At 53.6% G+C, this 115,343-nt stretch carries 94 protein-coding genes, 1 tRNA gene and 1 pseudogene (2 of these 96 only partly in view); 70 read left to right on the forward strand and 26 right to left on the reverse strand.

Annotation, left to right across the window (positions count from 1 at the left end; genetic code table 11):
• Positions 1-967, forward strand: partial view of an ABC transporter ATP-binding protein gene (locus KJW29_RS33140; RefSeq protein ID WP_214627823.1) — the 3' portion only. The gene continues 791 nt to the left of window position 1, outside the view; only the last 967 of its 1,758 coding nucleotides appear in the window; the start codon falls outside the window, past its left edge; it ends in the stop codon at positions 965-967.
• A complete protein-coding gene (locus KJW29_RS33145) occupies positions 954-3,062 on the forward strand; it encodes an ABC transporter ATP-binding protein (protein ID WP_214627824.1) in 2,109 nt (702 codons plus the stop codon). The genes KJW29_RS33140 and KJW29_RS33145 overlap by 14 nt, the downstream gene beginning before the upstream one ends.
• A 417-nt stretch (positions 3,063-3,479) precedes the next feature.
• Here KJW29_RS33145 and KJW29_RS33150 read toward each other — a convergent pair whose 3' ends face one another.
• On the reverse strand, positions 3,480-4,334 hold the full coding sequence (locus KJW29_RS33150) for an AraC family transcriptional regulator (protein WP_214627825.1): 855 nt from the start codon (positions 4,332-4,334) through the stop codon (positions 3,480-3,482).
• Between the two features lie 48 nt (positions 4,335-4,382).
• Positions 4,383-5,255, reverse strand: a complete 873-nt coding sequence (locus KJW29_RS33155) for an AraC family transcriptional regulator (protein ID WP_214627826.1) — start codon at positions 5,253-5,255, stop codon at positions 4,383-4,385.
• 112 nt (positions 5,256-5,367) lie between these two features.
• Here KJW29_RS33155 and KJW29_RS33160 point away from each other — a divergent pair, with 112 nt between their 5' ends.
• The 4 genes from KJW29_RS33160 to KJW29_RS33175 all read left to right on the forward strand — a co-directional run bounded on the left by KJW29_RS33160 (position 5,368) and on the right by KJW29_RS33175 (position 8,963).
• Complete coding sequence (locus KJW29_RS33160) at positions 5,368-6,903, forward strand: sulfatase family protein (RefSeq protein WP_214627827.1); 1,536 nt, start codon at positions 5,368-5,370, stop codon at positions 6,901-6,903.
• Positions 6,904-7,659: 756 nt separating this feature from the next.
• On the forward strand, positions 7,660-8,259 hold the full coding sequence (locus KJW29_RS33165) for a DUF2087 domain-containing protein (RefSeq protein ID WP_087569782.1): 600 nt from the start codon (positions 7,660-7,662) through the stop codon (positions 8,257-8,259).
• Position 8,260: 1 nt separating this feature from the next.
• Positions 8,261-8,662, forward strand: a complete 402-nt coding sequence (locus KJW29_RS33170; protein ID WP_214627828.1) for a secondary thiamine-phosphate synthase enzyme YjbQ — start codon at positions 8,261-8,263, stop codon at positions 8,660-8,662.
• A gap of 19 nt (positions 8,663-8,681) precedes the next feature.
• Positions 8,682-8,963 (forward strand): DUF2277 domain-containing protein, encoded by a 282-nt coding sequence (locus KJW29_RS33175; RefSeq protein ID WP_087569780.1) that lies wholly within the window; start codon positions 8,682-8,684, stop codon positions 8,961-8,963.
• 82 nt (positions 8,964-9,045) lie between these two features.
• On the opposite strand, the gene gluQRS is transcribed toward KJW29_RS33175, so the two are convergent.
• The 3 genes from gluQRS to KJW29_RS33190 all read right to left on the reverse strand — a co-directional run bounded on the left by gluQRS (position 9,046) and on the right by KJW29_RS33190 (position 11,036).
• The gene (gene gluQRS, locus KJW29_RS33180; RefSeq protein ID WP_214627829.1) at positions 9,046-10,038 is read right to left on the reverse strand and encodes a tRNA glutamyl-Q(34) synthetase GluQRS; all 993 of its coding nucleotides are present in this window, start codon (positions 10,036-10,038) and stop codon (positions 9,046-9,048) included.
• 84 nt (positions 10,039-10,122) lie between these two features.
• Positions 10,123-10,199: transfer RNA gene (locus KJW29_RS33185), tRNA-Asp, on the reverse strand.
• 123 nt (positions 10,200-10,322) lie between these two features.
• On the reverse strand, positions 10,323-11,036 hold the full coding sequence (locus tag KJW29_RS33190) for a hypothetical protein (RefSeq protein WP_214627830.1): 714 nt from the start codon (positions 11,034-11,036) through the stop codon (positions 10,323-10,325).
• A gap of 128 nt (positions 11,037-11,164) precedes the next feature.
• On the opposite strand from KJW29_RS33190, the gene KJW29_RS33195 reads away from it, so the two are divergent.
• Together KJW29_RS33195 and KJW29_RS33200 are read left to right on the forward strand one after the other, a co-directional pair.
• A complete protein-coding gene (locus KJW29_RS33195) occupies positions 11,165-12,025 on the forward strand; it encodes a gluconate 2-dehydrogenase subunit 3 family protein (RefSeq protein WP_246608484.1) in 861 nt (286 codons plus the stop codon).
• Positions 12,026-12,050: 25 nt separating this feature from the next.
• The gene (locus KJW29_RS33200; RefSeq protein ID WP_087569777.1) at positions 12,051-13,766 is read left to right on the forward strand and encodes a GMC family oxidoreductase; all 1,716 of its coding nucleotides are present in this window, start codon (positions 12,051-12,053) and stop codon (positions 13,764-13,766) included.
• 172 nt (positions 13,767-13,938) lie between these two features.
• Here the strand turns inward: KJW29_RS33200 and tatA are convergent, their stop codons facing one another.
• Both tatA and tatC read right to left on the reverse strand, forming a co-directional pair.
• Positions 13,939-14,145: a twin-arginine translocase TatA/TatE family subunit gene (gene tatA / locus KJW29_RS33205; RefSeq protein WP_087569776.1), complete on the reverse strand. Its 207-nt coding sequence runs from the start codon at positions 14,143-14,145 to the stop codon at positions 13,939-13,941.
• A gap of 45 nt (positions 14,146-14,190) precedes the next feature.
• Positions 14,191-14,928 (reverse strand): twin-arginine translocase subunit TatC, encoded by a 738-nt coding sequence (gene tatC / locus KJW29_RS33210; protein ID WP_373863978.1) that lies wholly within the window; start codon positions 14,926-14,928, stop codon positions 14,191-14,193.
• Between the two features lie 151 nt (positions 14,929-15,079).
• Between tatC and KJW29_RS33215 the strand changes: the two genes are divergently transcribed.
• The 5 genes from KJW29_RS33215 to KJW29_RS33235 all read left to right on the forward strand — a co-directional run bounded on the left by KJW29_RS33215 (position 15,080) and on the right by KJW29_RS33235 (position 21,169).
• The gene (locus KJW29_RS33215; RefSeq protein ID WP_246608485.1) at positions 15,080-15,472 is read left to right on the forward strand and encodes a c-type cytochrome; all 393 of its coding nucleotides are present in this window, start codon (positions 15,080-15,082) and stop codon (positions 15,470-15,472) included.
• 293 nt (positions 15,473-15,765) lie between these two features.
• Positions 15,766-17,646: an assimilatory sulfite reductase (NADPH) flavoprotein subunit gene (locus tag KJW29_RS33220; protein ID WP_214631429.1), complete on the forward strand. Its 1,881-nt coding sequence runs from the start codon at positions 15,766-15,768 to the stop codon at positions 17,644-17,646.
• Between the two features lie 62 nt (positions 17,647-17,708).
• A complete protein-coding gene (cysI, locus tag KJW29_RS33225) occupies positions 17,709-19,451 on the forward strand; it encodes an assimilatory sulfite reductase (NADPH) hemoprotein subunit (protein WP_214627831.1) in 1,743 nt (580 codons plus the stop codon).
• Positions 19,452-19,997: 546 nt separating this feature from the next.
• Positions 19,998-20,249 carry a DUF7667 family protein gene (locus tag KJW29_RS33230; RefSeq protein WP_087569773.1) on the forward strand — a complete coding sequence of 84 codons (252 nt, stop codon included), beginning with the start codon at positions 19,998-20,000 and terminating at the stop codon, positions 20,247-20,249.
• Positions 20,250-20,398: 149 nt separating this feature from the next.
• Positions 20,399-21,169: a sugar phosphate isomerase/epimerase family protein gene (locus KJW29_RS33235; RefSeq protein WP_187103869.1), complete on the forward strand. Its 771-nt coding sequence runs from the start codon at positions 20,399-20,401 to the stop codon at positions 21,167-21,169.
• Positions 21,170-21,948: 779 nt separating this feature from the next.
• Here the strand turns inward: KJW29_RS33235 and KJW29_RS33240 are convergent.
• Positions 21,949-24,174: a heavy metal translocating P-type ATPase gene (locus tag KJW29_RS33240; protein ID WP_214627832.1), complete on the reverse strand. Its 2,226-nt coding sequence runs from the start codon at positions 24,172-24,174 to the stop codon at positions 21,949-21,951.
• A gap of 208 nt (positions 24,175-24,382) precedes the next feature.
• On the opposite strand from KJW29_RS33240, the gene KJW29_RS33245 reads away from it, so the two are divergent.
• The 8 genes from KJW29_RS33245 (at position 24,383) to KJW29_RS33280 (ending at position 30,414) form a co-directional block, all read left to right on the forward strand.
• Positions 24,383-25,075 carry a DsbA family protein gene (locus tag KJW29_RS33245; RefSeq protein WP_214627833.1) on the forward strand — a complete coding sequence of 231 codons (693 nt, stop codon included), beginning with the start codon at positions 24,383-24,385 and terminating at the stop codon, positions 25,073-25,075.
• Between the two features lie 10 nt (positions 25,076-25,085).
• Positions 25,086-25,514 (forward strand): disulfide oxidoreductase, encoded by a 429-nt coding sequence (locus KJW29_RS33250; RefSeq protein WP_214627834.1) that lies wholly within the window; start codon positions 25,086-25,088, stop codon positions 25,512-25,514.
• Between the two features lie 4 nt (positions 25,515-25,518).
• Positions 25,519-26,226: a response regulator transcription factor gene (locus KJW29_RS33255; RefSeq protein WP_108995185.1), complete on the forward strand. Its 708-nt coding sequence runs from the start codon at positions 25,519-25,521 to the stop codon at positions 26,224-26,226.
• 1 nt (position 26,227) lies between these two features.
• The gene (locus KJW29_RS33260; protein ID WP_214627835.1) at positions 26,228-27,187 is read left to right on the forward strand and encodes a sensor histidine kinase; all 960 of its coding nucleotides are present in this window, start codon (positions 26,228-26,230) and stop codon (positions 27,185-27,187) included.
• A gap of 96 nt (positions 27,188-27,283) precedes the next feature.
• On the forward strand, positions 27,284-28,207 hold the full coding sequence (locus KJW29_RS33265; RefSeq protein ID WP_214627836.1) for an ATP-binding cassette domain-containing protein: 924 nt from the start codon (positions 27,284-27,286) through the stop codon (positions 28,205-28,207).
• Positions 28,200-28,895 (forward strand): ABC transporter permease, encoded by a 696-nt coding sequence (locus KJW29_RS33270; protein ID WP_214627837.1) that lies wholly within the window; start codon positions 28,200-28,202, stop codon positions 28,893-28,895. The genes KJW29_RS33265 and KJW29_RS33270 overlap by 8 nt, the downstream gene beginning before the upstream one ends.
• Positions 28,896-29,009: 114 nt before the next feature.
• Entirely contained in the window at positions 29,010-30,032 is a 1,023-nt protein-coding gene (locus KJW29_RS36585; protein ID WP_214627838.1) for a DNA-3-methyladenine glycosylase family protein, read from the forward strand.
• Between the two features lie 181 nt (positions 30,033-30,213).
• Complete coding sequence (locus KJW29_RS33280; protein ID WP_214627839.1) at positions 30,214-30,414, forward strand: hypothetical protein; 201 nt, start codon at positions 30,214-30,216, stop codon at positions 30,412-30,414.
• 746 nt (positions 30,415-31,160) lie between these two features.
• Here the strand turns inward: KJW29_RS33280 and KJW29_RS33285 are convergent.
• Positions 31,161-32,045, reverse strand: a complete 885-nt coding sequence (locus KJW29_RS33285; RefSeq protein WP_214627840.1) for an AraC family transcriptional regulator — start codon at positions 32,043-32,045, stop codon at positions 31,161-31,163.
• A gap of 137 nt (positions 32,046-32,182) precedes the next feature.
• On the opposite strand from KJW29_RS33285, the gene KJW29_RS33290 reads away from it, so the two are divergent.
• The 15 genes and pseudogenes from KJW29_RS33290 (at position 32,183) to KJW29_RS33355 (ending at position 53,330) form a co-directional block, all read left to right on the forward strand.
• A complete protein-coding gene (locus KJW29_RS33290; protein WP_246608486.1) occupies positions 32,183-33,226 on the forward strand; it encodes a Gfo/Idh/MocA family protein in 1,044 nt (347 codons plus the stop codon).
• Between the two features lie 49 nt (positions 33,227-33,275).
• Positions 33,276-34,019, forward strand: coding sequence for a ThuA domain-containing protein (locus tag KJW29_RS33295; RefSeq protein WP_214627842.1), 744 nt, complete (start codon positions 33,276-33,278; stop codon positions 34,017-34,019).
• 62 nt (positions 34,020-34,081) lie between these two features.
• A pseudogene (locus KJW29_RS36990) lies at positions 34,082-34,171 on the forward strand (cation transporter); the annotation flags it as partial.
• 652 nt (positions 34,172-34,823) lie between these two features.
• On the forward strand, positions 34,824-35,693 hold the full coding sequence (locus KJW29_RS33300) for a VOC family protein (protein WP_214627843.1): 870 nt from the start codon (positions 34,824-34,826) through the stop codon (positions 35,691-35,693).
• Between the two features lie 70 nt (positions 35,694-35,763).
• Positions 35,764-36,378: a nitroreductase family protein gene (locus KJW29_RS33305; protein ID WP_214627844.1), complete on the forward strand. Its 615-nt coding sequence runs from the start codon at positions 35,764-35,766 to the stop codon at positions 36,376-36,378.
• Positions 36,379-36,554: 176 nt separating this feature from the next.
• The gene (locus KJW29_RS33310) at positions 36,555-41,693 is read left to right on the forward strand and encodes an S-layer homology domain-containing protein (protein WP_214627845.1); all 5,139 of its coding nucleotides are present in this window, start codon (positions 36,555-36,557) and stop codon (positions 41,691-41,693) included.
• 34 nt (positions 41,694-41,727) lie between these two features.
• Entirely contained in the window at positions 41,728-42,792 is a 1,065-nt protein-coding gene (locus KJW29_RS33315) for a glycoside hydrolase family 130 protein (RefSeq protein WP_214627846.1), read from the forward strand.
• A 190-nt stretch (positions 42,793-42,982) separates the two neighbouring features.
• Positions 42,983-44,752 (forward strand): sensor histidine kinase, encoded by a 1,770-nt coding sequence (locus KJW29_RS33320; protein WP_179215698.1) that lies wholly within the window; start codon positions 42,983-42,985, stop codon positions 44,750-44,752.
• Entirely contained in the window at positions 44,727-45,767 is a 1,041-nt protein-coding gene (locus tag KJW29_RS33325; protein WP_214627847.1) for a response regulator, read from the forward strand. Before KJW29_RS33320 ends, KJW29_RS33325 begins: the two co-directional genes overlap by 26 nt.
• 224 nt (positions 45,768-45,991) lie before the next feature.
• On the forward strand, positions 45,992-47,050 hold the full coding sequence (locus KJW29_RS33330; RefSeq protein ID WP_214627848.1) for a glycoside hydrolase family 130 protein: 1,059 nt from the start codon (positions 45,992-45,994) through the stop codon (positions 47,048-47,050).
• On the forward strand, positions 47,047-47,976 hold the full coding sequence (locus KJW29_RS33335) for an ABC transporter permease (protein WP_087569751.1): 930 nt from the start codon (positions 47,047-47,049) through the stop codon (positions 47,974-47,976). Before KJW29_RS33330 ends, KJW29_RS33335 begins: the two co-directional genes overlap by 4 nt.
• 13 nt (positions 47,977-47,989) lie before the next feature.
• The gene (locus KJW29_RS33340; RefSeq protein WP_087569750.1) at positions 47,990-48,871 is read left to right on the forward strand and encodes a carbohydrate ABC transporter permease; all 882 of its coding nucleotides are present in this window, start codon (positions 47,990-47,992) and stop codon (positions 48,869-48,871) included.
• A 59-nt stretch (positions 48,872-48,930) separates the two neighbouring features.
• Positions 48,931-50,649, forward strand: a complete 1,719-nt coding sequence (locus KJW29_RS33345; RefSeq protein WP_214627849.1) for an extracellular solute-binding protein — start codon at positions 48,931-48,933, stop codon at positions 50,647-50,649.
• A 55-nt stretch (positions 50,650-50,704) separates the two neighbouring features.
• Positions 50,705-52,336 carry a hypothetical protein gene (locus KJW29_RS33350; RefSeq protein WP_214627850.1) on the forward strand — a complete coding sequence of 544 codons (1,632 nt, stop codon included), beginning with the start codon at positions 50,705-50,707 and terminating at the stop codon, positions 52,334-52,336.
• Positions 52,337-52,364: 28 nt separating this feature from the next.
• A complete protein-coding gene (locus KJW29_RS33355; protein WP_214627851.1) occupies positions 52,365-53,330 on the forward strand; it encodes a DUF1861 family protein in 966 nt (321 codons plus the stop codon).
• Positions 53,331-53,378: 48 nt separating this feature from the next.
• Here the strand turns inward: KJW29_RS33355 and KJW29_RS33360 are convergent, their stop codons facing one another.
• Positions 53,379-54,026: an SIMPL domain-containing protein gene (locus KJW29_RS33360; RefSeq protein WP_214627852.1), complete on the reverse strand. Its 648-nt coding sequence runs from the start codon at positions 54,024-54,026 to the stop codon at positions 53,379-53,381.
• Between the two features lie 215 nt (positions 54,027-54,241).
• Here KJW29_RS33360 and KJW29_RS33365 point away from each other — a divergent pair, with 215 nt between their 5' ends.
• The 7 genes from KJW29_RS33365 to KJW29_RS33395 all read left to right on the forward strand — a co-directional run bounded on the left by KJW29_RS33365 (position 54,242) and on the right by KJW29_RS33395 (position 63,910).
• A complete protein-coding gene (locus tag KJW29_RS33365) occupies positions 54,242-55,126 on the forward strand; it encodes a hypothetical protein (protein ID WP_214627853.1) in 885 nt (294 codons plus the stop codon).
• A 140-nt stretch (positions 55,127-55,266) separates the two neighbouring features.
• A complete protein-coding gene (locus tag KJW29_RS33370) occupies positions 55,267-55,443 on the forward strand; it encodes a hypothetical protein (protein WP_214627854.1) in 177 nt (58 codons plus the stop codon).
• A 400-nt stretch (positions 55,444-55,843) separates the two neighbouring features.
• The gene (gene chrA, locus KJW29_RS33375; RefSeq protein WP_214627855.1) at positions 55,844-57,118 is read left to right on the forward strand and encodes a chromate efflux transporter; all 1,275 of its coding nucleotides are present in this window, start codon (positions 55,844-55,846) and stop codon (positions 57,116-57,118) included.
• Between the two features lie 219 nt (positions 57,119-57,337).
• On the forward strand, positions 57,338-59,221 hold the full coding sequence (locus KJW29_RS33380) for an LTA synthase family protein (RefSeq protein ID WP_214627856.1): 1,884 nt from the start codon (positions 57,338-57,340) through the stop codon (positions 59,219-59,221).
• Between the two features lie 204 nt (positions 59,222-59,425).
• Positions 59,426-61,309, forward strand: coding sequence for an LTA synthase family protein (locus KJW29_RS33385; RefSeq protein WP_246608487.1), 1,884 nt, complete (start codon positions 59,426-59,428; stop codon positions 61,307-61,309).
• A gap of 60 nt (positions 61,310-61,369) precedes the next feature.
• Entirely contained in the window at positions 61,370-62,473 is a 1,104-nt protein-coding gene (locus KJW29_RS33390) for a PIN domain-containing protein (protein WP_214627857.1), read from the forward strand.
• A 3-nt stretch (positions 62,474-62,476) separates the two neighbouring features.
• On the forward strand, positions 62,477-63,910 hold the full coding sequence (locus KJW29_RS33395; RefSeq protein WP_214627858.1) for an MBOAT family O-acyltransferase: 1,434 nt from the start codon (positions 62,477-62,479) through the stop codon (positions 63,908-63,910).
• A gap of 131 nt (positions 63,911-64,041) precedes the next feature.
• Here KJW29_RS33395 and KJW29_RS33400 read toward each other — a convergent pair whose 3' ends face one another.
• Positions 64,042-65,601: a M56 family metallopeptidase gene (locus KJW29_RS33400; protein ID WP_281426303.1), complete on the reverse strand. Its 1,560-nt coding sequence runs from the start codon at positions 65,599-65,601 to the stop codon at positions 64,042-64,044.
• Between the two features lie 3 nt (positions 65,602-65,604).
• A complete protein-coding gene (locus tag KJW29_RS33405; protein WP_087569739.1) occupies positions 65,605-65,979 on the reverse strand; it encodes a BlaI/MecI/CopY family transcriptional regulator in 375 nt (124 codons plus the stop codon).
• Positions 65,980-66,255: 276 nt separating this feature from the next.
• On the opposite strand from KJW29_RS33405, the gene KJW29_RS33410 reads away from it, so the two are divergent.
• Entirely contained in the window at positions 66,256-67,428 is a 1,173-nt protein-coding gene (locus KJW29_RS33410) for a GntR family transcriptional regulator (RefSeq protein ID WP_214627860.1), read from the forward strand.
• Between the two features lie 70 nt (positions 67,429-67,498).
• Here the strand turns inward: KJW29_RS33410 and KJW29_RS33415 are convergent, their stop codons facing one another.
• Positions 67,499-69,073: a DUF5050 domain-containing protein gene (locus tag KJW29_RS33415; RefSeq protein ID WP_214627861.1), complete on the reverse strand. Its 1,575-nt coding sequence runs from the start codon at positions 69,071-69,073 to the stop codon at positions 67,499-67,501.
• Positions 69,074-69,413: 340 nt separating this feature from the next.
• Between KJW29_RS33415 and KJW29_RS33420 the strand changes: the two genes are divergently transcribed.
• The 6 genes from KJW29_RS33420 (at position 69,414) to KJW29_RS33445 (ending at position 76,574) form a co-directional block, all read left to right on the forward strand.
• Positions 69,414-70,718, forward strand: a complete 1,305-nt coding sequence (locus tag KJW29_RS33420; RefSeq protein ID WP_087569736.1) for an ABC transporter substrate-binding protein — start codon at positions 69,414-69,416, stop codon at positions 70,716-70,718.
• 92 nt (positions 70,719-70,810) lie between these two features.
• On the forward strand, positions 70,811-71,698 hold the full coding sequence (locus KJW29_RS33425) for a carbohydrate ABC transporter permease (RefSeq protein WP_214627862.1): 888 nt from the start codon (positions 70,811-70,813) through the stop codon (positions 71,696-71,698).
• 86 nt (positions 71,699-71,784) lie between these two features.
• Positions 71,785-72,639, forward strand: coding sequence for a carbohydrate ABC transporter permease (locus KJW29_RS33430; RefSeq protein WP_214631431.1), 855 nt, complete (start codon positions 71,785-71,787; stop codon positions 72,637-72,639).
• An 80-nt stretch (positions 72,640-72,719) separates the two neighbouring features.
• Positions 72,720-74,258: a glycoside hydrolase family 76 protein gene (locus KJW29_RS33435; RefSeq protein WP_214627863.1), complete on the forward strand. Its 1,539-nt coding sequence runs from the start codon at positions 72,720-72,722 to the stop codon at positions 74,256-74,258.
• A gap of 12 nt (positions 74,259-74,270) precedes the next feature.
• Positions 74,271-75,434, forward strand: a complete 1,164-nt coding sequence (locus KJW29_RS33440; protein WP_214627864.1) for a glycoside hydrolase family 76 protein — start codon at positions 74,271-74,273, stop codon at positions 75,432-75,434.
• An 84-nt stretch (positions 75,435-75,518) separates the two neighbouring features.
• Positions 75,519-76,574: a glycoside hydrolase family 76 protein gene (locus KJW29_RS33445; RefSeq protein WP_214627865.1), complete on the forward strand. Its 1,056-nt coding sequence runs from the start codon at positions 75,519-75,521 to the stop codon at positions 76,572-76,574.
• 184 nt (positions 76,575-76,758) lie between these two features.
• On the opposite strand, the gene KJW29_RS33450 is transcribed toward KJW29_RS33445, so the two are convergent.
• Positions 76,759-77,223 carry a hypothetical protein gene (locus KJW29_RS33450; RefSeq protein WP_214627866.1) on the reverse strand — a complete coding sequence of 155 codons (465 nt, stop codon included), beginning with the start codon at positions 77,221-77,223 and terminating at the stop codon, positions 76,759-76,761.
• Between the two features lie 226 nt (positions 77,224-77,449).
• On the opposite strand from KJW29_RS33450, the gene KJW29_RS33455 reads away from it, so the two are divergent.
• Together KJW29_RS33455 and KJW29_RS33460 are read left to right on the forward strand one after the other, a co-directional pair.
• A complete protein-coding gene (locus KJW29_RS33455; RefSeq protein WP_214627867.1) occupies positions 77,450-77,932 on the forward strand; it encodes an RNA polymerase sigma factor in 483 nt (160 codons plus the stop codon).
• On the forward strand, positions 77,929-78,495 hold the full coding sequence (locus tag KJW29_RS33460) for a hypothetical protein (RefSeq protein WP_214627868.1): 567 nt from the start codon (positions 77,929-77,931) through the stop codon (positions 78,493-78,495). Before KJW29_RS33455 ends, KJW29_RS33460 begins: the two co-directional genes overlap by 4 nt.
• A gap of 145 nt (positions 78,496-78,640) precedes the next feature.
• Here KJW29_RS33460 and KJW29_RS33465 read toward each other — a convergent pair whose 3' ends face one another.
• Positions 78,641-79,036: a bactofilin family protein gene (locus KJW29_RS33465; protein ID WP_087569728.1), complete on the reverse strand. Its 396-nt coding sequence runs from the start codon at positions 79,034-79,036 to the stop codon at positions 78,641-78,643.
• Between the two features lie 2 nt (positions 79,037-79,038).
• On the reverse strand, positions 79,039-80,028 hold the full coding sequence (locus tag KJW29_RS33470; RefSeq protein WP_214627869.1) for a M23 family metallopeptidase: 990 nt from the start codon (positions 80,026-80,028) through the stop codon (positions 79,039-79,041).
• A gap of 222 nt (positions 80,029-80,250) precedes the next feature.
• Between KJW29_RS33470 and hisJ the strand changes: the two genes are divergently transcribed.
• Positions 80,251-81,072, forward strand: coding sequence for a histidinol-phosphatase HisJ (gene hisJ / locus KJW29_RS33475; RefSeq protein WP_246608488.1), 822 nt, complete (start codon positions 80,251-80,253; stop codon positions 81,070-81,072).
• Complete coding sequence (locus KJW29_RS36375; RefSeq protein ID WP_246608489.1) at positions 81,065-81,823, forward strand: GNAT family N-acetyltransferase; 759 nt, start codon at positions 81,065-81,067, stop codon at positions 81,821-81,823. Before hisJ ends, KJW29_RS36375 begins: the two co-directional genes overlap by 8 nt.
• Before the next feature lie 118 nt (positions 81,824-81,941).
• On the opposite strand, the gene KJW29_RS33485 is transcribed toward KJW29_RS36375, so the two are convergent.
• Positions 81,942-82,652 carry a M24 family metallopeptidase gene (locus tag KJW29_RS33485; protein ID WP_214627871.1) on the reverse strand — a complete coding sequence of 237 codons (711 nt, stop codon included), beginning with the start codon at positions 82,650-82,652 and terminating at the stop codon, positions 81,942-81,944.
• Between the two features lie 326 nt (positions 82,653-82,978).
• On the opposite strand from KJW29_RS33485, the gene KJW29_RS33490 reads away from it, so the two are divergent.
• Entirely contained in the window at positions 82,979-83,614 is a 636-nt protein-coding gene (locus KJW29_RS33490; protein ID WP_214627872.1) for an Ltp family lipoprotein, read from the forward strand.
• Positions 83,615-83,629: 15 nt separating this feature from the next.
• On the opposite strand, the gene KJW29_RS33495 is transcribed toward KJW29_RS33490, so the two are convergent.
• On the reverse strand, positions 83,630-84,298 hold the full coding sequence (locus KJW29_RS33495) for an HAD family hydrolase (protein WP_214627873.1): 669 nt from the start codon (positions 84,296-84,298) through the stop codon (positions 83,630-83,632).
• A gap of 542 nt (positions 84,299-84,840) precedes the next feature.
• Complete coding sequence (locus tag KJW29_RS33500; RefSeq protein WP_214627874.1) at positions 84,841-85,245, reverse strand: DUF2500 domain-containing protein; 405 nt, start codon at positions 85,243-85,245, stop codon at positions 84,841-84,843.
• A 191-nt stretch (positions 85,246-85,436) separates the two neighbouring features.
• Here KJW29_RS33500 and KJW29_RS33505 point away from each other — a divergent pair, with 191 nt between their 5' ends.
• Entirely contained in the window at positions 85,437-85,622 is a 186-nt protein-coding gene (locus KJW29_RS33505) for a Rossmann-fold NAD(P)-binding domain-containing protein (RefSeq protein WP_214627875.1), read from the forward strand.
• A gap of 301 nt (positions 85,623-85,923) precedes the next feature.
• Here KJW29_RS33505 and KJW29_RS33510 read toward each other — a convergent pair whose 3' ends face one another.
• Both KJW29_RS33510 and KJW29_RS33515 read right to left on the reverse strand, forming a co-directional pair.
• The gene (locus KJW29_RS33510; protein ID WP_214627876.1) at positions 85,924-87,114 is read right to left on the reverse strand and encodes an S-layer homology domain-containing protein; all 1,191 of its coding nucleotides are present in this window, start codon (positions 87,112-87,114) and stop codon (positions 85,924-85,926) included.
• Between the two features lie 158 nt (positions 87,115-87,272).
• Positions 87,273-89,111: an ABC transporter substrate-binding protein gene (locus KJW29_RS33515; protein WP_214627877.1), complete on the reverse strand. Its 1,839-nt coding sequence runs from the start codon at positions 89,109-89,111 to the stop codon at positions 87,273-87,275.
• Positions 89,112-89,229: 118 nt separating this feature from the next.
• On the opposite strand from KJW29_RS33515, the gene KJW29_RS33520 reads away from it, so the two are divergent.
• From KJW29_RS33520 to KJW29_RS33530, 3 genes are all read left to right on the forward strand, one after another.
• Entirely contained in the window at positions 89,230-90,762 is a 1,533-nt protein-coding gene (locus KJW29_RS33520) for a DUF4153 domain-containing protein (protein WP_214627878.1), read from the forward strand.
• Positions 90,763-90,781: 19 nt separating this feature from the next.
• Positions 90,782-91,648, forward strand: coding sequence for a metallophosphoesterase (locus KJW29_RS33525; protein ID WP_214627879.1), 867 nt, complete (start codon positions 90,782-90,784; stop codon positions 91,646-91,648).
• A 118-nt stretch (positions 91,649-91,766) separates the two neighbouring features.
• The gene (locus KJW29_RS33530; protein WP_214627880.1) at positions 91,767-91,982 is read left to right on the forward strand and encodes a hypothetical protein; all 216 of its coding nucleotides are present in this window, start codon (positions 91,767-91,769) and stop codon (positions 91,980-91,982) included.
• A 222-nt stretch (positions 91,983-92,204) separates the two neighbouring features.
• Here KJW29_RS33530 and KJW29_RS33535 read toward each other — a convergent pair whose 3' ends face one another.
• Positions 92,205-94,514, reverse strand: a complete 2,310-nt coding sequence (locus tag KJW29_RS33535; RefSeq protein WP_214627881.1) for a helix-turn-helix domain-containing protein — start codon at positions 94,512-94,514, stop codon at positions 92,205-92,207.
• A gap of 256 nt (positions 94,515-94,770) precedes the next feature.
• Here KJW29_RS33535 and KJW29_RS33540 point away from each other — a divergent pair, with 256 nt between their 5' ends.
• The 5 genes from KJW29_RS33540 (at position 94,771) to KJW29_RS33560 (ending at position 105,605) form a co-directional block, all read left to right on the forward strand.
• Complete coding sequence (locus KJW29_RS33540; RefSeq protein ID WP_214627882.1) at positions 94,771-95,709, forward strand: ABC transporter permease; 939 nt, start codon at positions 94,771-94,773, stop codon at positions 95,707-95,709.
• Positions 95,710-95,721: 12 nt separating this feature from the next.
• Positions 95,722-96,606 carry a carbohydrate ABC transporter permease gene (locus tag KJW29_RS33545; protein ID WP_214627883.1) on the forward strand — a complete coding sequence of 295 codons (885 nt, stop codon included), beginning with the start codon at positions 95,722-95,724 and terminating at the stop codon, positions 96,604-96,606.
• 78 nt (positions 96,607-96,684) lie between these two features.
• The gene (locus KJW29_RS33550) at positions 96,685-98,217 is read left to right on the forward strand and encodes a DUF3502 domain-containing protein (RefSeq protein WP_214627884.1); all 1,533 of its coding nucleotides are present in this window, start codon (positions 96,685-96,687) and stop codon (positions 98,215-98,217) included.
• A gap of 26 nt (positions 98,218-98,243) precedes the next feature.
• Entirely contained in the window at positions 98,244-99,290 is a 1,047-nt protein-coding gene (locus KJW29_RS33555) for a glycoside hydrolase family 130 protein (protein ID WP_214627885.1), read from the forward strand.
• A 174-nt stretch (positions 99,291-99,464) separates the two neighbouring features.
• The gene (locus KJW29_RS33560; RefSeq protein WP_214627886.1) at positions 99,465-105,605 is read left to right on the forward strand and encodes a polysaccharide lyase family 8 super-sandwich domain-containing protein; all 6,141 of its coding nucleotides are present in this window, start codon (positions 99,465-99,467) and stop codon (positions 105,603-105,605) included.
• 949 nt (positions 105,606-106,554) lie between these two features.
• Here the strand turns inward: KJW29_RS33560 and KJW29_RS33565 are convergent.
• Positions 106,555-106,986, reverse strand: coding sequence for an SRPBCC family protein (locus KJW29_RS33565; protein WP_214627887.1), 432 nt, complete (start codon positions 106,984-106,986; stop codon positions 106,555-106,557).
• A 290-nt stretch (positions 106,987-107,276) separates the two neighbouring features.
• Positions 107,277-108,515, reverse strand: a complete 1,239-nt coding sequence (locus KJW29_RS33570; RefSeq protein ID WP_214627888.1) for a ParB/RepB/Spo0J family partition protein — start codon at positions 108,513-108,515, stop codon at positions 107,277-107,279.
• A gap of 187 nt (positions 108,516-108,702) precedes the next feature.
• Between KJW29_RS33570 and KJW29_RS33575 the strand changes: the two genes are divergently transcribed.
• The 6 genes from KJW29_RS33575 (at position 108,703) to KJW29_RS33600 (ending at position 112,204) form a co-directional block, all read left to right on the forward strand.
• Complete coding sequence (locus tag KJW29_RS33575; protein ID WP_087569682.1) at positions 108,703-108,864, forward strand: DUF1328 domain-containing protein; 162 nt, start codon at positions 108,703-108,705, stop codon at positions 108,862-108,864.
• Between the two features lie 131 nt (positions 108,865-108,995).
• Positions 108,996-109,430 (forward strand): YflT domain-containing protein, encoded by a 435-nt coding sequence (locus tag KJW29_RS33580; RefSeq protein ID WP_214627889.1) that lies wholly within the window; start codon positions 108,996-108,998, stop codon positions 109,428-109,430.
• A gap of 83 nt (positions 109,431-109,513) precedes the next feature.
• Positions 109,514-110,653 (forward strand): PP2C family protein-serine/threonine phosphatase, encoded by a 1,140-nt coding sequence (locus tag KJW29_RS33585; protein WP_214627890.1) that lies wholly within the window; start codon positions 109,514-109,516, stop codon positions 110,651-110,653.
• A 108-nt stretch (positions 110,654-110,761) separates the two neighbouring features.
• Positions 110,762-111,394 (forward strand): hypothetical protein, encoded by a 633-nt coding sequence (locus KJW29_RS33590; protein ID WP_214627891.1) that lies wholly within the window; start codon positions 110,762-110,764, stop codon positions 111,392-111,394.
• Positions 111,395-111,451: 57 nt separating this feature from the next.
• Entirely contained in the window at positions 111,452-111,781 is a 330-nt protein-coding gene (locus tag KJW29_RS33595) for an STAS domain-containing protein (RefSeq protein ID WP_246608490.1), read from the forward strand.
• 3 nt (positions 111,782-111,784) lie between these two features.
• Positions 111,785-112,204: an ATP-binding protein gene (locus KJW29_RS33600; protein ID WP_214627892.1), complete on the forward strand. Its 420-nt coding sequence runs from the start codon at positions 111,785-111,787 to the stop codon at positions 112,202-112,204.
• A gap of 128 nt (positions 112,205-112,332) precedes the next feature.
• Here KJW29_RS33600 and KJW29_RS33605 read toward each other — a convergent pair whose 3' ends face one another.
• Together KJW29_RS33605 and KJW29_RS33610 are read right to left on the reverse strand one after the other, a co-directional pair.
• Positions 112,333-113,229, reverse strand: coding sequence for a CheR family methyltransferase (locus KJW29_RS33605; protein WP_214631433.1), 897 nt, complete (start codon positions 113,227-113,229; stop codon positions 112,333-112,335).
• 32 nt (positions 113,230-113,261) lie between these two features.
• Positions 113,262-115,343: the 3' portion of a response regulator gene (locus KJW29_RS33610; protein WP_214627893.1), read on the reverse strand. Its footprint extends 735 nt past the window's final position; 2,082 of the gene's 2,817 nt are visible here — the last part of the coding sequence; the start codon falls outside the window, past its right edge — the gene reads right to left on this strand; its stop codon occupies positions 113,262-113,264.

The following is a 115,343-nucleotide window of genomic DNA, read 5'->3' on the forward strand; positions in this document are numbered from 1 at the left end:
GCTCGTGATGAGGGGAAGCATAGGCATGGGCGATTTCGTCGCTTTCAACACGTACCTTACCATGCTTGTCGCACCGGTCGAGAACCTTGGCAAGGTCATTAACATCTTGCAGCGGGGCAAAGCGGTCGACGTGAGGCTGCGGCACATACTCGATACGGAGCCTGCAGTGGCCGATGCAAAGGATGTTCATTCCGTAGAGGAAATGCGAGGCGCCATAAACGTGAAGGGATTGACCTTCCATTATCCCGGACAGAAGCGGGCAGCGCTCGACAACATTCATCTGAACGTGCCGGAAGGAAGCAGTCTTGCCATCGTAGGAAAGGTAGGAAGCGGCAAGACGACTCTCGTCAATCTGCTGCTGCGGCTTTATAACCCGCCAAGAGGCACAATCGTGATCGACAATCACGATATTATGGATATTCCATTGCGGCAATTGAGAGAGTCCGTCGGCTTCGTGCCGCAGGAGCATATGCTGTTCTCGACGACAATCGGCAAGAATATTGCTTTCCATCCTGGAGGTTACGGACAGGAGCACATTCAGGAAGCGGCAAAGGTCGCGCAGGTCTATGACAATATCGTGGAATTTCCCGGGAAATTTGACACCTCCCTTGGAGAACGCGGCGTATCGTTGTCCGGCGGTCAACGCCAGCGTGTCAGTATTGCCCGGGCGCTAATCAAGGAGCCGGCCATATTGGTGTTCGACGACAGCTTGTCGGCGGTGGATGCCGAGACCGAGGAGAGGATTCTGGAAGGGCTGAAGAAAGCGATGAAGGGACGCACAACCATCATTACGAGTCATCGCCTCTCGGCTATCCGTCATGCGGATCAGATCGTCGTTATGGATCAGGGACGTATTGTGGAGCGCGGCGATCATGCCTCTCTCATGAGGCGCGGGGGACTCTACGCTTCGACTTACAATAAGCAGACAATGAAGACCGGAATGGAGGGTTCGCTTGGATATTCATAATGAACGACGGTTAACCGGCGTGAAGGACGGATTGTTATGGCGCAAAATGATGGCCTTCGCCGTTCCGTATTGGCGAAGCCTCGCCGTCTCGCTGCTGTTCGCCCTTCTTGTCGCTGGCGCGGCCGTCACACAGCCGTTGCTCGTAAAGTCGGCTATTGACGACCGGATTAACGGGCTTATGAAGCCGATGGTTTATGTAACGGATGCCGCTTCGTTGGCTCGATTGGCAGGGGATGAGCGCACGCAGGGCAAGCCGATCGTACTGGGAGAACGGACGTATTACCGCGTAAGTCAGAGCGGGGAAACTTGGCCGGAGGGCATTTATTCCGCCAGCATCTCTCAGCGCGACGGCGCTTATTATTTGCAAGAAGGCCGGAGCGGGGAGTCGGGTTCTGCTGCAGGAGGAGAGGGCTATGCGCTTTCCAAGGAAGAGATTGCGGCGTTCCGTCAGCAAGACTATTCCGGTCTGATCATCCTTGCGGTGCTCTTTGTGCTGAATGTGGCGGTAACGGGCATCTTTACGTATTGGCAGTCCGTCATTTTGTCGAATACGGGGCAAAAAATTATTTTCGACATGCGCAATGTAATGTTCAGCCACTTGTCGAAGCTGCAAACCTCCTACTTCGATCGCAACCCCGTCGGACGGCTGGTGACAAGGGTGGCGCATGACGTGGAAGCCGTCAATCAGCTGTATTCCCAGGTCATCGTCAATCTGGCCAAGGAGGTTCTGATGCTGGTCGGCATCGCTTCCATTATGCTGGTGCTTAACGTCAAGCTGGCGTTGGTATCGTTCGCCGTTATTCCTTTGCTGGTTTTGGTAACCTTCTACTTCAAGGGGATCATCAGGGAAGCTCAGCGCGTATCCCGGCTCATGCTGTCGAGATTGAATTCCTTCCTTGCGGAGAGCCTCAGCGGCATGACGATTGTCCAAATGTTCACCCGGGAGAAGCAGCAGCTCGACGAATTCGTGAAACTTAATGACGAGCATTATCGCGCCGGGATGCGGGGCAGCGTCAATAACTCCATCTTTAACCCTATGATCGGCTTCGTCGGAAATCTGGCCCTTGCGCTTGTTGTCTGGTACGGAGGGCATTCCGTACTGGCTGCCGGAGTCACGTTCGGCGTCGTGTACGCGTTCACGACTTACGTTAGACAGTTTTTCCAGCCTTTGACGGCGCTGGCCGACCGTTACACGCAGATTCAGACGGCGCTGGCTTCGGCGGAGAGAATTTTCGAGATGTTGGAGGAACGCCCTGACATCGTGGACAGAGAGAACGCGAAGGAGATCGAACGGCCGCTTAAAGGAGCCATTCGACTGGAGCGCGCCTGGTTCGCCTATAATAAGGAGGAGTGGGTGCTGAAGGATATCAACATCTCCATTAAGCCGGGCGAGACGGTAGCCTTCGTTGGCGCGACGGGAGCGGGCAAAAGCTCCATTATCGGGCTGATTAACCGATTCTACGATATTCAGAGGGGCAGTCTGAGGATCGACGGCGTAGAGGTGAAGGACTACAAGCTGGATCAACTGAGGCAATCCGTCGGCGTTATCCAGCAGGATCCCTTCGTCTTCACGGGCAACATCTACGACAATATCCGGATGAACCGGGCGGACTTGAGCGACGAAAACATTCGCCACGCGGCAAGGGAGCTCGAGATGGACGAATTTATCGAACGGCTGCCGCAAGGGTATGAGACGCCCGTAGGCGAACGAGGCGTCAAGCTGTCCTCCGGACAGCAGCAGCTGCTGGCGTTCCTTCGCGTCTACGTAAGCGACCCCGACATTCTTATCCTGGACGAAGCGACCTCGCATATCGACACGGAGACGGAGGAGACGCTGCAGCGCGGGCTCTTGCGTTTGTCGAAGGGCAAGACGACGCTGATCGTGGCGCACCGGCTGTCGACGATTCGACATGCGGACAACATTATCGTCCTCGACAAGGGTCGTGTGCAGGAGATGGGAGATCACGATACGCTGATGAGACGCGGCGGGCATTATCGCAAGCTTTACGAGCTGCAGAACGATGAAGGGCCGAAGGAGCAGCGGGGCGCGGCAGCGAGAGCTGGCGGAGTGTTAGCCGCGACGATCGCGAAGTAGCGATGAGTCCAGGCGGAGCGTTAGTCGCGACAATCGCGATGGAGCGACGGGTCCAGGCGGAACGTTAACCGTGACAAATGCGAAGTAGCGATGGAAGTTTGGGCGTGACGACCGCCGCGAAGTGGCGATAATCACCCTTACGGGTGGTTCGATCGCTCCGTTGTGCGAGTCTGTCCTTCTAACGGACAGGAACGTCGCTATTCTTCAATTAGATGATGTTTCTAAAATCTAACGGACACGCACAACCTTATCTGCACCATCCGAACAACTTTCGGCTTTATTTTAGCCATATAATGTCGCTCCTGTCCCTTAGCATTTGATCTAGGAGTAAAACGGGCTAATAGTGTCGCGTGAGTCCGTTAGATTCCCAATCGCTTGGTCTGTCCTATACGTGAACAAAGCCGTACCGGCAGCGGATTAGCTGTTCGGTGCGGCTTTGTGCGTTTTGGCATATTGCGAGGGCGATTGCCCCGTGAATTTCTTGAACAAGCGGCTGAAGTACAGCTCGTCTTCGTATCCGATGCTTTGGGCGACGGCCTTCAGCTTGTAATCCGACAGAATGAGAAGCTCCTTAGCCCGGTCCATGCGCAGCTGGGTCAAATAATGAATGGGGCTCGCGCTGACGTATTTCTTGAACAGCCGGGAGTAATGGCTGCTGCTCATCCCCGCCATGGCGGCCAGCTCTTCTACGGTCATATTCTCGGCATAATGATTAACCATGTAATCGATGGTCGACTCGATCATCGTATTTGTATGTCCCGTCACGGCCTGCGAGCGCAAATCCGAGATGATCTGTGTCAAGATCTCGAGAAACAGGATGCGTTGCCGCATTTGGACGATCTGGCCGCGATGTTTCATCAGCTTCATAATCCCTTCGAACGAATTGAGGAGCGGAGGGATATTCGTGATGGCATAGCTTCCGGACAAGGGGAACGGCAGCTCCCTGTCGCTCTCCAGCGTCCAGCTTCCATCCTCCTCGTAGGCGGCAACGGCGTAAGCGAAGCGAACGAAAAAAAATTCGATGGGGCCTTCGCCATCATTGATCCGCTCGACGATCATGCCGGGGGGGAGAGCAAACAGCTTGCCCGGCTCGGCCGTGTAGGAGGAGCCGTTCAGCACGAAGGTCGCTTTTCCTTTTGTAATCAGCCACAAGCTGTGGAAGCGATGGGTGTAGGGACCGTTCCGCCAGCCCGCCGGCTTCTGGGAATGTCCGGCCAGCATAACTTTGAAATTCATTCGGATCATATCCCGCATCATTTCCCATGGTTTCATGGTGAAGTAAGCCTCCCGAGTTTAATTGGTTTGTTTGCATCATCTTTTCTATTTATTCAGCGATCTCTTCCGATAAGCCGAGGGCGGCATGCCGGCATATTTGGCAAACGCTCTGCTGAAAGCGAAAGGATTGCCGTAACCAAGCGAGTAGGCAATTTCGGTGACCGAGGCGGCGGTGCTGTCCAGCAGCTCCGCCGCCTTGTCCATGCGCACCTTGCTTATATATTGAAGAGGAGACAGGCCGACTTGCTCCGCAAATGCCGTCGAAAAATAATTGCGGTTCATGCCGGCGAGCGCCGCCAATTGCTCCACGGACAACCCCTCAGCCGCATGAAGCTCGATGTAGCGGATGCTCTGGCGTACCCATTCCATAGTAGACGGGGCAGGCTGTTTCTCCATCGTAGTTCGGTTAAGGCTTGCGAAAAACTTAAGCAGCAAGCTTTGCATCTCGAGCGCATAAGGCAGACTGTCGCTGCCCGGCGCGTTCCGGATCAGCTGGAACAGTTCCATTAGCGCCGCTTGTAAAGAGGAGCTGAACCGGCCGCGCAAATATGGGTGACTTGGCGTGATGCCGGTAGAGCCAAGCAGAGACTCCGCGCCGGGTCCGTCGAAAGCGAGCCAGGACAATGTCAATCTTTTGCAGTCAGGATCGCGATGATAGGTGTAGGATCGCCCTTTGAACTTGCAGAACAAATCCCCTCCCAGCAGTAAAATCTCACGCTCGGCTTCCCGCAGAACAAGCCGCCCTTCCGTCACGAGATGGAGACTGTAGCAGTCCATGCGCTTCGGACCGGCCTGATAACCGGGTTTGGTTACGCTTTGCCCGCCTCGCACGACCCATACCGATTGTTCTTGCTCCCAGCTGCCGGGCGTATGAAAAAGAAACTCCGCATGCTCATGGCCGTAATCCTTCCAGTACAAGCGAATCCTCCTCCTCCAACAATCTGAGAAATTGATAGGTATCCCCAACATCGAGACATGGTCATCTCCGTTGATTCTTATTTATAATCTTAGCATAAGAGGAGGATGAACGATGAAAAAACCTAACATTCTGTTGATTACGAGCGATCAACAGCATTGGAATACGATCGGCGCGTTTCATAGCGAGCTTCATACGCCTAATCTCGACCGGCTGACGCGGGAAGGCACGACTTTTACGAGGGCATACTGTCCCAACCCGACCTGTACGCCGACGCGCGCCTCCATTATTACCGGGATGTATCCCAGCCAGCACGGAGCTTGGACGTTAGGCACGAAGCTGCTGGAGGATCGCCATACGGTGGGAGAAGATTTCCTGAAGGCGGGTTATCGGACCTCCTTGATCGGCAAAGCCCACTTCCAGCCGTTGAAATCGACAGAGGAATACCCGTCGCTGGAGGCCTATCCCGTGCTTCAGGATTTGGACATGTGGAGAACATTCGCCGAGCCGTTCTACGGCTTTGAGCATGCGGAGCTGGCGCGGAATCATACCAACGAGGCGCATGTCGGGCAGCATTACGCGTTATGGATGGAAGAAAAGGGCTGCGCCAATTGGCGTGATTATTTCTTGCCGCCGACGGGAAATATGGATCCTAACCAGACCTACAAGTGGCCAATTCCGGAGGAGTATCATTATAATACCTGGATTGCGGAACGGAGCAATGCCATGCTGGAGCAATACGCGAAGGAAGACGAGCCCTTTTTCCTCTGGTCCAGCTTCTTCGATCCGCATCCGGAATATCTGGTGCCGGAGCCTTGGGATACGATGTACGACCCGGACAGCTTGACGATTCCAAGCGCGATTCCTGGCGAGCATGACAACAACCCGCCGCACTTCCGCATGACGCAAGAGGAGAACCCGGACTTCACCGCCTGGATGGAGACGGGAAGAGGCATTCATGGCTACGGCTCCCATCATTACTCTATCTACGGTGACAAGAAGAGACTGACGGAAGAGGACCGGAAGAAGCTGGTGGCCGTCTACTACGGCATGATCAGCATGATGGACAAATATATCGGTTCCATCTTGAATAAGCTCGACGAGCTTGGCTTGGCCGACAATACCGTCGTCGTGTTCACGACGGATCATGGCCATTTCTTCGGACAGCACGGCCTGCAGCAGAAGGGCGGCTTCCATTACGAGGATCTCATCAAGCTGCCGTTCATTGTGCGGTATCCGGGACAAGTGCCGGCGGGCGCTCAATCGTCCGCGATCCAATCCCTGATCGACCTGGCGCCGACTTTTCTGTCACTCTGCGGCATTTCGGTTCCGCACGCCATGACGGGCGTCGATCAGAAGGATGTCTGGCTCGGCCGCCGAGGAAGCGCCAGAGATCACGCGCTCTGCGAGTTCCGGCACGAGCCGACGACGATTCACCAGAAGACGTACGTGGACGAACGCTACAAGATCACCGTCTACTACAATCAGACCTACGGAGAAATCTTCGACCTGCAGGAGGATCCCGGAGAGCTTCGCAACTTATGGGACGAGCCCGCCAGCGCCAGACTTAAGTCGGAGCTTCTGCTTCGGTATGCATGGGCGGAGCTTGGCAAGGAATCCATGCCGATGCCGCGTATTTGGCATGCCTAATCATTGACGGGTTTAATTGTATGCAAGGCGCTCCCGACCGAAAGTTTCGGTTGACGGAGCGCCTATTTTTTGTTTAAGAAATGATGTGACATTCCAGACTGTGGATAATGAGCCTGCAGCGATAAGGAACTTAAACGAAAGTGCCGATGGCCCGGAAAGTAACTCGGATAAGCGTCCATAGGCGTAAATAACGTCTATGGCTCCAAAAAGTAGGCGGACGAGCTGCTGTAGGCGTTAAAAACGCCGATGGCTCGGAAAGTAACTCGGATGAGCGTCCATAGGCGTAAAAAACGTCTATGGCTCCAAAAAGTAGGCGGACGAGCTGCTGTAGGCTTTAAAAACGCCGATGGCTCGGAAAGTAACTCGGATGAGCGTCCATAGGCGTAAATAACGTCTATGGCTCCAAAAAGTAGGCGGACGAGCTGCTGTAGGCTTTAAAAACGCCGATGGCTCGGAAAGTAACTCGGATGAGCGTCCATAGGCGTAAATAACGTCTATGGCTCCAAAAAGTAGGCGGACGAGCTGCTGTAGGCGTTAAAAACGCCGATGGCCCGGAAAGTAACTCGAATGAGCGTCCATAGGCGTAAAAAACGTCTATGGCTCGAGTTTGGCGGCAGCTAACCTATTTGAGCTTGCTAATCACCGTCAGGTGATATTGTTGTACTTTTTGGATTGACAATCCAATCCCAATACTGTATTTTAATAAATATCTAATTAGATAAATATCTAATCAAATATAAAGGGAGGCGTCACGCCATGCAATTGGACAAAATCGTGCAATATCACAAAGCCTTGTCCGACGCGACGCGGATACGCATGCTGGCACTGCTCGCCGAAGGCGAGCTTAACGGGCAAGTGCTGGCGGAGAAGCTAGCTCTTACGCCGGCGACGATTACCTTCCATGCAGCCAAGCTGCGGGAGGCAGCGCTTATTTACGAGCGAAGAGAAAAAAATACGATCTACTTCTCATTAAATCCTTATTTCCTGAAGCGAGGAGCCGAAGGGGTATTGGGGCTTGTATTTCATAAGAGGGGCGATGCTGATATGATGGAGCAAGACGAATATACGCGGCTGAGAGATTCGGTCATTCGCAACTTCTTCGACGCGGAGGGCAGGCTTAAGAGCATTCCGAGCCAGATGAAGAAGAAGCTGATCGTGCTGGAGCATCTGGTCTCCAGGCTGGAGAACGGACGGAAATACGGGGAATCGGAAATCAACGCCTTTATCAAGCTGGTTCATGATGATTTCGCGACGATTCGACGGGAGTTTATTATGCATCAGTTTATGTTCCGCGAGAATGAGACTTATGAGCTTAATCCGCGAGAGCTGTGGACGAAGTGGGAGGAGCTGAAGTAGGATGATGAGAACTTATGAGTTGTCGACAAAAGAACGGGATGGAATGATCGACGTGACATCGTTCGTTCGCGAGGCGGTGGCCGAAAGAGGCGTGCGCGAAGGTTACGCAATCGTATATTGTCCGCATACGACCGCCGGCATGGCCATTAACGAAAACGCCGATCCCGACGTGGTCAGAGACGTGCTGCGCCGGTTCGACGAGCTGTGCCCTTGGGAGCATCGTCTGGATCGGCACGCCGAAGGCAATACGGCCGCGCATCTGAAGGCCATTACGACGGGAACGAGCCAGACGGTGCTCATCTCGGGCGGAAGACTGGTGCTGGGCACTTGGCAGGGCATCTATTTCTGCGAATTCGACGGACCGCGGAGACGGAAATTTCATGTGAAAGTGATCGGAGATTAGTCCATAGGAGGCGAGAGACATGTGCAGGAACATTAAGCAGCTGTTCAATTTCGAGCCCGCTGCGACGCCGGACGAGGTTGAGGCGGCCGCGCTTCAGTACGTACGCAAAATATCGGGGTTTATCCAGCCCTCCAAGGCGAACGAGGAAGCGTTCCGCCGCGCCGTGGCGGAAGTGACGGAAGTATCCCAGCGGCTGCTGGAATCGCTTGTTACGAACTCGGAGCCCAAGAACCGCGAGGTCGAGCGGGAGCGGGCGCGCGAGCGCAACGCCAAGCGGTTCGGCGTTAAGCCTGTCGAGTAGCAAGCAGCCACCGTTCTCATCTATACGAATACGAAGAACGCCCGGCTGCCTTTGAGCCGGGCGTTAATTGCTGCGGCAGGCACTAACTCCGCAGCCACTGCAGCATATTGTCATGGATGGGCAGAGGCTGCTCGCTAGTTCTTATTGGAGTGAAGAGGGAGACAAGCTCGGACGCGCGCACGGGCTCCGGTTTGTCGAGCCAACCGGCGATATGCCCCAGCAGGCCGACAAGCCGTTCGGCCATGACGCCTTCGCCGCGAAGCGCGGCCAGCGTTAACGATTTGTCTCGCTTGGAGAAACGCTCGCCGCCGGCATCGCCAAGCAGCGGTACATGGGCGAAGGCTGGCGGTTTCAAACCGAGCGCATCGTAGAGCGCCAGCTGTCTGGGCGTGGAGTCGAGCAGATCGGCGCCGCGTACGACATCGGTAATGCCCATGGCGGCATCGTCAACGACGACGGCGAGCTGGTAGCCGAACATGCCATCGGCGCGCTTGACGACGAAGTCGCCCAGCGCGTCGCCATCATAGGAGCGTGCTCCCGCAAAACCGTCGACGAAAGCGATCGGCTCGCTCGGCATGACGAAGCGGAGCGCGGGTTCCTTGAGGGTTTCTTTGGCTGTGCGCTCCTCCAGCGTAAGATGCCTGCAGAAACCGGGATAAGCCGGCCCCTCCAACGACAAGCCATGCGGGGCGCTGGCGATGGAGGCGAGCTCCGCGCGGCTGCAATAACAAGGATAAAGGCGGCCGGCTGCATTGAGCCACGCAAGCGCCTCCTCGTATAGCTCATCGCGAAGGCTCTGCTCATAGGGCGCGAAGGGCCCGCCAAGCCGCGGCCCCTCGTCCCAGTCGAGTCCAAGCCAGAGCAAGTCGTCTTGCTGCTGCTCTGCAAAAGCGGGACGCGACCTCGGCTTGTCGATGTCCTCGATGCGGAGCAGAAACTCGCCGCCGGCTTGCCGAATTTGAAGCCAGGCAACCAACGCGGCAAAGGCGTTGCCGATATGCAGAAGCCCTGACGGCGTAGGCGCGAAACGTCCGCGGCGTATGATTGGCTGATGATGGTCCAGTTGCTTCGACATGGTTCACCCTCACCTTAACGGGAATGCAAAAAAAGAGCAGCATAGCCGCTCTGTTTGTTATTTTGCCTATGTTTATACTTTAAATGGCGGAGCTGACGGGATTCGAACCCGCGGTCTCCTGCGTGACAGGCAGGCATGTTAGGCCTCTACACCACAGCTCCACACTTAAAGTCTGTGCCTCTTGGACACAAGTAAGATCTTAACACGGCGGCGTGTAGTTTGACAAGCTTTTATTTTCCTGAAGCAACCAATTCACTTGGGTGCGACAGAAGCCGAACCCGCGACTACTCTGTTCCTTGCACCGCCAGCTCCAGCAACGCGCGGATATCGTCCGCGATGGCCGTCGGCGACAGTTTCTCGGCCGTGGCCTCCGTTCGGATTTTGTCGATCAGCTGTACGGCCAATTCATTCTCCACGGTCAGCACGCGTACTTCTCCCCCGCCCATAAAACCGGTGATCCGCTCGGCGGCCATAGACAGGTTGTCGTGAGCGGACTTATCGGTGCCCGTTATGCCGCCAAGACCTTCGCCCGGCGCCGTTCCTTGACCCGACATCCCTTCGATCGGACTTAGAAGCTTCATCTGAACGCTGTCATAACGCGCGCCTGAAGGCGTACGTTTCGCCGTGGCGAGCACGACCGTGTCGTCGAAGACGAATACCTTTACGTCCGGAATGCCCGCTCCGCTCAGTCGGGATTCCAGATGCGCGGAGAAACCGGCCGCATGCAGTCCGGAGCTGCCGATCATGCTGTACACCGATGTCCCCATTCCATTTGTTGTGCCGCCTTGCCTGTTCGTCGTTTGGCGTTTCAAGCCATTCTCGCTCGGAATGACGGAAGGATCGCGCAGCATCTTCGTTTGGTGCTCATGTTCCGCGGAATGCGCTTCGATCGGATGTCTGTCATCGGTATCCATGGCGGCGCTGCAGCCTCCGAGCAGCAGCATTGCGGCCACAGCGGCTGCCGTCGCCCCCGCCAGCCATATTCGCGTCATTATCATTTGTTATCAACCTCCATTCAAGCTGTCTGCATGATTTAGGATGAGCTTTTCACCGAAATGAATATTCATCGTTCCATGGAAAATAATAATCGCGAACGAAACCATTGCCATTCAGGAGGTGCATCGTATTGGATTCAACCGGCAGCAAGAACAAGCCGAACCGCGAAGCGGAAGACGGATCTGTCGCTACAATGGAGCAGCCGATTGCAAATCCGCCAGGTCCGCTGGCCTATGAACAGGAAGCGAAAAACAACTCCCGGCGCAAATTTTTGAAGACGACAGGGTATACGCTTGGCACGCTGGCGCTGGGAGGCGCGTTAAGCTCGCTCATCGGCTGCACGAACAATTCGGAGGAGCCGACGCCCACCGGGGAACCGGGGAAGGGAGAGGAGGAGAAAGCTCAGCCGCGAAATTACAACCGCGCGCTCATGTTTCTGACGCAGGAACAGTTTCGCATCGTGGAGAGCGCGACGGAACGTATTTTTCCCGAGGACGAGAACGGCCCCGGAGCGAAAACGCTCGGTGTTGCCTACTTCATCGACCATCAGCTGGCAGGAGAATGGGGGTTTAACGGACGCGACTATATGCAGGCGCCGTTCTATGTGGGCGAGAAAGAGCAAGGGTATCAAGGACGGCTGAAGCGGCGCGAAATTATTGAGATCGGCATCAAGGAACTGAACAACTACAGTTTGACGCAATATCAGAAGAGTTTCCCGGAGCTGGTAGCGGAAGATCAGGATGAGGTATTGAAAGCGTTCGAGTCGGATACGGTGCAGCTGACGACGATCTCGGCGAGCAGTTTCTTTAAAATGCTTCGCACGAACACGCTCGAGGGCGCCTATAGCGACCCGCTGTACGGAGGCAACCTGGACATGAACGGCTGGCGGATGCGCGGTTATCCCGGCAATCAGATGAGCTATACGGCTGTAATTGACAAGGACTATACGAAGATGGACCCGATCAGTCTGCAAGATCATATGGCCCATTAGCGAAGCGGAGGGACAACAGCGACATATGGCCAAAACGTTACCGAAAACGGATGTCGTCATTATTGGAGTCGGCTGGAGCGGCGGCATTATCGCGGCTGAGCTGACGAAAGCCGGATTAAACGTCGTCGGTCTTGAACGGGGCAAGGACCGCAAGACCGAGGATTATTTTATGGTGCACGACGAGTTGCGTTACGCGCTCAGATACGAGATGATGCAGGATTTGTCCAAGGAAACGATCACGTTTCGAAGCAATGAGGGGATCAGGGCGCTGCCGATGCGTTCCTACGGCTCGTTCCTGCTCGGGGACGGTCTAGGCGGCTCGGGGGTTCATTGGAACGGACAGACGTATCGTTTTTTGCCGTACGATTTCCAGATACGCAGCAAGACGATCGAAAAGTACGGGAAAAACAAAATCCCCGCGGAAATGACGATTCAGGACTGGGGCATTACGTACGACGAGCTCGAGCCGTATTACGACAAGTTCGAGCAGATGGCCGGTATTTCCGGCGAGCCGAATCCGCTGGGGGGAGCGCGCAGCAACCCGTATCCGACGCCGCCGATGAAGAAGTCGCCGGCGCTTCAATTGTTTGAGGATGCAGCCAAGCGGATGAAGCTGAACCCGTACATGATGCCGGCGGCCAATCTATCGGAGGGATATACGAATCCGGATGGTATTTCCCGGGCGGCCTGCCAATATTGCGGTTATTGCGAACGGTTTGGCTGCGAATACGGAGCGAAGGCCGATCCTGTCGTGACGGTCATCCCCGTCGCGAACAAAACCGGGAAGTTCCAGATTCGCACCCATTCGAACGTGCGGCGCATCTTGCACAAGGGCGGCAAGGCGACGGGAGTGATGTACACGGACGTTACGACCGGAGAAGATATCGTGCAACCGGCGGACATCGTCGTCGTGACAAGTTACGTGTTCAATAACGTCAGGCTGCTGCTGCTCTCAGAGCTTGGGGAACGTTATAATCCGGAGACGGGCAAGGGGGTTGTCGGCAAAAATTACGCCTACCAGGTTATTAAAGGCAGCGCGGCGGGTTTCTTCGAGAAGCAGCAATTCAACACGTATGCCGGTGCGGGCTCGCTGGGCGTTACGCTGGATGATTATAACGGCGACAACTTCGACCATAGCGATCTGAAGTTCATTCACGGCGGAGCGATCGCATTGTCCCAGACGGGCTCCCGTCCGATCCAGAACAACCCGGTGCCGTCGGGCACGGCGACCTGGGGCAAGGAATTTAAGGCAAAGTCGCTTCATTATGCGTACCGGACGCTCGGCGTGGGCGGGCAAGGCGCTTCGATGTCGTTCAAACATCATTTTCTGGATCTGGATCCTACGTACAAGGATGCGTTTGGGGATCCGCTCATGCGCGTTACCTTCGACTTCGAGGAGCAGGATCGGGAACTGGGCGTATACTTGGCTGCGCGCAGCGCCGAGATCATGAAGGAGATGGGGGCGGATCATGTCGACTATCTGAAGGAAATCGGTCCATACGAGATCGTGAATTACCAGTCTACGCACAACACGGGGGGCGTCATCATGGGCGCGGAACCATCGACCTCGGCGGTCAACACGTACTGCCAAATGTGGGACGCGGACAACGTCTTCGTCGTCGGGGCCAGCTCCTTCCCGCAAAATGCCGGCTACAATCCGACGGCCACGGTCGGCGCGCTCGCTTACCGTACGGCCGAAGGCATCTTGAAATACAGGGAGAAGGGCGGCTTGCTCGTTTGAGCAGCTTGCCACTTTTCCAGACCATCCCTTTAAAATTTCCCGGAAAGAAACGAGCCGCGTTGCAAAGGACGCCGGCCGTTTCGTCCGGGTGCATCTATGACGGCAAAAAACCTCTATACCACTCGAGGTGGCTATAGAGGTTTTTGCGTGTTCGTAATGGGTTCGGGTTAGGCTACAGCAGCTTTTTCAAATCATCTTGGACGTCGATTGCGGCAGCGCCGGGCGTATCATCCTCCACGATCCCGCGTGTTGAACTGCGGAACTCGCGGAGTGTATCGCCGAACGCGCGGCCGAGCATGGGAAGCTTGGACGGCCCGAACACGATAAGCGCAATGAGCAGAATAATGATCAGCCCGGATACGCCGATGTTGTTGAACATGAAGTTGGCTCCTTTCGTAATGGCGAATTAAGATGCGGGTCAGGATCAGGTAGGATCCGGCCTAAGGACCGGAACCGCGTAATGACGTTTCGCATACCGTCTCGACAGCAGCGCGCTAAGCTCGAAGAGCACAATAAGCGGCACGGTCACGGACAGATGGGAGACGAAGTCCGGCGGAGAGATGCAGGAGCCGACGACGGCAAGGCCTACATAGGCGTATTTGCGCGTTACTGTCAGCCTCTCGGGCGTCAGAACGCCGAGCCGCGTCAGGAACAGCATGACAATCGGCATTTCGAATGCGACTCCGAGCGGAAATACGACGCTGAACAGGAAAACAAAATATTTGTCGATCCCATACGTTTCCACCGCTCCGACGGTGTGGTTCATTTGCATCATGAACCGCATCATCATAGGGAAGACGAGGAAATAACTGAAAGACACCCCCGCAAGGAACAACGCAAACGATGCAGGGACGTATGCGAGCGTTCCCTTCGCTTCCTTCTCCGTCAGGCCCGGCCGCACGAACGCCCAAGTCTGGTACAGCAAGAGCGGCAGCGTGAATAAAAAGGCAAACAGGAAGGCGCAGCGAAGGTAGATGAAAAGCCCGTCCGTGAACGAGAATACATTCCATTCGACTTCTGTCGAGACGTTGCTGGATTTGATGTACTGCAGGATTTTCGGTGACAGATAGAGACCTGCGCACATCGTGACGAAGAACCAGCAGGCGACGAGAATCAGCCGTTTCCTAAGCTCGGCGAGATGTCTCACGAGATCTTCCTGCATCTCCAAGGAATCACCTCATTTCCTCATTTTCCATACGTTTCTTATAGATTGTCCAAAGCGCGTCGCCTTATTCGACTTTGCCAAGCCGAATATTCCTGTCGCGCATCGGGAAAAGTAACCACATCTTTAATGACAAATGAGGTGTATGCAAGTGAGAAGTCCGAACAAATGGGTGTTGGGGTTGGCCGTAATTGCGCTAACGATTAGCTTGGCTGCATGCGGAGGAAACGCCAATAAAGGCACGAACAATGCCGGAACAGGCAATAATGCCCAGAATCCGGGAAACGAGGGTAATGCGGGCAATGGCGCGACAGTGGATACGGCGGCAGCGGAGGAAGTCTACAAAAAAAGTTGTATCGGCTGTCACGCCGCTGATCTGGCGGGCGGTGTAGGCCCGAACCTGCAGAAAGTCGGCAGCGAAATGACGGCGGATCAAATCGAGGATACAATCGTAAACGGCAAGGGCGGCATGCCTGCTTTTAAAGGGCAGTTGACCGACGAAGAAATCAATTCGCTCGTGGGCTGGCTCGCGGCGAAAAAGTAACTTGAAGAGCCAATCGCAAAAAGGCCGTTTCGCCGCGATCCAACGATCGTCCGGCGAAGCGGCCTTTTGGTTATTCTTATTCCATGGAATTATCATTAGGCAGATTATAATCGCTACGTGAGATAACCGGCTCCTTACATAAGAAAAGCTCACGCTTTGGTTCAATATTTCTTATAGACAGAATTCGTCAGATTTCATTGACCGTAACCAGGGACTATGGTAGTTTTAGATCATAAATTCATACTGGTAAACTTGGAATTGATGTGCACAGATTGGATGCGAGGTGGATGCAGTTGCAACTTAAGGTGACGAACAGTCCGTTTAACGAAGCGCAGGTCGAGCTGCTTAACAAATTGCTGCCGACTTTGACGGACTCCCAGATTCAATGGCTTAACGGTTATATGGCGTTTTATAGGGCGGGTACCGCTTCCGCAGAATCGGCCATAGCTTTGCAGGAGCAGACGGCGGCAGCGGTAGCTACGCTTATTCCGGCCGAGGAAGCGGCTCAGCCCGCAGCGCCGGCTTTGCCGCGCGAGGCGGCTGTCCTGTTCGGCTCTCAGACGGGAAATTCGCAGCGGTTGGCGGGCAAGCTGGCCGCGCAGCTGAAGGAACAAGGCTTCGAAGTCACGTTGTCGGCGATGAACGCGTTCAAGACGAACGGACTTAAAAAGACGCCTTACTTGTTCATCGTGGCGAGCACGCATGGCGAAGGAGATCCGCCGGACAACGCGCTGACGTTCTACGAATTCCTGTTCAGCAAGCGCGCGCCGAAGCTGGACGGCATGAAATTCTCCGTTCTGGCGCTGGGCGATACGTCCTATGAGTTCTTTTGCAAGACGGGTCAGGACTTCGACAATCGTCTCGCCGAGCTGGGAGCGGAGCGGCTTGCGCCGCGTATCGATTGCGACGTTGACTTCGACGGGCCGGCTTCGCAGTGGCTTGCGAGCGTCATTGGCGCGGTTACGGCATCTCCCGCAGCTTCGGCGACTGTTGCAGGAGCTGCATCGGTTGCACCGGCAAGCTCTGCAGCAACGACGACGGAGTCGGAATATTCCCGTTCCAACCCGTTCCAGGCCGAAGTGCTTGCGACGATTAACCTGAACGGCCGCGGCTCTGACCGCGAGACACGCCATCTGGAGATTTCGCTGGAGGGCTCCGGACTGACCTACGAGCCTGGCGATTGCGTCGGCATCTACCCGCAAAATGATCCTGCTCTCGTCGATGCGATTATCGCGGAGATGAAGTGGAGCGGCAGCGAGAACGTCGTACCGACCAAGGAGGGGGCAGAAGGACAGCTTCGAAACGCCTTGCTGGCTCAGTTCGAGGTCACTGTATTGACTCGTCCTCTGCTTGAGAAGGCTGCCGCATTCTCGGAAAATGCCAAGCTGGCCGAGCTCATCCTGCCGGACAACAAGGCGACGTTGAGGGCTTATACCAGCGGCCGCGATCTGTTGGATTTGCTGCAAGACTTCGGCCCATGGAAGCTGTCCGCCGCCGATCTTGTATCCATCCTTCGCAAGATGCCGCCGCGACTGTATTCCATCGCCAGCAGCGGCAACGCGCATCCCGAAGAAGTGCATGTCACCATTCGCAAGGTGGAGTATGAAGCGCATGGACGGAAGCGGGGCGGCGTATGCTCCGTGCAAGTATCCGAACGGCTGGAGGAAGGCGGCAGGCTGCCGATCTTCATCCAGAATAATCCGAACTTCAAGCTGCCGGCTAATCCGGATACTCCTGTAATCATGATAGGTCCGGGCACGGGCGTAGCTCCGTTCCGGGCGTTTATGGAAGAGCGCGAGGAAATGGGAGCCGGCGGCAAGTCTTGGCTATTTTACGGGGACCGTCATTTCGTAACCGACTTCCTCTACCAGACGGACTGGCAGCGCATGTTGAAGGACGGCGTGCTTACGAAGCTGGATGTGGCGTTCTCCCGCGATACGGAGGAGAAGGTCTATGTACAGCATCGTATTTTGGAGCAAGCCGCGGAGCTGTACAAGTGGTTGCAAGAGGGCGCGCATGTCTACGTGTGCGGCGACGAAAAACATATGGCGCATGACGTTCATGCGGCGCTTCTGTCCGTGGTCGAGAAGCAAGGAGGCCTGAACGCGGAGGCAGCGGCGGCGTATTTAGCGGATCTGCAAGTAAGCGGGCGTTATCAACGCGATGTTTATTAATATCATTTATTTTTGATCATAGAGGGTAGCAACGGGTGAAACGGGAAGGAGCGGAAGCAGCAATGACGAAACAGAAGGTACAACCGGTCGGCGGAACTCCAAGCGATGTCGAGCAGTTGAAGATAGAAAGCAATTATTTGCGCGGTTCGCTTGTCGAGACGCTGGCAAACCGGGTTACGGGCGGCATGAGCGACCTGGACAACCGCCTGATGAAATTCCATGGCAGCTATATGCAGGACGACCGCGACGTGCGGAACGAACGTCAGAAGCAGAAGCTGGAGCCGTCGTATCAATTTATGCTTCGCGTCGTGACGCCGGGCGGCGTATCCACGCCGGAGCAATGGCTGGAGATCGACAAGCTGGCCCAGAAGTACGGCAGCGGCAGCATTCGCCTGACGACAAGACAGGCGTTCCAATTGCACGGCGTACTGAAGTGGAACCTGAAGCAGACGATTCGTCAGATCAACGACGTGATGCTGACTACGCTTGCGGCATGCGGCGACGTAAACCGCAACGTCATGTGTACGCCGAATCCGGAGCAATCCGAGGTGCATGCCGAGGTGCATCGCTGGTCGGAGCAGCTGACGAAACATCTGGCGCCTAAAACGCCGGCTTATCACGAGATATGGCTGGATGGCGAGAAGGTGGATACCGGCGACAAGCCGAAGGCGGAAATGGGCCTTGCCGGCAATGCCGTCGAGCCGATGTATGGGCCGGTATATTTGCCGCGGAAGTTCAAGATCGGCATCGCGGTGCCGCCATCCAATGATATAGATGTCTACTCGCAGGATCTCGGTTACATCGCGATTATGGAGAAGGGCAAGCTGGTCGGTTTCAACGTCACCGTAGGCGGCGGCATGGGCATGACTCATGGCGATAACAACACTTATCCGCAGCTCGGCAAAGTCATCGGCTTCTGTACGCCGGAGCAGATTCTCGACGTTGCGGAGAAGACGATCACGATTCAGCGCGATTACGGCAATCGTTCCGTACGTAAATATGCAAGATTTAAATATACGATCGACCGTCACGGCCTCGACTGGTTCGTCGAAGAGCTGCACGAGCGTCTCGGCTGGCAGCTTGCGCCGTCCCGTCCGTTCCACTTCGAATCCAACGGCGATCGTTACGGCTGGTCGAAGAATAAAAACGGCAAATGGAACTTCGCCATTTATGTCAATAGCGGACGGATCATCGATACCGAAGAGAGCAAGCTGATGACCGGTCTTCGCGAGATTGCCAAGATTCATACCGGCGACTTCCGTCTGACGGCAAATCAGAATCTGATTATCGGCAATGTTGCCGCTTCGAAGAAAAAGAAAATCGCCGAATTGATGGCGCAGTACGGCATCACGGACGGCTCCGAGCTGGTTGCCCTGCGCCGCAGCTCCATCTCTTGCGTGGCGCTGCCGACTTGCGGACTCGCAATGGCGGAAGCGGAGCGATACCTGCCGACGTTGATCGAGAAGCTGGAGCCTGTGCTTACGGAAGTCGGGCTTCGCGACGAAGAGATCAATATTCGGATGACGGGCTGCCCGAACGGCTGCGGCCGTCCGGCACTGGGCGAAGTATCCTTTATCGGCAAGTCTCCGGGCAAATACAATATGTACCTGGGCGCCGGCTTCTCCGGCGATCGTCTTAGCAAGCTGTATCGCGAGAACATCGGCGAGACGGAAATTCTGGACACGCTGAAGCCGATCCTGAGCCACTACGCTTCGGATCGCGAGCATGGCGAGCATTTCGGCGACTTCGTCATTCGCAGCGGTTATGTAAAAGCCGTCGCGGACGGCACCGATTTCCATAGTTGATCGGCCGCAAGATAACAAATTCAACGGCACGGCTGCGCACTTACCTGCGTGGCTGTGCTTTTTTTAATTTTAAGCTAAAGAACCAGGAGGGAACGAGTCCACCGTCCTTGGCCCCTATAGGGCGTTGGCAGGCGGGAACAGGCGGATGTGTATGAAAAAGCGAGTACAATGGGACGTTGGCTGGCAGGGACGGGCGAATGTGTATGAAAAAGCGAGTACGATGGGGTGTTGGCGGGCAGGGACGGGCGAATGTGTATGAAAAAGCGAGTACGATGGGGTGTTGGCAGGTAGAAACGGGCGAATGTGTATGAAAAAGCGAGTACGATGGGGTGTTGGCGGGCAGGGACGGGCGAATGTGTATGAAAAAGCGAGTACAATGGGGCGTTGGCAGGTAGAGACGGGCGAATGTGTATGAAAAAGCGAGTACAATGGGGCGCTCGCCGGGAGTGGCAGTACGCAGGGAATTCATGGGTTTGAGAACGCAGCCATGCGGACATGCTGATAAGACCGCGATTATGGGATCTAATCAAAAGGAGGGCATGTTTCATGGTTGGCATTCATTCCGTGCATCGCCGCATGGCCGAGCTTACGCTCAAAGCGAGGGCGATCGGAGGGTATCACATGTTGTCTCCGCTGGAGAAGAGAGAGCTGGAGCACTGCCTGAAAGTGAACTTCGATCTTGTCTCCAATCTGGACTCGCTAAAGTCGGTCGCATTCGTCGCCTACACGACCGGAGATGCCGAATGGCATCAAGAGCTTTGCGCCAAGATCGAACAGATTGAAGCCAAGCTTATTTAAGCTCCAGCTTTTTTTCAATAGTGCAACCAGAGTCAAACGGACGGCAGCAGTCGTTAATACGAGACAAGCGGCCGCGATTGGAAGTGGTATACTCATCGTATAAGGTTAAGCATCCCTACCAATAACGATGAGAAGGCGGCGAGCTTGTTATGAAAAAATCGATGATAGCAGCCCAGTTATACACGCTTAGAGAGTTTTGCAAGGATGAGGCAGGTTTGAGAGAGTCGCTGCGCAAGGTGAAGGAAATCGGCTACGAGGCCGTGCAAGTGTCCGGTATCGGCCCCATTGCTCCGGAGATCGTGAAAGCGATTGCCGATGAATACGGCCTGACGATCTGCGCCACGCATGTCGGATACGACGCGCTTACGACGGATCTGGAAGCAACGATCGAGAAGCATAAGCTCTGGAACTGCCAATACGTCGGTCTTGGCTCCATTCCGGAAGCGTTCCGTAATTCGGGCGGCGCGGGTTATGCCGAATTTGCCGGCATTGCCAGCGACATTGGCCGCAAGCTGAAGGAGCATGGCCTGCAATTCATCTACCATAACCATCACTTCGAATATACGAATTACGATGGAAGAACGGGCATGGCCATCCTGCAAGGCGACAGCGACAAGGATGCGGTGCACTTCGAGCTGGATATGTATTGGGTGCAAGCCGGCGGCGCGAGCCCGGTAGATGCGGTGCGGGAGGTTGACGGCCGCATGCGCGTCGTGCATCTCAAGGACATGGCGATCGTCGATAACAAGCAAGTGTTCGCGGAGATCGGCGAAGGCAATATGAACTTCCCGGCTATCATCGACGCTTGCCGCGAGATCGGCGTGGAATGGTACGTGGTGGAGCAGGATGTTTGCTTGCGCGATCCGTTCGAAAGCCTGGCGATCAGCTATCGTTATTTGAGCTCCCTGGCGACGGAATAGTATTAAATCAGGAAGAAAGCCTTTGGCTCCGATATGGGGACCGAAGGCTTTTTAGTTTTTCTATACCGGACTGAATACGGCCGTGCTACGCATGTCAGTTACGACGCGCTAAGGACGAAGCTGGAAGCCACGATTGAGAAGCATAAGCTTTGGAATTGCCAGTAGACGTCGGTCCGGGCTCCGTTCCATTATGCGTACGTGTACAATTACAGACACACACTGGCGTCTGCTCTTCAGTTACGTTTAGTCGATTAACAATTGTACGAAAATACACAAATATAACTGCGTAAATGCTAGTTTTCCGAGAATGTGTACAAATATACACAAATTATGGATCAGAAAGCTCCCGAGTTTCGATATGGAGCAAGTATTTGTGTATTTTTGTACAATTTGCTGAGCTGGGGTAGGTAAAGCCTGCGAAATTGTGTAGATATGTACAATTAGGGAGAGAGGATGAGACTTAGTCCTTACAAGTTATGGAGAAACAACGAGGCTCAGGCATGTTGCAGAGAAACAACGAGACTCAGTGAACGCGGAAAGCGGGGCGCCGACAAAGGTCGGCGCCAGTTGCTTGCAGCTATAATTGTCGGCATAACAGCCCCGACTCCTCGACCCAGTCCGAATATGATCAGATCGTCCGTCAGCTCCGAGACCTCGATCCTACCCGAATATGATCAGATCGTCCGCAAGCTCCGTAACCTCGACCCAGTCCGGAAATGATCAGATCGTCCGCAAGCTCCGAAACCTCGATTCCAGCCCGAAAATGATCAGATCGTCCGTCAGCCCTGCGCCGTGCTGCGCTCCTTGCGCTCCAAAAATAGAGTGAGACCGATTAGAGTAACCAGAATCGTCGCCCCCATATCGGACAGAATAGCGATCCATAACGTGAGCCAGCCTGGAATCGTGAGAAGGAGCGCGATCAGCTTCAGGCCAAGGGCTATGCCGATATTTAGCCGTATAATCCGGTCGACGCGCCTTGCAAGCCGCATCGCATAAGGCAGTTTGCCAAGGTGATCCTGCATCAGCACGATATCGGCAGTCTCCATGGCGCTGTCCGTACCTTTGCCCATAGCGATGCCAAGCGTGGCGGCGGCAAGAGCGGGAGCGTCATTGACCCCGTCGCCAACCATGCCGACGCGTCCTTCCGCCGCCAAAGCGCGAATCGCGTCCACCTTATCTTCCGGAAGCAGGCCGCTCTTTACTTCCGATACGCCTATCCGATTCGCAACCTTGCGCGCCGTCTTCTCATGATCGCCTGTCAGCATGACCGTTCTACGAATATGGAGTCCATGAATGGCCGCGATGACGGATTGGCTTTCTTCGCGAATCTCGTCCTCGATGCCGAACAAACCAAGCACTTCCGAGTCGTCGGATACGATCGCAAGGGTGAGTCCGGCTGCCTTCAGCGCTTCAATATCGCTTCGAACCTGCTCCGGCATATCGAGATGAGAGGCGCTCAGCTCATTGCCTAGTCTGTAGATGTTTCCGTCGATGTCGGCTTCCATGCCGACTCCCGCTATAGTGCGGAGGGAAGACGGCGTCTCTCCGGCATCCGTAATGCCTCTTCGGGTTGTTTCCTCCAATACGGCTTTGGCAAGCGGGTGTGTCGAGCCGCTCTCGATGAGGGACGCTACGCGGAACAGGCGCTCTTGGTCATAAACCCGCACTTCCGTCACATGCGGTTTTCCTTTGGTCAATGTGCCTGTTTTGTCGAAGGCGATCAGCTCCAGCTTTCCAAGCTGCTCCAGATGAACGCCGCCTTTGACGAGAATGCCATGTCTTGCCATGCGTGCGATACCGGATACGATAGCGATCGGCGAAGCCAGGATGAGGGCACATGGACATCCTACGATCAGGACGGATAATCCTTGGTACAACCAAGTCGACCAGTCTCCTCCGAAGAGCAGGGGAGGGGCCAACATGACGATGACGGCAATGATCATAATGGCGGGCGTATAATAACGCGCGAATTTGTTGATAAACAATTCCGTAGGCGTCTTTGTCTCTTGAGCCTCTTGCACCAGATGAAGGATACGGGCGAGCGAGGAATCCCGGTACGCCTTCGTAATTCGCACGAGCAGCAGGCCGTCCTGATTGAGGCTGCCGCCTAAAACGATGTCGCCGGCAGCTTTGTAGAGCGGCAGGGATTCGCCCGTGATGGCCGCTTCGTTAACCGAGCTGACCCCTTCGATGACTTCGCCGTCGGAAGGGATTTGATCGCCGGGCCTGATCTTTACGATATCGCCCGCTGCCAGCGCAAGTATGGGCACGATCACCTCGCGACCGTCCTCCATCTTGCGGGCTTCCTTAGGCGCCGTCTTGAGCAGCGCATCCATGGAACGCCGGGCTTTCTCCATGCCCAGTCCTTCGAGCCATTCATTCAGTCCGAACAGGATGGCTACCAGCGTCGCTTCTTTCCATTCGCCGATCGCAATGGCGCCGACGAGCGCAACGGTCATCAGCGTATCCATCGTGAATTTGAACCGCAGCAGATTGCGGAGACCCTTCATGAAGGTCGAATATCCGCTGATGGCAGTCGCCGCCAAATAAATGGTCACAACGATCCAGGACTCCGCTCGCCCATCGAGCAGAAGTCCAACGACATATAAGATGGCCGCGGCGAGGACGGGCCTCAGCTTCGTCCAACCGCTGCCATGGGAATGGTCATGTTCGTCTCCATGTTCGGCATGGTCATGTCCGTGCTCATTCACGTGGTCGTCATGAGAGTGGATCCCTTGCCCCGCCTCATGCGAGTGGGCATGACCATTCATGTTTCCGGCTGCCTCGGAATGCGCTGCGGTATCCGCTGGAGCGGCCGAGAGCGTGGCTCCGTCCGACTTCAGAATGCGGCGCACGGCGTCCATGGAGATCTCTTCATTGACTCGCAATCTGCCCGAATTATAATTAAGCGTAGCTCCCTCGCCATGCTCAAGCTCCCGAATTTCTTGTTCCAGCCGCATTGCGCAGCCGCCGCAGGAGAGTCCCTTCACCTGATACTGCTTCATACCGCTCGCCTTCCTTCTCGTTCCCACATATGAATACTTGTTCATATGATAGTATTTTTTAGCTTGTTCTGTCAATTACACATTCTTTGTTGAAGTAACTTTCATATCATTCGTAAAAAAATGTTCGATTTTTCTCTCAGGGGGATATAGAGGATGTCCGACTATTATGGTACGCTAAATGACATAAACCAAACGAGGTGAATAAGGAATGAGTGCACAAGTGAAGCGCAAGAAAAAATCGGGGTCCCGCAATTTCGTATTGTATACGGCTATTGTCGTACTGATCATCGTATTGCTCGTTATTATTAATCAGACGCAGAAGAAAAGCGAAGGACAAAACAAGGAACTGGCCAGCGCGCCTTCCACTCAGTCGCAGCCGGTGATGGGCGATGCGAACGCCAAAGTATCCATCGTCGAATTCGGCGACTACATGTGCCCTTCCTGTAAATATTGGGGAGAGACGGTATGGCCGCAATTGCAGAAGGATTACATCGATACGGGCAAGGCTACGTTTGCCTACGTTAACGTTGATTTCCATAAGCAGCCATCCGTTAACGGAGCTCTGGCGAGCGAAGCGGTGTTTAAGTCCTATCCCGATCAATTTTGGGCGTTCCACAAGGCGCTGTACGACGAACAGCCGACTTCCGAGCACGATGAGGTATGGCTGACGGAGGACAAAGCCGTGGAAGTGGCCAAAGCAACCATTCCGGACCTGGACGAAACCGCCTTCCGAACCATTATGAAATCCGACGAGATGAAGGAACAATATCTCTTGGACAAGTCATTGTACGAGAAGTTCAACGTCAACCAAACGCCAACCATCATGATTAACGAGACGCAAATCGCAAATCCGTTCGATTACGCGGCGATTAAAGCGGCGATCGAAGCGAACCTGGAATAGGGGTGGGCGCATGTCTTTCAGGAGAAACGCGTTGTACTTCGCCTGGCTGGTCGCTGTCATAGCGACGCTCGGAAGCTTGTATTTCAGCGAAATTCGCGAATTCATCCCTTGCGATCTGTGCTGGTTCCAGCGCATATTGATGTACCCGCTTAGCATTATTCTTGGCATTGCAGCGTTTTACGACGATTTCAAAATAAAAAAATACGTGCTGCCGCTCTCCATCGTCGGCATGTGCGTCTCGACCTTCCATTATATGATGGAGAAAATCCCCGGGTTCGAGAAGGTGCGCCCTTGCACAAACGGCGTTCCGTGCACGACCGAGTGGATCAACTGGCTGGGCTTTATTACGATTCCTTTCCTCGCTTTGACGGGATTTACCCTCATCACGATCTTGCTTCTCGTCGCGAAGAAACGGGACGACGAGCAAGAAGGAGAATAGGAATATGTCTGGCAAATTGCTGCTCGTGGAGGACGATCTCTCCATCGGAGAGATGGTCGAAGATTATTTGACGAAAGAAGGCTACGCCGTCACGGTTGTTCGTGACGGCGTTGCCGCGCTTGAAACATTCCGCGCGGAGAGCTTCGATCTGGTGCTGCTCGACCTCATGCTCCCCAAGATGAACGGACTTGACGTTTTGCAGAGGTTCCGCGAGCGCAGCCGCGTGCCGATCCTGATCTTGTCGGCCAAGGACGGAGAGGTGGACAAGGCGCTCGGGCTGCGATTCGGCGCGGACGATTATATCGCGAAGCCCTTTTCGCTGCTGGAGCTGTCGGCGCGCGTAGCGGCCTCCATTCGCAGGGCGACTCAGTATTCGGAGGTTATCGCGGACGAAGCAGAAATCACGTCGGACAAGCTGACGGTCGGCGATTTGATCATGGATCCTTCCAATTTCATCGTAACGAAGAGAGGCGAGGAACTAAAGCTGACCGCCAAGGAATTCCAAATTTTAAAGCTGTTCGTGGAGCACCCGACACGGGTTTATACCAAAGCGTTGTTGTATCAGCTTGTCTGGAACGACACATATTACGGCGACGAGAATGTGATTAACGTACATATGCGGCGCCTGCGCGAGAAGATTGAAGACGATCCGTCGAATCCCCGCTACATCCGTACGTTATGGGGCATCGGCTATCGTCTGGGAGAACAGTAGCATGACAGGGCTGTGGTTGTTGCCGGCTGCCGTGCTGCTGTTTTTTGCCGTGAGAGAGAGGCTGCGCAATCGCGCTTATCAGAGGGAGATTGCTTATATCAAGGGGAAACTGGATGACATAGCCCAAGCCCCTTCTAAGCAATCGACGGAACGAATCCTGTTAACGACTGAATCCCATGCCGTGCGGGAGCTGCTGGTCGGGATAAACGATCTGTTGGACCGTGCCGGCAAGTCGGCTGCCGACTATGCGATGACGGAGAGGGCCATGCGAAAAATGCTTGCCAACGTGTCCCACGACTTAAGAACGCCGCTCACCGTCGTCTTGGGATATGCGGAGATGTTGGCCAAACATGTGAATATGACCGCGGAAGAACGCCTCCGGTTGTTAGAGAAAGTGCATCGGAAGACGGAAGAAGTGCTGGAGCTTATGAACGCGTTCTTTGATCTCGCCAAGCTGGAATCAGGGGATTCCGAGCTGGAGCTGTCGATGGTGGATGCGGGAGAGGTTTGCAGAAACGGCGTGCTGGCCTTCTACGATCTGCTGTCGGACCAGGGGCTGGAGGTAGACATTAAACTGCCGGAGGAGCCTGTCTGGCTATACGCAAACGAAGAGGCGTTGGGTCGCATTTTAAACAATCTGTTGTCCAATGCGGTGCGTTACGGCTCGGATGGCGGTTACTTGGGATTGTCGCTGTACGCCGAAGGGAGCGAAGCCGTCATCGAAGTAACGGACCGGGGCCGGGGCATTGACGCTGCCGATCAAGATCGGGTCTTCGAGAGATTGTACACGCTGGATGACTCCAGAAACAAACATTCGCAGGGGAGCGGGCTTGGACTTACCATTACGAAGCGGCTAGCCGAACGAATGGGCGGGGGCATCGGAGTATCCAGTTTGCCGTTCGTCCGCACGACGTTTAAGCTGACGATGCCGCGTTCCGCAGGGGCAAGGCGAGGAGAGTAAGAAATAAGTAAGAAACGAGAAAGGAAAAAGAGAGGGGCCCGCGATAAGATAGAAACAGATCAGCAAGAGATCGAAATCTGGCGGGGAGTGAACGACATGACGGATGTAATAAAGACGCGGCTGCTTAGCAAAACATATGGCAAAGCGGATATCGTAAAAAACGTCAATATGACGGTTAAAAAGGGAAGTATTTACGGCTTCCTTGGTCCCAACGGGGCAGGCAAGTCGACCTTGATGAAGATGCTGCTGGGTCTCGTCAGACCCTCCGGGGGCGAGATTGAACTGTTCGGAAGCAGGATGCTTCCGGGTTCGGTGGAGCCTCTCAAGCGAATCGGCCATATGATCGAGACGCCGGTCTTCTACGAAAAATTGACGGCGGAACAGAATCTGGCGCTGCATGGCGAATATATGGGGTTCTACAACCAGGACGCCATGAAGGAGTCGCTGAGCATGGTGGGACTAATCGGTATCGAAGGCAAGCCGGTCAAACAGTATTCGCTTGGCATGAGACAACGTCTGGGTATCGCAAGAGCGATCTCGACGCGTCCCGAGCTGCTGCTGCTCGACGAGCCTATCAACGGCCTGGATCCCTCGGGCATTCAGGAGATGAGGTCGCTGTTCCGCAGGCTTCGCGACGAATTCGGAATGACGCTGCTCGTATCCAGCCATCTTCTGGGCGAGATCGAGCAGGTGGCCGATGTCATCGGCGTTATCGATATGGGCGTTCTTGTCAGGGAAGTGACGATGGAGGATATACGCGCATCCCGGACCGATTACGTAGAGATCGTGACGGCCGATGCCAAGCAAGCCGCGTACGTGCTGGAGGAGAAGCTGGGCATTCGGAACTTCAAGCTTATCGGCGAACGCACGCTGAGAGTATATGACAGAAATATGCCGCAGGACGAATTGGCAAAGGGACTTATTCTAAACGGCGTATCCGTGGAGTCCATAAATCGGCGTCATCATTCGCTCGAAGACTTCTTCCTGGAATTGACCAAAGGAGGCGCGGTCCATGCTTAATCTCATTAAACTCGAGCTGCGCAAAGGACATCTGAAAGGATATGCATGGGGTTCCTTGCTTGCATACGGCATCATCGCCGGTTTCCTGGCGCTTATCTATTTCACCGAAGGTCCGATCTCGGAAGAACCGATCTTCGCTAGTTACCCGGACATGCTGGAAATGATCGACGTGTTAGTCCGGGCTACGTTCATCATCTATGGGGCGGCTTTGCTGTCCAAACTTGTCATTAGCGAATTCCGGGACAAAACGATGGGGCTTCTGTTCGCTTATCCGGTCAGCAGGAAGAAGCTTATGTACGCCAAGCTGTCGATCGTCTTCATATGGACGTTTACGAACGTTGTTATAGCGAATGTGCTCGTCGACACGATCTTCCTTATCATCAACGAAAATATGGGTTACGTTGATGATCAATGGAGCAATTCGCTTCTGTACGAACACGGTTTGACGATACTCATGCAAGCCATCGGAGCTGCGGGTATCAGTCTTCTGCCGCTCCTCTTCGGCATGAGGAAGAAGTCCGTGGTTGCGACGATTGTATCCGCCGTTCTTATCGTCATGCTGGTGGCCTCCAACAATATGGGCTTTACCCTGAGCTCCATCATCGCGATTCCGCTCTCGTTATCGGCTATCGGCGTTTTACTGGCGTTCTGGAGCTTCCGCGACATAGACAAGGTGGACGTAGGCTAAGGACGACAGGGTGAAATAGAGCAAGAGTAAAACAACAAGATCCCGAAAACCTCCGGCCGATGTTCTGTGGTACAACTAAAGAGTAAGAGTAGGCCGAGAGGATAGTGATATGCGATGGAGACGATCAACTTGCCCGCCCCGGAAGGCTTTCATTTTGGTCATAATCTGGCCTATCTGGAGCGTTCGGCGAACGAATGCCTGTTCCGCGCGGAAGCCGGTGCGGTCTATAAGGCGATAACTGATGGGGTCTACGGGGCTGTGTGGCGTGTGAGCGAAGGCGATAAAGGCGGGGTGAAGCTGGAGCGATTGACGGAGCCAGTTGCGGTTGCCGGTCTCTCCGGCTTCACGGGAACCGAAAAGGAATCTGCCGGCGGAGAGCCGGTGCTGCTGTTGGCGTCGGAGCAGGAACAGGCGGCATCGAAGGATGCTTGTGGTCCGCGGTCTCTGTCTGCCAAGGAGTCTCTTACCTCCGCAGCAATTGCATACGTGCGCGAATGGTTTGATCTGGAGCGGGACCTGACTCCGTTCTATTCGCTGGCGGAGAATGATCCTTGGCTGGGGGAGCCCGTCCGCCGCTTCCAGGGTCTCAGGTTACTGGGCATTCCGGATCTGTTCGAGGCGCTATGCTGGGGCATTATTGGCCAGCAGATTAATCTGGCGTTCGCGTACACGCTAAAGCGCAGGCTGGTCGAGCAATACGGCCGATGCATCGAGCACGGGGGCCATGCCTACTGGCTGTTCCCGGAGCCGGAGACGATCGCGGGACTGACGGTAGAGGACCTTGAACCGCTGCGCATGACGACGCGGAAGAGCGAATACCTCATCGACACGGCGGAGGCAGTGGCATCGGGCGAGTTGACGAAGGAGAGGCTGCTGGCATCGGGCAGTATAAAGGAAGCCGAGCGCATGCTTGTCAGTCGGCGGGGCATCGGTCCCTGGACGGCCCATTACGTCATTATGAGATGTCTTCGTTACCCGGACGCGTTCCCGATCGACGACGTTGGTCTGCATAACGCGATCAAGTCGTTGACTGGCGAGGGCCGCAAACCGACCAAGGAGGAGCTATCTGCCATGTCGAAAGGCTGGGCGGGCTGGGAGGCGTACGCGACTTTTTACTTGTGGAGGCTGTTCTATTAGAGCGGCCTTCTTTGTGCATATGCGAGGGCGGGGGCGGGCACAGGCAAATGCACAGGTACAGGTACAGGTACAGGTACAGGAAGAGGAAGAGGCAGACACAGGTGCAGAGGTACAGGCAGAGGCAGACACAGGTGCAGAGGTGCAGGTAGAGGCAGAGTCAGAGGCAGGCACAGGCGCAGAGGTGCAGGAAGAGTCAGAGTCAGAGGTAGGCACAGGCGCAGGGGTGCAGGTAGAGGCAGACACAGGCGCAGAGGTGCAGGTACAGGCAGAGTCAGAGGCAGGCACAGGCGCAGAGGTGCAGGTAGAGGCAGACACAGGTGCAGTGGTGCAGGTAGAGGCAGAGTCAGAGGCAGGCACAAGCGCACAGGCAGAGGGCAAGTAACAACGTAGCGGCGTGCTTCACAATAGAGCTCCCTTCTACATATGGCTGATTATCAGTAAGCGACCACAAACTCGAAGCCAACAAATATTTTGCAGTTACCAAGACCAATAGAGGGAAAACCTCCCTCTAATATGCCCGATTAGCCGTATGCGACTCAAATAGAGGGAAAAGTGCCATCTAATATGGGGGGAACGGTCGAAATCACACCAGGTTGAATGAATTAGAGGGAGAAATTCCCTTTCTTTGCGGAAATGTTGGTGCTCCGGCTGGAATTAGTGGGCATTTTTCCTATTAAATGAAGATAGAAAGCCAAAGCCAAGCTGGCACATAGTCGCTGTTTCACCAACTGGCGTATACGTTACCAAAGCGCGTTCTGCAAATTATCCCAATACCCGATAGCGCACCAACTGACGAATGTGCTGCCAAAGCAAGTTTCGCGAAATTACCTCCATACCCGATAGCGCACCAACTGGCGGACAGGTTGCCAAAGCGCGTTCCGCGAAATTACCTCCATACCCGATAGCACACCAACTGGCGGAGATGCTGCCAAAGCGCGTTCCGCGAAATTACCTCCATACCCGATAGCACACCAACTGGCGGAGATGCTGCCAAAGCGCGTTCCGCGTAATTACCTCAATATCCGATCCCGATAGCACACCAACTGGCACACAAGCTACTAAAGCGCGTTCCACGCAAATTCATCCACCCTCCATCCCATTTCCATCCCATTCCCAACAGTCAGCCAGCTACATCTCCCGGACCTTCTTATAATACTGCATAGGCGACAGGCCGACATATTGCTTGAATACCTTGCTAAAGTGATAGGGATCCTCCAGACCGACAAGATAACCGATCTCGCCGAAACTCATTGGCGTTGCACGAATCAACTCCTGCGCATGCTGAATCCGGATTTTGTTGGCGTAGCGCATGATCGTCTCGCCCGTATATTCCTTGAATACGCGGTTCAAATAATCGTAGTTCGCTTCCAGCTCCGCCTGGATTTCCGTGCTTGTCAGCTTCTCGGTATAATGCTGCTGAATATAGTCGAGCAGCGCGTGTACCTTCGTAATTGCCTTCGAGCCTTTGCCGCCTTCGTTCTGCAACACGCCGAGCAAATATTCGCGGGACAGCTCGATCAGAAACTCGGAAAATCGAAGCGCGGTCACCCCTCGATTGTAATGCTTGCGCCGGTAGAGCAGCAGCAATTCGTTCATGGCGCGCATGAGCTGTTGGAAGCTGTTTTTGTCGGAGATCGTACAATGTTTGGGGAAATAATGAAGAGGCACTTGGCCGCGACCATCATCGTCATCCAGCACGTAGCTTCGGGCAAGCTCCGCAGGGTCAATCACTTTGGGCGTTGGCGTAAGTCCGGAATGCCGGAAGTGGAAAAAATAATAGTCGCAGACAGCCTTATTCGTCCCCTCGTGATCGAGTCCCGGCTCCAGCAGCAACATGTCGCCTCGCCGCAGCACGTATTCGCGGCCTTCCTCTCTCATATGAAGCTCCCCGCTTTTGATCACATACAGAACATGTTCGTCCGTATTGCGGAAGAAGTGAATCCATGGCGTACCATAAGATACAAAGCCCATTAATTCGATCTTCGGCACGCGCTCTACGTTCATCTCCAGCATGTCCGTCCCATCCTTACCAAGAGTAATAAAAGTCGGTTTTATACAAAAATCGTCACGATCTCACATTCCCGAATAGTCTAGCACATTCTATACTGTGGTGGAAACATGCAAGCGATATTAAGGAATGGATGGTGACTATGGAAAAGCTGAAGATCGGTGTCATCGGCATGGGAGGCATCGCCAATTATCATATTTGGGGTATCGAGAACAGTCCCGATGCGGAGCTGTTCGCTATCTGCGACGTCAATGCAAAAGCATTGGAGGAACGGGGCGAAGCGCTTGGCATTCCGCAGGAAAGACGGTACTTGCGCCACGAGGAGCTTCTAGCGAACAAGGAAGTAGATGCCGTCATGATCGGCACGCCGAACAACAATCACTTTGCGGTTGCGCTTGATGCCATTCGGGCGGCCAAGCCGTTCGCGCTGGAGAAGCCGATTGCCTTGAATATGCGCGAAGCGCTCGCGCTCCGCGAGGAGCTGGCCAATAAGCCGGTTCCGCATATTGTATGTTTTTCTTATCGGTACAGGAGTGCGGCCCGTTATGCAAGGGAATTGATCCAGGCCGGCAAACTGGGTACGATCCGCCATGTGTACAGCCAATATTTGCAGGGCTGGGCCATTCCCGAGGACGTTCCGCTCTATTGGCGCTTTAGCAAGGAGCTGTCCGGCTCAGGCGCATTAGGCGATCTTGGCTCGCATATTCTCGACCTGCATCGTTTTCTGGTTGGCGAGACGAAGAGCGTAGTCGGTCACGGCGATACGATTGTCCGCGAACGCAGCTTGCCTGATGGCAGCGGCAAAGGCGAGGTTGATGTAGACGACTTCTGCCATGTTCTTGGCCGCATGGAAAACGGGATCTCGTCCTCGATGGAAATTTCGCGCTTTGCTTACGGACGAGGCAATTACCAACGGATCGAAATATACGGCTCCAAGGGCTCGCTCGTCTACAGTCTCGAAGCCGAAGATACGCTGGAAGGCAACTTTGACGACGAAGAAGGCGGCTTCCGATTTCTTGACATACCGGAGTTGCATAAGGCCGAGCAGATGCAATCGTTTTTCGATCTGGTAAGGGGAAAGGACGACGGGCTAAACGCGACGATCGAGGATGGGTACATTAATCAGCGTACGATCGATGCCATTATCGAATCGTTTGCGGAAGGACGCTGGGTATCGGCGGAGTAAGAGGCTCTAGAATCATTTGGGAATCATAATAGAAGGAGGCCGTTATACCATGACGACATTAAAAGTGACGATCTGGAACGAATACAGGCACGAAAGGCAAAACGAGCATGTGGCGGGAATTTACCCGAGAGGGATCCACAATGCCATCGGCGATTACTTGCTGCAAGCGGAGAGCGTGGAGGTAACAACGGCGACGCTGGACGAGCCGGAACATGGGCTGACGGACGAGGTGCTGGCGAATACGGATGTACTGCTCTGGTGGGGTCATCTGGCGCACGGCGAAGTGCGCGATGATATTGTGGAAAAGGTGCGCGACCGCGTACTGGACGGAATGGGCCTCATCGTGCTTCACTCCGGGCATGCCTCCAAAATTTTCGAACGGCTCCTTGGTACGAAGACGGGCACGCTGAAGTGGCGCGACGATGGCGAACGCGAGCGTGTCTGGGTCATCGAAAGCGGACATCCCATCGCGGAAGGGTTAGGCGACTACTTCGAAATTCCGAAGGAAGAAATGTACGGCGAACGCTTCGAAATCCCGACACCCGACGAACTCGTGTTTATCTCCTGGTTCGAAGGCGGAGAAGTGTTCCGCAGCGGCTGTACGTACCGCAGGGGCAGAGGCAAAATCTTCTACTTCCGTCCAGGCCATGAGACGTTCCCCGTCTATCATCAGTCCGAGGTGCTTAAGGTCATCGGCAATGCCGTCCGCTGGGCTGCGCCAACGCCAGGCGCGGCTTCTGTAGCGGGCCGTACGGAGCCGATTGAGCGGATCGGTGTAAGCACTGCTAAATAAACGGCTGCATGTCATAGCCCGCCTTGTCGATTCATTTCGGCCGGAGCGGGTTTTTCTGCTTGTTAGCCCCATGGATTGAAGGTGCCGCCATGGCATTAAGCTCTGTGTCCGACTTATTGGACGCTCTTCGTCCGCAAAGGGTGAAGCTTTGAGAAGTCTTGGATGCTATATGCTATATGCTATATGGAATAACAATGACAAAAACTCCACAAGCTCATTAGAGCTCTGTGGAGTTTTAGGGTGTGCGCGCCTGGCCAAGCTAGATGAAAGTTCAATCGGGGTAAGAGCCAAGTCGCCAAGTAACGCTTAGGGCACCAAAATTAGGCGAACGAGCAGCTGTGGCGTTAAAAACGCCGATAGACCGAAAAGTAACTCTGATTAGCGTCCATAGGCGATAATAACGCTTATGGCTCCAAAAAGTAGACGAATGAGCAGCTGTAGACGTTAAAAACGCCGATGGACCGGATAGTAACTCTGATTAGCGTCCATAGGCGATAATAACGCTTATGGCTCCAAAAAGTAGGCGAACGAGCAGCTGTAGACGTTAAAAACGCCGATAGACCGGAAAGTAACTCTGATTAGCGTCCATAGGCGATAATAACGCTTATGGCTCCAAAAAGTAGGCGAACGAGCAGCTGCGGGCGTTAAAAACGCCGATGGACCGAAAAGTAACGCTCTTTGCCAATCACACGTCAGGTTGATTTTTTTGGAACGTGCGCTTGACTTCAGTTAATAAGCAATATATACTTACAAATAGTAAGTAACAATAAATTAAATCCAACGAAATGGGAGGTCAAGCTTCCAATGCCCCATAAATTACATCCCGGCATATCGCTGGGCGAGGTTAAGCTAAGAGTGAGCGATTTGCGCCGTTCGCTTGCATTCTATGAAGAAGTCATTGGACTTAAGCTTCTGAGGAAACAGGATGAGCACACCGCCGAGCTGACGGTCGACGGCAAGACGACGCTGCTCGTGCTGCAAGAAGTACCGGGAGCAGTCGTTACCCCGGAACGTTCGCATAGCGGATTGTACCATTTTGCGATTCTGTTGCCGACAAGGAAGGACCTTGGCGTTACATTGAGACATCTGGTGGATAAGGGCGTGGCAATCGGCCAAGCCGATCATCTTGTCAGCGAAGCGCTATACTTGTCCGACCCGGACCAGAACGGAATTGAGATCTACAGAGACCGGCCGCGGTCCGAGTGGAATCTTAATAGCGATGGCACCGTACGGATGGCAAGCGATCCCATCGACTGGCATGGCTTGCTGGCGGAAGCGGAAAACGAAAAATGGCGCGGTCTTCCCCTCGGAACAACGATGGGACATGTTCACTTCCATGTGGGAGATATGGCCAAGGCGAGAGGCTTCTATTGCGATGTGCTTGGTTTCGACATTGTTGCCGATTGGATGAGAATGGGCGCTCTGTTTATCTCGGCTGGCGGCTATCATCATCATGTCGGCCTTAACCTGTGGGCGGGGGTCGGCGCTCCGCCTGTAGCGGGCAACGGAACCGGGATCGATTACTTTACGATCGTCTTGCCGGACGAGGAAGAGTTGAAAAAACTGACGTCATCCATTACCGAAGCAGGATACACCTGCGAAGAGCGGCAGGATGCCGTATATCTGCGAGATCCTTTTGGTATCGGTGTAAGACTGCTGGTTACCCGTTCATAGGTATTGCGTTACCTGGCGCAGAACATTATCATCGCAAAAAAAATCAACTACGACATACGGAGGTATTATCATGGGAACATTAACAGCAACCAAAGACTTCTACACGGCAGTGCAAGCGAGACGATCCATCTACGCAATCAGCAAGGAGCAGGTTGTGTCCGACGAACGTATTCAGGAGGTTGTGAACCATGCGGTTCAATACACGCCTTCTTCCTTCAACTCCCAGAGCGCGCGCGTCGTTGTTTTGCTTGGAAAGCAGCATGACAAGCTGTGGAACATGACGACAGATACGCTGAAAGCAATCGTGCCTGCGGATCAATTCGGTCCTACCCAGGACAAAATGAATGCATTCGGCGCAGGCTACGGCACGGTGTTGTTCTTCGAAGACACGGCGGTTGTTGAAGGTCTTCAGAAGCAGTTCGCAGCTTACGCAGACAACTTCCCGGTCTGGTCGAACCAATCTAACGGCATGCTGCAATACGTCATCTGGACATCATTGGAATTGGAAGGCTTCGGCGCTTCGCTGCAGCACTACAACCCGCTGATCGACGACAAGGTGAAGGCAGAATGGGAAATCCCTGCAAGCTGGAAGCTGCTGGCCCAGATGCCATTCGGCAAAGTGGTTGCTCCGGCAGGTGACAAACCGGTTCAACCGCTCTCCGAGCGCGTAAGGTTCGTGAAATAATAATTTCCTATACAGAGCATTCCGGCCATCCATGGCCGGGATGTTTTTTTGTTCGGCAGCGCGAATGAGAGAAAACGACCGCCATATCCTGACAAATAGACATGTAACCCCTCGTCTTCGGCCGGCTTTATACTGTGGGAAAGCACGAATAAATGACGGGGAGGTTTGAAAAAGATATGAAAAAATCAATAAAGCGGGCAACGGCTGCGCTTGTTGCGGGAGCGGTGTTCGGGTCCTTATTGTACGCCGGCCCGACGGTGGCTGCAAATCTGTCCGACGGGAGCGCGACGGTCGGAGCGGCGGCTGCGAATCCGTCCGATGGAGGGGCGGCGGTCGGCGCGGCTGTCGCCGCCAAATCGGTGCGCAAAGTGGATGTAATGACCGATTGGGTCAGCAATTACCGGTATATGGATTTTGACGGAATGGCGCAACGCTTGGACGAATTGTTGTTCGCTTTTGCAGCAAATCCGGAATACGTGCCAGTCGATAAGACGGAATCCTTTATGCCGATCGGCTATTGGGACGACACCAACCGCAACGGATACGGCCGAATGTTCGGTTTCCCCTCGTACATCGGCCATATAAACGGCTCGGGAGAAAATACGATGTCGCCGGGATCGCAAGAGGCGATTTCGACGCTTGCGCCGCTGCTGTCCGGCATGCTCGCGGGTATCGACAAGACCGATCAGTACGGCTACAATTTGGCGGAAATGGCAAACGGCTTTCACAATTCCGCAAACGGCGAGGATATGGTGTTAAATCGGACGAATACGTCTACCGGCCAAAGCTTCTGGTATGAGCTGTATCCGCAGCTGCTGTACATACAAATTTACGAGACGGCCAAGCGCCAATACGGGCAGGATATCCCTTCGATGCGCAACATCATTGTGCAAGGAGCAGAGAAATGGCTCGATGCATTGCCGAATTTCAAAAACAGCAGCGGCAAGCTGTCGTTTGACTTTACCTCCTATAATATGAAGACGGGTGAACCGGTCCGCAATGGCATGTGGACGGAACCTCCTGGCGGTGCGCTGGCGTACATCTTCTATTCGGCTTACGAGACGACAGGCGAGCAGAAGTATTTGGACGCGATGACGCTCGTTATGGATGAGTTAAATGCAAGCGGTATCAACCCAAATTACGAGGTAACCCAGGATTACAGTCCGTTGATGGCGGCCGTCATGAACTTCCGATTTGGCCAACGTTATAATATCGATAAAATGATCAACTGGCTGTTTGACGGGGACAGCGATGTCCGCACCGCTTGGGGCGTCATGGAAGGCGAATGGGGCGGATATCAGGCCGATGGTCTTGTCGGCGCGGGAAGCGACGGCGGCGGATTCGGTTTCCTTATGAATACCTATCATCTCGGCTCGGCGCTTGCTCCGCTTGCCAAATACGATCCCCGTTATTCCGACGCTGTCGGCAAATGGTTCCTGAGCGCTTCCAACAGCGTGCGGCTTATGTATCCGCACGAGCTGCCGGCTGCCAATCAGTCGCATGGGGGAGCGTTTCAGCATGACCCGGACGGCGTCATTGCTTACGAGGGCGTTCGGCGCACGGAAAACGACGTTTCGCCGTTCGCTACGGGAGATCCGGTCAGCAACGGCTGGGGACAGACCAACTATGGCATATACGGTTCGTCGCTGATTGGCGTGTTTGCGGCGATTATTGATCCGACCAGCGTCGAGCGCATTTTGCGCCTCGATCTGAATGCAACCGATTATTATCGCGAGCCGGGCAGCTTCCCGCAATATTTATATTATAATCCGTACCCGGAGGCGAGAAGCGTGACAGTCGAACTGGACGGTCCGTCCAAGCTGTTCGATGCCGCTTCCAAAACAACGATTGCCGCCCATGTATCGGGCAATTACAATTTGACGATTCCGGCGTTGTCTTCGTTGAACGTTATTGTGCTGCCCGCCGAAGCGGACATTCGCCATGTCGGCGCAAGCTGGATGGTCGGAGCGCGGACGATCGCCAAGGACGCGATCGGGGTCAGCATTTTGTCGCCCTCCGTTCAACGCCAGCACATAACGGCGGACACGGTTGAGCTGGAGCTTGCGCTGACAGGCAGCGACAACGCCGAGATGGAAATTGCCGCAGGCGATACCCTGCTATATTCCGGCCCGTTTGTGGCCGACTATACGCTGGATACGACCCGGATGGCGAACGGAATTTCGGATGTAGCCGTAACGGTAAAAGCGAGCGGGCTAAGCGACACGGCCAATATCAAGCTGGAGATCAGCCGTCCCGATGAAGCGAACGTCATCTATGAGGCATCCGCGGCCGATGCGCTGCAGTATACGCCGGTAGCGGCGATGCCGGCATCGGTAACGGATAGCGGCGAAGGTTATACGCTTATTACGGAAACGAATGGGGATGGCGACTGGGGCGCTGTGCAGTCCGAAACGATCGAAGTCGATTTCTCCCGCCGGCCGTATCTGGAGCTGGATACGAATCAGCCCGACCCCTATTATACCGTTCAGATCAAGTTCGAGGATGAGCAATGGGGCAAATATGTGCTGTCGAACGGAATGAATGCCGGCAAAAAACTGATCGATCTAAAAAGCGCGCTTGCTTCGTTCGGCGACCGGGAACGAACGGGTCTGACGTCGCTCCGCGTCTATCTGATGGCGAACGGCAAGGAAGGAGCGTCGTTTGGACTGAAGTCGCTCAAGCTGTTCTATGATGATCCGCCGGCCGTGGCCGCCGATGTTGTCTTCGATGCGGTGGATATCGCAAGCTTTGCGTCGGGCGAATCACCAGGTACGGCAAAGCTGATCGGCAAAAAAGCGATTATGGAGAACAGAACCGACAACGAGGGATACGGCGGCGTTCAGTCCGGCGCATTTACGCTTGATTTTGCGAAAAATCCAACTCTGGCGATCGATATTGGGGAAGTAGGCGAAGGAAACACGTATACGCTCAAGCTGCTGTTTGGCGGTTCTTCCTACTATATCTACGCGAACCGAACGGCTACCGGCATACAAACAATCAATCTGGCAGAGGGCATTCTGGACTATCAAAATCAGGCGCCGGCCGGCTCCGGCGAAGCAAGGCTGGAGTTGTGGGCTACCGACAAAAAAGGCGCTTATTTTATCGTCGATTCGCTTGAGGTTGTTTATGAGGACGAAACGACGGCTTATGCGGCGGACAAAGCGACGATCGAGACGTTCGAATCTTCTTCTGCGCCAGGGAAGATCGGCTATATTAACGCGGCGGCGCGCGTGACGGAAAATCATCCCGACGGCGACTATGGCACGGTCCGATCGACTCCGTTCCTGCTCGACTTCGACAAGCCGATTCGGCTTGCGATCGATGTGGCGCAAACAACGGCCAGATGGACGCTGCAATTGAAGTTCGAAGGCGACGAACATCCAAAATATTTGGTGGCGGACCGCACAACAACCGGGGTTACGGTGGTAGACGCGGCGACTATGCTGCGCCAATACGACGCCTCGTTCGACAAAACGGGCTTGCAGCGGACGACGCTGTATGTGATGGCAAATGGAGCGGAGGGCGCTTCCGTTGATGTAAGAAGCATTTCCTTGCAGCATGGGCAGTCGGAGAGTTATGCCACCCGGCTTGACAAGGAGCTGGTTGAATTGACAACAGGCGGGTCGGCGCAAGCGGCCGCAACGCTGGAGGGCGGCGACATCGGCGCCGCTGTGCGATGGAGCTCCTCCGATGAGACCGTGGCGATGGTCGATCAAAGCGGACGCATCACGGCAATCGGCAACGGCACGGCCGTAATCGCCGCCGAACGCAGCGATCAACCGGGAGTGAAGGCGACGATGACGGTTGCCGTTCGCCCGGAACGCGCCGTTGCCGTCACGGTCGAAGCGCCGCAATCCGCGCTTGCCGTCGGCAGCCGGCTGACGCTGCGGCCAGTCGTATCGCCGGCTAACGCGATCAATGACAAGTGGATTTTCCGTTCTTCGAATCCATCGGTCGCTCAGGTGAGTCCGGAAGGCATCGTTAGCGTAACCGGAGCGGGCAAAGCAGTCATCGATATCAAGACAGAGGATCATTACGCGGGCGCAAGCATCGAAGTAAACGGATATACGCCCGGCGGCACGGGCACTGTCGGTAACGGCAGCGGCACCGGCGGCGGAGCGAACGGCGATAAAGCCGCCGCGTATAAAGGCGAATGGACAGAAGGCCGCTTTGTGGCGGAGCTTCTCCCGGACGGCGTGGCTCAGGCTGTCGAAGAAGCAGCAGCGCAAGGCGGCGCGGCGCGAATCGAACTGAAGATGGCCGAATCGGATTTGACTGGGGCAAACGGTTTCTCGGTCGCGATTCCGGATCACATATGGAAGGACGATTTGTGGCAAAAAGCGGGCGTTCGGCATCTGCTGCTGGCGAGTCCGCTGGGCGATATTCAATTAAGCATCGAAGACGTGTTTGAGCTTTATCGCGATCGTACGGGAACGCTGGAGCTGGCGCTGTGGAAAGCCGCTGACGGACAGCTTCCCGGACCTGTGAGCGAAGCGGCGGACGGACGTCAGGTGTATGTGTTCGCCGCAACATTGGATGGACGGGAGCTCTCGGACGATGCGGGGCTCGCGCTAGTTACTTTGCCGATCGCCGGTACCGATGCGGTTGTCAATGAGCTGTCGGCAGCCGGCGTCGAACGAGCCAATCCGTTGTCGGGGCGGACGGCGGGAGGCATAAGCGTTATCGTCGGCGGAAAGGTTTATGTCGTGCTGGCATCGCCGTCGACGAATCCTTATGGCGATTCCGCTTCGCATTGGGCGGCGGACAGCATTGCTCTGGCTACGGCCAGAGGCATAATGCAAGGCGTGGGCGGCGGCAAGTTCGCGCCGGATCAAGGCATGACACGGGCGATGGCCGTGCGCCTATTGGCCAATCTGGAACGAACGCTTCCTGGTCCGGCCGGACAGCTGCCGTTTACGGATACGGAGGAGGGCGCCTGGTACGCTTCGGCTGTCGGCTGGGCTAACGAAGCGGGAATTGCCGCCGGAACGGGCAACGGGAAGTTTGAACCCAACCGATTGGTGACGCGCGAGGAGATGGCCGTGCTGCTGCTGCGTTACGCGCAATACGCCGGGCTGAAGCTTCCGGCTGCGGCCGGCGCAACCGAGACGACAGGAGATTTTGCCGACGCGGCGGACATACGGCCATGGGCGGCGGAGGCGTTGCGAACGCTGCATCATGCCGGCATCATTCATGGCAAGGAAGGCAACCGCTTTGCGCCCGGCGACCATTTGACGCGAGCCCAGGCAGCCGCGCTGATGCAGGAGTGGATCGACTATATGCTCCGAGCATGGGGTGCGAACGGACATCAATGAATATCAATAACCGAAGCAGGATGGTGAATGCATCATGAATCTCGCTCATCGCAAAGCGGAAATGAAAGAGCATTACGAAGCGTCGCTGGCCATGAATGTGGGCGATCACGCTTGGCTGTCCACCCTCTATTTTTCGGGGGCGTATGAGGAAGAGCCGGACTGGGCGATCGGTCCGTTCGTCAAGGAAGAACGGATGACCTTCCGACTGGGGCGGCAGTGGCGCGATCCTTACGATTTTGGCTGGAAAAGCGGCTTTCTGTTTAATCCGAGCCTGATCGAGCTCGACGGCAAGCTGTATATGTTCTATCGGGCCGCGCCCAAGAAAGAAGCGACGGGCTCGCGGATTGGCCTGGCCGTCTACGAAGAGGGAGCGGGATGGAGCGATTGCGGACATAATCCCATCATCTATCCGACGAGGGACAATGAACTGCTCGGCTGCGAAGATCCGAAAGTATATGAGGCCGACGGGAAATTTTATATGTTCTACAACGGGGTATGGCCGGTGAGCGAAGAGCAGGCGGCAAGCGTTCGAGAATCGATGGGGTACGAGGTGCAAGTCGGCTGCGACATTAACATGGCGGTGTCGGACGATCTGCTGCACTGGGAGAAAAAAGGCATCGTGGTGCCGCATGCCGTCTCGCAATATTGGGCGAAAGGCGCGGTAATCCCGCGCGATCCCAGTGGCAGGGCTGTGCGCATCGATGGCCGCTATATGATGTTTCTGAGCGAAGGCTGCGGCGGGCGCCAGCATGTAGGCTTCTCCGAAGATATGTTGAACTGGCATTTCGAGCCGCAGACCTATCTGGATACGTCCGCATACGGCAAGCTGTACGAATTGGCTTGCGTATCCGCAGACCGCAGCCCAGGCGACGATCGGCTGGTGATGGATTTTTATTATCGGGACGTAGACGGGCGCAATGCGGCGGGGCAGGCGTTGTATGCACGGCGCGAGCCGTTCCGGCAACTGTCGCTGAACAAGGGCGGTACGCTTGCGTGGGGCGGGCTGATCCAATATCGCGGCAGATGGCTGTTTGCCCAAGGCTGGGATGCGGAGAACGGCGACAATGAGATGTATTTCTATAGCGCTGTTGTACGATAAGCGTATTTGCATGTAGTAACGTTACAAGGTCTCCGCTCCGTAGCTTATCCGGATGCGGAGGCCTTTTGTCATTGAAACGAGATTTTCTCATATAAAAACCCTCCATTCGAATCAAAAAATAACGTATCGTTATTTCTTCCGTCGCTTTAAAATAAAAGGAGGCGAGAGAGCAGCGAAAGGAAGAGATAGAATGAATGTCAGACGTTTGCTGCAATGGCTGTGGCCGGATACGCTGAAGGGCAGATTGAGCATTTTGCTTATTTTCGTGACGATTACGCCTATTGTGCTGATCGGGATCACTTCTTATTTCTGGTTTTACCAGGTTCAGATGGAGAAAATCAATGCCAGTTACGAGACGGTGCTGCGCAGCGAGCGGGACGCGCTGGAGAAGGCGTTCGACAATCTGGCGAGCGTCTCGCAGCTGCTGGCCGCCGACGGAGGATTGGGCGACGACATTGCTCTGTACATGCAAAGCGAAGATCCGCTCGAAAAGACCAAGCGTTTCCGTTCGATCGATCGTTCGCTTACGAACATCATTTATTCCAACCCCTCGATCCATTCGTTGTTTGTTTATTTCGAGGAGCATTATAAAACGATTCAGTTCGAATCGGCTCCATTAAAGCATCGTTTCATGATCGCATCGATGGATGATATGCCCTTTGTGCCGCTTTTTCAGGCCAACCAGTTGACCTACAACAGCCCTCACCCGACGGTGCTTCATAATTCCGACAAAACGGTGCTGTCGTTGCTGCGGCCGATTTCCTACGGCAGCGGTCAAACTTATTACGTCTATCTGGAGACGGAATGGGGACAGCTTGTCCCGCCCGCGGGAGATGGTGCCCAAACCGACGATGTCTACCATTTGCTGGTCGGCAACGACGGCGCGATCCGCTACAGCAATCTGCCGCTTGAGCTGCGCGAAGGGGCGAAACTGGACGATGAGCGCGTCGCTTTGCGCGCTTACAAGTCATTTTCCATGACCGGCAAAAACGGGTGGGAGCTGGTATCCCTGGTCAAGCGGAGCGTGTATGAGAAGGAGGTTCAGCAATGGCGCATCCTGTACGTCATTATGTCCTGTCTGTCGCTGGTGCTGACCGTCGGCGCGGTTTCGTATATTTGGAGGATGGTGTACCGTCCGCTTCAGACGATGAACAAGGCGATGAACCGCTTTAGTCATGACGGCAACCACTTGCAAAAGCTGCACACCCGCTTGACGGAGTTTGAAGTGATCTATTCCAGCTTCAGGGATATGAGCCGCCGAATCGTCGAACTGATTACCGAGGTGGAGCTAAAGGAAAAACGGAAGGGCGAGCTGGAGGTGGAAAAGCTCATTTCCCAGATTAATCCTCATTTCCTGCACAACACGTTGAATACGATTCAATGGCTGGCGCTGGAGAAGGGGCAACGCGAAATTTACGATCTGGTAAAGGTGTTTACGCGGGTGCTGCAATACAATTTGGGCAAAAGAAGCATGATCGTGAAAATCCGCGAGGAGCTTGCCGCGTTAAACGACTATATCGAGCTGCAAAATATTCGTTACGATCATCGTTTCAAGGTCGATTCCACCGTGGATTCGGATATTGCCGAGGTGCCGATTCCAAGATTCGTGCTGCAGCCGATCGTGGAGAATGCGTTGTACCATGGCATAAGCAGCGAGCAAGGCCGCATTACGGTCAAGCTGAAACGAATGACCGGGCGCTATATTCTGATTACGGTCGCCGACAGCGGGCAGGGCATGAGCCCGGACACCGTGGCCGCTTTGCTCAAGGGGGAAGGAGGCAAGTCGACCGGCATTGGCATCGGACTGAACTACGTGCAGAAAATGCTGGACGTCCATTACGGCGACGCGGCCTCGATGAGCATCGACAGCCGGATCGGCGAGGGGACGACCGTCACGATTATGATTCCGGACAGCGTGAAAGGGGAGGAAGAACATGATCAAGGTATTGCTCGTGGATGACGAACCGCTGGTGCGCAGAGGCATACGCAGTATTATGCCGTTGTCCGATTTCGGCATGGAATGGGCCGGGGAGGCGTCCACGGCCGAGGAAGCGCTGAAGGCGCTGGATGCCGGGGGAATCGATCTGGTGCTGACCGATATTTCGATGCCGGGCATGGACGGGCTTGCTTTTATTCGAAAAATGCAGACGGACCATCCGTCCGTCCGTTCCGTTGTCATTACCTGTCATCAGGATTTTGATTATTTGCAGCAGGCGCTGCGGCTTGGAGCCGTCGACTATATCGTCAAAACGCAGCTCGATGACGATTCTGTTCACGATCTGCTGGGGCGAATCTCCCGCCATGTCGAACGGCACGCCGAGGCGGAGCAGGCCGAGCTGGACCCGAGCATTCGCAAGCGGCTGGCTGAGCGTTGGAGCTCTCTTCATTGGGTGGCGCGCGAGGAATTGTACGAGACGTTGTCGGCGGATACGCTCCGCGTATTCGACGCCGCATCATGGAAGGAATTATTGACGTATTGCACGAAAGGCGAATGGCAACGATTTTGCCCGCTGCTGGCTCCGGAGATCGACCGTGTTGGCGCGCAGCTGGGGACATTGGACTCCATACCGGAGCTGCTCGAGTGGGTGGAGCTGTTTCGCGACGCGGCCATGCACCGGCTATGCCTGACGATGTATTCGGAGCAGGTCATCGCTTCGATTATGCAGGCGCTCGATCTGCTGCGCGGGACGGAAGACGGCAGATGGAGCCAGTCCGACATTTGCAAGCAGGTCGGGATGAGCGTCAGCTATTTCAGCAAATGCTTCAAGGAAATTGTCGGCGTATCTTTTGTCTATTATGTGCAGGAGATGAATTTGCGGCATGCGCAGTTGCTGCTGGAGGCAACCAATCTGCCGATCTATGAGGTGGCGGATAAATCGGGGTTCAGCGACGAGAAGTATTTCGGCAAAATATTCCGTACAAAGCTGGGCTGCTCGCCGAGCGAATACAGACTGCAAAGCCGTAGCAAGCGGTGAGCGGAGACGGGCGCACGGCATGCGGGCAATAGGCGACGAGGAAATCGGACAATCGGCACGTTTTTTTATGTGCGGAATGTCCGGTTTTTTTGTTGCGGAGGTTGGACGCAATAAATTTATCCGCCCAATGCGGCAAAAGGGCATGTAACGCCTGGCGGCGGCGCGGCGCTACAATATAGACATAGAGACGGAACCGGAATGAGCCGGAAGGAGGGTTAGCAACGATGAAAGTAAACGTACATCGCGCCGAGATCAATCCGATTATAGCGCCCGAGCAAGTAAAGCCATCGCGACCCGATATGGAGGTCATCGGCGTTTTCAACGCCGGGGTGGCGAAGCTGGGAGACGAGGTTATCCTGCTGCTGCGCGTGGCCGAACGTCCTGTGCCGAACGACCCGGAGGCGTATTTGACGCCAATCTGGCGCCATGAGACGGGAGCGCTGGACATCTTGCGCATCGAACGAACGGAGGATGCGGATTTCTCCGACCCGCGCGTTATTCGGACGCCGTACCAGAACTATTTGACTTCGATCTCCCACTTGCGCGTTGCGCGCAGTTTGGACGGCTACAACTTCCGGATCGACGAGAAGCCTACTGTGCTGCCGGAGACGGAATACGAGACGTTCGGTATCGAGGACCCGCGCATTACCGAACTGGAGGACGGTTATTACATTACGTACAGCGCCATTTCGCCATCCGGCATTGTCGTGCCGCTGTTGTATACGCGAGACTTCGAGTCGTTTGAACGCAGAGGCATCCTGTTCCATCCCGACAACAAGGATGTCACTTTGTTTCCCGAGCGTATCGGCGGCCGCTATTACGCGCTGCATCGCCCGTCAAGCTCTCACTATGCGAAGCCGGACATCTGGATCGCCGATTCCGACGATCTGCTGCGCTGGGGCAATCATCGGCGCATACTCGGCGTCAGGGAAGGCGGCTGGGACGGCGGCCGCATCGGGGCAAGCGCGGTGCCGTTTAGGACGGCGCGCGGCTGGCTGGAGCTGTATCACGGCGCTGACGGGGACAACCGCTATGCGGTAGGGGCCGTGCTGCTCGATGCGGAGCGGCCATGGCAAGTGCTTGCCCGCTCGTCCCTTCCGATTATGGAGCCGGAGGCGGCTTTCGAAAGGGACGGTTTTTTCGCCAATGTCGTGTTTCCGTGCGGAGCGCTTGCGGAGGGGGATACGATCAGGCTGTATTACGGCGCCGCCGATCGTTCCGTCGGTTATGCCGAGATCAGCCTGCGGCAAGTGCTGGCGTCGCTTGAGGGGGAAGAGGCATGAGCAGGAAAATAAAATCTGCCGGATTGCGAGATCTGATTTACAACCGCTATCTGTATGCATTGGCCGTGCCGGCTGTACTGTTCAGCATCATTTTCGCTTATTTGCCGATGATCGGCGTATCGATCGCGTTTATGGATTTTAATCCGCTCAAGGGCATATTCGGCAGCGAGTGGATCGGGCTTGACAATTTCCGCTTTTTTTTCCGGGGCCAGGCATGGATCCAAATTACATTAAATACGGTGTTGTACAACATCTCATTTATTGTGACCGGCACGCTGATGTCGCTGACGCTCGCGATTATGCTGACGGAGCTTGGACGCAACTGGCTCGTGCGAACGATGCAGTCGCTCATGATTTTGCCCAATTTTATTTCATGGCCGATCATCGGTTTGTTTTCCGTAGCTTTTTTTACTGCGGATACGGGCGTTATCAATAGTTTGCTTGTCAAGCTTGGCTGGGAGACGATCGCTTTCTATACCGATCCGGAAGTTTGGCCGCCGATTCTGGTGCTGATGAATTTGTGGAAGACGGCCGGCTTCGGAGCGATTGTTTATATGGCAGCCATTGTGGGCATCGACAAGGAGTTGTACGAGGCGGCCAGAATCGACGGCGCTTCGCGTCTCTCCTGCATCTTCCGCATTACGCTGCCGCTATTGCGGAGCACTGTCGTGCTGCTGTTCCTGCTCAGCATGGGCAATATTTTCGGAGGCAATCTGGACATGATCTATTCGCTGGTGGGCGACAACACCTTCCTGTTCCGAACGACGGATACGATCGACACGTATGTGTTCCGCGCGCTGCGAACCTCCGGCTCGATGGGGATGACGCAGGCCATTGCGCTCTATCAATCGGTGGTCGGCTTCGTGCTGGTCATAGTGGCGAACAAGGTCGCGTCGCGGCTTGACAAGGATTCCGCATTATTTTAGGAGGGAAGGCTGCATGAAAAATTCCAGGCAAGACCGCGTCATGTCCGTGTTGTTCTATCTGTTTACCGCCTGTTTTGCCGCAGCGTGCCTGTACCCGTTCTGGCTGGTGCTGTCAAGCTCGGCTACGGCGGAAGTGACGCTGCTGCGCGACGGTTACCGGCTATTTCCGGAACAATATTCGCTGGCGGCTTACAAGGCGATATTCTCGTCTTCCACCATCCCCGACGCCTATCTCATTACGATATTTATTACGGTGGCCGGCACGGCGCTCAGCTTGCTCGTCACCAGCATGGCGGCATACGCCTTGTCCGGGCGCAGACTGCGCTTTGCGCCGCATATATCGCTGTTTTTCTACTTTACGATGTTGTTTAGCGGCGGCATGGTATCGAGTTATATTTTGATCACCAAATATCTCCATCTGGGCAATTCCATCTGGGTATATATATTGCCGGCGCTGTTGTCGCCGTGGAATATGTTCCTGATGCGCAACTTCTTTAACGACATTCCGAAGGAACTGTTCGAATCGGCAAAGCTGGAGGGCGCGGGCGAGGTAGTGATCCTGCGGTCGATTGTATTGCCGCTATCGCTGCCGGCACTGGCGACGATCGGCTTGTTCTACGCGCTTGGCTACTGGTCCAGCTGGATGCCGGCGATGCTGTACATCGATGATACCAAACTATTTTCGCTGCAATACATCATTATGCAAATTATTCGCAACGTCGATATGGCGCAAAATATTGCGGTAGCCGGCGCGCAATCGACGGCCCAGATCGCTCCGGCTTATACGGTGCGGCTGGCAACGGCGATTGTGACAGTCGGGCCAATCATTTTCCTGTATCCGTTCTTGCAGCGTTATTTTGTGGGCGGATTGAAGGTAGGCGCCATCAAAGGCTAAATCCGGCGTTTGCGCCGGTTGGCATACAGCATTACGATATAAAACGGGAGGGTTCACACATGAAACGATGGGGAAAGCAAGGATCGATGCTTTTGTTGTCATTGTGCATGGTCTCAACCATGCTGGCAGCGTGCAGCGGCAAAGACAATAACAACGGCAATAACGGCGGCAATAAAGGTCAGGTCGAGGCGACGCAGACTCCGGCCGCCGGAGAAGAGCAAGGCTCGAAGGCGCCTGAACCGGCCACTCTGAACATCATGTTATGGGGCGACAAGCCCAAGCAATTCGACCAGGTCGTGGCCGAATTCGAACGCAGAACAAAGGATACATTGAACCTGAAGCTCAACTTTACGTTTACGCCGCAGGCCGATTACGTCAACAAGCTGAAGCTTAAGCTGTCTGCCGGCGAGCAGGTCGATATCGCGTTCGACGCGCCGTGGATGAACATGAACACCTTTATTGCGCAGGACAACTATACGAATCTGGATGATTATTTTAACAACGATCAATACCCGGGCCTGAAAGAAGCGTTTGGCGAAGGTTTCCTCGACAATAACCGGTTTGTCGGAGCGGATGGCAATCTGCATGTGTACGGCGTGCCTCTGGGTCAATATTTGGGCGATCTCGGCGCGATCTACTATCGCAAGGATCTGGCCGAGAATTACGGCATAGGCGAGCTGTCGACCTATGAGGATTTGCTGGCCTTTTTCGACAAGGTGACGGAAAACGATAAAGGCATGATTCCGTTCGTGATCAAAAACGACGGGAACTATGGCGCAGTAGCGACGATCGAGGTCAACAAATCGGCGCCGGTGAAATACGAGAAGGGGCTATGGCCCATCACGCTTGGACCAAATGTGGACGGCACCGTCCTGATTCAGGACAACAAGGTTGTGACGGCCACCATTAAAGGCGAAAAGCAGGAAGCGATCGCATCGTTCCCGGAACCGTTCAATCAGGCCGACTACAGCATTTTGGAGACGGTTCGCGAATGGCATGAAAAGGGCTACATCGAGAAGGAGCCGATCGTGCGCAAAGACGCCAGCGGAACGTTCTCGGCGGGAAGAGCGGCGGCGATGATGGAAGGATTGTCCAATCTCGACAATATTAAAGCGCAGCTTGCGGCAGGCGTGCCTTCGGCCGAACTGGGCGTATTCCTGACGGCCCAAGCGGCTCGCGACAAGGTGCAGCCGAATCCCGGATATATTTCCGACTTCCGGGTATGGAACTTCCTGGCGATTCCGAAAACGTCGATCAACGCCGACCGGGCGATGTCGTTTATTAACTGGCTGTTCGAAAGCCAGGACAATCACGACCTGTTCGAGCTGGGCATCGAAGGCACGCATTGGGAGGCGATCGGAGACGACAAATTCAAATATCCGGATGGCGTCGATCTGAGCCAAAACTATGTGTTCCCCGGCTACATGCTGACATGGAACCCTAATTATATTCGCCTGTCGGAAAACGTGCCGGACAATCTGGTTGACGCGTTCCGCTACCTTGCCGACGAAAAAACGTATGTCCGCTCCGCGCTGGCCGGCTTTGCCTTTAATCAGGAACCGGTCAAAAACGAGCTGGCCAATCCCGATTTTGGCACGATTTCATCCGATGAGCTGGCCTACAAGCTTGGCATGGTGCCCAATCCCGCAGAGGGCTTGACGAAGCTGCAGCAGAAATGGGAAGCGAACGGCAGGCTGCAAGCCGATATTGCCAAAATCAAGGAAGAGCTGATCCGTCAGACGCAAGAGTTCCTGGATCAGCAGGCGGCGCAGAAATAGGCGGCATGAGACCGTGGGGGGCGGCGGAACCGCTCCCCTTGAAGGAGGCATGTGGATGATACGCAAAGTGAAGCAAATGCCGGATATGCCGCAGCCCTATGCGATGCGGAACTGGAAGCAGGTAGCGACAGCCTATGATCGGCTTGTGTTCGATGCCGAAGCAACCGGCGATTTTTTTCCGCTTGTGTGGCGCGACGACACGCCAGGCGGAACGGGCAAGCCGGCTTTCGGCTTGCCTTCTTATTTGGGCGGCCGGCGCGGCGAGAACGGGCACGAAGCGATTAACACGGCGACTGCCGTGCTTGGCGCCACGTTGTGCGGCATCGATAAGTCGAATCAAAATGGCGTTAACTGGGTGGAGATGCTGGAATGTTATTATGGCGGAGAGCAGGCGGCTCCTTTGTTCCTGAATCGGAGAAACGGCCGCGCGGGATCGACCTTCTGGTACGAGATTTATCCCCATGCGTTAATGTATGCGTTAACCGATCTGTATCCCGACACGGGCAATCTGGACATGATGATGCGCAGCACGGCGGATCAATGGCTGTACGCTTGCAACAAGCTGACGGGAGAAGACGGCGTGCCCGACTTTGACCATCTGTCCTTCGATTTCGATACCGGCAAGCCGGTCGACAACGGCCGCTGGCGCGAGCCGGATGCCGCCGCCGGTGTTGCCTGGCTGCTCTATATGGCGTACAAGCGTTGGAACGACAGCGGTTACCTGGACGGAGCGCGGCGTTGCCTCGCCTTCCTGGAGCGGCGCAGCGCCAATCCGTTTTATGAGGTGCTGCTGCCCTTCGGCGCTTGCGTGGCTGCGCGGTTGAACGCCGAACTGGGCGATGCCCATTCGGTAGACAAATTGGTCAACTGGGTGTTCGACGGCGACAGCGAATGCCGGCCCGGCTGGGGTGTCATTGCCGACAATTGGGGCGGCTACGATTGTTACGGGCTCGCCGGGAGCATCACCGATTGGGGGCAGCGTTGGGACGCCGAAGGGGCGGGGCCATGGAAGCCGTTCGATGGCGAGAGGAGCGGCTACGCCTTTACCGCCAACACCTTTGCGCTCGCTTGGCCGCTTGTGCCGCTCGTTCGCTACGACAGCAGATTTGCGCCGGATATCGGCAAATGGATGCTGAACGCCGCCAATGGCGCTCGACTGTTTTACCCTGGAGCGCATTCCGGCAAAGCCCAGTCATGCGCGTTCTATAAGCCGGATGCGGATGATGTCATCGCGTACGAAGGCTTGCGCAAATGGTGGGATCACCAAAGCCCGTATGCGACAGGCGATCCAATCCGATACAGCTGGGGGGCGATCGATCTGGGACTTTACGGCTCCTCCCACGTCGGCATTTTTGGCGGCATGATCGAACAGACCGATGTGGAGGGCATACTGCAACTGGATTGCCTGAGGACCGACTTTTTCCGCGAGGCGGCGCATCCGACTTATTTGTATTATAATCCGCACAACGAGGAGCAGGCGGTTACGATCGATGGAATTGGAAACGACTTCGGCGCCGTTTATGACGCTTATGCGCATAGCCTGGCAACGCTGCGGAGCGGCAAGCTGATCATACCCGCTCGTTCGGCGGTGCTCGCCGTCCTGCTCCCCGAAGGGGCGGATGTTGCAGAGTCGGACGGCAAGCGGTATTGCAACGGGATTGTCATTGACTACAATACGCGGGCGTAGCCCCGCATTGACGGAGGTTGGATTGTTTATGCTTCAGATTCATCATCACCCGCAAACATGCGGTCAACTGCTGGAGTCCTATAGGGGCGGCAGAGAGTCGGCGACAGGGTCGAAGCTTCGGTTCGAAGGCGTGGACGGCAGAGACGTTTACAACATTACCGCCGCATTCGCGGACGATGGCGCTCCGGTGCTGGCCGGTCGCGTCGAAGCGCGCGATACGGAATTTTCCTGCGTCAAGTTTTTCCGTCGGAAGGAAGGCGGGGGACAGAAGGACGGCAGCTGGCAGGTCGATGAAGCTTTGCCTGAACTGGCTTTGCAGGACCCTTTTTATACGCGTATTGGAGAGGAACTGGTTTTTGGCGGCGTCCGCGTCATCGAGGATGAACAAAATCCGGGCAAAATCAAGTCGTGGGAAACGGTATTTTCTCGCGGAGCAAACGTTGCCGGGTTGCAGCCGTTTCTGGTCGGGCCGAGCCATATGAAGGATATCCGGATGGTTCAGCTTGCGGACGGCGCGATCGGCGTATTTACCCGTCCGCAAGGGGAGAAAGGCGGCAGAGGGAAAATCGGATTTTTTAAGGCGGCTTCGCTCGAAGTCGTTACGCAAGCGGATATTTCCGAAGCGCCGTTGCTTGAAGGCATGTTTATCGACGAGGAATGGGGCGGAGCCAACGAAGCGCATCTGCTGGCGAACGGGCTGATCGGCGTGCTCGGCCATATCGCCTGGTTTGACGAAGCCGGTCACCGGCATTATTACGCGATGACGTTTGCGCTTAATCCCGATACGCTGGAACGCACGCCGCTCAAGCTGGTTGCCGAACGTTCCGATTTTCCGGACGGACCGGCCAAACGCGGCGATTTGCAGGATGTCATTTTTAGCGGCGGCCTGATTCGCAACGGCAACGGATCGGCGGATTTGTATGTCGGCGCCAGCGACGCCGAGGCCTATGTGATAACCATTCCCGATCCGCTGCTGGAGTACGAGGGACTATAACCGACCGACCTTAAATGTCATTTCTGTGCGGATGTAAAGGTCAAGCTTCTAAGCATACGCGTACCAGACGCGCACGGAAGACTTGAAGGTCAACACCCCAGGTTCGATCTCCGTCGCGGTATCCCCTGCGGGGAAGGACGCGGCTTTGAACATAACAGGCTCGAAGCCCCGACCCGGCGTCTCCTCTATCTTGCAAGGCACGGCGGAGAGAGAGACGCCAATCGTGTCCGCGATAACGCGAGCTTTGGCGCCCGCATCGCGGACGGCCATAGTGAGCGCTTCTTGCCTGGCGGCGGCGGAGCCCCTCGACCTGAACGACACATTGGTGACGGTGTTCGCGCCATGCGAGACCGCCGCATCGATGACGGTTCCCGCATTTTCCGTGCCGGGGAGCGTAATCTCGAGCAGATGCGTAACTTTGTAGCCGCGGAACTGCTGTTTTCCATCGACGTAATCGTATTGCGGTTCAATGGTGAATGCCGCCGTCGCTATCGCCTGCCTGGGAATGCCGAGCTCCGTCAGCGCTCCGATAATGGATGAAATGGCAGCCGCATTCTCCTTCTGCAGCTCCGCCAGCTTATCTCCTTCACTGATGACCCCCAGCGTTACGCTCGTCTCGTCGGGCTTCGCCGTCGCGGCCCCTTCTCCCGTCACTTCGATTGTTAATGGACATGCTCCGTTATGTTGTTCGTTCATCTCTATTATTCCTCCCGATTTCGCTCTCTACATAAATATGATGATGCCTTAAGCAATTAGACGAATAAGACCCGCGGGAAGTTCCAGATGTCATCTCCTTCCCGAGACCGAATTAACAACCCTTCCCAAGGATAGCGATGAACCAACCTCAAGGCCGTTACTTGAAGGTCTATTTTTCTGTAAATTTGAGGAAAAACGAAATGAGGTTGTTGACCGTGACGAATCATGGAGTCATAAGCTGGTTCAGACTAGAAAAAGGAATGCTCGCGACGGGGCTGTTGGGTTTAGTTTTGGCAATCGCATGTGCGTGCTGGGCACTGATAGCGGGGCCCGAACGACCGCCGGAAGGCGATTTGTGGAAGGCATTTTCCTTTAACGCCGCGCTTGGAGTCTTCCTCATATCGACGGCCGCGATTATGCCGCTTTCGGGAATGAAACGAAAAACTTTGGCATTCTTTCGCATGACGTACATCGCGCTCGCTTTATATTCCTATTTCGCGGAAACGGTGCAGAACGTTCGCGGAGTGAATCCGCGGTTTCCCGTTAACGGAACAACCTTCGACGAAATCGCGGCGGGGATTTTCACGTTAGTCGCGCTGCTCCTCGTCGTTTTTTATGTCATATTCGCGGTCGGCTATTGGAGGAGAAGCGCATACGACAGAAATCCCGAGCTAGTCCTGGGGATACGGTATGCGATGCTATCGGTTATGGTGTCCTTTGCGGGCGGCATTGCCATCTCCGTAAACAGCAGCAGATTCTTGGGAGCGGAAGGCAATCTGATCTGGCTGCATGGTTTGGGCTTTCATGCGATTCAGGCATTGCCGTTTATTGCCTGGCTGGCCGCCGGAACGATGTACGCGCACGCCAGTCGCCGCATGTTGGTTCATATATCCGGCATTGCGTTTTTCCTCGGCTTGATGGCGATGGGCTGGCAGACGCTGCTTGGCCGCGGGCTGTTGGAATGGTCGGCGCTGCCGCTGACCGCGGCCGCCTGCTTTATTCTCGTCACCGCAGCTGGGGCAAGGGCTTTGCTTGGAAATCCCGGCTTTGGAGACCGCAAGAAGAAAGGAGCCAAACATTCTGAAACGCATGTTCTTTGATGAACCCAAAAGTAGATATGCACCGTCAGGCGTTTTCTTTCGCATATGAAGGGATATGTTTGGGGTCTACGAAAGAGATAACGTGGTTGTTCCCCTTCAGGGGCTTCTATCGAGGCATGCTCACCGCAGCAGCATGTGCAATGAGCGATCACGCCAACAACCAACCGCCAAGAGCCAACCGCCAACAACCAACAGCCAACCGCCAACCGCCAACCGCCAACAACCAAACTCAACAGAAAATAGAGGGAAAAACTCCTTCTAATTGGGATAAATCAGCTAATGGGCTCAACTTAGAGGGAAAAGTTCCCTTTAATTGAGATGATTATGCTTAATTTCTATGATTACATTGAATTATAGGGAGGATATCCCTATAAATCTCAAATAATGGATGAGATAAGGCGATTAGAGGGCGTTTTTCCTCTTATTCGAGAGAATGGTGACCGAACAGGCATGGGAGATGCTTTAGACCAGAATTGGCAATAGAACAGAGAGGACCGTGAGGGCGAACTTCCCTGAAGGTTTTTCTCAAATTATTTATAAAGTTTCACTTTTATAATTAGGCTTATACTTCATCGGTAAACGCGCTTGTCCAAGGACGGCGTTAGCCGTTTATACTTGATTTACAAAACCTCCACTTTAGCGTGTTGTCCTCTAACGCTATAATGGTTTCCAAGAGGCAAGGCCGGCGCAGGCTTTGCTGTATGGGAGGCACAGAGGATGTCGGGTAGAGGAAAGAGACTTCTGGAGCTGTTCGCCGCTTCTTTGAAGCTTGGATTAACGTCGTTTGGCGGACCGGTTGCCCATTTGGGTTATTTTCGAGAAGAGTACGTCGATCGGCGAAAGTGGCTGGACGATGGAAGTTACGCGGACATGGTCGCGCTGGCCCAGTTCCTGCCGGGACCTGCCAGCAGCCAGGTCGGCATTGGCATCGGTATTATGCGCGGCGGCTTGCTGGGCGGCTTGATTTCGTTCCTTGGCTTCACGCTGCCATCCGCAGCTGCTCTCGCTCTGTTTGCTCTGCTGTTAGAGGGAATGGGCATTGCCGATGCCGATTGGCTGCATGGCCTCAAGCTCGTAGCGGTCGCCGTAGTGGCGCATGCGGTATGGGGAATGGGGCAAAAGCTGGCGGCGGGACGCGCGCGCATGACGCTTGCGCTGGCGGCGGCCATCGCTGCCTTGTTATGGGAGGCCGTGTACGGCCAGGCAGTCGTCATCGTGTTGTCCGCCGTGCTGGGATTGTGGCTGTTCCGGGAGCAGGAGCACGGGGCTGAAAGCGCCCAGTCAGGCAAGGGAGCAACAAGTTTTGGCTCGTTGCCGCATAAAGGCGCCGATAGCGGCTCGGCTGCGACAGTCGTCGCTGGCGCGGGCAACCATCCAGGACTTTCGCGTAGAACGGGTGCCATTTGTTTGCTTATATTCTTTCTGCTTCTTGCGCTAATGCCTGTCGCCAAGGAATTAACCGCAAATCATTGGCTGGCGCTCATGGAGGGTTATTATCGTTCGGGCTCGCTCGTATTCGGCGGCGGTCATGTCGTGTTGCCGCTTCTGGAGCGGGAGGTCGTGCCGGTGGGGTTGGTGACCCAGGAGCAGTTCCTCGCGGGCTACAGCGCGGCGCAGGCGGTCCCGGGCCCCCTGTTTACGTTCGCAGCTTACCTTGGCGCTGTATCGGATGGTGCTATGGGGGCGATAGCGGCTACCGCGGCCATTTTCCTACCCGCCTATCTCCTGATGGCAGGCGTAATGCCTTTTTGGCATAGTCTTCGCCAGCGGCCAAACGTTAAGCGGGCGCTGGCGGGGGCGAACGCCGCCGTCGTCGGCATTTTGCTGGCGGCTTTGTACGATCCCGTCTGGACCAGCGCGGTAACCTCCGCCGCCGACTTCGCGCTTGCGGCAGCGCTGTTTATTCTATTAACCTATTGGAAGCTGCCGCCTTGGGCCGTCGTAATCATCGGAGCGCTGGGAGGCGTTTTGCTAACTAGTTTCTATGCGTAATCGTTCCTGACGACAAATCGTTGTCTTCATGCCGAGAAGCCGTCCGGTTGCATCCTCCCGAAGGGTGCTGCCGAATGGCTTGTTTGCTTGGCAGGCATTGCACTTCTCGCGCCGACGTCTTATCATGGAATAGCTCCCGTTTTTGATAGAGGAGCAACTTGAGGACTTGTCGATTTTGCCTTAGGCTGCCGATAGACGCATGGAAAGGAAGAACGTACGATGGCACAACATTTGCCCCCGAGATGGAGTACCAAGTCGATATTGGTATTCTCGATTATTATGCTTGTCAAAAGCTACCTCACTTGGACCGTTCTGTTCGAGAACAGCTCGTTCAAGACGGTGTGGCTGAAAGAGCTGCCTATTATTCTCATTATATTCTGCATCATCGAATGGTTTTCGACCAAGCGCAAATTGCTTATGTACCTGATCGTCAATCTTTTGATAACGGTCCTGTTTTTTACTCTTATCGTGTACTACAGACATTTCGGAATCATTCCCACTTATCATGTTCTAGAGCAGGCCGATCAGGTCGGAGCGGTGAAAAAAAGCATCTTTTCCGTCATCCATCCGAAATATCTGCTTATTTATATGGATATTCTCATCCTTGCCTATGTCTTGCTGCGCCGGCGCATTGCCGTAGGCTGGAAACGCGCGTTGTCCGCGAGGACGAGCCGCAAGACGGTGGCCGCCGTATTTACCATCTCGCTGTTCGCTTGTTTGTTTAATATTCTTCCACACACGGAAAGTATTAATGAAACGGTGCAGGCGGAGCAAATGGGCATCCTCAATTACGAAGCCTTCAGTCTTCTGGATAACGATGAGGAAACGCCTGTCGAGAAAGAGCTGATCACTCAATCATCGATCTATGATTTAAAAGGCATAACGGAATCGGAAGCGCCTGTCCTGTTCGGCAGCGCGAAGGGAAAAAACGTGATTCTCGTGCAGATGGAATCGTTCCAGAACTTCCTGATCGATCTAAAGATCGACGGGCAAGAAATTACGCCCGTCATGAACGCTCTTGCCCATGGCAACTACTATTTCCCCAGGTTCTATCAGCAGGTCGGACAAGGCAATACGTCTGATGCGGAGTTCGTCGTAAACACTTCGTTCTACGTCCCCCCTGACGGACCCGCCACGCAGATTTATGCCAAGAAGGAGCTTCCCAGCATGGCAAGACTGCTGGAGTCGCACGGCTACGACACCGCTACGTTCCATACAAACGACGTGGATTTCTGGAATCGCGAGGATTTGTACCAAGGGCTCGGCTTTAATCGCTATTACGACAAGGCGTTTTTCGGCGAAGGGAACGACGAGCTATGGTTCGGTCCTTCGGACGAGGTGTTGTACGACAAGACCGCAAAAGAGCTGCAGCGCATGGATGCAGGCCCGGATCCGTTCTACGCGCATGTGATCTCGATGTCCGCGCATAACCCGTTCTCGCTGCCCGAAGAGAAGCAGAAGATGGTTTTGCCGGAGCGTTACGAGGGGACTTACGTCGGAGATTATATTCAATCCCAAAACTATGCGGATTACTGCTTGGGCATATTCCTCGAGGATTTGCGGGAGCGGGGGCTGCTGGAGGACAGTCTGCTCCTGTTCTACGGGGATCATCGCGGACTTCCGGTTTTCTCGCTTGACGAGGAGGACCGCGTGCTGCTGGAGGAAATTTTCGGCGGAACCTACGTCGAACGCGACATGATCAACGTGCCGTTCATTATCGCGGGAGAGGGCGTCACGACGCCGGCCGAGTTCCAGCAGCTTGGCGGACAGGTGGATATTTTGCCGACGCTGGCCAACCTGCTGGGCCTATCCATGAAGGAGCAGATCCATTTCGGGCAGGACTTGCTAAACCAGAAACACTATAATCTGCTGCCTCAGCGTTATTATTTGCCGACAGGCTCGTTCGTCAACAACGAGGAGCTGTTCCTGCCGGGGAGCGGGTTCGAGGACGGCAAACATTATACGTTGTCCGGGGGCGATAGCACCGAAGCGTCAGCTTCGACGGAAGACGAGTTCAACCGCGCGCTGGAGCTGCTTCATCTATCGGACAGCTACGTGAGCCAGTTGCCGGACCGTGCGGAACAGGTTAATGGGGAAGACTGACGGAAGCCAGTCCACCCGGCCGTCGGCAAAGCTGAATTGCGCTCGGATAAGCCCTATTTATTTCTGCGTCCATTTGCGTTAATATGAACTTAATATTATTTTTTATGCAACTATTTGATAGGGAAAGCCGTCGTTAATAGACGGTTTTTGTTTTGTACCCGTGCGGTCGTGTGCAGTCCGGTTCAGTTAAGGGAGAGTGGGCAAGTGAATACAGTATTGAATGTCTACCGGAAGTCGCCGTTCTGGGCAAGCTTCGTTCTGATCATGTTAAAGATGGTATTGTTCCGGCAATTTACGTTCGGCGAGTTTGCCGTATCTGGATTGCTTACGGATGCCGCGGCAGTGCTGACGCTGATTTGCTTGGTGGAGTTAATGACGACAAGCAGATGGAAGCCTGTTGTCTTTGGCGTATTCAACGGAGTATTGTCGCTCCTGCTATTCGCCTGCTGCGTCTATTTCTCCTTTTTCGGGAGCATTCCGACTTACACGGCGTTGCATGGTCTGGATCAGGTTGGACAAGTAAAGGATAGCGTGGAATCGGCGATCCATGTAAAATTTTATGTCCTGTTTGTCGATTTGGCGGTACTTATTGGATTATGGCTGGCAACTTTGCGCAGCAGAGGAAAACGGGAAAAGAGCCGTCCGGCGGCCAAGCCGCTTTATATGGCAATCGGAATGGCGATCGCCATTGCGGCGTCCTTCCTTTATATTCGCATGGATCTGGACATTCCGAACGAGCTTGTGCAATCGAAGCGGCTGGGCGTGCTCAATTATCAAGTGGCTACGGCCATTAACGAGAGCAGGCTCAACAGCGCGATCAAGGACGGATCTGTGGCGGTGACGCAAGAGGCGCTGTCCCAATTGGAGCAGGGCCATGCCGGGGGAGGCAAAGTGCCGGCGGGCACCAGCAGCTATTTTGGCGTGGCCAAAGATATGAACGTGATCGTCATTCAACTGGAGTCGTTCCAGGATTTGATGATAGGTCTTGAAGTGGACGGTCAGGAAGTGACGCCGGTCTTGAACGACCTGATTGGCGAAGGAGCCTTTTATTTCCCTAACGTATTCCAGCAAAATGGGCAGGGCAATACCTCGGACTCCGAGTTCATCGCCAATACAGGGGTATACGCGACCGGCTCCGTTGCCATGTCCAAGGGCTTCGGAGACCGCGAGGTTCCCAGCATGCCGCGTCTTTTGGGAGAGCGCAACTACGTATCGAATACGTTCCATGTCAACGATGTGACATTTTGGGACCGGATCAATATGTATCCTGCGCTTGGGTTTACGACGTATTACGACAGGCCTTATTTCATTGATGATAAATTCAACGCTCTCGGCGCCTCCGACGGGGAGATGTATCGTGTTGGTCTGGAGAAGCTGACGGAGCTGCATGAGAAAAATCAGCCGTTCTACGCACAGTTCGTCACGACCTCCAGCCATCATCCGTTCTGGATACCCGGGAAATTTCTTAACATCCAAGTGCCGCAGCGCCTGCATGGCACCCAACTGGGCCATTATATCACGGCGATTAACTATACGGACAAGGCGGTAGGCGAGCTGATCGAAGGGCTGAAGGGGAACGGCATGTGGGACAATACGGTCATTATGCTGTATGGCGACCACTACGGCCTGCAGGTCAAGGAAAACGATCCCGCTTGGGTCGAAGAAGTGCTTGGCGTCAAATATGACGACCGGATCAGCCGCTTCAACGTGCCATTTATCATTCGGGTTCCCGGCGTGGAAGGCAAAACGATAGAGCAAGTGGGCGGTCATGTCGACATGATGCCGACGCTGGCTAACCTGATGGGCATTGATTTGAAGGCCGAAAACTTTACTTTCTTTGGCAAGGACCTGATCAATGCGACAAGCAATGTCGTTGGCATGCGGTATTATATGCCGACGGGGACGTTTTTTAATGACGAAATCATGTTTGTGCCGGGAGAAGGCTTCGATGATGGAGAAGCTTTCGATCTGAAGACATTTGAGAAGATAACAGATTTTAGCCAGTATCGAAGCGATTATGATTACGTGCTGGAATTAATGCGATTGTCGGATGGTTATGTGAAGCTTCTTCCGAAACGCGCGCCATAGTCTGTAAATAATAGAATGATACGACAGTTAACGACACTGCCGCAAACGAAAGGACGACGTATGAAACTAAGCCAAATCCGACGGAAAAGATACGGCCTGCTGGGACTCGCGTTCGCTTTGGCTTTTTTTGTCGCAGCCCAATTCGTTGTCACAGCCTATGTAAAGCTGGATACCGTCTACAAACATCGCATTAACTATAATATGTTCCTGGAAGATCGAGGCATGATTGAAGTCGTCATCGAAGAGATGGCGAAAACGATCAAGCGGGACGGCCTGACGGACTACGCCATCCTTATCGGCAACTCCGTCGCTTGGGGGACGAACGAAAGCTCCGAGCATTCCCTGGGCCGTTATTTGTCCGACCTAGCGACATCCGCCGAAGGCGAGGACAAGCTGCAGGCCGTGTTCAATCTGTCGGCTCCTTCTATCATGGCTGGCGATGCGTACACGCTGCTGCTTATGATGGAGGATCACGGCATCAAGACGGACAATGTCATGATCGGCCTATCCTACTCGGCATTCGTGGAGCCTAAGCCGGGGCCGCGGCAAGTGTTCTGGCTTGGCGATTACTTGCGCACGCAGGATCCCAAGGCGTTCGCGGACGTGCTGCCGCATCTGCAGGCAAACGGCTTCGAATACAAGGAAGGCTGGAAGCATGCGGAGGAGCAGGCGCTGGAGACGCTCCTTCACCGTATCCCGGTCGTAAAGTACAAGGAAGTCATTCCCGCTTATTGGGAGCAGCGGAAGGCGGGAACCGACCTGCTCGGCGATCCGCGCGCCTGGAACGAAAAACAATTTTCCGAGAAGTGGCTCGCCGATCCTTCTTATCTGAGCTTCTTTGATCCGCAACCGTTCGATATGAGCGAGAGCAATTGGGGCGTTTATTTCATGAACAAGATCGCGGAGCTTCAGCAAGGCAAACGTCTGCTCACCTTCGTGTCGGGCGGCAATGGCGAGCTTTCCAAAAAGGAAGTGACAAATCCGGGTTACGTGGCGAATACGGAAGCGATCGAGACCTATTTGCAAGGGCTCGGCTCGCCTTACTTGATCATGCAAGACAAGATCGATCCAAACTTGTTTACCGATCATGTTCATTTGACGAAAGAAGGCAATGAGCTTCTTGCCCGTTTCGTATGGGACACCTGGACGGGTAAGGGGGAATAGCGCATGTTGTTTAACTCACCGACTTTTCTGTTGTTTTTATTAGCGGTATTCGCGCTGTATTACTTCTTCCCTCGCTGGCGAATGCTAGTGCTTGCCGTTGCAAACGCCGCATTTTACGCGTATGCCGGAGTTGGCTACTTCGTGTTGTTCTTCTGCGTCGTGGCTTCCGTATACGGCATTTCAAAGTTTCTTGGCGGCAGCCGAAGCAAGCTTGCGCTGACAGCCGGACTCATCGTTGTATTGGCCAATCTGGTCTTTTTTAAATATTCCATGTTCTTGCTGGGCAGCGTCGAGCAACTGCTGGGATTCACGATATCGCTGCAAGGGACCCCGTTCGTCGAACGGGAAATTGCCTTGCCGATCGGCATCTCGTTTTACTCCTTCCAGCTCATCGCCTACCTGGTGGATGTGCATAAGGGCAAGCTGAAGCCAAGCCGCTCGCTTTTCGAGTTCTGGGTATTCATCTCGTTGTTCGCGCATTCGGCCGCGGGCCCCATTCTGCGGGGCGGCGACTTCCTGCCGCAGCTTCGCAATATCGTGGCGATCAAATTCCGCACGCCGCGCGTCAAGCTTGGTCTTGCGTTTATTCTGCTCGGCCTCGTTAAGAAAGTGTTTGTCGTCGAGAAGATCGCTCCATACGTTAACGAATATTTCGGCGTCGCTGCGACGTTGAACGGCGTGGAGTCATGGGTAGCTTCCTATCTCTTCGCTTTCCAAATCTACTTCGACTTCTCGGCTTATAGCGAGATGGCGGTCGGCATCGGCTTGCTGCTCGGTCTCAGGCTGGACCTGAATTTCAAGACGCCATACCTGAGTTCTAACCCCGCCGAGTTCTGGAGACGGTGGCATATTACGCTGTCGCAATGGATCAGGGACTATATTTTTATCCCGCTGGGCGGTTCGCGGGTAAAGAATTGGCGCATCTACGTCAACCTGATCGCGGCCATGACGATCTCAGGCTTATGGCATGGAGCCGCGTGGACGTTCATCATCTGGGGATTCTACCACGGCGTCTTGTCCGCAGCCCATCGGATGTATGGCAAGGGACTCAAAAAGATGGGCTGGACGAAGCTGCAGGGCAACTGGCTGTACAAAGTATTCGCCATCGCCGTGTTCTTCCATTTGACGGTAATCGGCTGGGTGTTCTTCCGCGCTAATAGCTGGGGGGACGCGGTCCACATGATCAAGCAGATGACGCTGCTCGGCGGCGTGTCGTTTACGAAAGAGACCATGCTGCTGCTCGCGATCTCCGCGGGTCTGTATCTGCTTCATATCGTGGAGTTCCTGGCCGTGAAGTACTTCAAGCGCTGGTCGCTCGGGTGGGAGGCGGTGGTTCCTTCGCTTATACGCGGCGCGGTGTACGCGGCCATTGCCATCGTGCTGCTCATGCTGCTCATGAACGGCGAAGCAAGCTCATTCATCTATTTCGCTTTTTAAGACAGAGACGTTTCTGGATACGTCCAAGGCAAAGAGACCCATGATCCATAACAGGGATCACGGGTCTCTTCTTTATTTCATTTTCATCGATCGGCGCAGGTTGTCTGATTGAACTATAGTCGTTCAGGCGTTTACTTCAGATAATCGGTCGGATCTACATAGTTCGTATCCTTTATGATCGAGAAATGGAGATGGGAACCGGTCGACTGGCCCGTGCTGCCCATTAGTCCGATAAGATCGCCGGATTTGGTCTCGTCACCGACTGTTATGGATAATTGCTGCAGATGGCGGTATTCGGACTGCCAGATCTCGTTATGCTCAATGATAACAATGAAGCCGTGTTCGGGGTCATATTCCGCTTTAATGACTTTGCCGTCGGCGGCAGCGCGTATTTCCGTACCTTCAACATTTGCGATGTCGATTCCTTCATGCAGCGACTTCTCATGGGTGATTGGATGAATACGCTCCCCGTAACGCGAAGCGATTTTGCCGGTCGTCGGGAATACGAATCGAATGTCGTCATTTGCAGCTTGCGATGGAAATGCGTCGTTTGCGGGCGATGTTTCAACGGCGGTTTGCACGGGAATGTGCTCATTGGGAGTTTGTGCGGCTTCTTTATCGTTTCCCGATGCGAAAGCGGATGGCAGCGACAAGGCGGCTGCTAAGACAAGAATGAGCAGTCCGAAAAACGAAGCTCGTTTTTTCGGCGATTGAAAGTTTCGGATCATAACGATTCTCCTTGCAATTTGATTTTTATAGCCGGTAATTCCGGTCCCGGCCGAAACGGTTCTATGAAACTTGCCAAGCTCCAATATTTTTAAGATGCAAGCGGCATACGTATCTTTTTGGGTCAGGACGTTAAGCACGCTTGCATCGCAGGCCGTCTCCTGGTGTAGTCGCATGTTGCGCAGCCCGTACCAAACAGCGGGGTTGAACCAATGGAACGAGGCCAGTATGGTTGCCGCAACGTTGACCATGATGTCCCGCCGCTTGTAATGGGACAGTTCGTGAAGAAATACGCACTCCCAATCCGCGGCGTTTAGATGCTTGACCATTTGCTCCGGAATTAGCACCGTGGGCGAAAATACGCCGAACAATGCCGGCGCGGATACTTGCTTCGTCACGCGCAGCCGGATTTTAGCGAGGATGCCGTTGTCCGCGCGGATTCGAACGAATAGCGCAATCAAATCGGCGGGTATTTGAATGTTGGTTTCTCGCTGGAGGGCAACCGACATTCGCAGATAACCAGCCGCGATGTACAACAGGACTGCCGCCGTTCCGGCAAGCCATACGAATACCGCGATTTGGAATCCGGGAATCTTCATAGCCAGACGCTCCTGTGATGCTGGAGGATGAGATTGGGCAAGATTCGAATCTGCTTGATTCGTATGCGTGATCGGCGAAATGTCGCTCGCGTATGAACCGATGATCGAAGCTTCCAAATTCTCAATAGAAAAGATTCGCTCTTCCATACCGGCAAGGGGAATTGTCCAGCGCAGCTCGCTCTCTATATTTCCTGGCAGCCAGGGCATCAGAAGCTTCACGATCAGCAGCGTCCATAGCGCGTATTTCCACATGGGGACAAGTTTGCTCCGAAACGCCGCCGTCACCAGGGCCAGCAGCAAGACCATTAGGGCAGCCTCCAATGAAACAATCAGCGTTCGCTCGAATAGGTTTGTTAGCCATTCCACCTCTTATTTCACCTTCTTCTGGAGCAGCTCCTTCAACTCGCGAATGTCCTCGGAGGAGAGCTTTTCGGTTTCCAGAAAATGCGCCATCATCGGCTTCAGCGATCCGCCGAAAATACGCTGCAAAAACGAATGGCTTTCCGCCTGCACGCACTCGTCTTCGCTGACTAATGGAAAATAGAGGTATTCGCGATTGTCCTTGTTGCAGCCGAGCGCCTGTTTCTGCACCAGTCTGCCGATTAGCGTTTTCGTCGTTTTCGGTTTCCATGGCTTGCTTCCGCTCAGTCGTTCAATGATTTCGGCGGCCGTCAACGGCGCAGCTTGCCATACGATTTTCATTACATCCCATTCCGCGTCCGAAATGTGCGGCAGTTCCCGCATCGTATTCCCTCCCGATGATTACAATTGTAATCTTAATTGGCAAACGTGTTCCAAGGATTACCTATGTAGTCTACGAATTTAGATTACAGATGTAATCAATGATTGTCAAGTTGTCTTTCTACGAAGTTACGTGTCAGATACTGTAGATATTCGATGAATGGTGTTTCTCCTGTCCTTCTTTTAATTATTTGAGAGACGGGGTAGTTCACAACTTAAATATATCATGATATATTATTATATAAATGGATATGGCTATTGAATGAGGGGGAATACCGGATGGCTAACGAGTCGGCGTCCAAGCCCATGTATGAACAAATATTCGAAGCTCTGCGGGAACGGATCAAGGAAGGGCAATATGCGGTAGGAGATCGTGTTCCTTCGGAGAAGGAGCTTGGCGATGAGTTTGGCGTCAGCCGCATTACAAGCAAGAAAGCGCTGGAGATGCTCGCGTTGGATGGTTATATCGTTCGTCAGCCGGGCAGAGGTTCTTTCGTGGCGGAGCAGGGATCTGTCCAAGCGGCGGCCGGACATGCCTCGATTGCACCGATGGGACAAGCCAGATCGGGACGTAACACGGGCAAGCGGCTGATCGGACTCGTGATGACGGATTTCGGCGATGCTTATGGATCGGGGCTCGTCTACGGAATGGAGCAGGCATCGCGCGAGCAGGGTTCGTATCTCATTCTTCGCAGGTCGTTCGGCATAGCGGCGAATGAAGAAGAGGAGATCAAGGGAATGCTGGAGCTGGGCGTGGACGGCATGATCATATTGCCGGCGCAAGGCGAATACTTCAATGCGGAGATATTAAAGCTGGTCATCGGCCAATTTCCGTTCGTGCTGGTCGATCGCCATCTGAAAGGATTGCAGGCGGCCTCCATCTGCACGGACAACGTGACGGGCGCTGCCAAAGGAACGAACCATCTGTTCGATCTTGGCCACCGCCACATTGCGTTTCTCACTCCGCCGCCCCGGGATACGACGGCGATCGAGGATCGCATCGAGGGTTTCGTCAAGGCGCATACGGAGAGGGGCATCGTCGCGGATCGCGACATCTGGATTCAGGATATTATGTCCACGCTGCCGAGCGCCCATATCGAAGTCAATCGACGCAAGGATATCGAGAAGATCAAGGCCCATCTGACGAAGCATCCGCATATTACGGCGCTGTTCGCGACGGAATATAACGTCGCTTTGCTTGCCGAGAAGGCGGCCCAGGAGCTTGGGCTGGCCATTCCGGAGGACTTGTCGCTCATCTGCTTTGACAGTCCATATCGGAGCGGGCTGCAACCATTAACGCATTTGCGCCAGAACCAGGAAGAGATCGGGCGACTGGCCTTCGAGCACGTGACGAGACTTCTGGATGGAGAGCCGCTTCCGAGCCGTGTCCTGCTTGATGCGGAGCTTGTCATCGGAGAGTCGACCGGTAAGGCGAAGATCCGGACGACTTAGCAGCGAATCGATCAGTCGGCTATCCTGCTTCGCAAGAAACAAACAAGGCAGCCGATCGGCTGCCTTTCGTTTAACGAATAATCGCTAACGAAGAATCGTTTGATTTTTGAAATAGAAGCCCATTATCGGAAGTAAATACACGCCCAATAGGTTCAGAAACTTTTAGCAGCAGACGGCCTGAACCGTCTAGCAGCGCAACGCCATTATTGCCGCCAAGCAGGCAAACGAGCTGATTATTTACAACCTGAACGCCGGCAATCGACGCTCCCCATGCAAGCGTGTCATCCCCGTTTGGATTGACCTTATATAAATCGTATTGGGTTGAACTCTTTTTTGTTGTATAAAAAAGGTTACCATCGATACTTTCAAACCATGTGACGGCGTGTTCGGACAATTTAACTTCGTTTTTCCCGTCTATATCGGAAGAATATAACGATTTATCCTTGTCTTTAACGTAATATAGCTTTTGATCGATAACCTGGAACCAGCCCACGCTTGCGTCAACGATCTTTTTGGTTTTGTTGGTCTTTAGATTAATTTCATAGATCTTATTGGCGTCGGATTCGTCGCGAGAAGCCAGCACATACACATGGTCTCCGTTGACAGCCATGTAGGAAGCTTTGCCGCTGCCCAATGACCACCAAGTACCGCTAAGCGTAACTGCATACATCAGACTGGGATCACCCACTTTTTCACTTTCCCCGGCAGAAGATAATGATAAATTACCGCCCTCAAATGCCGAATCGCCGTGACGGAGAATCAGTGTGCCGTAAGGTGTATCGTGAAAGTCCAAAGATCCTGAGTGCATCAACTTTGCCATCCCATCGTCAACGATTTTCACGAAATAGTCGCTACCCATAACACCACCCCCGAGTCGATAGATAAACCACAGAGTATTGTCACGGATTTGAAAGGAAAAAGGTCCAAGTAAATCAGAGCTTGTGCGACTATCCGGGTGACTATAAGAATAAATTTCTTCCTTGTCGGATGGCTGATTCACAGGAGCACGGTATACATGGCTTGTAGTATACGTCGTCTCGACGAAGTAGTAGTACCCCTTGAAAAGGGCGACATCGTTCTCCGCGGCATACGAAGGAAGGTCGACCGTTCGCACCTGCGGGTTTTGGGATGTAATGCTTAGTCCGTTGACGGCATTCCACTTATAATCCCATCCGAACTCCTCATACGCAAAACGCCAGGTTAGCGGGAAATAGGTCATGTTTCGAAAGTTTAATAACGGATATTGTTCTTTCGAGTTGTTAATTGCTTTGCCATTGACCGTAATGGCCGATGTGGAAATCTTTGCGGAGTACGAAGTAGCATTGCGACTCCCGGACTTATAAGAAGCATAAGCGGAGGTCACCTGGCTTTGCTTTATATGTAAGCCAGCTGTTTGTGACCAAGTGGTTTCCAGACCCAGCATTCTGGTATCGTTCCAAGTCATCGGAAAGTAGGTTATACCGCGATAGACAAGCAGAGGATATTCCCTGTACTGATTTTCTACCACATGACCATTCAGGTTCACCTTAAAAGTTGGCAGGGTAACCTTTACGCTAGCTTCCGAAGCGCTGATTTGTACCGCAGGCAACATAAGGATCAAACAAAATAAAAAAGCTAGCGCATATCTTGACCGATTTCTTCTCATTATTATGTCATCCCTTTCTTTTTACTGGAGCAAGAATCATCTGTACCAAGTAATCGCCTTGGTTTCCAAATTTTATATTGTATAGACGGATTATTAAGGGAAAAGTTGCGTGAAGACATTCCGGAAGTTGATGGGTCGAAAATTGTCATATAATAATATATTGATATTACAATAAGGTATATCAGCATGATAACTAATAAACAATTTATATTGACATACTATATGATCAATCATATAATCAAAAATGTAAGCGGTTTATCGCGATGACCTGTTGCGGCGGAATGAAGGGATCAGACAATGCAATCATGACGAATCAAAAAAGAAAAGGGAGGCATTTGACATGAAAAGATGGTTATCGGTTACGGCTTTATCGGCGGTATTATTCTCATCCGTTATCGGCTGCAGCGGCAACAACGATGGAGGCGGCGATAAAGGCGGATCCGGCGGCGACGGAGGAGGCGGAGGCAAACCCGTTGAGCTGACGTTCTGGGGAGACTGGGGCGGAGAAGGGCAGAAACAGTTCGAGACGATGGTGGACGCGTTCAACAAATCGCAGGACCGCATCCGCGTCAAATACGTGCTGCAGCAGGATATGATAACGAAATTCCTGACGGCGGCAACCTCCGGCGGGTCGCCGGACATTCTGTTCTGGGACAGATGGCGCACGTCGCTGTACGCGCCGAAAAACGTCCTGCATCCCATTGACGAATATTTGGAGAAGGACGGTCTCTCGAAGGATGCGTTCTACGGGGAGTCCATCAAGGAATTATCTTATAACGACAAGCTGTACGGACTGCCGCTTACGGTTGATGCAAGAGCACTCTTTTATAATAAAAAGATTCTGGACGAAGCGGGCGTAAAACCGCCTACGACTTGGGCGGAGCTGGAGGAAGCGGCGGTCAAGACGACTAAATGGAACGGCAGCAAGCTGGAAGTAGCGGGTTTCTCCCTCGGCGACAATGGTCTGTTTAATATGTACCTGCAGCAAGCGGGCGGCTCCATGCTGTCGGAGGACGGACTGAAGACGGGCTTCAACAGCGAACAGGGGAAGTCGGTGCTGCAATTCTGGGATAAGCTTCTGAACGAGGACAAAGTGTATAAGGTCGGCTTCGAGCAAGGACTTGGCGAAGGCACGGACGCGTTTGTCACCGGCAAGCTGGCCATGCAATATACAGGTCCCTGGATGTTAAGCACATACAAAAAGTACGGCAAGGATCTCGACTTCGGCATCGTACCGCCTCCGGCAGGTCCGAACGGCGACAAGGGCAGCGTCATGGGCGGCTTCGGTCTCGTCATTCCGGAGGGAGCGAAGCATAAGGAAGAAGCTTGGGAGTTCGTCAAATGGTGGACTGCAAATAAGGACAACGCGCTGCTCTGGGCCAAAACAAGTCTCAACATGCCGGGTCTGAAGGAAGCGCTCGAAGATCCGTTCTTCAAGGACGATCCATTTTGGCAGCCGTTTATGGAGACGCTGGAATTCGCCAAGATCCGTCCGGCGCATCCGGGCTACTCCGTCATGGAGAACGACGGACTTATCCCGAATCTCCAGCTGTTCCAACAAGGAGAGCAAGGGCTGGAGGATACGCTGAACAAGTCCCAGACGCAAGGAGACAAATTGCTCGCGGATAATGCGGACGTGAAGTGATTCGCGCCGAGCACCAAACAGGATCGGGAGCTAACGGGAGAGGCTAACCTCTCCCGCCCGTGTTCCCGGCAACCGCAAGGGGGGAGAGCGACATGGCATCCATCAGCAAATTAGGCCGCCATCAAGAAAAGATGGCGTTCCTCTTTATTACTCCGACGATGCTGCTATTTGCCGCGTTTACGATCGTACCCGTCGTTATGGCGATGTTTCTCAGCTTTACCAATTACGACGTCGTCAGCCGGATGGACTTCGTCGGCGTGGACAATTACAAGAGGCTGGCGGGAGACGCCTTGTTCTGGCAGACGTTCAAGAACGTGTTTTATTACTCCATTATTTTCGTACCGCTTAACATCATGATCTCGCTCTTGCTAGGCATGCTTATGAACTTCAAACGAATGGGCATCAAACTTTTCCGCACGATGAACTATCTGCCGACGCTGACGTCCGCCGTCGCCGCGGCCACCGTATGGATTTGGCTGCTGCACCCGGAGTTCGGTCTCGTTAACGGCATTTTGGGTTACTTCGGCATCATCGGTCCGGCGTGGCTGGCGCAGACGGAGACGGCCATGCTGTCGATCATTCTCGTTACGCTGTGGCAATCCGTAGGCTCCAATATGATTATCTACATTGCCGGACTGCAAGGGATTCCCGAATATTTGTACGAATCCGCGAAGCTGGACGGGGCGACCGCCTTCGACCGCTTCCGTTATATCACATGGCCGCAGCTTCGTCCGACGACGTTCCTTGTCAGCACGATGTCGATCATTGGCGCGCTCCAGCTGTTCGACCAGGCGTTTGTCCTGACGCAAGGCGGGCCCGGCAACGTGACGAAGACGCCGGTGTACCTGATCTACCAGCAAGGTTTCAATCAGCTGCAGATGGGATATGCGTCCGCGCAAGCGTTCATTCTGGCCATTGCTATTCTTATTTTCTCATTCATCAATATGCGCATTAACAAATCCGAAGAGCCGATTGTATAGGAGGGGATGGGATGAAGACGTTACCTACGAACCGACCAACAAATGCTCTGACCGCGTCCCCGGCCTTGTCCTACCCGGCTCGGGTCATGATCGGCAAGATGTTGTTCTACGCAGTCAGCATTGCCATAGCGGTCGTTATGTTCCTGCCTTTCTTTTGGAGCTTGATGACGTCGCTGAAACCCAGCAACGAAATTTTCTCGATTCCGATCCAATGGTTGCCGTCGGAAGTGACGCTGGAGCATTACCGCAAGGCGTTCACGACCGTGCCCTTCGGGCTGTACTTCTGGAACTCGCTCGTGCTCGCCGTGTCGGGCGTGCTGGCGAATTTGTTCTTTGGTTCGCTTAGCGGCTACGCGTTCGCGAAGTTGAGTTTCCGGGGCAACAAGGCGATGTTTCGCGTCCTGCTGGCCGCTATGATGATTCCCGGCATCGTTACGATGATTCCGAGCTTCTATGTGCTCAAGCACTTCCCGCTGGTGGGCGGCAACGACTTGCTCGGCGGCGGCGGCAACGGATTTCTGAACTCGTTTTGGGGCATTATTTTGCCCGGCGCTTCGGGGTCGTTCGCGGTGTTCTTTATGCGCCAGTTTTTCCTGACGCTGCCCTCGGACATGATGGAGATGGCCCGGATCGAAGGCTGCAAGGAGTTCCGCATTTTCTGGAACATCTATCTGCCGCTGACGAAACCCGCGCTCGCGACGCTTGGCATCTTTACGTTCCAGGCGGGCTGGAACAGCTTTCTGTGGCCGATGATCATCTTAAACGATCCCGACAAGGCGACCATTCAGATGGGATTGCAGGCGTTCTCTTACAACTATCAGACGGATTACGGCCCCATGATGGCCGGCGCGCTGATCGCGATTTTGCCTATTCTGGTGCTGTTTTTGCTGCTTCAGAAATATTTTGTGCAGGGCATCGCTTTTACTGGCGTCAAGGGGTGACGGGCAAGCGCAGGCAACTTCAATCATCACGGACGGCATAATGTGCTAAACCATTCTAATATGGCGAAGGAGTGCATGTGATGAATAAGCAATGGATATCGGGAAAAAGATGGATGGCGGTCTTGCTGGCTGCCGCGCTTGCCCTGCCCGTCTTCGCAACGGGAGCCAAGAAGGCCGATGCTTTTACGGCGGCCAACGCCGACACGGCTATGAACGGATTCGTCAGCACGTTCTACGATCCAGTCGCAAAGTATTTCTACACGAACAGCGACCATCTGATCCATCCCGAGCATGCTCACGGTCCAAACGGCGGGTTGTATACCGACTTCTGGTGGGAAGCCCAGCTATGGGAAACGGTTATGGACGCTTATGAGCGGACAGGAAGCAGCACGTACCGGACCATGATCGACGATGTGTACGACGGATTTAATGCCAAGGTGCCAGATATGCTCGTCAATAATTTCAATGACGATCTGGGCTGGTGGGCGCTGGCTTGCATGCGTGCTTACGAGCTGACAGGGACAGACGAATACAGGAACCGGGCATGGTTCTTGTTCAACGAAATTTACAGCGACTACGACAGCACTTACGGAGGCGGCATCTGGTGGAAGCGCGACGGCACGTCTCCGCAAAAGAACATCGCTACCAACGCGCCGATGGTCATGACGGCAATCAAGCTATTAAACGCGACCGGCGACACGACGTATCTGACGAAGGCGCAGAACATCTATAACTGGATCAAGAGCCGGCTGATCTCCGGCAGCAAAGTGAACGATCATGTGGAGGGAAGCGGCAGCGGGACGGTTGTGGACTGGGATTTCACCTACAACTACGGAACGTTCCTCGGCGCGGCTTTGGCCCTGCACCAGGCGACGGGAACTGCAAGTTATCTGACGGACGCGAACAACGCGGCGAATTACGTCATCAACAATATGACGTTGTCCTATTCCTTGTTGTACGAAGGGGAGAACGACGCAGCCGGGTTTAAAATGATTTTCGCGCGGAACCTGAACAAGCTCCGCATCGCGACGGGCAACGCCTCCTACCTAAACTTCCTGCAGCAGAACGCCACGCAGGCGTTTAATCATCGGAGGACGTCGGACAATATCATCGGCAGCGACTGGACGGCGCCGACGGGATCGGGTTACGTGCAGAGTCTCGCCGCTGCCGCAGGAGCTTCGATTCTGCAGTTCACGCCGCCGGACAATTATACCGGCAATATCGCAGGCAACGGAACTTATGAAGCGGAGAATGCTCGCAAGACGGGCGCGATCATTTCCGAAAGCACGCATGCGGGTTATAGCGCGCGCGGCTATCTGGCTGGATGGAACAGCAACGGCTCTTCCGTTACGTTCCATGTCAATCAGAACTCGGCGAGCACGCGAACGGTGACGATCAGGTACGCTGCCGGAGCGGGCAATGCGGGACGATATGTTGCCGTTAACGGAACCGTTGTGGCGAACAATCTGTCGTTCGGCAATACGGGAGGCTGGGGAAGCTGGAATACGGTTACGCTCAGCGTCAACCTGAACGCAGGCCATAATACGATCGTGATCGGCTACGACAGCTCGAAGGGAAATAACAATTATTTGAATCTGGACAAAATCTACGGACTGTAGCATGGAGGGTGCATGAAGCGGAGAAACATCCGATTGGCGGCTGCGCTTGCCGCGGCGATCATCCTTGTATCGGCGGGGGCCTGGCAGGGCGGTTATCTGGATTCGTTGTTCGGCAAGTCAGGCGGCAAATGGGCAGAGCGTGCGGAAGAGGCTCAAAGGCAGTTCAATACCTCGTTCTGGGACGAGAACAAGGGGTTATATAATAATGCTGCGCCATGCATGCTTCAGCTGTGCACGGACCCGTTCAACTATTGGTGGCTTGCGCATGCGGTCGACGTACTGGTGGACGGCTACGAACGGACGGACGACGAACGTTATGAGGAGCAGTTATCCAAGCTGTATGACGGGATATTAAACCGCAACGCCGGCGTTTTCCCGAACGAATATTACGACGATATGAAATGGATGGCGCTCGCTTGGCTTCGCGCTTACGACGCGAAGGGCGAGGAACGATACAAGGAAGCGGCGCTCGTTCTGTGGGAAGATATCAAGAAGGGCTGGAACGACGAGATGGGCGGCGGCATTGCCTGGCGCAAGACGCAGCTCGATTACAAGAATACGCCTGCCAATGCTCCTGCGGCGATTCTGGCGGCAAGACTGTACCAGCGGTTCGGCAATGGGGATGATCTGAAATGGGCGGAGAAAATCTATCGCTGGCAGAAAGAACATCTCGTGGACCCCGATACCGGCCTTGTCTGGGATGGCATAAATCGGACGGGAGACGGCTCCATCGACAAGAATTGGAAATTTACTTATGGGCAAGGCGTTTACATTGGAGCGGGAGTGGAGCTGTACAACGCGACGGGAGACGAAGGTTATCTGTCGGATGCCCGCAAGACTGCCAATCACCTGGAGGATGCATTCGCGAGTCCGGCAACGGGCATGTTGCCTTCGGAAGGCGAAGGCGACGGGGCGCTTTTTAAAGGCGTGCTCGTTCGCTATATGGGCGAGCTTATCGCCGCAGACCCGGAACACGAAGTTGCGAAGGCGTTGGAGGATATGCTGAAGACGAACGGCGACAGCCTGTGGGAATACGGCAAGGGAACGGACGCGGCGTTGTTCAGCAATTCATGGGCGCAGACACCGGACGAAGTCGTCCAGCTCAGCACGCAGCTTAGCGGCATGATGCTGCTGGAGCAGCTTGCTCTTCTGGAGCGGGAAGGCCAGCTTCCATAACGATTAACGATTAACGATTGATAGAAGAATGACTAAGGCAGAATGGCATAGCGACTAGAGCGAGAGTAAGGGAGTGGAGACAGCATGGTATGGAGCACACGGGCCGATCTGGCCCAGGCAGCGCTGGAAGAACAATTCTGGAATGAACATATCGGTTTGTACAATATTGAGACGCCTTGTCCGAACGGGGAATGCAATACGATTTTTCACTATTGGTGGATGGCCCATGCCGTCGATGCGCTGGCGGATGGCTATATTCGGACAAGGAATGTTGCTTATGTGCAAAGGCTGGAGTCCTTGTACGACGGCTTGCTGAAGCGCAACGGCGGGGCTTTCCCGAACGAGCTGTACGACGACATGGAGTGGATGGCGATTGCCTGGCTGCGCGCATACGAAGCGACGGGCGTAGAACGATTCAAGGAAGCGGCGCTTCTATTATGGGACGATATTCAGACAGGCTGGAACAATCATATGGGAGGGGGCATCGCATGGCAGAAAAGTCAGCTCGATTACAAAAACACACCTGCTAACGCCCCTGCCGTCATCCTTGCGGCCAGATTGTATCGACTTTTTCAGAAGGAAGAGGATCTCCAGTGGGCGCTTCGCATCTACGCTTGGCAGAAGGAGAAGCTCGTCGATCCAGACAGCGGCTTCGTCTGGGACGGCATGAACCGGACGGGCGACGGCTCCATCGACAAGGATTGGAAGTTCACCTATTGTCAGGGCGTCTTTGTCGGAGCGGGAGTGGAGCTGTACAAACTGACGAAAGACGAGGCGTATATGCTTGATGCCATCCGAACGGCGGGCGAGACGAAAAGAATACTGACGAATACCGCTACGGGGCTGTTTCCGGACGAAGGCGACGGCGACGGCGGTTTGTTTAAAGGCATACTGGTCCGTTATTTGGCGGAGCTCGCCTTGGAAGCGCCGGGGAGGTCGGAAGCCGAGGAACTGCTCCTGTCCAATGCGAACAGCCTTTGGAGCCGGGCGCGCGATATGGAGCGCAACGTCTTCCACACGGACTGGTCTTCCCTGCCGTCGGAGCGGGTCACGCTGAGCACCCAGCTTAGCGGAATCATGCTGCTGGAACGGGTTGCGGCCTTGGAAGCTGTCGGAGTGGTCGTGTCGCAGACGGCCTAGCGGAAATAGATAAATGTATATAACCGCGTTAATCAGAAATTATATTCAAGCCACAGGTACGCTCTTCTCGGGCGTAATGCTGTGGTTTTTTTGTGTACTTGTTTAGCGCTGGTGATGCTGACGCAAATTATCGGATATGGCGGAGCAGGTGGATTATGGCGTAGAGTGACTGGAAAGGCTGCAGTTAAGCTGGAGAAAAAGCGAGTTGGCCGTTCATCATAACGGCAAGCTGTTCTGCATTTATATAGGCAAGGTCGTCTTGGACGAAAACTCCGCCTTCCAAAACATGCCCGTTATACATGATGCTGCCTTCCTCAAACAGCAGCGAGAAGGAGAGCGCGCCTACCGTAATATCGGCAGATGCAGTCTCTCGATTATAAAAGAGCTGTCCGCTATGTTTCTCCACGTATTCGCGGATCGGCACATAAACCTGGCCGTTTCTCTCGATAGATGTTTTTTGGGAGAAATCAAGTGCCCCGAGCTGCGCATGCTCGATCGGAACAGCGCCGTCTCCGGCGCGAAGGATCTCGACGCTGGGAACGACCGCCGATTCCGCTGCTGGTTCCACGTATGGAGGGTTAAACAGCCCTCCCAGCAAAGTGGCGGTTGCAATCAGTAAGACCGAGGCATTGCGAATTACGAGATTCATAAGGATACCTCCCGGGTATGAGCGTTGAATGAATGTGCTTAATGCCATCTATTGCTCCTAGTCTACCCCTGAAATGTGCTGGCAATGTAAAAGGAATATAAAGTTTTGTTTAAGATCGAACTTCATCACTTTTCGCCCATTGTCCATAGATACTAATAAACTTTATTGGGCACTGTGAAAAATAAAGACATGTTGGATTGTGTTAGTAGTGAAGGAGGGACAACAGGTGCAGGATTTATCTGAGCGAGGGGAAGCGGCTCGCAACGCCGTCATCAACTATTCGGACAATCTGGTCAAGGTAGCTTTCTCCTATCTAAAGAACATGTCGGATGCGGAAGAAGTCGCGCAAGATGTGTTTCTGGCCTATTTGCAGTCGGCTCCGGTCTTCGCGAACGGCGAACACGAGAAGGCTTGGCTGATCCGGACGACGATCAATAAGTGCAAGAACAGGTTGAAGTCGGGATGGTTCCGGAGACGCGCGGCAATGCCAGACAATCTGGGCGAGCTTACGCGGGACGAACATACGGTTTTGCAGGAAGTGATGTCCTTGGAGGAAAAGTACCGGGTCCCGATCCACCTTCATTATTACGAAGGATATTCGCTGGAAGAGATCGCGGATATGCTGCATTCCAAACCCGCTACCGTCGGAACATGGCTGGCGCGCGGACGCAAGATGCTGAGAAGCGTAATAGGAGGAGGACAAGCATGAAGAAACCAGGGTACAAGGAGGCATTATCCAAGCTGAAGATGAGCGAGGACTTTAGGGAACGTACTATAGCGATGCTGGAAAGAGAACAACACAAGATGGAAGCCGATGGAGCACACAAAGGAGAGATTAGAATGAATACAGTGAACTCGACGAAAAAGAACAAATGGGCAGCATGGTCGGTAGGCGTAGCGGCTTGCGCGGTGCTGGCGGTAGGCATTGTAGCTTGGGGCGGTAACGACGGCGGCAACGTGCCGGCGCCGGGCACGAATAACGGAGTAGTGGACTCGCAGCAGCCGGCTCCTCCTATCTCCGGCAAAGCCGCCGTTAACATCGACGGGGTAATCGAAGAAGTGGCAGCGGACGGCAAGAGCTTCCGCGTGGGCGATCTGTGGGTATCGGTAACGGATGAGACGGAATACGGCATCCCGGGCCCTAATGCGCCCGAAGCTTCCGAACAGCTCGTCAGCAAAGAGTTCAAAGTAGGCAACGCGGTATCCGGCTTCACTTCGGATGACGTGGCAAGCGGCAAAGTCACCGCGCAGCGGATCTACAACAATTTCTAAGCTATAAAAAAACCTCTTCCTAGGGTGAAGGACATCTTCTCGCAGGCCTTTCAACCAAGGAAGAGGTTTTCTTGACTTATAGGAAAGTATACGATTTGGCTCATACTTTCTTTATACGTTTCTTCTTGCGTCTGGACCTAACCGATCAGGATGTTGCTTTGACCGGCTGGACGGCCTCGGGCTTCGTGCTTGTCATCTTGCTGCTGCCGTTAAAGACGCCGCCCGACTCGATAATGAGCGAGGCTGCCGTAATATTGCCGTTAAGCACGCCCGTGGAGCTGATGGTCAGCTTGCCGCGTATCTCGGCATCGCCGTTTAGCTGTCCTGCAAGCACGAGGTCGCGGGCGCTTAAATTGGAGTTGGCAACGCCATTCTCCCCGATAATGACATCTCCGTTAGAGGAAATATCCCCGATAATGCTGCCTTCGATGCGAATGCTTGCTTCGGAACGAAGCTTGCCCTCGAAGATCGTACCTTCCCCGATAAGCGTATCTGTCGTATCCGGGTTAATCTTGCCCGATCCGGATTTGCTTTTGAACATGTTTACTCACGTTCCTCTCTGTCCTCTTGGATATAAGGAGTAGGGTCGACATGCGTGCCGTTTACGATAACCTCATAATGCAAGTGGGGGCCCGTGCTGCGCCCCGTGTTGCCGAGCTCGCCGATCAACTGGCCTTTGTGCACCTTGTCGCCTACCTCTACATGTCTGGCGTTAAGATGGAGATAACGAGTCTCGATGCCTCTCCCATGATCGATCAAAATATTGTTGCCCTGCGGATAGGTTCTCTCCGACAAGGTGACAACGCCGTCTGCCGCAGCGTAGATGGGATCGCCGCGATTGCCGCCGATGTCCAGTCCGTTATGAACGGCGGAACGGCCGGATATAGGATCTCGTCTAACGCCGAAGGTTGAGGTGATTTTCCGATTGTCCGAAGGCCAGATCGTCGGGGTAATGTCCAGCAATTGCTGGTGCTTCAGTATAGCGGACGTGGTTGCTTCCAAGCTGGGTTTCAGCTCGTCCATGAGGCTTGCGAGCAGGTCGAACTCCTGCCCTGTGCGATTCGCAAGGGAAGATGCTTCAGCCGATTGCATCAGGCTGAATTCTTCGCCGCCTTGTCCTCCTTCGCTCAGGGGCATGTTATTTGCTGAGGAGATATGTACGTCCGTCGATTGAATGCCGACGATTTCTTTCAATTGGCTCTCTAATTCCGCAATTTCGCTTATCTTGTTTTCGATCTGATCGGCTTGTGCCGACAAAGTCGTTAGATCGGCTTCCAGAGCCGCGATACGGTCGTTCTTGAACTGCAGCGACTTTTCGTAACCAGACTGCGATAGATCAAGCCGAGCCTGCAGATGTGCGAGCTTCGCAGCGCTGCCGCTGAACAAGGAGATGAATATAGCCGCGCATATTGCCAGCAAGGCGATGGCCGACGGTACGATTACTAATATGTATCCGCTTACGGTAAAACGTTTTACGGATTGGTTCGCTTCGGGAATAATGACGAAAGTAAATAGCTTGGATAACCGTTTCATTTAGGCTCATGGACCTCCTACTACGTTCCTACTCTTGCACAACCCTGTTTATTCGACAGAATAGGCCTTAATTCCTGCATGGGAGGAAAAAACGTTGCCGCATCTTGATGGAAAGTCGGATTGTACCTTACCGCGGACTCATGGTACGCTATGGTACGAGTGTAATGGAGTGCAAAGATAACTGAAAAAATGGGCAAGCAGGATGGAAGGAGTGCATGGGTTATGTTGAAATGGGATGGACATACGCATACGCGTTACTGTTATCACGGAAGCGATGCGAAGCAGGAATTGTATTTGGACAGGGCGATCGAGCTGGGATTCCAGCGTTACACCATTAGCGAACACCCGCCGCTTCCGGTAGGCTGGATCGACGATCCTAAGCTAATGGACGAGCTTGCGATGTCGATGGACGAGCTGCTGGGCTATCTGGCTTACGTTAAAGAAATGAAAGCGAAGTACGAAGGGAAAATCGAAGTGACTATCGGTCTGGAAATCGATTATTTGCCGGGGGCGTCTTCGTTCACGGAGGAGCTGCTGGAGAAATGGGGGAACGAGCTCGAGGATGTTGTCTACTCCGTGCATTATTTGCCCGGCGTCGGCGGCATGCGCTGCATCGATTTCACTGCGGCGGACTTCCGTCAGCATCTGCTCGCCCATTATGGCACGATGGATGAGGTAGCGAACGAATATTACAACCATGTAGAAGCGGCGATTCGTGAAGCCGCCAAGCTGCCGATGCGCAAGCGGATCGGACATATCAACCTGATCGAGAAGTTCCGGACGGAGCTGCCGGAAATTAGCGAAGAATTGATTCGCCGCCGGTTGGAGGCTCTGCTGCCATTGCTGGAGTCGTCCGGCGTAGGCGTTGACGTCAACATGGCGGGGATGCGCGTGGCTACTTGCGGGAAACCTTATGTGCCGGCATGGTTCCTTGCGGAGTGCACGAAACGCGGCATTGCTTGCGTGTACGGCTCCGACTCGCATAAGCCGGAGCAAGTCGGATTTGGCTACGAATGGTTCGAGGAGACAATGGCGCGTGGTTAAGCCGGGGAGGGGCGTGAGGCAGCAAGCTGCGTCTACGACCGGATATGAAGATGGACAGGCAGATGCGCCTGCGACCGGGCATGTATATAGATGGGCAGATGTGCATGGTACGGCCGTGAGGGAATCCGACGAGCCAGATGCGCCTATCGCAACGAAGGAATCCAGTCAGCCAGGTTCGCCTGTCGAAATAAATGAATCCGAACATCTAGATGCGCCTGGCGCGGCAGTAAAGGAATTCGTCCATCCAGATGCGCCTGGTGCCGCCTGTAAGGAAGGTGCCCAGAACAGTGCGCGTGTTGTCGTGAGGGAAGTGTCCGCGAATGACGAGCGTCTGTCCATGTTGATCGCACAGCTAGACGATTACCTGGCGGGCTTGTATCCGCCAGGAGAAATATTCGGCGTGGACTTCTCGGAGCCTTCTACATCGAGCATGGTGTTCGCCATTGTTTTCATGGATGGGCGGCCCGTGGGCTGCGGCGGAATTCGGAGCCTGGACGGCGACACTGCAGAGTTGAAGCGCTTCTACGTAGTACCGGATGTTCGCAGGGCGGGGATCGCGGGGAAGGTGTATCGGTTTCTGGAGAAGCGTGCAGCTGAGCGGGGGCATTCGAGGCTTCGGCTGGAAACGGGCGAGCCTCAATTCGAGTCCATCGGTTTCTACCGAAAGCAAGGTTTCTACGAGATCGATAGGTTCGGAGAATATGCGGAATGCGAGTCCAGCTACTGTATGGAGAAAATAATCAGCCTATGAGAAGCGGGGAGATGGTTCCCTCCTCTATAGGCTGTTTTTTGTCGTTTAGGAAATGATGCAACAACTTCGAATGAGGATAGCGCACCGAGTTACCCCTATAGTTGTTCAGTCTTTATCTTTATAAGACAAACAATTTGCCATCGCGGAAATAATAAATATCCTCTCTCTTAAATCCGTATTCTAAGCTCCTATGCTTAATATGTGGTTCAAATGTAAAGAGAGTTACTTCACTCAGCCTAGTCTTATTTCCCGACTCAAAATATCTCCTGTTGTCCTTATTAAACTCAATTGTATGGCCCAAATTCCCGGCAAAATCAAGGTTAATATAATCGAGTTGGTTTATTACCTCATTCATATGCAGGTAGACATCTTCAAAAGTCATGTCAGGTTTGATATAGTTCATAAATATGTTATGCAGGTTCTCTTCAACTTTAACCCCATCCATAAGCTCAAATTCATTATTGCTACATTCTAATGCATCTACACCGACAGCCTTCCCATCAATGATAATAAACGTTCGGGCATAGTCGCCCCAATAGGTATTAAACTCTGGACTTAGGTCTACAGTTACGATATCATTCCTGCCGACTAATGTTTCCGAAGGCTTATAACCCTTGCCTGATTCGGAAATGGTTGTTCTCTTTCCAACGTGAACAAATGCCCCTATACCATGATACCAAAAACTATTTACGCCATTGGCTCTCATAATGTCTTCGGTTATACAAACAATTTCACGTTCTGAAATACCTTCTTTAATTACATTCTTTAACTCGCTTATTGTGGATTTAGCGATGGATTGAACGTGTAGATAATTTGACAATTGCTCCACAAATAACCCACCTTTAACGTAAGAGTCTTTTTTATTTTTTCCTAATTTAAATAAATGAGCATAATGGTCGGCCGCGCTATTGAATTGTTGCAGACTGTGGAGTACAGCTCTATTCAGATTTCAGTCCTTCAGGTAACGGGTACTTGAGCTTTCAAGCGAAGGAGTCCTTTCGGTGAGTCCATCGATCTGCGAGTGGAGCTTTGAAACATTTTTCGACAATGAATGCCCGTCCAATTTACTAGAAAATAGTATATTAATTGGTAACCGCTATGATATAATATAATGCAATAGTCCTACATACAAATGAAAAGGGAGTGTATTATGTCATGGCAGTTATCGGTCTATTTTCATTCTTTGCAGTACTTTTCTTCATAGTGATGGCGATTATCCCACCACTTAGGCGAAAGATTTCTCCAAGCTTCACCCTCAAGAAAAGCATGTTATTTGGTCTTATTGCATTCATTGTCTTGGTTGTAGCTTTTAGCGTAGATTCTGATGATACGAATATGACTGCCGATGTTGACAAATCAGTTGTCGAAACGGAGTCGAAACCAAAATCCGAACCTACAAGTGAGACAGATAAGAAAGAAGCAGTTGTTGAAGATAAAGTAGAAGTAGCTGTTGCGACACCTGAGCCAACAGTCAAACCAACACCTGAGCCAACAGTCAAAGAAACAGCAAGCCAACGCAATGCAGTACGTACAGCAAAGAATTACCTAGAGTACACGGCATTTTCAAGGAAAGGTTTGATAGAGCAGTTAGTGTTTGAAGGTTACGATAATACTGATGCCGAATATGCAGTTGATCGAGTAAACGCAGATTGGAATGAGCAAGCCGCCCTAAAGGCAAAAGATTATCTTGAATACTCGTCATTCTCAGAGCAGGGTTTAATAGAACAATTAGAGTTTGAGGGATTCACGAATGCACAGGCTAAACATGGGGTAAGTATTGCATATGAATAACATATTTGAGGGCGACTAATGGTCGTCCTTTTTGTTTACCGGTAATAGTGTTTTCAGTTCAATCAAGTCGTTTATAACAATATCAGCCTTAGTAAGTTCATCGCTTTGTGCGAAATCAAAATTACATCCTATGGCAACCAAACCGTTGTCTTTTGCTGCATTTATATCTGATAGGCGGTCCCCCACCACTGCTGCAGTAGTAATCCCATATTTTACAATAATACTTCTTACTAAGTCTGACTTGTTCAAAGATTCAATTTGTTGAATACTAAAGGTCTCAGTAACCCAATTATCCAAGTTATAATGATTCACAATTGCATTTAGATATTCTTTTAAGCCATTACTTGCTATGTATATTGAACAATTATTCTCTTTTAAATGAGTGAAAATTTCCTTTACGTTTGGATATAAAGCACCTTTCCCATATCTTATATTCTTTATTAAAACTTCCAGAAAGTAAGCATCAGTCTCTTTTCTTACTTCATCAGAATGATAGGGTAATAATGCTTCCCAAACTTTTGGTAAAGGCACTCCCATAATTTCACGGTACTTTTCAATAGGTGTTGCTCTATCCCATTCATTTAGTGACCTTAAACGATCAAAAGTATCTTCGAGTGATATCTCTAATATTTTTTCTGTTTGAAATAGTGTTCCATCCATATCAAAAATTAGTGATTGCGACATAGCTTCATCTCCCCTTTTCAAACTACATTATACAAATCAAACACACGTAATTGCCTGCCCGTTAGGCTTAATGATGTGGAAGCAGTCTAATATTTTATTTTCTCAGTCTACAACTTTATTTTCTTTGGACATATGGGCCGGCCGAGAATCTAACAGACTCACGAGACACTATTAGCCCGTTTTACGCAAGGATCAAATTCTAACGGACAGGATCGCCGTTATATGGCTGAAATATAGCAAAAAGCTGCTCTGATGGTGCAAATAGAGGCGCGTGTGTCCGAAAGATTTTAGAAATATCAGTTAATCGAAGAATAGCGACGCTCCTGTCCGTTAGAAGGAAACCTTGCACAACGGAGCAATCAATATCGCCCGTCAGGGTAATTTTGATCCCCAGCATGGTGGGAGGGGCCGCTGCGGGCGGAGACTAAGTCGGCGTCATCGATCTAGAAGCTCGCTGACTGGCAGCTTCTCAAGATTTAAGTCGGCGTCATCGATCTAAATCTCGCCGTCCGACTGCTTTTCAAGCTGCCAGCAAAACTCCGCTACCCGACACTTCGCTCGAAGGCGACGATCCACTCGCCCTTCGTCGCTGCGTAGCCGGAGTCGCCTTCGGCAACCAGGCCGTAAATATTTTTGACGTCGAGGAATTCGCGGCGCGTGCCATTCTCGAACTCCAGCGTGATGTAGTAATAAGTGCGCGAAGAGGACGACATATGACCGATGCCGTCGTTGCCGTGATTATGGTGGTTCGTATGATGTCGCACGTCCATCCGTTTGGCCACGATTTTGGCGAAGGTGCTTTCTTGGGGCGAACTTGCGTTTTTCGCGTGTTTGACTCCGGAGAAGATGATACCGCCGATAACGACCGCGAAGCCGATGACGATAATAATAGGAACAACTGTAATCATGAAGTCAAAGCCAGCCGGAGCGCCGAAAGGATCTACCATAATAAATTCCTCCTGATATCTGGAAATTGAACCGACTTTCGTAATACGTCATTTCCCGGGAAAATGTTGCATGATCCAACGAAATTCGTCTCTTGCAATGTTATGCTGCCTTCGATTCACTATAGAATCGCCCATAATACAATAACATTCTATCATCACGTCATTCCTGTCGCTGATCCGGTGATTTACAATTGGGACGGCTGCTGGCGAGCGAAGGCAAGGTGCTGGTGCTCCATCCGGGACATGTTCAGACGAATATGCAAGAGAAGTTGGATGTCGCGGGAAAGCTGACTCCGGACGAGTCCTCCGAACGGATTATGGTACTGATCGACCGGCGGTTGGCGGTAGACTTATCATCTGGCGAGGGATTGGATTAACTGGACGAAGAAAGGGGGACTCTGCCTTGGTGAATTGATCCGGAGTCATTTGCTTGCTTGTTATGTGAGGAGACATCAAACGAAACCGAAACCAACTAGAATGGCCGCGCCTTCGCTAATGTAGCGGAGAACGAGGCCATTTTTTTAGGGGAAGGGCAGAAGGGGGCCATGCTAGTGGCGCGCGTTGCCGCATCAGCCTCTTAGTGGGGCACATTTAGAGGCATTACGGCACGACGAAGCAAAGAACTTTGCTTCAATGTCCCCGCCAGTCGATTTACGGCACACTGCCAGCAACAGCGCCCTACCACCAGCTCATATCCATATCGGGATCCCGCACGTAGATCATAACCTCGTTGTTGCCGTCCTCTCCCATCAGCTCCGGATAACGGGCGGCTCCCCTAACGTGGATGCTCTTCACGCCGGTCACGTCCACAATGACCCTATTGCCCGGGGCAATCAACTGCTCGTACATATACTTTGTCGTTACGCCGTTAACGGTCACGTATACGTCCATGACCTGCTCCGATTCAACCTGGATGGCCACCTTCGTCAGAACCGTGCCGGCGCCATCCTCCCATTCCGGAGTCGCTGCTAGCACGATATCCTCATAAGGCTCCAGATAAAACAGATTCGAACCGAATCCCGTTCCGCTGCCCGGGTATAGATAGGACCCTGACAACGACTCCTCCGGTTCCTCATATGCGTAGTCTTCGCCAACGACGGCTAGCATCCGGTTTAGAATCGTGGCGATCTCCGCCCGCGAGACCACCCTGTCGGGATAGAAATAGCCACTCCCGTCCGCCGTCATAATGCCAAGATCCATGAAGCGGTAGAGAGCGTCGGCTTTGACGTAATCCAGGTCTCCGGCAAAGTCCGTCCAGTCGCTTTCCTCAATGACGGCCAGAAGCGGCTTCATGAGGGAAAGAGACTTCTGGCCGTCCTCGTAAGCCTCGAAAGAAACGAAGGTTGTTGTCCTGACGTCCTTTACGGCTGCTATCCCGGCGAGACCGTCGGAAGAATCTAATTGACCAATGGATGGTCCCGGCATTCGACCGAACAAAGCGTCGAGCGTCATGAGCACTTCCCAGCGCGTCATGCCTTTCTCGGGCTTATAAGTATAGCTTTCGTCGAGAAAGTTTTGCTCGTCGGCCGCATAGATGGGGTCGATCGTGGAATACAGCTCGGCGAATTCGCGGCTAGCCCAATGGTTATCCGGTACCCCGGGGATACTTGAAGGCTCGGGATTGCGGAGCTGGGGGAACAGGCGGTATACCATGACCGTAAATTGGGCTTTGGTCACGTTCTGGGCCGGGCGGAAGCTTCCATCCGGGAAGCCCGTCACGATGCCTTTGCGGCTCATCTCGTCGATGGAGGGTTTGGCCCAGATGTATTTGGCATTGCCGTCCACATCCATGAATCCTGCAAGGACGGGGGAAGTCCAGGCAACGGCGAGCATGGCGAGAACGAGGAAGGTCGATACGTATTTTTTCAAGGGAAGCGGACTCCTTCTTTTAGCGTAGTCTGGATGCAAGCTTCGAATGAACAAGATTCGGCGAGCTAATACCAGCAGGCATATTGTACCAAACTGGAGTATCGCGCTTCCTTGAAAAAAATGGATAATGGAGACTTTCGGCCTAAAAATGCAATTCCTTATCGAAACCATAAATCCTTGAACCGCACCCAGCTTAACGATTCAAGCGTAATGCCTTGAACGGAGGGGTGGAACGCTGTCTTTAGATGTTTGCGATAAAGGAAGCATAAGCTGTCGCGGCCGGTAAGCTCCTGCTCGATACGGATGAACAGCTTGGCGCGCGCCGCGGGATCGGCCTCCGCCATAACGGCTCGCAGTCTATCGTTCATGACCGAGGCATCGCGATCCGGCATGTGCTGCAGCATGCTCGTATACAGATCGACGAGCCGAAGCTCGCGGTATTCGTCAAGCATAATCGCAAACAGCAGCAAGTCGGCCTCCATTCGTTCGCCGCCTTTGAACTGCTCCGCCGGCAGAAGCCGGATGTCGAGACGGATGCCTTGCGCTGCCAGCAGTTCCGCGACCAGAGAAGCATCTGCCGCATATTGCGGAATGGTCAGCAGCGTCAACGCGCTGTTGCCAGAGCGTTCGTAATAGCTGTTCAAACCGGCGATGAGCTCCTCAAGCTCTCCCTCCAAAAGCGCTTCTGGAACGAATGGAGCCTGTCTGCCTTCCTTGTCTCCGCCGCTGGCTCGCAGCCAGAAGCTGGTGGCTTCCTCGATAACGTCGCCAGACAGCAGTCGAAGCAGCTCGCCGCGGTTGATCGCGCGATTCAGCAGCCTTCGGAGCCTTGGGTTAGCCAACGCGCCGTCCTTTAATTCGTTCATGGACAGGAACTTGCAGGTCGTGCCGGACTGCCGGACTTGCTGCCACTTGGAACCCTCGTTCTCCAACATCCTTACGTTGTGCATCACTTGATATTGCCGCAGCTCGCTGCTGTCCTGATGAGGCTGGCCGTCCGGAATCGGCATCGTCCACAATTCAACCCGGTCCAGAAAGGGCCGTCCCTGAAAATAAACCGGATTGGCCTCCAACGTCAAAATTCTTTGGTCGCTGGAAAGAAGGCGAAAAGGACCGGTGCCTACGGTCGATCCTCCAAGGCTGCCGACTCCGAACCGCTCGCTCTCCGCTTCGCACACATCCTGCGGCACAACGGAAGCGCGGTTCGTGGCGAGGAACGGAAGAAACAGCTCGCACCGTTTCATCAGCTGGAACCGGATAGTCGTGTCGTCGGGCGTCTCGATGGACTGTATCCCGCGGTAAACCCAGCTGTACAAGCCGTCCGGCGCTTGCCGACGCAAGCGTTCGATGGAGTAGGCCGCATCGGCGGCCGTCATCTCCCGTCCATGATGGAACATGACGCCTTTCCTCAGATAGAATGTCCATTCGGTCCGGCTGTTGTCCGACTCCCATGCATGCGCCAGATGCGGAAGCACTTCGTTGCCGCGGCTGTCCATTCGCACGAGGCCATCGAAAAGCTGGTGGACGAGATGCGATTCTCCAAAATAATGAATATTGGCAGGATCGAGGCTGGCAATCTTGCCGGGAAGCGGAAAGCGCAGCGTATCGGTCCTGCGTTTGCCGTCCACTTGGGACCGAAATCCGAACTGGCTCGCCAGCCAATCCTGGAACGTTTCTCTTGCAGCGAGCCCGTCCGCCCCCTGAAGCGTGTCCAGCCCGGCCTGCAGATCGCCGCGCCCTACATGCTCTTTGGCTTCTTCCAGCAACATATATTCAAGAGGCACGAGGAACACGAGCTCCGACCGATTGCCTCTGCCGCGGCGCGACTCCCATCTGATCCAGCCATCGCTTTCCATCCTCTTCAAGATCATGACCATATTGCGCGTCGTGCATGCCAATCGCTCCGCCAGCTCGAAGGTGGTCGTCAGCGCGGCCTCTCCGTCGGCAATCGACGAATAGGCGCGTCGGAGCGCGATATAATGCCTCCGGATCTTCATATCCGCCAGCCCCTTCCTCTAAAACATGAAATTACGACTTCGCAAATTGCACTTTTTGTTCTTATTTTATAGGTTACAATAAAATTAGGAAAAAGCAAAGTAAAGGGAGGCACGCGTGATGAGAGATCCAGCGCCTTGGCTGAAAAGATATAGCCGGATGTGGATGATCGCCCTGCTGCTCGGTTTCATAGGACAATACTTATTCGTGAGGCAAACGTTCGGTTTGTCGGTACCCATATTCGTCGCCTTGTGTTACGGCTTGTTCTTCTATTCGGTGAAAGGCAGGCTCGGCGGTTTTGATAGATGGAAGGGGCAGTCGAAGACGGGGTGGCTGCTGTTCGGACCGATCGCGGCGCTTGCGGTCAGCTATGCCTTGTTTGCAAATGAACTGTTCCGTTCGCTGAATTTTTTGGGCCTAATGCTGCTAATGGTTGCTCAAAGCATGCTGTTAACGCGAGGCGGCTCGCAGCCTTGGCATCGTTTCGGATTTTACGGCGACTTGTTGAAGCAGTGGCTGCTCATTCCGTTAACCCATATAGGGGTGCCTTTCGGCATCCTTGCCGGTTGGTTTCGCATCGAGAAGGGGAGCGGACGCTTAAGCGGGAAGCTCGGCAAGATCTTACTGGGCCTTGTGATTGCGGCTCCGCTGTTGATTGTCGTCGTGGCGCTTCTTGCTTCTGCAGACGGCATCTTCCGATCCTGGATCGAGAACGTTCCCAATCTTTTCGACGTCGAATCGGTCGGTGACTGGTTTGTGAGAATATTCATCGGCGGATGCATCTCCTTCTATCTGTTCTGTTTTGTATGGGGACTGTTGTTCCGAAAGACGAAAAGCGACGATGAAGGGCTCGAGGCAGCGTTCCCCAGGGAGCCCCATGGCAGCACGGCGGAAAAATCAGGTACGGGAGCCCATGTCGATTCGACGATCGCTGCCACCGTTCTGGTCTGCGTGAACTTCGTTTATGTTTTTTTCGTAGCGATCCAATTCTCTTATTTGTTCGGCGCGGCCGAGGGATTGCTGCCTGCAGGGACGGCATATGCGGAATACGCTCGTCGAGGTTTCGCGGAGCTCGTCGCCATTGCCATGATCAACATGGGGATCTTGTTGTTAGGGCTGCATTTCGTCAAGAAGGAGAGCGGGCTGCTAGACCGATTCAGGCAAGTGCTGCTGACCGTGCTCATGAGTTGTACGCTCGTCATGTTAATATCCGCGTACAGCAGGTTATCTTTATACGAGGAGGCATATGGTTTTACACAGCAGCGGCTGCTCGTGCATGGCTTCATGATTCTGCTCGGAATTATGATGATGGCCGCTATCGTCCGAATCTGGTATGGCAGATATTCGCTGGCCAAGGTCAATATTGCGCTTGCGGTTGTCGCATACGTCATTATGAATTATGCTAATCTTGACGCGCGGATTGCGGAGAACAACGCGGAGCGCTATGAGCGGAACGGGCGCATGGACTGGGCGTATATGTCCACCTTGTCGGCGGATGCGGCGCCGGCTCTCCTGAAATTGCAGGAGCGGCATCCGGAGCTTAAGGAAGTTCGAGATATTTTAGCGGAATTACGGCTGGAAGCGAAGGACAGGAAGGGATGGCAGTCCTGGAACCTGTCGCATAGAAGGGTTGAGAAATTAGTAAGTCATTGATAGGACGGGAGGTGAAAGCTTGAGCAGGAGAAAACGATGGCTGTTGCTCTACATTCCGGCTTTCATTTTGGCGATGTATCTCTTCTTGCATTTTGAGAACAACGCGATCGAAATATCGACTCACCGAATCGCATCGGAGAAGCTGCCGCAAGGGTTCGACAGTTATCGAATCGTCCAGCTCTCCGATCTGCAGAGCAAAATGTTCGGAAGGGACCAGCGTCCACTTCTCAAGAAAGTGGAGAAGCTGAAGCCGGATCTGATCGTGGTCACCGGAGACCTCGTCGACGCGCATCATTATGACGAGGAAGCGAGTTACGCCATGATGGAAGGAATCGTACGTATTGCGCCGGTCTACATGGTGGTAGGCAATCACGAATATGCGGCGGCCGAGTATCCGGAGCTCGAGGAGCGTCTGATCAAGCTGGGCGTGCGCGTGCTGCGCAACGAACATGATATTATCCCGCTTGGAGACGGCTTTTTGCGACTGGTCGGCGTCGATGATCCGCTGTTTAACCGGGAAGGCGACGGGAGCGCGGACAAGCTGAATATGCATCTGGCGGAAGCGATGGAAGGCATCGAACATTCGGAGTCGTATACGATTCTTCTCTCTCACCGGCCTGAGCTGTTCGACGTATATGCCGAGCAAGGACTGGATTTGACCTTCGCCGGACATGCGCATGGCGGTCAATTTCGTATTCCGTTCGTGGGAGGCGTCTATTCGCCCGAGCAGGGCTTCTGGCCGAAGCTATCGGAGGGAAAACACGACAAAAACGGCTCATCGCTCATTATCAGCAGGGGCCTTGGCAACAGCGTCATCCCTCAACGGTTATTTAACAGGCCTGAGATGATTTCAGTGGATCTGGTTCGTGGCGGAGGAACATCGTAGAACATGTCTTGCATGCTTACAAAAAGGCGATTGTTCCTAATGGATGAGCCAATGCGCTGCTCGGCCCGATTGCGTACAATAGGGTATGGATCATGACGAAATCGAAGGATGAGAGACCATGCCCTGCTACCACGGGAAAGTTGTCATAGTCAGAAACGAAGGCACGATTATTTTCGGACATATATGGGAGAATTCCCCGAGCTCGACCTCCGTTACGACAACGGGCCCCGGCGAGAGCACGGTGGAGGAAGAGGCGCTGGAAAGCGCCGAAAGCAGCTCCGTCAGGCGCCGGCGCCGCCGTAAAGCACGGGGATGCAAGAAGCGAAAGCGGTAATTGCCTGATTGGCCGTGATCGCACCTTCCCCGTGCATCCCGGAGCGGACTCCGCTGATGGATCGATGAATTTCGGAAAATGATTTAACAGAATTGGATCTCCGCAGGCTAACTTTGCCTTGCAATAGCCCATTAAACTGAGGGCGCATACATATCGGTTGTTACGGGACTCGAGAATTCGGGTCTTTTTTGACGTATGGAGTTTGCTAATCCTTTCTCTAGTTCATTGCCTATTCAATCTCCGGTATTGAGCCGGCGTCATTCCGTGCACTTTTTTGAAGATCGAATAGAACGTGTTAAGCGACGAAAAGCCGAAGTTATGGATGATCTGCTCGATTGGCGCGTCGGAGGCAATCAATTCCCGACAAATGCAATCGAGGCGTTTCTCCGATATGGTATCCGTAATCGATTGGTTCGTTTCCATTTTATATAAACCGCGAAAATAGTTTACGGATAGACCCAAATGATCGGCCAACATTGTGGCGGACAAGTTCGGATCGGTTAAGTGCATTTCAATAAACTTGTGGGCCTGCTCGACCAAGGCAACGTTTTTGGACAGACCGCGGGCAGCCGCAATATCTTCCAGGGTCCTACTTGTAAGTGCTTCAATCCAAGGCGCCACGTTCTCCATCGTTTCCAGTTGCGTGATCTGGTTTTCAATCGAAGTTAGCCCCCATGAGCTGGAGAGCGGCTGACCAGCGTGTTCCTGCATAAGCCGGCGGATGTTCATGAACAAGTTAATCAACGACATCTTACTTTCAAAGTAGGGCAGTTCCCGCATCCTGGATACCGCCGAGCGTATCGTCTCCAAAACGGTATCCGCGTTTCCCTTGGAAAGGGCCTGGGCCATTTGCCGCTCTTTGTCCACGGGCAGGTGATACAATTCTCCGGGCGCGTCGGCCAACCATGCTTTCACTATGATCGCGCCATGGCCGAATTGAAACCGTTCCTGCGTCAGCTCATACGTTTCCATATAAATCTCATGCATGTCGGTCAAGCCAGGCAGCATCCTGCCCCAAGCGACCGTCGTGCCGATGGACAAATACTGCCGGATCAACTGCTGGGATACTTGCAGCTTCTTCGCAAATTCATCGGACAATGGCGCCGATAAGACAACCGCCACGTGATCGTTCCCCATGTCCACCGTTTGCAGCCTGTGCCTGGACGATTGCAGCGACTCTTGAATAATATTGGACATGGCAAATCGGAGCAGACGCCGGTCCTTCTCCGGATAGGTATCCGAAAACGCCGAGAAACGGTCGATTCGGAAGATCGCCACCGACAACTGATCCTCCGGCAGATCAATGCCCCATTCTTGGCATTGCGAGCGTATTTCCTCTATGGAATGGTAGATTCCCCCCAGAAAATCGCGTAAAAACCGCTCCCTGCCCAAGATTTTATGATGCCGAGTTTGCTCGGTCAGTACATGAATCTGATTGCGTTGAGCTGTAAAAACATTGGATAAGTAGTCAAGCTCATTCGCGCTATACCCTTCGTCTTCTTTCTCGGCTTGGTGCTGCCGCATTACTCTGCTAATCAGCTCCTGAATCGGGGAGTACACCCGTTTGGAAATAAGCACGATAACGGTCAAGGATGCCAGAAACAAAACGAGAAACAAGATAAGGCTTGTGTTGCGAAGAACGGCGATTTTTCCCAAAATGGCCGATTTCGGTATTGTCTCGATAAAGGTCCAGTCCTGAATGCCTTTAATGGAAGAGCTCGCGTAAACCATTAGCTGCTCTTCCTGCTTGCGGGGCTGAAACAGCTTCCAGCCGCTGGCTCCTTTATTTTCATGGTTCCTGAGCTCCGCCACTTGTTCCCTATTCAAAGGAATGCTGCTATACACCGTCTCGTCCCTATCATTCAGAACCGTGATCGACCTGTTCGCATAATTCGAATTGCTTTGAAGCAAGGTCATCAAGTCATGTGTGTCCACGTTCAGAACAAATGCCGAGATGGAACTTCCTTTTTCGTAAAATCGGACGATGGTCATGACTTCTTTGGACTCTTGCCCTGAAAGCGGAGAGGACAAGGTTCTTGGAATGAGCACGCTGTGGTCCGCCGTATTCGGATCTCGCAAACGCTCGATAATATCCTGATCGTAAAAAGACTCGGCGTCGTTGAGTCCAAGCCTGGAATCCACTATGGAATTCGTGTAATCGTTGATCAGATAGACGGAATGGATAGACGGGTTAGCGTTCTTGATGTCTGTTAGACGGCTCCATACCTCGTACGTTTCCAAATCGCTGTATCGATCCGAAAGGGCATATACCTTGAGAACGCTATCATTGCTGGAAGAAAAGCTGAACTCGAGCGACCACTCCATCAGTCGCGCCGTGTTGCGCGCGCCGTTCGCCAACAGGGATTCGGAATGATCGCCGATCTCTTCGAGAAGCGTCTTGGAGGACTGCCAATTAAGCAGCGCAAAGGATACGGCCAGAACGAGAACGTTCGCGCTGACAAAATAAAAAATAAGCTTCATATAAGTAGGATGCCGCTTCAGCGAAGCGAGAAGCGGAAGTGAAAGCTTCATGCTCTAAAACCCCCGTTATTGTAACTATCGAGTCTATAAATTTGCAGACTCATTATAGCATAACGAGTCTTCCCGCCCGCGAAATCGGTAATTTCGGTAATTGTGTTATTTTTGGGAAGGTCGTAAATCCGCGTTTTCAGGATAAATTGGTGCTTGCCGGAATTGCCGCGGCGTCGAACGCCGAGTAAGGTAACGGTATAGATAACGGGACAACGATGCCATTGCCCGTATCCAATGAAAGGAGGGGAGTAAAACGATGTCGTATCCGCTTAGCGCAAGGAAACCGTCCAAACTGAAGCACATCGCTCAAAATCCTTTTCTTTACGGGATGGCCGTGCCGGGGCTGCTGTTCTTTCTCGTATTCAGTTATTTTCCCATATACGGGGTCATGATCGCCTTCAAGGATTACAATTACGCCAAAGGCATTACGGGTAGCGAATGGGTTGGTTTTAGAAACTTCGAGTACTTCTTTACTTCGGATGACTTCTGGGTCATTCTGCGCAACACGCTGACGTTGAACATGCTGTTCATTGTGTTCACTACGGTGGCGGCGGTATTGATCGCGCTGATGTTTAACGAAATTCGCAACAAGTATTTCAAACGAATCTCGCAGTCTCTTATTTTTCTTCCTTATTTTATGTCCTGGATTGTGGTAGGCATGATTGTCCAATCCTTATTCGGCGGAGAAGAGCCGATGGTGAACACATGGCTGCAAAGCATGGGATTACAGCCATTTAACTGGATGTTCGAGTCGAAGGTTTGGCCGTACATTTTGACCGTCATTCGCGTGTGGCAGGGAGCGGGTTATCTATCCATCATTTTTCTGGCCGCCATTACCGGCATATCCGAGGATTTGTACGAGGCCGCCCGAATCGACGGAGCATCCAAGCCGCAGATCGTGCTGCGCATTACGCTGCCGCTGCTCGTTCCGACGATCATGATCATGACCTTGCTGGCCGTGGGCAAAATTTTCAACGGGGATTTCGCCATGATTTATGCCATCATCGGGGACAATTCCATGCTGTATCCGACGACCGACGTCATTGATACGTTTGTATTCCGGTCCATGAGACAGCTGCGAGACTTCGGCATGTCTTCGGCCGTTGGTTTGTTCCAATCGGTCATGGGGCTGATTTTCGTCATTGCGGCCAACTGGATCACCCGAAGAGTGTCCAAAGAATCTGCTTTATTCTAGGGGAGTTTAACGATGAGACTGAAACAGAGTGCCGCGGATCGATCGCTAACGGTGTTTGCCTATACGTTTATTTTGTTGTTCACCCTCTTTTGTTTGTTCCCTTTTCTGCTGATGATCATCGGCTCTTTCACCGACGAAGGGGAATTGATCGCGAACGGCTATACCCTGTTCCCGCAGAAATTATCGCTCGCCGCGTACAAGGCGGTTTTGCAGTCCGATGTCCTGTTCAACGGTTACTCGGTTACCATTTTTATTACGGTCGTAGGCGCATTAAGCGCATTGTGCATTTCCGCCATGCTTGGTTATTCGCTTGCCAACAAACGGAATGTCCTGAAGACGCCTTTTCTCCTGTTTTGTTATTTGCCCATGCTTTTTTCCGGAGGCATCATTCCGTTCTATATTGTCGTCAGCCAATGGCTGGACTTGCAAAATACCGTCTGGGTGCTCATCCTGACGATGTTATGCCAGCCGTTCCTCGTCTTCCTGCTGGTCAGTTTCTTCCGAACGATTCCCGAAGAACTGGAGGAAGCCGCTAGAATAGACGGCGCGAATGAAATGAGGATTTTCTTTCAAATCATGATTCCGATTTCGAAGCCGATTCTGGCCTCCGTCGGGCTGTTCTATGCGCTGAATTACTGGAATGATTGGTTTATGGGGTTGATGTTCGTGGACAACGAGAAGCTGTTCCCGCTGCAATTGATCCTGCGCCGGATGGTATCCAATATGGAAGCCGCCAAAAATCTCATTCCTTCCGGCGTGGCCATTGCCGTGACGCCGCCGACTTATGGCGTGCGGATGGCGACGACCGTACTGACGATCGGCCCGATCGTGCTGTTGTATCCGATGCTTCAGAAGTATTTCGTCAAAGGTTTGACCGTAGGCGCCGTCAAAGGGTAGGCGCGATATTCCGGCATTAACCGGATTAACCGGTTAATCATAAATAGGCTTTTCAAGTACACAGGGGAGGGTAACAAAATGAGAGTAAAGAAAATGTTCGGCGCGGCGACGACGGCGGTATTGGTTTCGTCGCTTGTGATGGCGGGTTGCGCAAGCAATGCGGAGACTGGCGGCAATGAAGGGAAGGCTCCGGCGAATACGGGGAGCGCGGCGCCAGCGCCGAAGGAAACGGTGACGTTGAAGGCTTATTTCCCGGGGGATAAACCGGCGGGCTTCGACGATGTGCTGAAAGCGGTCAATGACAAATTGAAGGCGGACAACGTCGGAGCGGCCCTGAATGTCAATTTCCTGCCATGGACCGACTATGGCAATGCCGTATCCGTGAAGATGTCCGCCGGGGAAGACTTCGACATGTATTTGGATGCCCCGTGGTTGTCCATGAACCAGATGATCGCCAGCAATTCTTTGGTGCAGCTGGATGACATGGTCGGCCAGCGTCCGGAGCTGCAAGCATCCATTCCCGAAGAGATGTGGGAGTACAACAAATTCGACGGCAAAATTATGGGAATCCCGCTTGGCACTACGCAAGGGCAGTTATACGGCCTGCTGATCCGCAAAGATTTGCGCGAGAAATACGGTCTTCCGGAGCTGAAAACGCTCGGCGATCTGGAAACCTTTTTGTACAAAGTCAAAGAACAGGAACAAGACGTCAAGCCTTTTGTCATTAACGGCATCAAAGCCGACAAACTGCCATTCATTCTGAGCGATTCCGCCAATATGGCGCTTGATGAGGTGCTTGAAATCGGCGTCAACATGTTCGCCTATTCCACCAAGGACAAGAAAGTGGTCGGCCAATGGGAAAGCCCGATGATCGCCGACGCTTACGAGCGCGTCACCAGGTACTACCAGGACGGCATCCTTTCCAAAAATATCGCGCAGGAGCAAAATGCGGAGACGCTGTTCAAGCAAGGCAAGTATGCGGCTACCTATTACGCAGCCGATGGGGTGGAAGGACTGAAGTATTCGGAAATGCTGCAAGACGGCAGCGACAAGCTGGAGGTGTTCATTCCGAACGGCGATCAGGCTAAGCCGTATACCGCTTTCCAGCAATGGAATTTCCTTTGCATTCCGGCTTCCTCCAAAAATCCCGAGCTGGCGATGGACGTAGCCAACTGGCTGTCGATTAAGGAAAATCACGATTTGATGGAATACGGGATTCAAGGCAAGGACTGGGAGCCTGTCGGAGAAACAAGCTACAAGGTGCTGTCGAGCTACACATTCCCAGGCTACGTGCTGACCTGGCGTCCGACGCTTAACCGCACGCCGGACACGATGGCGGCCGATGACAAGAAATGGTTCGACTTCTCGACCGACCCGGCCAACTTCACGCTTAGCCCAACGGCCGGCTTTAACTTCAATGCGGAAAAGGTGAAGACGGAATACGCCAAAATTACGCCGCTTCACGATTCAATATTCCTGCCGCTGAACCAAGGTTTGTTGGCTGCCGAAGAAGGCAAGAAGACGCTGGGAGAGAAGATGGCCAGCCTCGGCGGACAAAAAGTGATCGATGAAATTCAGGCGCAAATCGACGCGGTTGTAGCAGGTAAATAACGGCACCCATGAAAGAGGTTTTGGTTATGAACATCATACGCAGCGCGCAAAATCCCATTATACGAGCCTGGGACGTTGCGCCTTCCCGTCCCGACTTTACAGTGCTGGGCGCGTTTAATGCGGGCGTCGCGCAGCTGGGGGACGAAACGATCCTGCTGCTGCGCGTAGCGGAAGCGCCGGTATCGGACGGCGCCGACGAGGTGCTCGTTCCACGGTTGAATGATGCCGGCACCGCCGTACTTGTAGAACGTTACGATAAGGCCGATTCGCGCTATGATTTCTCCGATTCGCGCTTCATCGTGCAATACGGACGCACGGTCATGCTGACTTCCTTGTCCCATCTCCGGGTGGCGCGCAGCAAGGACGGCATTCGATTCGAAGTTGAACCGCAGCCCGCTTTGTTTCCGGAGCACGCTCTGGAGGCTTGGGGGATCGAAGATCCGCGCGTGACGCAAATCGGGGACGTCTACTACATCACGTATAGCGCCGCGTCTGCGCATGGCGTCGGCGTCGGCTTGGCGGAGACTCGGGACTTTCGAGCGTTCAAACGCCGCGGGATGATGCTGGCTCCCGAAAATAAGGATGTCATGTTATTCCCGGAAAAAATAAACGGCAAATACTACGCCTTGCATCGTCCGGTACCGAAGGCGTTCGGCGCTCCCGAGATGTGGATTGCCGAGTCGCCCGATCTCGATCATTGGGGGAACCATCGTTTCCTGATGGGGTTAAGCGCGCAAGGCTGGGATTCGGCCCGCATGGGCGGCGGCGCGATCCCGATCCGAACCGATCGCGGCTGGCTCGCCCTGTACCACGGAGCGGACGCCGATCATCGTTATTGCATGGGCGCCGCGTTGCTTGACCTGGAGGATCCCGGGAAGGTCATCGCGAGATCCCGCGTTCCGGTATTGGAGCCGGAAGCGGCGTACGAGGTGAACGGATTTTTCGGCAAGGTCGTCTTCTCCTGCGGGGCCTTGCTGCTGGATGGGACGGTACGCATGTATTACGGTGCGGCTGATGAAGTCATGGCCGTGGCGGACATTCCGTTGGAGACGATATTCAATACGTTTTCGTAATGATTTCTTGCGCAAGGTTGAAGGCAGTTCTAGCTGCCTTCTCCCGTTCGAAATAAAAGTAAGCGTTACCAAAGGGTTTTAAGGACGGATGGACAAAGGAGCGGATTCATATGGCACGTCGGAGGCAAAGGAAGGCAAGGCGGGTATGTCTTGCTGTTCAAGGAGGGAATGTGCATGAGTAAACGCTGGAGTAGACTGTTGAAATCGTTGTTGGCATTGATTTTGTTGGCTGGAACGTGGAGCGGCATTCCGCTGGGCGAGCTTCATGCTGCAGAACGCGGCACGCTCAGCATGGATCAGACGGTTGTAGAGCGGGGGCAGCCGCTAACCATTCACTATACTGGCGCACAGGGCAGCAAGGATTGGATCGGCATTTATCGCGTTGGCGAAACGCCGAAAAAAGGGACTAACGCATGGAAGTGGGAATATGTCGCCGACATGCCCGCCGGCACGGTCATGCTGACGGATGACAGCGATGGGCGAAAGGAGTACCCAAAACTGGCGGATTTGGCCACGGGCCAGTATTACATCGCCTTTTTGCTGAATGACGGGTATACGGAGCATGCCGACCGCTTCGCTTTCACAATTGTGGATAAAGTCGTCCCAGGGCCCGATCCGGATAAGGAGCTCTCGGTCATGAGCTTTAATCTCTGGGCGGGAGATGCCATCAAAAAGGCCGGAAAGGATAAAGTCATCGAGTTTCTGGCCGACGTCATCCGGACGTCGGGCGCGGATGTGGTAGGCATTCAGGAATCCAAGGATGAGATCGTGACGCAAGCGGCTGCAACGTTAGGCTACCACGTCAACATCAAGGCCGGTACAAGCACAAGCCTTCTAAGCAAATACCCGATCCTCGATGTCGATACGGATAAAGATTATTACCTGATAGAGGTCGAGCCGGGGAAGGCGGTAGCCATAGGCAATGTTCATTTAACGTCTTCCCCTTACGGCCCTTACAGCATTATGGACGGCAAGACGGCGGAGTCGGTCATGGCCGACGAACACCTGAAGCATATGGTCGAGATGCGCAATGCGTTCGGCAAGCTGCCCAAGCTTGCCGAGCAAGGCATGCCAGTCTTCCTGACGGGAGACTTCAACGTGCCGTCGCATCTGGATTGGACGGAGGCGAACAAAGACCGTTATTTCAATACGGTTATGGAATGGCCGGTGTCGAAGCGGCTGGAGCAATTGGGCATGGTCGACTCCTATCGGGCCATGCACCCTGACCCGGTCGCGACGCCGGGCATTACTTGGGCGGTCGAAGGCACCGAATGGAGAAAGCCGAAGGAAGTTTATGATCGGATCGACTATGTATATGCCGGAGGACCCGCAACCACGGTGGAAAGCAAGTTGGTCGGGGAGAAGGAAGTGTACGGCGGGCCGATCTCCTATGCGGATATCCAATTGGATGAGTATTTGTCCGATCATCGCGCTGTCGTCTCGACGTTTAGCGTGAAGCCGCGCGATATTGCTGACTTGCAGTTGCCGGCAGCTCCCGAGCCGGAATACGACGGTACGCTGAGCATGGAGCAGACGGTTGTGGAACGCGGGCAGCCGCTTGCGATCCGCTATACGGGCGCCCAAGGCGCCAAGGATTGGATAGGTATCTATCGTAAAGGCGAAACCCCCCAGAAAGGAACCAACGCCTGGAAATGGGGATACGTCGCGGACATGCCGGGAGGCACGATTACGTTAACGGATGAAAGCGAAGGACGGAAGGAATACCCCAAACTGTCGGATTTGGCGCCCGGCGATTATTACATCGCCTTCTTGCTGAATGACGGCTATACGGAAAACTCGGCTCGCTTCTCGTTCAAAATTGTCGACAAACCGGGCACGCCTCAAGAATTGGATGCCATCCGATTGATGAAAAAACGAGTCGTCGATTATTACATCTCCAGAGATATTATCAACGACGGCACGAACGGACGGGTGGAATGGACCTTTAAATCGCAGGCGGGCAAGTACTTGTCCGATCTGAACGCGAACGGAAGCTGGAGCGATATCGATTACGCAAGCACGCAGTCCAGCGCGAACGGCAGAGCCTGGTCGCCTTACCTTGCGCTGGATCGGTTGCAATCGATGGCGCAGGCGTTCGCCGACCCGGATGGTCCAAACTATCGTAACGAAGCGCTGTTGGCAGGTATTCAAAAGGCGCTGGACCATTGGTTCACGGTCAAGCCGACTTCAACCAACTGGTGGGAGACCGGCATCGGCAAGCAGCTTAGACTGGGCAAAATCGCTTTGCTGCTCGAAGGTTATTTGACGGCAGAGCAAGCCGCGAACATTATCGACACGATGGACAGCAAGCCGCATACGGTCGATGGAGCCAATTCGTCCTGGTACAATCAGAACTATATGTATCGCGGCCTATTGCTGGAGGATCCCGTAATCGTACGGAACGCGATAGAGGCGTTTAACGTGTTGTCCAACGTGACGACGACGGTAACGGGCATCCAGTCGGATATGTCTTTCTTCATGCATGGCAAAACGAATTATACGACGGGCTACGGAAGAAGCTTCGCCAGAGACATGTCGTTCTGGGCGTATGTTTCCTCGGGCACTATGTTCGCCTATAGCCCGGCGGCGATTGATTCGTTATCGTCCTACATGCTGGATGGAACCCGCTACCTTGTGAGAGGCGAAGTCGCCGATCTCGGAATGGGGATGAATGGACCCGATTGGCCGAGTTACGACAGCTGGGCTTTGACCTTCTATGAAGATCCGATTCAGTGGCTGCAGACTGCGAATCCGAAGCGGGCTTCGGAGTTTGCAAGCTTCCTGAACAATATCCGCAACGCCGGCACAAGCGCGAGTAACGGCTTGATCGCCAACAATACGACGCAATGGCAGACGCTTGTCTCCTCCCATATGCGGAACGACTATGGCATTACGGTCAAGATGGCTTCCAGCACTGTGAAAGGCGGGGAATGGCGAACGATTAATCCCGATGGATATAATCTGCTGCACTGGACGCCGCAAGGCGCCACGGCTATTCAACGAACCGGCGACGAATACAGAATGATTTATCCGCTTATGGATTGGACTCATGTTCCAGGTACGACGGCACCGAATTATTTGACAAAAGACGGGAACTACAACAATCCGAGAACGTTTGTGGGCGGAGTGACGGATGAGCGGTACGGCGCCACCGCATTTGATTTCTTCAAGCTCGGAACAAGCGGGAAGAAAGGCTACTTTTTCTTCGACGACGAAATGGTGGCGCTCGGAACGGCAATTGCTTCGACGAATGCCAATCCGGTTCACACGACATTAAACCAAGCGCTGGCGGTGGGAGATGTTATTGTAGATGGCAATGTCGTAACGGAAGGGACGCTGCCGGTCAGCGGTCGATGGGCCTATAACGATCAAATCGGCTATATCTTCCCGACGCAGACGGACTTTCAAGTGAAACTGGAGACGAAAACCGGAAGCTGGAGCGACGTTGTCACGGGAAGCTCGACGGCGCCGATCACGAAGCCGATTTTCTCCATGTGGCTCGATCATGGCGTGAAGCCGGCGGACGCTTCCTACCAATACATCGTATTGCCGAACAAAACTTCCGAACAGGTCGGCCAATATGCCAATGACAATCCGATCCGCATTCTATCCAATACGCCTGCGGTTCAGGCTGTTCGGCATCAGGAGTTAGGCATGGCGCAAATGTTGTTCTATCAACCCGGGACGGTGACGGTAAGAGACGGCCTGACGGTTACGGTGGATAAGCCGGCCATGGTCATCGTCGACGAATCCGCGTCCCCTGTCCGCATTTCCGTCGCCAATCCCGAAACGCCGGGTATTACGGTGAATGTGACGCTCGACCGCAACGGAGAAACATCCACGACAAGCTTCAAGCTTGGCAAAGATACGTTCACAGGCCGAAGCGTAACCTTGAATGAAGCGGCGTCCATCGACGATAGAGGATTCGATCTCGCTTACGATAAAGGCGCGACCGCTTCATCGAGCATAGGCAATCAGCACGCTTCCAACGCGACGGATATTTACAGAACCTCGCATTGGGCTTCAAACGATTCGGATGGGGAATGGATCTATGTTGATTTGCAAAAATCATATTCGGTCTATAAAGTCCGTCTGAATTGGGGAGAGGCGTACGGCAAAGCCTACAAGATCCAAGTCTCGAGCGATGCCGCGGCTTGGACGGACGTCTATGCGACTTCGATGGGCGACGGCGGTATCGACGATATCGCGTTCAAGCCGGCCGAAGCCAGATACGTTCGAATGCAGGGAATTCAGCAAGGGAACGGCAATGGCTATTCGCTTCATGAATTTATCGTATACGAAGCGGTTCCGCCCAATCTGGCGGAAGGCATGACGGTCGTGGCAAGCTCGACCAGGGCGGCGGACGTAGCGGCCGGCAATGCGGTCGACGGCTCGCTTAGCAGCCGCTGGGGGTCGAATTATTCCGATGCGCAGTGGATCTACGTCGATCTTGGCACAAGCAGATCGATCGAGAAGGTCGTGCTGCATTGGGAAGCCGCGTATGGGAAGGAATATCAGATCGATGTATCCGACAACGCGGCGGACTGGACGACCGTTCACAGCACCGCAACCGGAAGCGGAGGCGTCGAAGAGATTTCCTTCGAACCGGTGAATGCCAGATATGTGCGCATGTTAGGCATCAAACGAGGAAGCAATTACGGCTATTCGTTATGGGAATTCAAGGTGTACGGAGAGCTGGCCACCGTTCCGGACGCTCCTGCCGATGTGCAGGCCGTCGGTTATGACGGCTTCGCCGAAGTAAGCTTTGCGGCGCCGATCGACAACGGCGGAAGCGAAATTACAGGCTATACAGTAACGGCTTTGACGGATGGAGAACCCTTCGCGTCGGCGGAAGGGGAGGGAAGCCCCATTATCGTTCCCGGCTTGACCAACGGAGTTGCCTATACCTTCACCGTCGTCGCGACGAACGCGCAAGGCGCTTCGGCGGCATCCGAGCCGTCGAACGCAGTCGTTCCGTCGCCCGAAGGGCCGCTGGTCCCGGCAGCGCCGGCCCATCTGACAAGTATGGCGGGAGACAGACAAGTCCGGTTGAAGTGGGATGCTGCAGCGGATGCGGACAGCTATTCGGTCTATAGATATGAAGGCGCTTCGGCTCCGCTTGATCCGGAGCAGTGGGTCGTGGCTGCCCGCGATGTGACGGATTCGACCTATACGGCGACAGGCCTAGTCAATGGCGTAACCTATGCGTTTGCGGTGAAAGCCGTTAATGCGAAAGGCGAGAGCGATTTCTCCGCCGCGTCGATTGCGACGCCGAAGGCGCCGGTGCCGCCAACGACCGGTCCGATCGGAGACAACGGCGGCGATACTTCCGTCATTAAATCGACGAGCGGCTCGATTCTCATTCCGAAAGGAAGGGCAGGCGAGGTCAGCCTCGATAACGAAGTTATGCTTACGATAGGCGCAGGAGCGGCAGAGCAAGAGCTTCGAATCGAGATCGTGAAGCTGCTCGACACTACAAACCTTGCATTCGATAAGGAAACGCTCCTCAGCCATGTCTTCGAAATGACGAAAAACGTAACCGGCAACTTCAAGAAACCGATCGTCATCTCGATGAAGTTCGATCCGTCTCTCGCGGGAGACAACCAAAGAGTCGCGATCTTCTACTATGACGAAGAAAATAAAGAATGGATAGAAGTAGGCGGCGTCGTGACCGGCGACCGGATTACGGCAGAGGTGGATCACTTCACCAAATTCGCGGTTTTGGCCGTGGGCGAGAAGGAAGGCGAAAGCGGCGAACCGAATACGCCTGCGCCATCGTTCACGGATATTGCGAAACATTGGGCGAAGAGCGCCATCCTGAGCGCGGCGGGCAAACGTCTTGTCAGCGGCTATCCGGATGGAACCTTTAAGCCGGATGCAGCCATTACCCGCGCCGAATTTACGGTCATGCTGGCCAATGCGCTACAACTGGAAGGATCAAGCCCGGCGCCGGCATTTGCGGATGCGGCCCAAATCGGCGGATGGGCGAAGCAAGCCATCGCGAATGCCGTGGAAGCGGGCATTGTGGGCGGGTATGCGGACGGCAGCTTCCGGCCGAACGCGGTCATTACCCGTGCGGAAATGGCGGCAATGGTTGCTAGAGCGCTTAAATTGCCAACTGATTCAGACGCAACGACCGGATTCGCGGATCATAAGGACATCCCGAATTGGGCGAAAGGCGCGATTGAGGCGGTGCGCGAGCAGGGTATCATGAATGGCCGAGGCGGCAATAAGTTCGTTCCGAACGGTACTGCGACCCGGGCGGAAGCCGCGACGCTATTGGTGCGGATATTGGAGCTTGGCGCAAAACAATAAAATATAGCCGACAGCAGGCACAGCGTGGGGACATACAGGCCCCTCATGCTGTGCCTTTTCTTGCGTTCAAATGATGCTGGAAACGACGAATCGGACCCAAACAACGAATCTTCCAGGCGGACTGCCTTGGGTCTCACTGAACGTTTCTGCATGCAGGAACACGGTAGCCTTCAGCGAAGCTAGCAACGGGTTGTGCACGGCACGAATCCTTACAGGCCAATAGGATCTCCGAACACAATCGTAAAACGATACTGCACCGTAAAGGTGTTAGCTTGCCGACAAAAAAAGGGACCCGCTGCAACGGGCAGCGGGCCAAAGTAATTTATATTTTAAAAAGGGGGTCGAGTTCTATTATAGGCTCTTAACATTAAAGATGGATGAAAGAAATATTTCAATTGCGTTACAAATTACTGGCTTACATTTCCAAAAGAAAAGAAATCGGCGGATAGCCGTATGGATCATCAAATATTTGGATTGTGTGCTTCCTTCTTTAAGCTTAAATTGTAGATACGATTGAAAGGGCTTCGATATTTTAGCGGCTTACAATCGATTCCAGCTATAGAGGGAGGCTGCATCGTAATGATAATAAATGAAAAATCATACACAATTCGCCGAATGTGCGGGCAACGAGCAGACGTGTATGAAAAAACAAACACAATCCGCCGAATGTGCAGGCAACGAGGCAGACGTGTATGAAAAATCATACACAATCCGCCGAATGTGCGGGCAACGAGGCAGACGTATATGAAAAATCATACACAATTCGCCGAATGTGCGGGCAACGAGGCAGACGTGTATGAAAAATCATACACGCCAGCTCGTTCAACTGGTACCCAGCGTTAATACAGTTTAAGCGTACGCACGCCGCAAAAAGAAAAACCTTCCTGGCGGAAGGTTCATTCGAAATTGGAACCTGAAGTGTAAACGCATGTTGCGTGTGCTGCCTTTATTAAGCTTCGGATCTTTCGACGTACGATTTGAAGTTGTCCATAAACGCCTGCCAGCCTGCTTGCTGCATGTCTATCGGGTTGGTGTCCTCGGCGTCGAAAACTTCAACAACTTTCGTGCTATCCCCTTGCCCAGTGAACGTAATCGCGACTTTCCGCCCGTCGCCAAGTGTGTACGCGATAAATTCGTGTTCCCTTACTTCATCATAAACACCGGCGAAATCGAATCCGAAGCTGCCATCCTTGGCTTCCATCCTCGTGAGGAATTTGCCTCCAGCCTGCAAGTCGTTTTCTGCGTTAGGCGCATGCCATTCGTCGGACGCGAACGACCACTGCGTAATGTGCTGAGGCTCCGTCCAATACTTCCACACTTGCTGAACAGGCGCGTTAACCTCGACTTCTACGGTAATACTAGCTTTCTTGCCAGTTTCCATGAGTATGACCTGCCTCTCCATCATAAATAGGTCCTTTAAGCGCGTGGATACTTCATCCACCGACATAAGGCTTGTCCCGACGAAAGTTGCCTGCTTCACAAGTGGTAGGAACAATAATAAGATAATGGATGAGCAGTATGATGTCAACCTTCCGCGCGAGCCCCATAAGCTTTTTGCCAGATCCGCATAATGACGAGCAGCGAATCCTTCATCATTGCCTTAGCTGCTTCTTCCCCAGGGCAAGGTGAACCGGCTGCCGCCGTCTTTAGGCGGTGCAGTTAAATATATGCCTAAAGCGGCGATTTCTCGCGTAGCGACTTCCATAAGGCAAGCTGTTCTTCCAATTGTTCTACCACGGCGTCTACCTCGTGCGTAAACAGCACTTGACCCTCTCCGTCGGATTCGACCACCAGCTTGGCGATGGAACGTGAGAGCTCGCTTTGACGAGGAAGCTCTTGCTGCAGCTTGCGCAGCAAATCGGACACGTTGACGTTTTTACTCGCCGCCCCGGCTCCAGCCGCTTGCGAAGATGAACCGTCTGCCGCCCTTCCGGCGCCGTCGAAAGCGGATGGGTTTAACGGTTCGCCAGCGGCGCCACTAGCCGCCTGTGACGTCGTGTAGCCAGTCGATGCCGTCGCAGCCCCGGAAGCCGACGCCTCAGTTGTCGTATTCGATGCCGCCCCGGCCGCCGTTGCACCAGTTGCCGCCGTCGCAGCCCCGGAAGCCGACGCACCAGATGTCGCATTCGATGCGCTTCCAGTCGCCGGTCCCTTACGATTTGGTTCGTCAGCCTCCGCTTCCTCAGCCGCTTTCTTGTTCTTCCGGTTCTGCTCGTACACCGACCAGGTCTCGATCAAGCCGCTGCCCGTCTTGAGCAGCAGCTTCTCTTTGGTGTTGTCGGAGATTGTTTTGTCCTTGAACAGCTTGGCGATCTTCTTGACGTCGCTGACGGGAAGCTCGTCCCGCGCTGCGATGAGCGCCAGAGGATCCCGATGCTCCATGGACAGATCCTTAAGCGGCAGCAGTTGATCCTCCGTCAGCTTATCCTTGCGAATCTCCGTCCCGCTGACGATCAGCTTCTGGACAGCCTTGCTGAACTTCAACAGCTCGCACTTGTTCTTAATGTAGCTCTCCGGCTTGCCGAGCTTGGCGGAGAGAAACTTGAGCGAGCTGCGGAACCGTCCATCGTTCATCAGCTTATCGAACGCGATAGCCTCCTCGATGGGGGAGAAGCCCTCTCTCGTCAAGTTCTCCGCGATCTGCTCCAGATAAATTTCCATCTCGTCCGATGTGGTAGAAACGATACACGGGATCGTCTTCCGTCCCAGCATCTCGGTAGCCTTGTACCGGCGATTGCCATAAATGATACGGTACCGTCCGCCTTCCATCGTCCGAACCTTGATGGGAGAGAGCAGTCCCAGTTCCTCGATGCTCTGCATGAGCTCCCCCAGCGCTTCCTCGTCGAACTGATAGCGCGGCTGATCCTTATCCTCTTCGATGAGCGACAAGGGAATTTCGATAATGTCCATGAGTTCTCTCCTTCATCTATGCATTATGATCGTCGTATTCCTTCTAGATACTACTGATACTTCTATTATAACTGAGCGCTGATACGAATCAATGAAAGTCCACGAGATACAAGGTTGTTTCATCCCTGCCTCCTGCGGTTAATAGTAATCAAGCTAGCGAATGACAATTTCAAAAGGAGTGATTCCTATGTTAGGCTGGGCACTATTGTTTTTCATTTTTGCAGTAGCAGCGGGCATCTTCGGATTTATGGGGATTGCCTCCGCGATGGCGGGCATAGCCAAAATCTTATTCGTCGTATTCCTGGTTCTATTCATTGCTTCTCTTATTCTCGGCAGAAGGCGAGTCTAACTGACGGGGGCGGAAGCTGCGACAGAACGGAGCGGAGACAAAGAACATCACCTGCAAGCATCCATAAGCTGCAATTATAAGTGCAAGTTCAAAAAGCTCGGTTTTCAGCCGAGAAGATGGAGGGAATTCATATGACAACGATCAACACGCAACTGACGAAGGTTCACACGGTAATGACGAGGGAAGAAGTACAGGAGCAGGTGGAACGGTTCCGCCGGGAAGGTTATGCGGAGGATCGGATTTTCGTTCTGACGCATGACAAGACGAGAACGAAGCGAATCGCGGAGCGGACGGATGCCGAAGAGATCGGCATCATGGATCAAGGACTCGGGACCGCGATCGGCAATATCTTTCGCAGCACGGGAGACGAGCTCAGAGCCAAGATGAGGTCGCTGGGCGTGGCCAAGGCGGAGGCGGAACGTCTCGAGGTCGAGATGGATCGCGACAAAATCGTTGTCATCGCTTGGGGCGGTCGCGAATACGAAAACGATGATTATGACCGCGAAGTTTACTTTCACCCTTATATGATGTACAACAGCTATAATAACCAACCGCCATTGAAATAGGTTGCAATAGCCTGCCCGCGGGGGTAGGCTATTGTCATGGGCATTTATGCGACTCTAGCAAGCATTAATGGGAGGAACAGCACGTGAGCATTATAATCGTAGACGACAATATAACCAACCAAATGATTATTCGCGCTATTCTGACCAAGGCCGGATATACCGATACTCGCATCGCCTCTTCAGCAAGAGAGCTGTATGACCTGCTTGGTTTGGAGGATGACTCCGCTCCGGAGGAGCCCGTCGATCTGATTCTGATGGACATGATGATGCCGGAAATTGATGGGCTTGAGGCTTGCAGACGCATTCAGGCGGAAGAGAAGTACAGGGATGTGCCGATTATTTTCGTTACGGCGGTCGGTGATTCCAATAAGCTTGCAGAGGCGCTCGATGCGGGAGCGTCCGATTATGTGATGAAGCCGATCAACAAGCTGGAGCTGTTGGCCCGGATGCGGTCAGCCCTGAGACTCAAGCATGAGAAGGATTGGCATAAGGAGCGCGACAAGCGGATCCAATACGAGCTGGAGCTCTCCAAACAGGTACAGAGAAGCGTTCTTAGCGGACCGATCCGCAATAGGAGCATCGAGATCGAAGCGGCCTACCGTCCCTCTTCGGAGCTCGCCGGCGATTATTATGCCTGGTTCCGGATGGATGCCAGCAGGTACGGCGTTATTCTGCTGGATATGATGGGACATGGCATTTCTTCTTCGCTGGTTTGCATGTTTATTTCGTCTGTGCTGCGCGATATGATCATGCGCGTTAACGATCCCGTAGAGGTGATGCAGGAGCTGAATCGCTACATGGGAGGGCTCTATCGATCGGATGAACTGATTAACTATTACTTTACGGCTATTTTTGTCGTGGTCGACACGGATTCGAGAAGTATGGAATATGTGAATGCCGGTCATCCGGCAGGTGTTATTCTCTCTGGCGGCGAAGTGGTATATATGGAGCCTACGGGACCTGCCGTCGGTTTGTTCGATAATCTTGCTATTCGGAAGGTGAAATTGGCTTATGAGCCGGGTACGGATCTATTTCTGTATACGGACGGATTGTTGGATGCGCTTGAGGTTAGCGACTGCGGCATGCGGGAGCTGGCCGAATCCATGAGCTCGAAGAAAAGCATGGAGCTTAATCCCGAGGAACTCGTCGAGTCGCTGCTGGCCGAGCATGGCGGGGATAAGCAACGTGACGATATCTGTCTGGTACGTGCCGTCCTGCACTAAACTTTCCTTGCGAAAATAATTCCGACCTGCTGTTTCAAACCCTTCGGAATGGTTTATACCTTATGTATAGACTCTAGCAAAGCGTTTGATTGCAGGGAGGGTTTACGAATGAAAATATTCCTTTTTGTGGCACTGATAGTAAGCGGAATGTTATCGACTGGCGGAGAAAGCCAAGATCATACAGGATTCGAACCGGTGGTCGCTTCGCCGGATCACGTCGGGGCGAGTCAAACGGCGCCTCCCGAAGGAACTGAGCCTCGCGAATGGCCAAGCGGAGAAGCTGCATATTTTCCGGAGGAGGAATCTTCCGTTGTGCAGACCGTCGACCAGGACGAGGCTGCATTGGGCGCCGAAGAAGGTATTCTGCTTCGAAGCGTTCAGGAGCTTACGTTGTACGACGACCGCGCGGCGGTCATAAGCAAGCTGGGCGAGCCGCGCGGCGTAACGCAGGATGAATTCTACAGCGATCTTGTTATTATGGAGTATGAAGATCTGCGCGTTGTTTTCTCCGGCGAATACATCCAGGCTATTGATATTCCCGGCGATGCCAAGGAGATTTTGCTGGACGATGTTACGGTTCCCATGACGGTTGCCGATCTTAAAGCCGTATTAGGCGAACCCGACTATATCGCGGAAGACGGAATCGTCTTCCAGCGAGACGAAGCGCTGCTTAAGCTGTTCCTGGACGAAGAGACAGGGGAGCTTGCATATATCAGCTATTATCATTTGGCAACGGTTTAATCCCCTCAAGAAATTGTGAACAGGCATTTATTATTTTTAAGAAAGCGAAGTGAACTCATGATGAAGTTGGAACCATTCAAGATTAGAACCGAAGAGCAGGGCAGCGAATACGTCATGTATCTGGAGGGGGAACTCGATCTGGCTGCCGTGCCGCAACTGCAATGCGCGCTTGAGCATGTGTTGAAACGCAAGGATATCGCGCTTGTTTTGAATTTAAGAAATTTGACGTATATCGACAGCACGGGTATCGGCGTTATCGTATCTATTTTGAAGACACGGGATGGATTGCGAGCACCGTTCTACGTACAGGAGATACCGGCCAAAGTAAAGCGTTTGTTCGACTTGACGGGTATTTCGGGATATATAAAGGAAGGAGCCGGAGCGTAAGAGATGAAAGCTGTTCAATTGCACATACCGGCTCATGCGGATCAAATCGACTTGGTCAGAATTTGTTTGTACGGCATCGCCAGCAAGCTTGGTTTCGAATACGAAGATATCGAGGACATGAAGGTGGCCGTATCGGAGGCCTGCAGCAACGCTGTTCTGCATGGAGGACATTCCGGAGAAGGCATGATCGAGATCACCTTTCACCACGATGACCAAGCCCTTGTTATCCAGGTGCACAACGAAGGTTCGCCATTCGTCCTGGAAGGGGCCGGGCTGGCATCCACTCCGCTGGGCGGAGCAGCAGTCTCAGAGCTCCAGGCTGGAGGGCTTGGCATCTATTTGATGGAGGCGCTGATGGACAAAGTGGAGGTATTTCCCACGTCAGAAGGCACCGATGTATGGTTAACCAAATATCGCCAATGAGACAAACTTCTATCGAAGTCGTTCGTGGGTGCGGGATTCGGTTTCCGAATGCTCGAAGCTTATATATTCGATTGTGTTAAAAAAGAGGCGCTCAAACCAGTTGAGGCCTCTTTTTGCGTGCTTATTGCTTATATAGGATCGCTGCTTTTGCGGAAGATCCGCTGCTCCGGGTTAAACTCCGTAAAGCCGTTACGATGGGGGGCCAGCAGCGATTCCTTGCTGCCAAGAACGAGGAAACCGTCCGGCGCCAGGCTTTCGTTAAGTATGCCGTGAACGCGAGACTGCAGCGCAGGGTTGAAATAGATCAACACATTTCTGCATAAAATGACCTGGAATTCATTGAACGAGCCGTCCGTAACCAGATTATGCTGCGCGAACACCATATGATTTTTGAGCGTGGGAAGGAATCGCGCGTAGGCATGGTCGGTTGTGTAATAAGCGGAGAACTCCCGTGATCCGCCTGCCTGTAGATAATTTTTGGTATAGGCCTGCATGCGCTTAAGCGGAAATCGTCCTTCCTTGGAGAGGGCGATTGCAGCTCTGCTCATATCCGTCGCATAGATCATCGTACGTTCCAGCAGCCCCTCTTCCTCCAGTAAAATGGCCATAGAGTATACTTCTTCTCCGGTCGCGCAGCCGGCGTTCCATATTCGCAATCGGTCATACTGGCGGAGCAGGGGCACCACTTCCGAGCGGAACGTCTGGAAGAATGCCGGGTCTCGAAACATCTCCGTCACCTTGATGGAGAAGTCCTCCAGCAATCGTTCCATGCAGCCTTCTTCGTGTAAGATACGATCCTGCAGCGAGGATATCGTCAAAGCGCCTTCCAGATGCATGCGATGGCGAATTCTTCGGCGAAGCGATGAGCGCAAGTAGTTGCGGAAGTCGAAGCCGCGCATACGATGAATGGCCTCAAGCAACAGATCAATCTCCAATTCCTCTAGCTCCGTAATGGCTATGTCGTCGTCGGCATCGCCTGCCGCGGCTTCTTCGTACGCGGCGAAATCATCTGTTCGCCTGCCCATTCTGGCGTAATCGAAACTTTCGAACTCCGGCATTAATGTCCCACCTGCTTTGTCAGCCAAACCCTCATCAGCGAGAACAGCTGCTCCATGTGGATGGGTTTGCTGATATAATCCGAAGCACCTGCTTGCAGACAGCTTTCCTGGTCGCTCTTCATCGCTTTGGCCGTGAGCGCAATGATCGGTTTGTCGTGCATGGCTTCATCCGCACGCAGCGCGCGAGTCGTCTCGAAGCCGTCCATGATCGGCATCATAATGTCCATAAGAACCAGATCGAAGTCGGAGTCGCTTGCTACGATGTCCAAACATTCTCGTCCATTGCGTGCGACAACGACTTCCAGCCCTTTGTTCTTGAGCGCTTTGTCAATCGCAAAAATATTGCGTTCGTCGTCCTCCACCAGCAAAACCCGCTTGCCCAGGAACAAGGCGGTTTCTTCGGAAACGTCCTTTCCAGAGCTTGCGGCGGCAGGCGCGTTCTTTACGGGCTCCGATTGCGAAATCGGAGGAGAATCGGCTGCCGTCGCGTTATCACCGACGTTTACGTCCGCGAACGGACGTCCCGGAGCAGAATAGGAAGCCGACGCTTGCATAGACGCCTGCTCCAGCTCGATTGCGGCACAATGAGTCGCCGGCAAGTACAGGGTGAAGGAGCTTCCCTTATGAAGCTCGCTCTCCACGACGATGCATCCGCCTAGCAGATTGGCAAGCTCGTTGCAGATGGAGAGTCCCAGGCCAGTTCCGCCATACACGCGATTTGTGTTGCCGTCTAATTGCTGGAACGCTCCGAAGATCAGATCTTGTTTGTCTCTAGGTATGCCTATGCCGGTATCGACGACGGAGAAAGCAAGCAGCTCCTCCGGGGCGCTGCCGGGCATCTTATCCGCCACAACAGCTGGATCTGCCTGATGGAGCTTTAACGTGACGGTACCGGACTCGGTAAATTTGAACGCGTTGGACAACAGGTTTTTCAGAATTTGCTGGAGGCGTTGACCATCCGTGCGGACAACGCTCGGAATATCGTGCTGCAGCTCGATGCGGAACGTAATGCCTTTTTTGTCCGCTACCGGGTCGAACAGCATCCTCATCATTTCCGGAATTTCGGTTACATTGACGTCATCCATGACGAGAGCGATTTTGCCAGCCTCGATCTTGGACAAATCCAGAATATCATTAATGAGAGAGAGCAGATCATTCCCGGACGAATGGATGACGCGGGCATAACCTTCCTCTTCTTCCGTAAGCAGCTTGTTCTCGTTCTCGTAGAGCATCTGGGACAGGATCAGGATGCTGTTAAGCGGCGTTCGAAGCTCATGCGACATATTGGCAAGGAAGTTGGATTTGTACTGCGCGCTCTGTTTGAGCTTTTCGGCGTAAGCTTCCAATTCGGATTTGGCATGCTCCAGCTCCCTGGTTTTCTGTGCGGCAAAGAGGTTCTGCTCCTCCAGATGCTCTGTCGTCATTCGCATCTCTTCCTGCTGCATCTGCAATTCCTCGGATTGCGCCTGCAACTCCTCGGTCTGTGTCTGCAGCTCCTCCGTGAGAGCTTGAGACTCGCTCAGCAGGCGCTCTACTTCCATACGGCCCGTTACATTGTCGATGGTGACGCCGAAGTAGTCCTCGATGCTCTCGAGCAGCTTCAGATGCTGGGCAGTAAACGGTTCAAGCGAAGCGAACTCGACAACGGCTACGACTTTGCCCTCGTATTCGATGGGCACAATAAGCAGATTGCGAGGATGAAGCTCGGTCGTCCCGGATTGAATGCCGGCTTTGTAATCGTCAGGCGCGCTCAGCAGGTACGTTCTTTTATCCATCGCGCATTGACCGATGAGACCTTCGCCGAACCGGAAGCTTGCCCTGGCCTCTGCATCACCGGATTCCGCATAAGCCGCCAGCTTGTTCATGCGAGGCTCCGACCCTTTGGCACCTCGGATATAGAAGACGCCGTAAGGTGCGCCGACCATGGGAGCCACGCGGCTTAGGAATGATCGTCCAAGCTCTTCCAGATTGTTCAGGCCTTGCGTCATCGTGGCAATCTCCGCGACCCGGGTTGTAATCCAGGATTGGGCCTCCAGACTGACAAGAAGGGCATTTGTAGCCTCGGCAAGCTCCTTGATCTC

Origin of the sequence: Paenibacillus agaridevorans (assembly GCF_018604145.1) — a bacterium.
Taxonomy (GTDB): Bacteria; Bacillota; Bacilli; order Paenibacillales; family Paenibacillaceae; genus Pristimantibacillus; species Pristimantibacillus agaridevorans.

Coding starts and splice junctions, on each gene's coding strand:
- KJW29_RS33150 (WP_214627825.1), bottom strand. CDS start 4,334: ATGAAACCATGGGAAATGATGCGGGATATGATCCGAATGAATTTCAAA.
- KJW29_RS33160 (WP_214627827.1), top strand. CDS start 5,368: ATGAAAAAACCTAACATTCTGTTGATTACGAGCGATCAACAGCATTGG.
- KJW29_RS33165 (WP_087569782.1), top strand. CDS start 7,660: ATGCAATTGGACAAAATCGTGCAATATCACAAAGCCTTGTCCGACGCG.
- KJW29_RS33170 (WP_214627828.1), top strand. CDS start 8,261: ATGATGAGAACTTATGAGTTGTCGACAAAAGAACGGGATGGAATGATC.
- KJW29_RS33175 (WP_087569780.1), top strand. CDS start 8,682: ATGTGCAGGAACATTAAGCAGCTGTTCAATTTCGAGCCCGCTGCGACG.
- gluQRS (WP_214627829.1), bottom strand. CDS start 10,038: ATGTCGAAGCAACTGGACCATCATCAGCCAATCATACGCCGCGGACGT.
- KJW29_RS33190 (WP_214627830.1), bottom strand. CDS start 11,036: ATGATAATGACGCGAATATGGCTGGCGGGGGCGACGGCAGCCGCTGTG.
- KJW29_RS33200 (WP_087569777.1), top strand. CDS start 12,051: ATGGCCAAAACGTTACCGAAAACGGATGTCGTCATTATTGGAGTCGGC.
- tatA (WP_087569776.1), bottom strand. CDS start 14,145: ATGTTCAACAACATCGGCGTATCCGGGCTGATCATTATTCTGCTCATT.
- tatC (WP_373863978.1), bottom strand. CDS start 14,928: ATGCAGGAAGATCTCGTGAGACATCTCGCCGAGCTTAGGAAACGGCTG.
- cysI (WP_214627831.1), top strand. CDS start 17,709: ATGACGAAACAGAAGGTACAACCGGTCGGCGGAACTCCAAGCGATGTC.
- KJW29_RS33230 (WP_087569773.1), top strand. CDS start 19,998: ATGGTTGGCATTCATTCCGTGCATCGCCGCATGGCCGAGCTTACGCTC.
- KJW29_RS33235 (WP_187103869.1), top strand. CDS start 20,399: ATGAAAAAATCGATGATAGCAGCCCAGTTATACACGCTTAGAGAGTTT.
- KJW29_RS33240 (WP_214627832.1), bottom strand. CDS start 24,174: ATGAAGCAGTATCAGGTGAAGGGACTCTCCTGCGGCGGCTGCGCAATG.
- KJW29_RS33245 (WP_214627833.1), top strand. CDS start 24,383: ATGAGTGCACAAGTGAAGCGCAAGAAAAAATCGGGGTCCCGCAATTTC.
- KJW29_RS33250 (WP_214627834.1), top strand. CDS start 25,086: ATGTCTTTCAGGAGAAACGCGTTGTACTTCGCCTGGCTGGTCGCTGTC.
- KJW29_RS33255 (WP_108995185.1), top strand. CDS start 25,519: ATGTCTGGCAAATTGCTGCTCGTGGAGGACGATCTCTCCATCGGAGAG.
- KJW29_RS33260 (WP_214627835.1), top strand. CDS start 26,228: ATGACAGGGCTGTGGTTGTTGCCGGCTGCCGTGCTGCTGTTTTTTGCC.
- KJW29_RS33265 (WP_214627836.1), top strand. CDS start 27,284: ATGACGGATGTAATAAAGACGCGGCTGCTTAGCAAAACATATGGCAAA.
- KJW29_RS33270 (WP_214627837.1), top strand. CDS start 28,200: ATGCTTAATCTCATTAAACTCGAGCTGCGCAAAGGACATCTGAAAGGA.
- KJW29_RS36585 (WP_214627838.1), top strand. CDS start 29,010: ATGGAGACGATCAACTTGCCCGCCCCGGAAGGCTTTCATTTTGGTCAT.
- KJW29_RS33285 (WP_214627840.1), bottom strand. CDS start 32,045: ATGCTGGAGATGAACGTAGAGCGCGTGCCGAAGATCGAATTAATGGGC.
- KJW29_RS33290 (WP_246608486.1), top strand. CDS start 32,183: ATGGAAAAGCTGAAGATCGGTGTCATCGGCATGGGAGGCATCGCCAAT.
- KJW29_RS33295 (WP_214627842.1), top strand. CDS start 33,276: ATGACGACATTAAAAGTGACGATCTGGAACGAATACAGGCACGAAAGG.
- KJW29_RS33300 (WP_214627843.1), top strand. CDS start 34,824: ATGCCCCATAAATTACATCCCGGCATATCGCTGGGCGAGGTTAAGCTA.
- KJW29_RS33305 (WP_214627844.1), top strand. CDS start 35,764: ATGGGAACATTAACAGCAACCAAAGACTTCTACACGGCAGTGCAAGCG.
- KJW29_RS33310 (WP_214627845.1), top strand. CDS start 36,555: ATGAAAAAATCAATAAAGCGGGCAACGGCTGCGCTTGTTGCGGGAGCG.
- KJW29_RS33315 (WP_214627846.1), top strand. CDS start 41,728: ATGAATCTCGCTCATCGCAAAGCGGAAATGAAAGAGCATTACGAAGCG.
- KJW29_RS33320 (WP_179215698.1), top strand. CDS start 42,983: ATGAATGTCAGACGTTTGCTGCAATGGCTGTGGCCGGATACGCTGAAG.
- KJW29_RS33325 (WP_214627847.1), top strand. CDS start 44,727: ATGATCAAGGTATTGCTCGTGGATGACGAACCGCTGGTGCGCAGAGGC.
- KJW29_RS33330 (WP_214627848.1), top strand. CDS start 45,992: ATGAAAGTAAACGTACATCGCGCCGAGATCAATCCGATTATAGCGCCC.
- KJW29_RS33335 (WP_087569751.1), top strand. CDS start 47,047: ATGAGCAGGAAAATAAAATCTGCCGGATTGCGAGATCTGATTTACAAC.
- KJW29_RS33340 (WP_087569750.1), top strand. CDS start 47,990: ATGAAAAATTCCAGGCAAGACCGCGTCATGTCCGTGTTGTTCTATCTG.
- KJW29_RS33345 (WP_214627849.1), top strand. CDS start 48,931: ATGAAACGATGGGGAAAGCAAGGATCGATGCTTTTGTTGTCATTGTGC.
- KJW29_RS33350 (WP_214627850.1), top strand. CDS start 50,705: ATGATACGCAAAGTGAAGCAAATGCCGGATATGCCGCAGCCCTATGCG.
- KJW29_RS33355 (WP_214627851.1), top strand. CDS start 52,365: ATGCTTCAGATTCATCATCACCCGCAAACATGCGGTCAACTGCTGGAG.
- KJW29_RS33360 (WP_214627852.1), bottom strand. CDS start 54,026: ATGAACGAACAACATAACGGAGCATGTCCATTAACAATCGAAGTGACG.
- KJW29_RS33370 (WP_214627854.1), top strand. CDS start 55,267: ATGAGCGATCACGCCAACAACCAACCGCCAAGAGCCAACCGCCAACAA.
- chrA (WP_214627855.1), top strand. CDS start 55,844: ATGTCGGGTAGAGGAAAGAGACTTCTGGAGCTGTTCGCCGCTTCTTTG.
- KJW29_RS33380 (WP_214627856.1), top strand. CDS start 57,338: ATGGCACAACATTTGCCCCCGAGATGGAGTACCAAGTCGATATTGGTA.
- KJW29_RS33390 (WP_214627857.1), top strand. CDS start 61,370: ATGAAACTAAGCCAAATCCGACGGAAAAGATACGGCCTGCTGGGACTC.
- KJW29_RS33395 (WP_214627858.1), top strand. CDS start 62,477: ATGTTGTTTAACTCACCGACTTTTCTGTTGTTTTTATTAGCGGTATTC.
- KJW29_RS33405 (WP_087569739.1), bottom strand. CDS start 65,979: ATGCGGGAACTGCCGCACATTTCGGACGCGGAATGGGATGTAATGAAA.
- KJW29_RS33410 (WP_214627860.1), top strand. CDS start 66,256: ATGGCTAACGAGTCGGCGTCCAAGCCCATGTATGAACAAATATTCGAA.
- KJW29_RS33415 (WP_214627861.1), bottom strand. CDS start 69,073: ATGAGAAGAAATCGGTCAAGATATGCGCTAGCTTTTTTATTTTGTTTG.
- KJW29_RS33420 (WP_087569736.1), top strand. CDS start 69,414: ATGAAAAGATGGTTATCGGTTACGGCTTTATCGGCGGTATTATTCTCA.
- KJW29_RS33425 (WP_214627862.1), top strand. CDS start 70,811: ATGGCATCCATCAGCAAATTAGGCCGCCATCAAGAAAAGATGGCGTTC.
- KJW29_RS33430 (WP_214631431.1), top strand. CDS start 71,785: ATGATCGGCAAGATGTTGTTCTACGCAGTCAGCATTGCCATAGCGGTC.
- KJW29_RS33435 (WP_214627863.1), top strand. CDS start 72,720: ATGAATAAGCAATGGATATCGGGAAAAAGATGGATGGCGGTCTTGCTG.
- KJW29_RS33440 (WP_214627864.1), top strand. CDS start 74,271: ATGAAGCGGAGAAACATCCGATTGGCGGCTGCGCTTGCCGCGGCGATC.
- KJW29_RS33445 (WP_214627865.1), top strand. CDS start 75,519: ATGGTATGGAGCACACGGGCCGATCTGGCCCAGGCAGCGCTGGAAGAA.
- KJW29_RS33450 (WP_214627866.1), bottom strand. CDS start 77,223: ATGAATCTCGTAATTCGCAATGCCTCGGTCTTACTGATTGCAACCGCC.
- KJW29_RS33460 (WP_214627868.1), top strand. CDS start 77,929: ATGAAGAAACCAGGGTACAAGGAGGCATTATCCAAGCTGAAGATGAGC.
- KJW29_RS33465 (WP_087569728.1), bottom strand. CDS start 79,036: ATGTTCAAAAGCAAATCCGGATCGGGCAAGATTAACCCGGATACGACA.
- KJW29_RS33470 (WP_214627869.1), bottom strand. CDS start 80,028: ATGAAACGGTTATCCAAGCTATTTACTTTCGTCATTATTCCCGAAGCG.
- hisJ (WP_246608488.1), top strand. CDS start 80,251: ATGTTGAAATGGGATGGACATACGCATACGCGTTACTGTTATCACGGA.
- KJW29_RS33490 (WP_214627872.1), top strand. CDS start 82,979: ATGGCAGTTATCGGTCTATTTTCATTCTTTGCAGTACTTTTCTTCATA.
- KJW29_RS33495 (WP_214627873.1), bottom strand. CDS start 84,298: ATGTCGCAATCACTAATTTTTGATATGGATGGAACACTATTTCAAACA.
- KJW29_RS33500 (WP_214627874.1), bottom strand. CDS start 85,245: ATGGTAGATCCTTTCGGCGCTCCGGCTGGCTTTGACTTCATGATTACA.
- KJW29_RS33515 (WP_214627877.1), bottom strand. CDS start 89,111: ATGAAGATCCGGAGGCATTATATCGCGCTCCGACGCGCCTATTCGTCG.
- KJW29_RS33520 (WP_214627878.1), top strand. CDS start 89,230: ATGAGAGATCCAGCGCCTTGGCTGAAAAGATATAGCCGGATGTGGATG.
- KJW29_RS33530 (WP_214627880.1), top strand. CDS start 91,767: ATGCCCTGCTACCACGGGAAAGTTGTCATAGTCAGAAACGAAGGCACG.
- KJW29_RS33535 (WP_214627881.1), bottom strand. CDS start 94,514: ATGAAGCTTTCACTTCCGCTTCTCGCTTCGCTGAAGCGGCATCCTACT.
- KJW29_RS33540 (WP_214627882.1), top strand. CDS start 94,771: ATGTCGTATCCGCTTAGCGCAAGGAAACCGTCCAAACTGAAGCACATC.
- KJW29_RS33545 (WP_214627883.1), top strand. CDS start 95,722: ATGAGACTGAAACAGAGTGCCGCGGATCGATCGCTAACGGTGTTTGCC.
- KJW29_RS33550 (WP_214627884.1), top strand. CDS start 96,685: ATGAGAGTAAAGAAAATGTTCGGCGCGGCGACGACGGCGGTATTGGTT.
- KJW29_RS33555 (WP_214627885.1), top strand. CDS start 98,244: ATGAACATCATACGCAGCGCGCAAAATCCCATTATACGAGCCTGGGAC.
- KJW29_RS33560 (WP_214627886.1), top strand. CDS start 99,465: ATGAGTAAACGCTGGAGTAGACTGTTGAAATCGTTGTTGGCATTGATT.
- KJW29_RS33565 (WP_214627887.1), bottom strand. CDS start 106,986: ATGGAAACTGGCAAGAAAGCTAGTATTACCGTAGAAGTCGAGGTTAAC.
- KJW29_RS33570 (WP_214627888.1), bottom strand. CDS start 108,515: ATGGACATTATCGAAATTCCCTTGTCGCTCATCGAAGAGGATAAGGAT.
- KJW29_RS33575 (WP_087569682.1), top strand. CDS start 108,703: ATGTTAGGCTGGGCACTATTGTTTTTCATTTTTGCAGTAGCAGCGGGC.
- KJW29_RS33580 (WP_214627889.1), top strand. CDS start 108,996: ATGACAACGATCAACACGCAACTGACGAAGGTTCACACGGTAATGACG.
- KJW29_RS33590 (WP_214627891.1), top strand. CDS start 110,762: ATGAAAATATTCCTTTTTGTGGCACTGATAGTAAGCGGAATGTTATCG.
- KJW29_RS33595 (WP_246608490.1), top strand. CDS start 111,452: ATGATGAAGTTGGAACCATTCAAGATTAGAACCGAAGAGCAGGGCAGC.
- KJW29_RS33600 (WP_214627892.1), top strand. CDS start 111,785: ATGAAAGCTGTTCAATTGCACATACCGGCTCATGCGGATCAAATCGAC.
- KJW29_RS33605 (WP_214631433.1), bottom strand. CDS start 113,229: ATGGGCAGGCGAACAGATGATTTCGCCGCGTACGAAGAAGCCGCGGCA.